The 115343-nt window shown below is 51.0% G+C and carries 86 protein-coding genes (2 of these 86 cut by a window edge); 43 read left to right on the top strand and 43 right to left on the bottom strand.

The window, feature by feature from the left end; genetic code table 11:
* From SH451x_RS10910 to SH451x_RS10900, 3 genes are all read left to right on the top strand, one after another.
* Nucleotides 1-1707, top strand: partial view of a PAS domain S-box protein gene (locus SH451x_RS10910; protein ID WP_479362490.1) — the 3' portion only. It extends 3516 nt beyond the left edge of the window; 1707 of the gene's 5223 nt are visible here — the last part of the coding sequence; its start codon lies off the left edge, out of view; its stop codon occupies nucleotides 1705-1707.
* A gap of 180 nt (nucleotides 1708-1887) precedes the next feature.
* The gene (locus SH451x_RS10905) at nucleotides 1888-4425 is read left to right on the top strand and encodes a bifunctional diguanylate cyclase/phosphohydrolase (protein WP_479362489.1); all 2538 of its coding nucleotides are present in this window, start codon (nucleotides 1888-1890) and stop codon (nucleotides 4423-4425) included.
* 203 nt (nucleotides 4426-4628) lie between these two features.
* Nucleotides 4629-5075, top strand: a complete 447-nt coding sequence (locus SH451x_RS10900; protein ID WP_479362488.1) for a protein tyrosine phosphatase family protein — start codon at nucleotides 4629-4631, stop codon at nucleotides 5073-5075.
* Between the two features lie 16 nt (nucleotides 5076-5091).
* Here SH451x_RS10900 and SH451x_RS10895 read toward each other — a convergent pair whose 3' ends face one another.
* The 3 genes from SH451x_RS10895 to hisG form a co-directional block, all read right to left on the bottom strand.
* A complete protein-coding gene (locus SH451x_RS10895) occupies nucleotides 5092-6510 on the bottom strand; it encodes an MBL fold metallo-hydrolase RNA specificity domain-containing protein (protein WP_479362487.1) in 1419 nt (472 codons plus the stop codon).
* A gap of 59 nt (nucleotides 6511-6569) precedes the next feature.
* Nucleotides 6570-7649 carry a lysylphosphatidylglycerol synthase transmembrane domain-containing protein gene (locus tag SH451x_RS10890; RefSeq protein WP_479362486.1) on the bottom strand — a complete coding sequence of 360 codons (1080 nt, stop codon included), beginning with the start codon at nucleotides 7647-7649 and terminating at the stop codon, nucleotides 6570-6572.
* A 221-nt stretch (nucleotides 7650-7870) separates the two neighbouring features.
* Nucleotides 7871-8734 (bottom strand): ATP phosphoribosyltransferase, encoded by an 864-nt coding sequence (hisG, locus tag SH451x_RS10885; protein WP_479362485.1) that lies wholly within the window; start codon nucleotides 8732-8734, stop codon nucleotides 7871-7873.
* A gap of 330 nt (nucleotides 8735-9064) precedes the next feature.
* Between hisG and SH451x_RS10880 the strand changes: the two genes are divergently transcribed.
* Both SH451x_RS10880 and SH451x_RS10875 read left to right on the top strand, forming a co-directional pair.
* Entirely contained in the window at nucleotides 9065-10153 is a 1089-nt protein-coding gene (locus SH451x_RS10880; protein ID WP_479362484.1) for a hypothetical protein, read from the top strand.
* 86 nt (nucleotides 10154-10239) lie between these two features.
* The gene (locus SH451x_RS10875; RefSeq protein WP_479362483.1) at nucleotides 10240-11412 is read left to right on the top strand and encodes a hypothetical protein; all 1173 of its coding nucleotides are present in this window, start codon (nucleotides 10240-10242) and stop codon (nucleotides 11410-11412) included.
* Between the two features lie 16 nt (nucleotides 11413-11428).
* On the opposite strand, the gene SH451x_RS10870 is transcribed toward SH451x_RS10875, so the two are convergent.
* Nucleotides 11429-12403, bottom strand: a complete 975-nt coding sequence (locus tag SH451x_RS10870; protein ID WP_479362482.1) for a prenyltransferase/squalene oxidase repeat-containing protein — start codon at nucleotides 12401-12403, stop codon at nucleotides 11429-11431.
* Nucleotides 12404-12527: 124 nt separating this feature from the next.
* On the opposite strand from SH451x_RS10870, the gene SH451x_RS10865 reads away from it, so the two are divergent.
* The 4 genes from SH451x_RS10865 to SH451x_RS10850 all read left to right on the top strand — a co-directional run bounded on the left by SH451x_RS10865 (nucleotide 12528) and on the right by SH451x_RS10850 (nucleotide 19780).
* Nucleotides 12528-14471 carry a thioredoxin domain-containing protein gene (locus SH451x_RS10865; protein WP_479362481.1) on the top strand — a complete coding sequence of 648 codons (1944 nt, stop codon included), beginning with the start codon at nucleotides 12528-12530 and terminating at the stop codon, nucleotides 14469-14471.
* Between the two features lie 274 nt (nucleotides 14472-14745).
* Nucleotides 14746-15138, top strand: coding sequence for a BlaI/MecI/CopY family transcriptional regulator (locus tag SH451x_RS10860; protein ID WP_479362480.1), 393 nt, complete (start codon nucleotides 14746-14748; stop codon nucleotides 15136-15138).
* 11 nt (nucleotides 15139-15149) lie between these two features.
* Nucleotides 15150-18593, top strand: a complete 3444-nt coding sequence (locus SH451x_RS10855; protein ID WP_479362479.1) for a M56 family metallopeptidase — start codon at nucleotides 15150-15152, stop codon at nucleotides 18591-18593.
* A 194-nt stretch (nucleotides 18594-18787) separates the two neighbouring features.
* A complete protein-coding gene (locus SH451x_RS10850; RefSeq protein ID WP_479362478.1) occupies nucleotides 18788-19780 on the top strand; it encodes a hypothetical protein in 993 nt (330 codons plus the stop codon).
* A gap of 5 nt (nucleotides 19781-19785) precedes the next feature.
* On the opposite strand, the gene SH451x_RS10845 is transcribed toward SH451x_RS10850, so the two are convergent.
* Both SH451x_RS10845 and SH451x_RS10840 read right to left on the bottom strand, forming a co-directional pair.
* Entirely contained in the window at nucleotides 19786-23850 is a 4065-nt protein-coding gene (locus SH451x_RS10845; protein WP_479362477.1) for an SHD1 domain-containing protein, read from the bottom strand.
* Between the two features lie 179 nt (nucleotides 23851-24029).
* Nucleotides 24030-25439: a S41 family peptidase gene (locus tag SH451x_RS10840; protein ID WP_479362476.1), complete on the bottom strand. Its 1410-nt coding sequence runs from the start codon at nucleotides 25437-25439 to the stop codon at nucleotides 24030-24032.
* Between the two features lie 435 nt (nucleotides 25440-25874).
* On the opposite strand from SH451x_RS10840, the gene SH451x_RS10835 reads away from it, so the two are divergent.
* From SH451x_RS10835 to SH451x_RS10825, 3 genes are all read left to right on the top strand, one after another.
* Nucleotides 25875-27863 (top strand): GumC domain-containing protein, encoded by a 1989-nt coding sequence (locus tag SH451x_RS10835; protein WP_479362475.1) that lies wholly within the window; start codon nucleotides 25875-25877, stop codon nucleotides 27861-27863.
* Nucleotides 27864-28193: 330 nt separating this feature from the next.
* Nucleotides 28194-31244, top strand: coding sequence for a PSD1 and planctomycete cytochrome C domain-containing protein (locus SH451x_RS10830; protein ID WP_479362474.1), 3051 nt, complete (start codon nucleotides 28194-28196; stop codon nucleotides 31242-31244).
* A 4-nt stretch (nucleotides 31245-31248) separates the two neighbouring features.
* The gene (locus tag SH451x_RS10825; protein WP_479362473.1) at nucleotides 31249-32706 is read left to right on the top strand and encodes a DUF1501 domain-containing protein; all 1458 of its coding nucleotides are present in this window, start codon (nucleotides 31249-31251) and stop codon (nucleotides 32704-32706) included.
* Between the two features lie 18 nt (nucleotides 32707-32724).
* On the opposite strand, the gene SH451x_RS10820 is transcribed toward SH451x_RS10825, so the two are convergent.
* The 17 genes from SH451x_RS10820 to SH451x_RS10740 all read right to left on the bottom strand — a co-directional run bounded on the left by SH451x_RS10820 (nucleotide 32725) and on the right by SH451x_RS10740 (nucleotide 51102).
* Nucleotides 32725-34638 carry a TolC family protein gene (locus tag SH451x_RS10820; protein ID WP_479362472.1) on the bottom strand — a complete coding sequence of 638 codons (1914 nt, stop codon included), beginning with the start codon at nucleotides 34636-34638 and terminating at the stop codon, nucleotides 32725-32727.
* 343 nt (nucleotides 34639-34981) lie between these two features.
* Nucleotides 34982-35980 (bottom strand): OmpA/MotB family protein, encoded by a 999-nt coding sequence (locus SH451x_RS10815; protein WP_479362471.1) that lies wholly within the window; start codon nucleotides 35978-35980, stop codon nucleotides 34982-34984.
* Between the two features lie 198 nt (nucleotides 35981-36178).
* Entirely contained in the window at nucleotides 36179-37633 is a 1455-nt protein-coding gene (locus SH451x_RS10810; protein ID WP_479362470.1) for an NADH-quinone oxidoreductase subunit N, read from the bottom strand.
* Between the two features lie 47 nt (nucleotides 37634-37680).
* Entirely contained in the window at nucleotides 37681-39303 is a 1623-nt protein-coding gene (locus SH451x_RS10805; RefSeq protein ID WP_479362469.1) for a complex I subunit 4 family protein, read from the bottom strand.
* Between the two features lie 13 nt (nucleotides 39304-39316).
* Nucleotides 39317-41275, bottom strand: coding sequence for an NADH-quinone oxidoreductase subunit L (nuoL, locus tag SH451x_RS10800; RefSeq protein ID WP_479362468.1), 1959 nt, complete (start codon nucleotides 41273-41275; stop codon nucleotides 39317-39319).
* Nucleotides 41268-41762 (bottom strand): NADH-quinone oxidoreductase subunit NuoK, encoded by a 495-nt coding sequence (nuoK, locus tag SH451x_RS10795; protein WP_479362467.1) that lies wholly within the window; start codon nucleotides 41760-41762, stop codon nucleotides 41268-41270. The genes nuoL and nuoK overlap by 8 nt, the downstream gene beginning before the upstream one ends.
* Nucleotides 41759-42517, bottom strand: coding sequence for an NADH-quinone oxidoreductase subunit J family protein (locus SH451x_RS10790; RefSeq protein ID WP_479362466.1), 759 nt, complete (start codon nucleotides 42515-42517; stop codon nucleotides 41759-41761). Before SH451x_RS10790 ends, nuoK begins: the two co-directional genes overlap by 4 nt.
* A 60-nt stretch (nucleotides 42518-42577) precedes the next feature.
* Nucleotides 42578-43243, bottom strand: coding sequence for a NuoI/complex I 23 kDa subunit family protein (locus tag SH451x_RS10785; protein WP_479362465.1), 666 nt, complete (start codon nucleotides 43241-43243; stop codon nucleotides 42578-42580).
* Nucleotides 43244-43269: 26 nt separating this feature from the next.
* The gene (nuoH, locus tag SH451x_RS10780) at nucleotides 43270-44427 is read right to left on the bottom strand and encodes an NADH-quinone oxidoreductase subunit NuoH (protein ID WP_479362464.1); all 1158 of its coding nucleotides are present in this window, start codon (nucleotides 44425-44427) and stop codon (nucleotides 43270-43272) included.
* Between the two features lie 52 nt (nucleotides 44428-44479).
* Complete coding sequence (locus SH451x_RS10775) at nucleotides 44480-46204, bottom strand: NADH-quinone oxidoreductase subunit G (RefSeq protein ID WP_479362463.1); 1725 nt, start codon at nucleotides 46202-46204, stop codon at nucleotides 44480-44482.
* 39 nt (nucleotides 46205-46243) lie between these two features.
* Nucleotides 46244-47578, bottom strand: coding sequence for an NADH-quinone oxidoreductase subunit NuoF (gene nuoF, locus SH451x_RS10770; protein WP_479362462.1), 1335 nt, complete (start codon nucleotides 47576-47578; stop codon nucleotides 46244-46246).
* A complete protein-coding gene (locus SH451x_RS10765; protein WP_479362461.1) occupies nucleotides 47575-48057 on the bottom strand; it encodes an NADH-quinone oxidoreductase subunit NuoE family protein in 483 nt (160 codons plus the stop codon). Before SH451x_RS10765 ends, nuoF begins: the two co-directional genes overlap by 4 nt.
* Entirely contained in the window at nucleotides 48054-49274 is a 1221-nt protein-coding gene (locus tag SH451x_RS10760; protein ID WP_479362460.1) for an NADH-quinone oxidoreductase subunit D, read from the bottom strand. Before SH451x_RS10760 ends, SH451x_RS10765 begins: the two co-directional genes overlap by 4 nt.
* A 33-nt stretch (nucleotides 49275-49307) precedes the next feature.
* On the bottom strand, nucleotides 49308-49796 hold the full coding sequence (locus SH451x_RS10755; RefSeq protein WP_479362459.1) for an NADH-quinone oxidoreductase subunit C: 489 nt from the start codon (nucleotides 49794-49796) through the stop codon (nucleotides 49308-49310).
* A 48-nt stretch (nucleotides 49797-49844) separates the two neighbouring features.
* On the bottom strand, nucleotides 49845-50447 hold the full coding sequence (locus SH451x_RS10750) for an NADH-quinone oxidoreductase subunit B (RefSeq protein ID WP_479362458.1): 603 nt from the start codon (nucleotides 50445-50447) through the stop codon (nucleotides 49845-49847).
* Entirely contained in the window at nucleotides 50432-50698 is a 267-nt protein-coding gene (locus SH451x_RS10745; protein WP_479362457.1) for an NADH-quinone oxidoreductase subunit A, read from the bottom strand. The genes SH451x_RS10750 and SH451x_RS10745 overlap by 16 nt, the downstream gene beginning before the upstream one ends.
* Nucleotides 50699-50943: 245 nt before the next feature.
* Entirely contained in the window at nucleotides 50944-51102 is a 159-nt protein-coding gene (locus SH451x_RS10740; protein ID WP_479362945.1) for a hypothetical protein, read from the bottom strand.
* On the opposite strand from SH451x_RS10740, the gene SH451x_RS10735 reads away from it, so the two are divergent.
* The 3 genes from SH451x_RS10735 to SH451x_RS10725 all read left to right on the top strand — a co-directional run bounded on the left by SH451x_RS10735 (nucleotide 51060) and on the right by SH451x_RS10725 (nucleotide 53461).
* Nucleotides 51060-51782, top strand: coding sequence for a phosphatidylserine decarboxylase (locus SH451x_RS10735; RefSeq protein WP_479362456.1), 723 nt, complete (start codon nucleotides 51060-51062; stop codon nucleotides 51780-51782). The genes SH451x_RS10740 and SH451x_RS10735 overlap by 43 nt on opposite strands.
* Before the next feature lie 55 nt (nucleotides 51783-51837).
* On the top strand, nucleotides 51838-52743 hold the full coding sequence (locus SH451x_RS10730) for a CDP-alcohol phosphatidyltransferase family protein (protein WP_479362455.1): 906 nt from the start codon (nucleotides 51838-51840) through the stop codon (nucleotides 52741-52743).
* A gap of 73 nt (nucleotides 52744-52816) precedes the next feature.
* Entirely contained in the window at nucleotides 52817-53461 is a 645-nt protein-coding gene (locus SH451x_RS10725) for a class I SAM-dependent methyltransferase (protein WP_479362454.1), read from the top strand.
* A gap of 17 nt (nucleotides 53462-53478) precedes the next feature.
* Here SH451x_RS10725 and SH451x_RS10720 read toward each other — a convergent pair whose 3' ends face one another.
* The 4 genes from SH451x_RS10720 to SH451x_RS10705 form a co-directional block, all read right to left on the bottom strand.
* Entirely contained in the window at nucleotides 53479-54303 is an 825-nt protein-coding gene (locus SH451x_RS10720; protein ID WP_479362453.1) for a glycerophosphodiester phosphodiesterase, read from the bottom strand.
* A gap of 38 nt (nucleotides 54304-54341) precedes the next feature.
* Complete coding sequence (locus SH451x_RS10715) at nucleotides 54342-54971, bottom strand: nitroreductase family protein (protein ID WP_479362452.1); 630 nt, start codon at nucleotides 54969-54971, stop codon at nucleotides 54342-54344.
* A gap of 246 nt (nucleotides 54972-55217) precedes the next feature.
* Nucleotides 55218-57416: a serine/threonine protein kinase gene (locus SH451x_RS10710; RefSeq protein WP_479362451.1), complete on the bottom strand. Its 2199-nt coding sequence runs from the start codon at nucleotides 57414-57416 to the stop codon at nucleotides 55218-55220.
* A gap of 6 nt (nucleotides 57417-57422) precedes the next feature.
* Nucleotides 57423-58034, bottom strand: coding sequence for a sigma-70 family RNA polymerase sigma factor (locus SH451x_RS10705; RefSeq protein WP_479362450.1), 612 nt, complete (start codon nucleotides 58032-58034; stop codon nucleotides 57423-57425).
* A gap of 236 nt (nucleotides 58035-58270) precedes the next feature.
* Here SH451x_RS10705 and SH451x_RS10700 point away from each other — a divergent pair, with 236 nt between their 5' ends.
* The 3 genes from SH451x_RS10700 (at nucleotide 58271) to SH451x_RS10690 (ending at nucleotide 61972) form a co-directional block, all read left to right on the top strand.
* Entirely contained in the window at nucleotides 58271-60241 is a 1971-nt protein-coding gene (locus SH451x_RS10700; protein WP_479362449.1) for a CotH kinase family protein, read from the top strand.
* Between the two features lie 208 nt (nucleotides 60242-60449).
* Complete coding sequence (locus tag SH451x_RS10695) at nucleotides 60450-61250, top strand: polyphosphate polymerase domain-containing protein (protein ID WP_479362448.1); 801 nt, start codon at nucleotides 60450-60452, stop codon at nucleotides 61248-61250.
* Nucleotides 61251-61303: 53 nt separating this feature from the next.
* Nucleotides 61304-61972, top strand: a complete 669-nt coding sequence (locus tag SH451x_RS10690) for a DUF4956 domain-containing protein (protein ID WP_479362447.1) — start codon at nucleotides 61304-61306, stop codon at nucleotides 61970-61972.
* 23 nt (nucleotides 61973-61995) lie between these two features.
* Here the strand turns inward: SH451x_RS10690 and SH451x_RS10685 are convergent, their stop codons facing one another.
* Complete coding sequence (locus SH451x_RS10685; protein ID WP_479362446.1) at nucleotides 61996-62943, bottom strand: ATP-grasp domain-containing protein; 948 nt, start codon at nucleotides 62941-62943, stop codon at nucleotides 61996-61998.
* Nucleotides 62944-63114: 171 nt separating this feature from the next.
* Nucleotides 63115-63771 carry a MerC domain-containing protein gene (locus tag SH451x_RS10680; RefSeq protein ID WP_479362445.1) on the bottom strand — a complete coding sequence of 219 codons (657 nt, stop codon included), beginning with the start codon at nucleotides 63769-63771 and terminating at the stop codon, nucleotides 63115-63117.
* A 414-nt stretch (nucleotides 63772-64185) separates the two neighbouring features.
* Between SH451x_RS10680 and SH451x_RS10675 the strand changes: the two genes are divergently transcribed.
* From SH451x_RS10675 to SH451x_RS10645, 7 genes are all read left to right on the top strand, one after another.
* Nucleotides 64186-64794, top strand: a complete 609-nt coding sequence (locus SH451x_RS10675) for a phosphoesterase (RefSeq protein WP_479362444.1) — start codon at nucleotides 64186-64188, stop codon at nucleotides 64792-64794.
* 339 nt (nucleotides 64795-65133) lie between these two features.
* Nucleotides 65134-65490, top strand: coding sequence for an HU family DNA-binding protein (locus SH451x_RS10670; RefSeq protein WP_479362443.1), 357 nt, complete (start codon nucleotides 65134-65136; stop codon nucleotides 65488-65490).
* 72 nt (nucleotides 65491-65562) lie between these two features.
* Nucleotides 65563-65784 carry a hypothetical protein gene (locus SH451x_RS10665; RefSeq protein WP_479362442.1) on the top strand — a complete coding sequence of 74 codons (222 nt, stop codon included), beginning with the start codon at nucleotides 65563-65565 and terminating at the stop codon, nucleotides 65782-65784.
* Nucleotides 65785-66142: 358 nt separating this feature from the next.
* A complete protein-coding gene (locus SH451x_RS10660; protein ID WP_479362441.1) occupies nucleotides 66143-66721 on the top strand; it encodes a heme NO-binding domain-containing protein in 579 nt (192 codons plus the stop codon).
* Nucleotides 66718-68088, top strand: coding sequence for an ATP-binding protein (locus SH451x_RS10655; protein ID WP_479362440.1), 1371 nt, complete (start codon nucleotides 66718-66720; stop codon nucleotides 68086-68088). The genes SH451x_RS10660 and SH451x_RS10655 overlap by 4 nt, the downstream gene beginning before the upstream one ends.
* Nucleotides 68089-68139: 51 nt before the next feature.
* Nucleotides 68140-69270, top strand: a complete 1131-nt coding sequence (locus SH451x_RS10650) for a response regulator (protein WP_479362439.1) — start codon at nucleotides 68140-68142, stop codon at nucleotides 69268-69270.
* Nucleotides 69271-69402: 132 nt separating this feature from the next.
* A complete protein-coding gene (locus SH451x_RS10645; protein ID WP_479362438.1) occupies nucleotides 69403-70932 on the top strand; it encodes a B12-binding domain-containing radical SAM protein in 1530 nt (509 codons plus the stop codon).
* Nucleotides 70933-70956: 24 nt separating this feature from the next.
* Here the strand turns inward: SH451x_RS10645 and dnaE are convergent, their stop codons facing one another.
* Together dnaE and SH451x_RS10635 are read right to left on the bottom strand one after the other, a co-directional pair.
* Nucleotides 70957-74529: a DNA polymerase III subunit alpha gene (dnaE, locus tag SH451x_RS10640; RefSeq protein WP_479362437.1), complete on the bottom strand. Its 3573-nt coding sequence runs from the start codon at nucleotides 74527-74529 to the stop codon at nucleotides 70957-70959.
* 325 nt (nucleotides 74530-74854) lie between these two features.
* Nucleotides 74855-76999 (bottom strand): TPR end-of-group domain-containing protein, encoded by a 2145-nt coding sequence (locus SH451x_RS10635; RefSeq protein WP_479362902.1) that lies wholly within the window; start codon nucleotides 76997-76999, stop codon nucleotides 74855-74857.
* A 201-nt stretch (nucleotides 77000-77200) separates the two neighbouring features.
* Between SH451x_RS10635 and SH451x_RS10630 the strand changes: the two genes are divergently transcribed.
* Nucleotides 77201-78283 carry a PfkB family carbohydrate kinase gene (locus SH451x_RS10630; RefSeq protein ID WP_479362436.1) on the top strand — a complete coding sequence of 361 codons (1083 nt, stop codon included), beginning with the start codon at nucleotides 77201-77203 and terminating at the stop codon, nucleotides 78281-78283.
* A gap of 48 nt (nucleotides 78284-78331) precedes the next feature.
* Here the strand turns inward: SH451x_RS10630 and SH451x_RS10625 are convergent, their stop codons facing one another.
* The 5 genes from SH451x_RS10625 to SH451x_RS10605 form a co-directional block, all read right to left on the bottom strand.
* Nucleotides 78332-82624 carry a DUF7133 domain-containing protein gene (locus tag SH451x_RS10625; RefSeq protein ID WP_479362435.1) on the bottom strand — a complete coding sequence of 1431 codons (4293 nt, stop codon included), beginning with the start codon at nucleotides 82622-82624 and terminating at the stop codon, nucleotides 78332-78334.
* 78 nt (nucleotides 82625-82702) lie between these two features.
* Nucleotides 82703-83005 carry a Dabb family protein gene (locus SH451x_RS10620; protein WP_479362434.1) on the bottom strand — a complete coding sequence of 101 codons (303 nt, stop codon included), beginning with the start codon at nucleotides 83003-83005 and terminating at the stop codon, nucleotides 82703-82705.
* Between the two features lie 29 nt (nucleotides 83006-83034).
* On the bottom strand, nucleotides 83035-84285 hold the full coding sequence (locus tag SH451x_RS10615; RefSeq protein WP_479362433.1) for a Tm-1-like ATP-binding domain-containing protein: 1251 nt from the start codon (nucleotides 84283-84285) through the stop codon (nucleotides 83035-83037).
* 58 nt (nucleotides 84286-84343) lie between these two features.
* Nucleotides 84344-85213 carry a phosphoenolpyruvate hydrolase family protein gene (locus tag SH451x_RS10610; protein WP_479362432.1) on the bottom strand — a complete coding sequence of 290 codons (870 nt, stop codon included), beginning with the start codon at nucleotides 85211-85213 and terminating at the stop codon, nucleotides 84344-84346.
* A gap of 416 nt (nucleotides 85214-85629) precedes the next feature.
* Entirely contained in the window at nucleotides 85630-87015 is a 1386-nt protein-coding gene (locus SH451x_RS10605) for an LSm family protein (protein ID WP_479362431.1), read from the bottom strand.
* Nucleotides 87016-87105: 90 nt separating this feature from the next.
* On the opposite strand from SH451x_RS10605, the gene SH451x_RS10600 reads away from it, so the two are divergent.
* The 7 genes from SH451x_RS10600 (at nucleotide 87106) to SH451x_RS10570 (ending at nucleotide 97743) form a co-directional block, all read left to right on the top strand.
* A complete protein-coding gene (locus SH451x_RS10600) occupies nucleotides 87106-88101 on the top strand; it encodes a hypothetical protein (protein ID WP_479362430.1) in 996 nt (331 codons plus the stop codon).
* 161 nt (nucleotides 88102-88262) lie between these two features.
* Nucleotides 88263-90578, top strand: a complete 2316-nt coding sequence (locus tag SH451x_RS10595; protein WP_479362429.1) for a hypothetical protein — start codon at nucleotides 88263-88265, stop codon at nucleotides 90576-90578.
* A 101-nt stretch (nucleotides 90579-90679) separates the two neighbouring features.
* Nucleotides 90680-92557: a hypothetical protein gene (locus SH451x_RS10590; RefSeq protein ID WP_479362428.1), complete on the top strand. Its 1878-nt coding sequence runs from the start codon at nucleotides 90680-90682 to the stop codon at nucleotides 92555-92557.
* Between the two features lie 58 nt (nucleotides 92558-92615).
* Nucleotides 92616-93803 carry a GTPase gene (locus SH451x_RS10585; RefSeq protein ID WP_479362427.1) on the top strand — a complete coding sequence of 396 codons (1188 nt, stop codon included), beginning with the start codon at nucleotides 92616-92618 and terminating at the stop codon, nucleotides 93801-93803.
* The gene (locus tag SH451x_RS10580) at nucleotides 93800-95170 is read left to right on the top strand and encodes an ATP-binding protein (RefSeq protein WP_479362426.1); all 1371 of its coding nucleotides are present in this window, start codon (nucleotides 93800-93802) and stop codon (nucleotides 95168-95170) included. Before SH451x_RS10585 ends, SH451x_RS10580 begins: the two co-directional genes overlap by 4 nt.
* On the top strand, nucleotides 95170-96435 hold the full coding sequence (locus SH451x_RS10575; RefSeq protein ID WP_479362425.1) for a tetratricopeptide repeat protein: 1266 nt from the start codon (nucleotides 95170-95172) through the stop codon (nucleotides 96433-96435). Before SH451x_RS10580 ends, SH451x_RS10575 begins: the two co-directional genes overlap by 1 nt.
* 207 nt (nucleotides 96436-96642) lie before the next feature.
* The gene (locus SH451x_RS10570; RefSeq protein ID WP_479362424.1) at nucleotides 96643-97743 is read left to right on the top strand and encodes a GTP-binding protein; all 1101 of its coding nucleotides are present in this window, start codon (nucleotides 96643-96645) and stop codon (nucleotides 97741-97743) included.
* A 112-nt stretch (nucleotides 97744-97855) separates the two neighbouring features.
* Here the strand turns inward: SH451x_RS10570 and SH451x_RS10565 are convergent, their stop codons facing one another.
* Both SH451x_RS10565 and SH451x_RS10560 read right to left on the bottom strand, forming a co-directional pair.
* The gene (locus tag SH451x_RS10565) at nucleotides 97856-98413 is read right to left on the bottom strand and encodes a superoxide dismutase family protein (protein ID WP_479362423.1); all 558 of its coding nucleotides are present in this window, start codon (nucleotides 98411-98413) and stop codon (nucleotides 97856-97858) included.
* 213 nt (nucleotides 98414-98626) lie between these two features.
* Entirely contained in the window at nucleotides 98627-99271 is a 645-nt protein-coding gene (locus SH451x_RS10560) for a TetR/AcrR family transcriptional regulator (RefSeq protein ID WP_479362422.1), read from the bottom strand.
* A 277-nt stretch (nucleotides 99272-99548) separates the two neighbouring features.
* Here SH451x_RS10560 and SH451x_RS10555 point away from each other — a divergent pair, with 277 nt between their 5' ends.
* The 5 genes from SH451x_RS10555 (at nucleotide 99549) to SH451x_RS10535 (ending at nucleotide 105895) form a co-directional block, all read left to right on the top strand.
* A complete protein-coding gene (locus SH451x_RS10555; RefSeq protein ID WP_479362421.1) occupies nucleotides 99549-100886 on the top strand; it encodes an efflux RND transporter periplasmic adaptor subunit in 1338 nt (445 codons plus the stop codon).
* A complete protein-coding gene (locus tag SH451x_RS10550) occupies nucleotides 100883-102562 on the top strand; it encodes an efflux RND transporter permease subunit (RefSeq protein ID WP_479362420.1) in 1680 nt (559 codons plus the stop codon). Before SH451x_RS10555 ends, SH451x_RS10550 begins: the two co-directional genes overlap by 4 nt.
* 106 nt (nucleotides 102563-102668) lie before the next feature.
* Nucleotides 102669-104105, top strand: a complete 1437-nt coding sequence (locus SH451x_RS10545) for an IS4 family transposase (protein ID WP_479358038.1) — start codon at nucleotides 102669-102671, stop codon at nucleotides 104103-104105.
* Between the two features lie 30 nt (nucleotides 104106-104135).
* Entirely contained in the window at nucleotides 104136-105671 is a 1536-nt protein-coding gene (locus tag SH451x_RS10540; protein WP_479362901.1) for an efflux RND transporter permease subunit, read from the top strand.
* 86 nt (nucleotides 105672-105757) lie between these two features.
* Entirely contained in the window at nucleotides 105758-105895 is a 138-nt protein-coding gene (locus SH451x_RS10535) for a hypothetical protein (protein ID WP_479362419.1), read from the top strand.
* A 34-nt stretch (nucleotides 105896-105929) separates the two neighbouring features.
* On the opposite strand, the gene SH451x_RS10530 is transcribed toward SH451x_RS10535, so the two are convergent.
* The 3 genes from SH451x_RS10530 to SH451x_RS10520 form a co-directional block, all read right to left on the bottom strand.
* The gene (locus SH451x_RS10530) at nucleotides 105930-106553 is read right to left on the bottom strand and encodes a DNA-3-methyladenine glycosylase I (protein ID WP_479362418.1); all 624 of its coding nucleotides are present in this window, start codon (nucleotides 106551-106553) and stop codon (nucleotides 105930-105932) included.
* A gap of 128 nt (nucleotides 106554-106681) precedes the next feature.
* Nucleotides 106682-107830: an alpha/beta hydrolase-fold protein gene (locus SH451x_RS10525; protein ID WP_479362417.1), complete on the bottom strand. Its 1149-nt coding sequence runs from the start codon at nucleotides 107828-107830 to the stop codon at nucleotides 106682-106684.
* A gap of 372 nt (nucleotides 107831-108202) precedes the next feature.
* The gene (locus SH451x_RS10520) at nucleotides 108203-108724 is read right to left on the bottom strand and encodes a thioredoxin family protein (protein ID WP_479362416.1); all 522 of its coding nucleotides are present in this window, start codon (nucleotides 108722-108724) and stop codon (nucleotides 108203-108205) included.
* Between the two features lie 691 nt (nucleotides 108725-109415).
* On the opposite strand from SH451x_RS10520, the gene SH451x_RS10515 reads away from it, so the two are divergent.
* Together SH451x_RS10515 and hemG are read left to right on the top strand one after the other, a co-directional pair.
* Nucleotides 109416-110627: an aminotransferase class I/II-fold pyridoxal phosphate-dependent enzyme gene (locus tag SH451x_RS10515; RefSeq protein ID WP_479362900.1), complete on the top strand. Its 1212-nt coding sequence runs from the start codon at nucleotides 109416-109418 to the stop codon at nucleotides 110625-110627.
* Nucleotides 110627-112117, top strand: a complete 1491-nt coding sequence (hemG, locus tag SH451x_RS10510; protein WP_479362415.1) for a protoporphyrinogen oxidase — start codon at nucleotides 110627-110629, stop codon at nucleotides 112115-112117. Before SH451x_RS10515 ends, hemG begins: the two co-directional genes overlap by 1 nt.
* An 8-nt stretch (nucleotides 112118-112125) precedes the next feature.
* On the opposite strand, the gene SH451x_RS10505 is transcribed toward hemG, so the two are convergent.
* Entirely contained in the window at nucleotides 112126-112779 is a 654-nt protein-coding gene (locus SH451x_RS10505; protein WP_479362414.1) for a hypothetical protein, read from the bottom strand.
* A 196-nt stretch (nucleotides 112780-112975) separates the two neighbouring features.
* On the opposite strand from SH451x_RS10505, the gene SH451x_RS10500 reads away from it, so the two are divergent.
* Nucleotides 112976-113311 carry a hypothetical protein gene (locus SH451x_RS10500; RefSeq protein WP_479362413.1) on the top strand — a complete coding sequence of 112 codons (336 nt, stop codon included), beginning with the start codon at nucleotides 112976-112978 and terminating at the stop codon, nucleotides 113309-113311.
* A gap of 80 nt (nucleotides 113312-113391) precedes the next feature.
* Here the strand turns inward: SH451x_RS10500 and SH451x_RS10495 are convergent, their stop codons facing one another.
* Nucleotides 113392-113739 (bottom strand): DUF1622 domain-containing protein, encoded by a 348-nt coding sequence (locus tag SH451x_RS10495; RefSeq protein ID WP_479362412.1) that lies wholly within the window; start codon nucleotides 113737-113739, stop codon nucleotides 113392-113394.
* Nucleotides 113740-113905: 166 nt separating this feature from the next.
* Here SH451x_RS10495 and SH451x_RS10490 point away from each other — a divergent pair, with 166 nt between their 5' ends.
* Together SH451x_RS10490 and SH451x_RS10485 are read left to right on the top strand one after the other, a co-directional pair.
* A complete protein-coding gene (locus SH451x_RS10490) occupies nucleotides 113906-115303 on the top strand; it encodes a DUF2254 domain-containing protein (RefSeq protein WP_479362411.1) in 1398 nt (465 codons plus the stop codon).
* Nucleotides 115285-115343: the start of a mechanosensitive ion channel domain-containing protein gene (locus tag SH451x_RS10485; protein ID WP_479362410.1), read on the top strand. It continues 1435 nt past the right edge of the window; only the first 59 of its 1494 coding nucleotides appear in the window; its start codon is at nucleotides 115285-115287; its stop codon lies beyond the right edge, outside the window. Before SH451x_RS10490 ends, SH451x_RS10485 begins: the two co-directional genes overlap by 19 nt.

Below are 115343 nucleotides of genomic sequence, written 5' to 3'. Positions count from 1 at the left end.
AATGACCTGTTTTGGCGGCGTGATGGATCTAACTTTCCAGTTGAGTTCTGGAGCCGTCCTCTTTTCCAAGGAGGCGAACTGACAGGCTGTGTGGTGACATTCCAAGACGTCTCAGAACGCATCGCTTTCGCCAGCCGTTTGGAACAAATGGGCAAGTTGATCGATGCTTCGCATGATGCGATCATGGTCTGGACAATCGCGGAAGGAATCAAGAGTTGGAACTTCGGTGCTACCAAATTGTATGGCTTTACAAGCGAGGAGGCCGTTGGTCAGAGCCCACACGTTCTGTTGCGAACGCAACAGCCCGAAATGTTTCAAGAGATCTACGCAACACTTGAGGTTAAAGGAGAATGGGTCGGAGAACTGCAGCATTTGTCGAAGGATGATCGCCAGCTCACCGTTTCTTCTCGGCACCAACTACTTGTATTTCCCTCAGGGGAAAAACATGTCCTCGTGATCAATCGCGATGTCAGTGATCAACGGGAGATACAGCGTGCGATGGAAGCGGCTAAGACTGCTGCGCAAGAGGCGAATGAAGCCAAAAGTACGTTTCTGGCTAACATGAGTCACGAATTGCGAACGCCGATGACTGCGGTTTTGGGATTCGCCGATATACTGCGGACGGATATGAATGACGAAGATCAGATTGAAAAGGTTGACACGATCAAGCGCAACGGGGAATATCTGCTCGCGCTGTTGAATGATATCCTTGACCTTTCCAAGATCGAAGCGGGCAAGATGGATATCATAGCCGAGGAAGTCGACATTCTGGATGTGATGGACGATGTTCGAGCCTTGATGTCAGAACGCGCTAACAAGGAAGGTGTTCCTATTTACTTTGAATGGAATTCGGAACTTCCTCGTTATATAACCACTGACCAAGTGCGAATGCGGCAAATCTTGGTGAACTTGATCAGCAACGCGATCAAATTTACAGACCAAGGTCACGTGCGAGTCGCGGTCGGATTTCACCGCGTGGGCATGAAATCGGAAGCTGCGATCGATACGTCGCAAAACATGCTAACTGTCATGATCAAAGACACCGGTATTGGAATTGACAAAGATCAAATGTCAAAACTCTTCCAGCCCTTTACCCAAGCCAGCGGTTCTCGACGATTCGGCGGCACTGGACTCGGCCTGAGCATTAGCAAGCGGTTGGCGGAGAGTATGGGTGGCAACATAACTGTAGACAGCGAGTTGCATGAGGGAAGCTGCTTTACTTTATGGCTGCCGGTTTCCGTTGAACAGTCGAGAACTCTGATCAGCCCAGATAGTGAAGACCGCTTCAAAGTGAATTCTCCTGAAGTTAAACGAACCCTGCCGCGCATTGATGCTCGAGTTTTGCTTGCGGACGATCGACGTGACGTGTGGCGTGTAGGAAAGTATTTCTTGGAAAAATGTGGCGCTCGTGTTCAAATCGCGGAAGATGGTCGGCAAGCCGTTGATGCGGCGTTGCACGCAATTGCAGAAAATGACCCATTTGACCTCGTATTAATGGACATGCAAATGCCCATCATGACTGGTCGTGAAGCTGTTGCAACGCTCCGAAGCCATGGCATTTCCGTTCCCATTATCGCATTAACCGCAGATGCTATGGAAGGCGAGCGGGAGGCGTGTCTTCAAATCGGATGCGACGAATACTTTTCGAAACCGATTGATGGTCCAAGACTGATGCAGCTGATCGCTAAACTTGTGCGATCAAACTGAGCAGGATCGCGCAATCGTTAAAATCGGTTCCAACGTCAAGCTTTCTGTTGCCAACAGCGTTCGGCATCCGTGATGCGATTCTTGCACACTAACTATGCGTATCTTTAAATCTGAACGCTCATATTTACCTAAGTAGCAATTTCAGATTCTAACCGTCGAAGCTTACTGTCCGTTTTTCCCATGCGACGCATAAATCCACGACATAAGATTTTGCTGACGCTGGTATTTATATCAACAAGCCCAGTCGTCATTGCAGCAACGATCGGCCTGATCAATCTGAATGACAACGTTCAGTTGTCAGCCCGCGAGTCTACCTGCGAAGTGATTGCTGACAAGTGTATCAAATCGTTCGAGCGGATGGGGGTTAGCGGTCTTCAGTCAAGTGCTTCCCGTTTGATTGCGGAAGACCCGACGATCCGCAGATTTACTCTTACACGTTTCGACGGTTTGAAGTTATGCGACGTCGTGGCACTAGATAACACATCGGCAGAGGAGACAATCCTTAGCCACTGGATTGACATGCCGAAGGTCGCGAACGACATCCTTAAAATGCCGGTACGTCGAAACGGCAAATTGTGGGTAACGATTGAAGCCGAATTTGCAGCCATCAGTTGGTTTCAAACAGCATCCGGAAAACTCCTCGCCATCATTGGGTTAGTGATGGGCGTCAATCTTATAACGTTTGGGTTGTTCTTAAAGCGCACCCTTTCTTTTATGGACCCGAAGAATGCAGTGCCCAAACGGGTCAGAAACACGTTAGACACAATCTCTAGTGGCATCGTTTTGTTAGATGCCGAAGCGAGGATTCTAGTAATTAATGATGCATTCGCCGCTCATGCGGAAAAATCGCGAGAGGAATGCATCGGGAGCACTTTGGATCAGTTCAAATGGAATGTTCCGGATGACGGTGTACTACCATGGCACCGGGCCTTTGAAACCAAAACGCCCTATATGGCAACCATCGAATTAGTTGGTAGAAACGAACAACTACAAATCTTTAATACCAATGCCACTCCCGTTTTCGATGCTTCCGATGCGCTGGCCGGCGTCCTCGTTAGTTTCGAAGACGTTACGCAAATCGAAGCGCAGCGAAAGGATCTGCTAAAAGCCTTCCGTGAATTGGAGTACAACAAAGAGCAGATCCGACGGCAAAACGAAGCGTTGAAGGAACTTGCATCGCGCGATGCTTTAACAGGCGCGCATAATCGACGAGCACTGTACGAGTTTCTGGATGACTGCTGGTGCAAGAAGGACGAAATGCCGAACGGTTTGATCGGCATGATGATGGATATTGACCACTTCAAAAAGCTGAACGACGTCCATGGCCACGCCGTGGGTGACGCTGTGCTTAAAGACTTTGTCAAAGTGTGTAAAGCTGCGTTGGGCAACGCTGGATTCCTGGGGCGATATGGCGGCGAAGAGTTTTGCGTCATCCTGCCTGATAGTACCTTGGAGGAAGGGCTTCAAGTTGCGGAACGGATTCGGATAGCGATTGAAACAAAATTAGCCATCCCATATGCGGTTACCACCAGTATAGGAGTGTCCTCCTCATTGCTAGGTGCCGCGACTGGGCAAGCGTTAATTGAAGAAGCCGATAAGGGACTATATGCTGCCAAGCATTCAGGACGTAACCAATCGCATGCATATTCCGCGGATGTCGAACAGTTGGCTCTGGAGCTGAACAGCAAGAACAAACTTGCTAAACTCGAGTTGCAGCGTGAAGACTTGCCGATTTCCTATCAGGCAGCGGTATCGTTGCATACGGCACTAATGTACAAGCATCCTGCAACGGCATTGCATTCGCAACGTGTTGCGGAGTTGGCAATCAGTCTAGCTCGAGGGCTACTAGGAGTTCGTGATCTGTACGTTCTCGAGATTGCTGCGTTGTTGCACGACATTGGACAGATTAGCGTTCCTGATAGGCTTCTACAGGCCGAAATGTCTTGCAACGTGGCAGCGCTGACAATCGAACATAAGCTCACGTTTTGCGAGAACGGTGTTTCCATTGTACAAGCGGCATTTCATTCGCAAGCGTTGACCAATGTACTTCGGTACCATCTGTGCCGGTTCGATGGTGTTGGAAGCCCGCCGGGTACACCGGTGGGGCTTGACCTGCCTATAGCGGCGAGAATCGTAGGACTTGTCAACGCTTACGATGAGCTCACCATGGGTGCTCACGGGTTGCAAGCGTTATCACCGGAGGAAGCCTTCCTGCGCCTCCAGCTGAGCTCCGGCACTCGTTTCGACCCAGATCTTGTGGAACGATTCTGCAACATGCAAGTGGGCTGGCGCATCGACAGTTCATTCTTGACCCTTGAACAGGACAATCGCCAAATAGTCGACTTAGGCCATCACCTTGAGCGAGCCATGTACGCGTTCGACACCGGGGACATCAATACCCTGAACCGTCGCTTGGAAATGATTGAATCAGTAGCCGAAGCGATCGAAATGCCACATATTGGTCGCATTGCCGGACAGCTTCGTCGGAACCTTGATCGAAAGACCGCTCGAGATCTTGAAGGAATGGTTCCGATGCTTCAAGACTTAATCGAATCCTGTGGCACAATCTTGCGGGCTTATCTCCGTAGCGTTGCCTCCCATAGTGAAGCGGTAACGAACGCTATCAATCACGACGTTGCCAGTCCAACACCTGTGATTTTATCTGACGTACTCACCGATACAAACAATTCTCCGCTCCAAAATATCTTCTCGGTTTAGACATTGTCCATCGCGTCAGATCCTTTGATGCAGGCTAGCTGCGCCATCAATTCTGTCGGCAATTAACGATCCTCTGCAATTCTCACGATTGGCTTGCGAATTGCTTTCCGTCCACAGTAGAGCTGTAAAGCTCTTCCATCTGTACAAACCAGTAGCGCCGACTCTTGAATGTCGGGCGGACGTTAACGATAGGTAGCAACGAAATGAGCGATGCGAAAAAAATCACTGACGAAGTAACTGTGGGCGGGCAACCTACGAAGGATGAACTAGCCAAGATTGCGAAGGACGGGTTCAAAACCGTCATTAATTTTCGCGAAGACGGCGAGGAGAACCAACCGATGCGCCCGACTGAGGAGCAGAAACTGGTCGAATCACTTGGCATGAGTTATTTGAGTTTGCCTGTCTCGATGAACGACCTTGGACCAGAAACCGTCGACAACTTTCGCGAAAAGTTTAAACAGCTGCCAAAGCCTGCATACGCTCACTGCGCTAGCGGAAAGCGAGCGGGCGCGATGGTTTTGATGAATATGGCCTGCGAAGCGAAATGGAGCGGCGAAGAAACACTTGAAAAGGCGCACGGCATGGGGTTCGAGTGTGACCAGCCACAACTGCGGGAATTTGTCGTGGAATACGTCAATTCACAACGGTAGCTACGGAAGTTTGGCATTAAGCCACATCGGGCTGATCGTCGCTCAGGCTCACCTCGTGGCCTAACTCTCGTAGTTTTTCTTGCAGCACCTGTTTAGCTGGTAAGTCACCGTGGACCAAGCGAATATGTTTGGGTTTCGAAGACATCTTCTGAACCCACTGGATTAGATCCGCTTGGTCTGCGTGAGCCGAGTAACCGGTGATGGTGTGGACCTGAGCCCGCACGTCGAACCGGCGATGGTCGAGATTTATAAACGGGCTGCCCTCTTGAATAATTCGTCCAGGCGTACCCGCCGCCTGATAACCGACGAACAAGATATCAGTTGACGTACGGTTGACGAAGTTCTTTACATAATCGATAACGCGACCACCAGTGATCATGCCACTGCCTGCGATGACGATCGCTCCACGGCGATTCTTTTTAAGTTTTTCCATGACGGCGATGTGATCCTTTGAATCATCGATCTCAATCAGGTTGTCAAAGATCAGCGGTTGCGAGTCGACATCAAGAACTTTGCGTGACTCTTCGCCCCAGTAGTCCTTCATTCGGTTGTAGACTGCGCCGAGTTTGATTGCGAGGGGCGAATCGACCAAAATACTAACGTCGGAAATCGGCGTTTTTTGGTTCGTCTTGCCGATGTCTTCCAAGATATAATTCATTTCGAACAGCAACTCTTGAGTTCGTCCTAACGAGAATGCGGGAATGATAGTCACTCCGGCGTTCTCCAGTGTTCTTTCCAAGATCGCCTTGAGTCGCAGCATCCGATGCTCACGGTCTTCATGCAGCCGATCGCCATATGTGCTTTCCAGCAACAAAAAATCGGCCCGTTCCGGGCTCTGCGGTGGATTCAACAGTGGCGCATGAGTCGAGCCGAGATCGCCGCTGAATACGAAGCGTTCGTCCTTTGAATCGACTTCGACGAACGCGCTCCCGAGCACGTGGCCGGCAGGGTGGAACCGAGCCTGTGCGGACTTAGATACATCAACCCATTGATCGTACTCGATCGGGCGCAACAAACGCTTGATCTCGCGAAGATAGCCGTCAATAACGTGACGCTTTCGTGAAATCCCGAGACTGATTGCGTCTTCCAACATTAACGGCAACAGTGCAGCGGTTGGAACAGTACAGTAGATCGGTTTGCGAAAACCGGCATCGAGCAGATATGGAATTCGGCCAATGTGGTCGATGTGAACATGTGTAACGATCAGCGATTCGATATGTTCAAGTGGAAAATCGATAGCCAAGTATAGATGATCATTATCGATATCACGGCTTTTTGGTTTGTCAGCATGTATGCCATATTTTTGTTTACGTGCTCTGGCATCTGTTCCTTGAAACATCCCGCAATCGATCAAGACGGATTCTTTGTCCGTTACAATCAATTCGTGACATGAACCAGTAACTCCCGTACGCGCACCGTGATGGATAACTTGCATTGAACCGCGGCAATCAGTTTAGAATGAAAGATGAACAATCGGAGTTACAGATTGTACAGCTATGGGGCGGGTTTAGGTATCACGCTTTCATTTTTCGAAGCCTTGCTGAGCTTCCAACGCATTTCCAGCGCAAGATACATGATTCCAGCGATTGCGCCGGGGATAAGATAATAAACAAGCCTAAACATAATCACGGCAGCCACGATGGGGACCCGAGCGGGCTCTGGTAGCATGCTCATCAAAACCAGCTCCAAAACGCCTATACCGCCCGGCACGTGCGTAAAGACCGTTACGATCATGGCCGTCAAGTAGCATACGAGCACGGTGCTAAAGTTAATTGTATCTGGTCCGGTCAAATTTGCTGGCAGTAGGACGTACAGAACTGCCGACGCGAGAACGAAATCGCCTGCAGACACGATCAGTTGCATAACAGACAGTTGCAATGGAGGTAGTGCGTACCTGTACGTCTTCCAGCGAATTGGTTTCCGAATGAAGAGCGAAGCAAGAAGGTACAGCCCGACAAAGGTTAGGAAGATCCAGCCCCACACGTGGTGATCTAGAATTAGCAATCCTTGTGTATCTTCAGGTAGCTTTATAGGCAGAACCGTGAACGCGATCCCAGCCAGCAGAAACATACCTAACCAGAAAGTGATCGAAAGAATTGAAACGAACGCGATGATCTCTACGGGTGAAAAACCCCAACGGCGATAGAGCCGGTAACGAACGAGCGAGCCGCCCAGCATCCAGCCAAAGACGTTACTGAATGCATAGCCGATGATTGCACCAAGCATGATTTTGCTAAGCGAAATCTTCTTGCGAAGGTAACGGACTGCAATCCAGTCGTAACCTGTTAATAGAAAAAAATTGGCGACTGTTAGGAGACCCGCGAGGACAATATTCTTGGTCGGAATCGCTAACAACTGCAATTTTACATCAGTCCACGAAATTGCCGACAGCTTCTTGCTTAGCATATAGAACGCTATGCATGTCACGAGCAAGATCAGGGAATATTTGATCAGATCGCCGAATCGACGCGTCAGGGTATCGGCCTGATCGGGCCGCATTTCTTCGCCACTCGCAGTCGTTATCGGTAGACGTTCCGCCGGGGGTTGGGGAGAAGAATCGTGAGAATTGACCAAGTCAAACTGCCTTTTGTACCGAATACGCTAACCGCTCTGCCCTCGATAGCAGATACCAGCAAGCCTGCAAAATGCTAAATTCGCGACATAAAAACTAAACCGAGCTACGACGCATTGTAGCATCGACCATCCTTCTGTCATGAGCACCTAAGTCGCCCTGCCACTGCAGGCTTTGTGGTTTAACGCTGCGAAATCGCCATGATTGGAGTTCGCCGCAACGCCTACAGCCGACAGTTTGTGATTGGTGTTTCTAAGATTGCCGACGCTCCAACCGCCTCCAGCTTTTCCATCGTTTCAATTACATCCTTACGACGCACCATTACTCGAACCGCGCACCATGATTCGTCCTCTAGTGACGAAATAGTTGGCGAGTTGTACCCCGGAGTGATTCTATCGACTTCCTCCAGATTCGCTTTCGGGATATTAAACTCTAGCAACGTGTAATCCCGCGCGATCACGACACCTTCCAACCGCCGTACAATCCTGTCCGCCGTTGCAAGATTCTTGCACAACGGGCTTTGAATCAGCACCGTCTCGTAAGTCCCGATGTCTGTCAAAATGCGTAGATCGTTTGCAGCCAACGTACTACCTGTCTCGACCAAATCGACAATCGCATCGGCAATGCCCAACGCTATCATGACTTCGACAGACCCGTTGAGGTTTACGATATGAGCTGACGCACCATGTTGCTTGAGGAACGTCTCCGTGACGACGGGGAAACTGGTGGCTATTCGTTTACCGTCTAACTCCTTTGGCGATTTTATCTCAGATCGCAACGGAATACAGAAGGAAAGCCGACATCTTCCGAAGCCCAACCGCATGCGCGTATCGACTTTTGCATTCGATTCCGCAATTAGATCGCTGCCCGAAATGCCAAGGTCGATGGCGCCTTCTTCGCATAAGACAGGAATGTCGTCTGCTCGCAAGAACGTAATATCGACTGGTAAGCCCTGTACTTTGGCGAACAAGGTCCGATCCTGGCGTCGAAACTGTAGGCCAGCTTGCTGCAACAGTGCGACGGAAAGCTCGCTAAGCCGACCTTTGCTTGGTATTCCAAGCCGCAAATTCGTTTCCGCCGATTCCATGCACTCTACTTCATTCAATTACAGCCACCCCCTCAGCTGCGTCCCACCAGCCGCTGACATCAGCGACTTTGACGCGAAACTAGGTTCGATGGCCTTAAACACGTTGTTTCCGGCGTCGATTTTGATTGAATTTGACCTATTCCGCAAGTCACCTCGTAACATGAACCCAACATGAAGGATCGCGGCGAACTACTAGAGAAATGAGGGCGATCTGGTCAGTTTTTCGTTCGCTTTAATGAATTCTACTTGGATATACGTTCTAATAGACGCTCCAGTACGACATCCAAGTCCTCTGATTCCGTTTCACCGTTCCCTCCCGGAGAGTTTCAAGTGAAGAAGACATTATTATCGGCCTTAGTCGCAGGTCTCGCTTTATCGTCAGCATCGATCGCGGCGGATCTTACCGAAGGCATGAAGCCAGGCGCGGCCAAGCTCGCTAGCGCCGGCCCAATTGCGTTCGCTCCAGACGGCGTTCTGCTGGCCGCCGATCCCAAAAGCGCTACGATCAATGCTTTCGCCACGGGTGACGTCAGCGATTCCGAATCCAAAGGATACTCGGTCGAAAAGATTGACGAAAAGATCGCTGCGGCACTCGGCACCAAGGCCAGCGAAATTCAGATCATCGATATCGCAACAAACCCTATCAGCCATACTGTTTACGCTTCGGTTAGTCGCGGTCGTGGCCCCGATGCAACTCCGGTTCTACTAAAGATCGCCGCCGATGGAACCGTTACCGAAGTCGACACGGCCGCTGTTCCGTCCAGCATGGCTGCGATACCGAACGCTGCCGAATCTAAAGAAGGCCAGCGCGGCAACCCTCGCAACGAATCGATTACAGACCTTGCTTACGTCGATGGTCAAATCGTTATCGCCGGTCTATCGAATGAAGAGTTCTCTTCGAACCTTCGCGCCGTAAACTTTCCATTCGCAGAAGTTTCTAAAGGTACCAGCGTCGAAATTTTCCATGGAGCGCACGGAAAATTGGAAACGAACTCTCCGGTGCGAACCTTTGCTGCCTGCGAAATCGGTGGACAAGAGCACTTGATCGCTGCTTACACTTGCACTCCACTTGTTAAGATCCCGGTCAAGGATCTTCAAGCGGGCAAAAAGATTCGTGGTACTACCGTCGCAGAACTTGGTAACCGCAACCGTCCACTCGACATGGTCGTCTATCAACGTGATGGTAAGAATTACGTCCTGCTAGCCAACAGCGCTCGCGGTGTTATGAAGATCACGATGGATGGTATCGACGCTGTAGAACCAATTGAAGCTCGTGTTTCCGAAACAGCGGGTCTTGAATATGAAACGCTCGATTACGAAGGCGTCGACCAACTTGACCGTCTCGACGAAAAGCACGCTGTAATTCTTCAAAAGTCGGCTGATGGCGCTGCGAAACTCGTGAGCATCGAGCTTCCTTAATCACTGCGCACTGTTCTAAGACCATTCTCCGAGGAGTTGAGCGACTTGTCGCCCAGCTCCTCGGCTTTCTAGCTTGGGAATCCTCTATGATTCGACAGACATCGTTTTTCGCAATGACGCTGGCCTTAGCTGCGTGTCTTTGTTTTTCAGCGAGCTCAGCACACGGAGATGGTCTAACCTTGAAGCTTGGCGAAGCAAGCGGCAACAAGACTGTCGAAGCTATAGGGTTTGATGAATCGCAATGGCTGGCATTGGAGCAGCAAGCAGATAAATCTTCAGACACTTTCAATCCGATCCGCCTGTTTGTTAAGCCCGAGACGACAACTCAGACATCGCTGCCTGCGGTGTTCGGCAAGTGTGAACTAGATTCGCAAACTAAAAAAGTTGTCTTCCAACCACGCTACCCTTTGCTGGAGGGCGTCCAATATTTAGCCGAACTGCGTTTTCCCGGCGAAGCTAAAGCCGCGGTGACCGCTGAGATCTTTACCGAAAAGCCTGTTTCGGTGCCGTCGACGAAAGTTATCCAGGTCTATCCAACAGCCGACGAACTCCCCGAAAATCTGCTCAAGTTCTATATCCTCTTCTCAGCTCCAATGTCCAGCGGCGAAGCTTACCAACATATCGAACTGGTTAGCGACGATGGCAAGCAGTTGATGAACCCGTTCTTGGAAATTGCAGAAGAGCTCTGGGATCCATCAGGCCGACGCTTGACGTTACTGCTGGATCCCGCGCGCGTCAAGCGAGGCCTCGTTCCTCATGAAGAAGATGGCGCGATTTTGTTCGCAGGCACAAAGTATCACCTCACAATCAAACACGATTGGCTCGACGCCACCGGTACGCCAATGACAGAGGACTTCAAGAAAACCTACAAAGCCATTACCAGCGATTACACTCAACCAAAGGTTTCTGATTGGCAAATCGTTGCTCCACCAGCTCATTCACGCGCACCTCTGGTCATTAACCTCCAAGAACCTTTGGATCATGCGATCGTCACGCGCGGCATTGAAGTTTTCGACTCTCGCAAGAAGCAGGTCGATGGCCATGTCAGCCTTTCAGAGAAAGAAAGCGTCTGGAGTTTTACGCCGACGAATGATTGGCCTATCGATGAGTATTCGCTAAGGATCAACGATCGTATCGAAGATCTGGTCGGAAACAGCATTGCTAAACCGTTTGAAGTTGATCGCTTCGATGAGATTGAATCTCCAGCACCGCGGCATGTAGAACTCCGATTCAACGTTGTCGCTCAGGCTGCGCAATAGCTCGTTAGGCAGTTTGCTAATCCACAGTTGCGCGGTTCCGAGCGAGCATCAACGCTTGTGTTGCCCAAGCGATTGTGGAAATGCGATGTGCATAACTTTCGGTGCCAGCCGGACGCGTCGTAGCATTCCAACTGCCATCTTCATATTGATTTCGCAATAAATATCTGATGCCTTCCGCGATTGCTTTTTGTGCTTGGATGTTATCGGTCGACGCTGATTTCAAAGCGAGGATGGCCAATGCCGTGTCGTAGATTTCCGGGGCAGCATTTGCATGTGGCCCCCAGCCTCCATCTTCACTTTGCGCCGCCACAATCTCGCTCATGTAACGCGAGACAAGCTTTTCCTCTTTAACGCCAGCCCACGACCAAGCCAATACCAGCGAACTCCGCTCGAGCGTATTGCGAGGCTCGGCCATTCCAAGCCAACTAACCCCGTTGATAATTGCAGCTTTGCTTTCCTTGCTGGCAGAAAGTTTTAGCAACCGGATAGCTTGACCGGTCAATAGAATTGGGCCTTGGGTGATAGGAGAAGCGAACGTCGATCGATCTTCGATTCGCCAAGCCCCGTCGTCACTTTGCTGCGCAACTAGCAACTGTGAGGCGTGCTCGACGGCGCCGCGAAATCGAGCGGGATCAGATTCGAACGCGAGAGCGAGTGTCGCTGCAAAATGTAAATTGGCAAGCTTCTGGTCACTCGCTTCCGGAAGCCCACGGTTCTTTTCCCAATGCGCCGGTTCCTCGAGCCATTGAAACGTAGAGCTTAAAATATCTGGCTCTATTTCTTTACCATCACGCTGGAGCATGATCAGCGCTCGAGCCCCGTCGCCCTGGTTGTGGCAAGACGCACATTTGTTCTCCGCAATCCAATTCGGAACTTCTTTAGCTAACAACTTCGCAGACCGATCGATCGCTTGCTCAAGTTCAATTTGAGCGTGAACGAACGGTTTCAACGAAATGGCAAGCAACAAAGCTAGAAAGCAATGATATGACATTTTTTCCGGAACGCTATATTTGCATGAAATGTGGTTTCTGACTTGATATGATAATAGAACATATTCAACAAAGTCAGATCGCTCACCGTTCTAGCGCAGTCGCGTGTTTAGTAGACCAACACAAATGTTTAAGCAAGCCTTTCAAATTGGTCTGATCGCGTTCGCCTCCACTATTGTAGCGGCACAAGAGCCACAAACGAACCGGCTAGCTTCCGAATCCAGTCCATACTTGCTGCAACACGCCAACAATCCGGTTGATTGGTATCCTTGGGGCGATGAAGCGATCGCGAAAGCAAAAGCAGAAGGCAAACTCATTTTTTTGTCGATCGGCTATTCGGCTTGCCACTGGTGTCACGTGATGGAGCGGGAGTCGTTTTCCGATGCGGAAATCGCGGCGTTCATGAACGAACATTTCGTATGCATCAAAGTGGATCGAGAAGAGCGTCCGGATGTCGATCAAATCTATCTGACTGCTGTGCAGCTTGTCGGTGGCAATGCTGGTTGGCCACTGTCGGTGTTCTTGACGCCTGACACCAAGCCCATTAGCGGCGGTTCCTACTTTCCACCGCATGACGGTGATCGCGGTTTTTCGGAAGGCTTTCTGTCCATCCTGAAAAAGCTTTCAACGGTTTGGACAGACCAGAAGTCAGAGGTGTTGGCACATGCCGATCGTGTTACGGAAGCTCTACTGGAGAATTTCAAGGCGGAAGGCGGAGACGAAACTGATCAGAAGGCAAAGCTGCTTCAGCGCTCGATTGCCGAGAAAACTTTGGAGCAGCTACATGAACAATTTGATGCTGAATTCGGAGGTTTCGGTGCCTCAGCCGCCGCCCCCAACCGTCCTAAGTTTCCAGAGCCATCGAATTTAGCATTCTTACTTGACGTCGCGAATCGCCAAGGATTTTCGCAAGCAGAACAGAGCACTGCGCGCGAAATGTTGATCAAGTCTCTCGATAGCATGTACTCTGGTGGCATCTATGACCAGATCGGCGGCGGCTTTCATCGATACTCGACCGACCGTTACTGGCGAGTGCCGCACTTTGAAAAAATGTTGTACGACAACGCACAGCTCACGAGTGTTTACGCGAGAGCGTACGAGCTGACGGGTCGTGAAGATTATCGTTGGGTTACGGAAGACATCTGCAACTTCGTCCTTTCCGAACTGAGCACGCCGCAAGGAGCGTTTTTTGCATCGATCAATGCCGACTCGGAGGGCGAAGAGGGCGCGTACTATCGCTGGAGCAAAGCGGACCTGAAAACGGTGCGAGATGGAAACGAGGCACTGCAGTACTATGCGTCAGCCTATGGGCTTGATGGCGACCCAAATTTTGAAGATCAATACTACGTCCCGCAACTCCGAAAAACTCTACAAGCCTTCGCCCAAGAGCAAGGCGTTACCGTGCCGGGTATTTTGGAAAGGTTTTCCGGACCGCGAAACGAGATGAAGCTGATACGCGAGCAACGCGAAAGACCTTCGACCGATACCAAGATTATTGCATCGTGGAATGGTCTTATGATTGGGGCATTGGCAGAGTCAGGAAGAATACTGCAGCGGCCAGAATTCGTTGAAGCGGCGGAGAAGTCAGCAAGTTTTGTGCTCGACAATATGCGAAATGACGCAGGATTGCTCAGCCGCACGTACACGACCGATGCTGCCGAGCTGGCGGGATATTTGGATGACTATGCCTTTGTCGTGTACGGTTTGTGTCAGCTTCACAAGGCAACATCCGAACCGCGGTGGCTTGACGAAGCGATCAAGCTGAATACGTTGCAAGCGTCGCTATTTGAGGATACTAAAACGGGCGGATACTATTACACCAGTCTCGCTCACCAGAATCTTATCGTCCGTTTTAAAGATCCAGTCGATGGATCTATCCCATCTGGCAACAGTGTGACTGCGGGCAACTTGCTGTACCTAGCGAAGCAATCTGACAGCGATGGCTACAGAGATTCCCTCAGGAGGCTGTTCGAATCGGAAGCCAACCTAATGACCGATTCGCCACTCGCATCCCCGCTACTCGTGACGCACCTACAGGAATGGCTTTCCACTTCTGGAGCTTCGAAATAGAGGTTCATTGAAACCTCCATTTGCTTGACCAGAATTTCGTTTCTCGCAATTTCTATATCGCTTTCGGTTTGATGAAGCGCGTGCTGTCCGTATAGGGACTTCGCCAACTTGGACACAAACTGGTTCCAATACTGAGGCGTGAAGCATCGAATATTCTTCTTCAAAAATTGCCCAACCAAAACGCTTGACGTAGCCCATCTGCACTTATATCTTAAGAATCTACGCTTAACTTCTTAAGCTTAGATGCCAGGGCACAATAACAAATGAGTACTTAATGACCGAACCAGATCAGCCAACGGACCGTGAGCTGGAAATATTGAATATTCTTTGGGATCGCAAAGAAGCTACTGTTAGAGAAGTGTATGAAGCTTTAGCTGTACGACTGCCGATCGTACAGAATACAGTGCAAGCCTTCTTGCGTGTTATGGAAGAAAAGGGACTTGTCGAACATCGTGTTGCTGGACGCACTTTCATCTATCGTCCGCTAATAAAACAAGATCGCACGAAGAAGCGTCTCGTGGCCGATTTGTTGCACCGGGCCTTCGATGGAGCGGTCGATCAACTCGTTCAAAGCGCTTTCTCTGCTAAGCGTCCGACAGAAGAGGAACTCCAAAAGCTAGAGTCGCTGATCGAGGAATTTAAGTCGAAGTCAAAAGATAAACGTTAGGGTAAGCTGCGATGTTGACTTACTTAATCTCTCAATATTGGTTTATGTACTTGTTAGGTACAACGACGATTCTTGGCATTGGAGCATTGGTAATTAGGTTTCTTGTTCAGCCAATCTACCGTCAACGGTGCGGTGAACTGACGCTATTGGTCACTCTTGCTTGGATAGCGTCCGCCGCGATTCCTATGCCGCGAATTATCAGCGCTTCCGACGCGCTGTTCGCCTTAAATGCATTTACAGAAGTGCCCGGTAATCGGGCCCTTAACATTGGCAGCTCCCCTTCTGACGCAGCGCCTGCCCCAACCGAACCTGTTGACGCGGCCACCTCAAGGCAAGCCGCCGACAATAGTTCAACAGCTATCTACCCTAAAACGTCGCTTCAATCGAATCCGACACAATCGAACGTCGATTTCAGCCAGGACAGCGAGACCCCACGCTCACATTTACTGTCATTGGTGATGAGCGTATTTTCGTGGCGACTGCTTTATACATTTTATGCGTTTGGTTTTATCGCCGCATTCGCATGGTTGATCGCTGGACGGGTGCTGCTCTTCAAGCTAATTCGCAAGTCGCAGCGACTCGGAACGGACCATCGTATCGTGACTGCCAGCTTACATAGTGCGCCCGCTCTTCGTCGGCTACTTCACAATGGAATTTTCGGTGTCAGAATTTTTGAATCGCCGCGATGTAGCGTACCATTCACCTTCGGCATTTTCCGGCCCGCAGTCGTACTTCCAAAGCTTCTCGATAACGCTCAATGGGAAGCGTCGCTTCCACATGCGCTGCGTCATGAACTGGCCCATGTCACGCGTCGAGACGCAGTAGGGCTGGCGATCTTCAATATCGCGCTTCCACTTCTCTGGTGTCACCCAATCTATTGGTGGATTCGCAGTTCAACCAAGCTTGCAATGGAGATGCTTGCCGACGAAATTGCCGCCAGCGCAAGTTCCAAAAGTTCCTATGCAGCAGAGCTGTTGTCGTTAGTAAAACAGCAGACCCGGGGACAACGCCTCATACTGGCTACGCTTTCTTTTTCAAGTGCACCAACGGCGTTCTATCGTAGAATTGAAAGTCTTTTGAAACGCCCATCGTCGCTTCAGACGAGACTAACGACCAAGCAAACTACGGGTTTAGCGATGACCACCATCTTGGTTGGGGTGATCTTTGTCGCTTTTTACGGTACTGGCGTCGATTCTACTAAATCTTCACCACCTTCGAATCCTTTTCCCGATGCTCAACTGATTGGTCAATGGAACGTCAATAATACTATCTCAACGTCACCGGCGACTCCTGCAGTAGCGATTGTTATACCAAAATCTCGTACGGTGGAAGTTCGCGGCAGTGTTTACGATACCGACCTAACACCGGCTGTTGGTGCAACAGTTTGGGCCGCCAGTGAAGGCACCTTCGCTCCGTTTCGCGAACGTGTCATTACGGATGGTGATGGTCGATTTGTACTGCAGCTTTTCCCAATCCCAGGCGACAAGGCAGTGTGGAAGCTAATAGCCGTGAAGGAAAACAGGTCCGTCAAATTCGACGCGGACCTTGCATGGATTTATGATCAGGAGCCTAAGCAGCCCGAGAGAATGGTCGCGCGTTTGCTAGAACGTAAATCAATGAACATCAAGATTCGATCAAAGGCTGATCGGTCGGCAATAAGCGACGCTAGACTCTACCTAAATGATGGACGCGTCTTAATTAGTGACAGCAACGGATTGATTGAGTTAGTCGCCATCGACGATCGTCCGATCAGCTTTACTATTTTCGCATCGGGACATCAGCGGCAGAGATTCAACGTCGAAAGCGTAAGTGCGGCAAACACCGACTTGAATGTCTACCTGCAACCTGCAACATCCATCGTTGGCACAGTGAAAGATTCTCGCGGTATGCCAATTCCGTTTGCGATGGTTAGTTCCATAGTGCAGGGCGCTTACCCTCAATTTGATGGTTTTGCGTGCCTCGCTGATGAACAAGGAAATTTCATATGGGACGGCATGCCCACCCAAGGCGGCCTACGATACTTGTTAGCCTCTACGCAAGGTTACGAAGCTCAAGCAACAGAGCCGCTTGCGTTAACTGACAGCAAGCCTGTAAAAGTCACTTTCGCATTACCAACCGATCCACCCAAAAGAAGCAGCGATTCGCACGCATATTTAAGCTTTAGTGCCCCCCCAAGAGGACGAACAATTGCAGGCTATATCCGTGGCCGAGTTGTCGATAGCTCCGGAAACCCAGTGAAAGATTTCCGTGTAATGGCGGGGCAACCGCGTCATTTCTCAAGTGCAGATCGTGTCCCAGGTTCATTGGCTCACCACATTGTGTCGCAAGGATTTTCGTTTACAGATGAAGATGGAAGATTCGAGCTCAGCGAGGACATCTATTCGGGACTCATATACCGCGTAACCGTTGATGGCTACGAGTCGGGTCGCATCGCGCTGGACCGAGTACAGGCTACAGACGACAAGGATCCAAGTTTCAACCTGTTCCAACTTACTCCGCCGGTTGATCTAAGAGTGTCAGTAGTGACAAACGATCGCACACCGATCGAAGGAGCCCAAGCGATATTGATAGATGATATCATCGAGTCAGATTATCTCCAATTTAATTGGGAATCCGACGAAGTTACTTCGCCGTTCGAAATGACGAATGTAGACGGAATCGCCGTTTTTAAAGACGCTCACATTCCTGAGGGCACGATTGCAATCAAAGCAGATGGTTACGCTCGAGGTCGTTTTGGTTGGCGTGACAACCAGGAACACTTTGAAATCGTTCTGCCACCGGAGGCAGTCGTTGCCGCCGAAGTACAAAGTGCACAAATTGTGAACTGGTCCGATGTTGGCCTTAAACTGACTGACATCTACGAAGGTAGCACTTATAACTCAACTTTGATTGGAGACGGCATTTTTTCAATCAAACAATTGCCTGCGAGTATGTATAAATGCGGACTCTATCTTGGATTCAATGAAATTCTGAATGCGGAGTTCGAGATCGCAGCGGGTGAAACCATCAATCTAAAATTCGAGCTGGATGCGGATTCGCCGAAGGCGACTTTGAAAGGTATCACTCGCAGCGAAACAACCGGCGTCGGCTCTGGTGCACTCTTGGTGAATGGCGTTAATTATAATGCGTTAACTTTCGATCAAGGATTTGCTTTGTTCCAGAAGTATACGCGTCGCGCTGATGCAAAAGAACTGACCTCGAATGAACTACGCGCTTCTTTGCTACGGTCTTCTGAAGAACTAAATGGGTTGAACAGTATCAAGGAAAAGGAAGCCATCGTAGCCACCTTGAAAGCGATGGCGAATGGAAACCTGTGGCCGAGAGGTGTGAAACTCTATGCACAGAGCCAGTTCGTCGGTCAAGGTCTAACGACTGGTCCAATTCTCTACCGAGTCTACATACCCCATCGTGGAGCCAATCCAAGTTCGCCGACACTGACGCTATCGATGGACTAGACGCGGCTTCTCGTATTCCGCACACCCTCGTCTTAAGGCTTAGCCACATTTCTTGGAGAGTGGACCGCATCCGCCCAAAGCCGCAACGCCACTCGTTGCGGTGTGTGTAAAAGTTCGTCTATAATTCAAATTCCAGTTCCGTCGCAGCTGGACTACTATCATTGATTGCTCACGCAAAAGGAATGCTCCGACTCATGCTTCGTATTGCCATCTACATGTTGTTAGCCACCGCATCAGTGATCTTTGTAAACTCAGGTGCTTCGCAGCTCTTGGGGCAGGAAGTAAAAGTTGAGCCGAACACGTATTTGGACAAACTACGGGCAGAACGCGATCAGATACAGAAAAATCATCAGGAGAGGTCTAAAACTGTAAAGCCTGGTACTCCCGACCTTGAGATTTTGAACGCGGTCAAAATATATGACTATCAAATTCAAAACGCCGAAGAATTGATTGCGAATGGCGGTGAATTCGGTGAAGTTGAATACGATAAGGCGATGGAGGCAATTCAGGAAGAATACAAAAAGAATGCTGATCGATATCTCGCGGCAACCAACGATAGGTTTAAAGAACAAATCAAAGGTGCCCAGTCGCAGTTTGCGAAAGACATGGCCGCAAACAACGAGCGGCACAAAAAGGCTACTATCGAGAATTTCCAAAAGTTTCAACGCAGCAGAGATCAATCCGATTTGACCTTCAAGTTTCGTACGAACACGGGAAAGATCTCTATGGTGCTTTGGAATCTACCTATGGATCAGAACCTTCATGAACGCCTGAGTACGATTGCAAATGTCCAACTTCTCAACGGTCAACAAGTTGTCTGGAATCGCAAGGGACTTAAGTTCAGCACAAAGGAAGCACGCAATGAACTGCAACTACCCAGGTTAATGTTCGATCGCGTTGTTATCGAAATCACTCGCTGGAAAGGTGAAGGCTGCGGGCTGGCAGAAGTCGAAGTGTTTCTTGGCGAAGAAAACATTGCATTGAAGCGCCCCTGTGAAGTTTCTAGCCTTGAGACTCTCCCAATGCACTTGGACGATCAACATGCACTTACGGACGGTATTACAGAACCGACAACTCTCGGCGAGGGCTATTGGATTCCGGAGGAAAAGACAAAATCAACGGTGACGATTCAATTGCTGGGCCAAAAGGTTGGTCCCATAACGCTCGATAGTTTACCCCTGCGATAGCTCGTCTAGTTTTTCAGCACGTCAATCTTTGCCTGAATACGCTTCTTCGCGCTGTTGCTTTTCGTGAGAGCGAGAATTTGTTCGTAAGTTTGAACAGCTTCTTTCACGTAGCCAAGCTTTTGATAGAACTCGGCCAACCACGTGAGCTCATTCTCCCGCGGCTCTTTTTGTTGCGATAGTTTTGCGGCGAACTCGTTTGCAACGCGAAATGCGTTTTCTTTCTCCTGCGCCTTATGCCATGTTTCAGCTGCTTGTTTTATGTAGTGTTCGGACAGCGAGCCAGTCGCTTCGGCCGCTTTTTTCTCCAGGCCGGCCGCGTCAACTCGAAACCGGTTGAAAGGATCTGTTTTAGCGGCTGATTCGGCGTCCAGAACTGGCAGTTTGATGCCTTTCTCGTCACAGATCACTTTAATTTGGTGATAGTATTTCGCCGCATCGTCATCGCGGGTGGCAAACTTGATAGCCAGTGCATAACACCTGACTGCGTCTTCATATAGCTCGACACTGTCGTACGCCTTGGCCAGCTTAGCACTCAGTTGCTCTTCGGGACGGTACGAGTTGTTGGAGCCGATTGAATTAATTGCTGATTCGGCACTTGGGCCTAAACGTTTCACTTCTTTGACTTCGCCAGCCTGCCCCCAAAGTTCGACCGTCTTCACCAGGTTTGCCGCGTTCGAATCGGCATCGTAGGTCTTTTGCGATGCATTTTCGATAGCCATAACACGATACTTATATTTCGGATCGAGCAATTTCTCGATCTCAGGTGTCGACTTGATTGATGCGTCCTCAGCCATCAAGGCAGAAATCTCAGTCTGAATCTTCTCAATATCGTACTCGCTTTTCGCAAGTTTCAATGATGCTACAAGATGGTTGACCGATTCCTGCATCAGCTTGGCATCGCGGTAAAGCGCTGCGAGCTTCGCATGATCTTGCTGCGCGGACGTATCCGTTTTACGTTTAAGCAATGTCGCCGCTTTATTGAGTGCCACGGCGGCCTTTTTCATGTCGTTGGCTTTAATCCAGCTTTCACCGGCTTGCATTAGATAGTGGAGCTGGGATGAATCGCCTCGTTTTGCTGATTCTTCATGCGTCTCTGCCTCTTTGCGATAAGATAGTCCCGGATCAAGCAAATCGCCCATGTCGTCATTTCTTTTACCGCCAGCGTCGCCATTATCGACGATCATGGCGTTCGCTGCATTTATTTTGTCCTGGAGATCTCGAATGGCATAAGGCTGCTTTTCAACTTTCAGGACCGATTTGTACACGTCAACAGCCAACTTTGGCTCGTCGAGCGTCAGGTATAGTTCTGCGGCCTTAACAAGGTCAAACGTGCTACTAGTGTCGGGTCGCTTGACTAACTCTTTGGTTGCACTAGAGAGGGCTGCCATCGCCTTTTGCTTCTGATCGGCTTTGCTCCAGCCGTCTGCTTCCATGATTCGAAAATTGGCAGCTCGATTTCCTGTAAGCTGCCCTGCGATCTCGGCAAATATCTCCGCCCCAGTTGCGGCGTCGCCGTTTTCAACAAGCAAAGTTGCCAAATCGGAAGCCGCGATTATATCAAGGCTCTCCTTGCGTGCTTTATGGACTTCCCGCAGTGCCTGCAGAACCTCCATCCGCTTCTTCGGGTTCAGTTGCACGTGCTCCCAAAACAGTTGCATCACACGTAGCGATGGTTCGTGATTTGGAGTCTCCGCCAGCTTCTGTTCAAAAGCTTCGGCAATGGCGTTTGAAGTCGACGTCGGGAGCGTCGTGTGCCATCTAATACTTGTACTCGTCTCGACACGCATCGACCAAAAGTCCGACTTTTGAGCAGATCGTAACACGGAATTGTAAAAATTGGCGCGAGCCTGTTCAATGGCAGTCGTATTCTTGCACGAATCTAATAAGAACATGTGCGCTTCGATTAGTTTTTCGATTGCTTCGTTACGCTCGAAAAGTGGAACTGCTGTTTCGTAGATTCTAGCTGTAAGAAGTCTGTCGTTTGAACGCTTGATGGCCGTTGCGAAGTAGTCTTCTGCTTGCAGCCACTGCTGTTTCTTCACGGCTTCGACGCCCGCTTTCAGTGCCTCATTGGCGGCAGCGGAATTGCCGGCCTGTGGGGCAACATTTCGATTGGCGGCAACAGCCGCTCGCGGTGTCGCTTGAGGCGGTTCGCCCGTGGGCCTGTTTCCAAGCTTAAAATGCGTGGCAAGCTGGAGAGCTATTGGGTCAAACGCGTCCCGTTTGATCACTCCTCCTTTGGTTTTCAAGACACCGATGGTTCGCTTCAATTCTGGTTCGACAACTTCGGCGAGCTTGGCCTCAAACGCTTCCGCCTGCATACCCAGCTCAGCAGCAACTGTTCGCAGATCCAGTTCATTCAAATAGCGGTTACTGACAAGCACGATCGGTTCGCCAGCTTGAGTCGGTTTCCCAATTCCAATCTCTTGCTTGGCAAGTGCCGCGAGATAAACTTTCGAATCGTCAACATACCATTTGTCAACTGCGCCTGGAGAGGGATAAAGTTGCAGGATACGCTCGCGTCCCTCGTATGCTTTATCGTTAGCCAAAACATGATTGCGAATCTCGTCTGCTTTCGAGATAAACCCACCGTAATGACAAGACATACAAGAAACGCCGTTAACCACTGTTCGCTCGGGTTGACGTGGATCGCTGACTATTTCTACTGGACCTCGGTCAATTCGTAAGCCAGAAGCATCCGTAAGCATAAAACCCAACATACCATTGGGCAGGTGAAAGATAATCTCGCCACCATCATGTGCGAAAGTCCCATCCGCTACTCCCGGCCCTATGGGGTTTTCGAACAAGTTCTTCCGACCAATGTTTTCAGCAAAGTCGTAGCTTTTCCAATAAGCTCCAAATACTGAATCGTGCCTCTCGATCAAACGATTGTTTTGCGATACGCCCGATCTGGCAAAACCAACTCGCAAAGCGCGCCCTTCCTCCAAATTCTTTTCAACATCAACTTGCAACAAAGCTTCCAGTTGCGCATCACTTACGGGTATTTGAGCGAGATCGTGGTAGAGTGGCGGTCGTGACGCTGTCGCAACAAACCAGTCGGCACGAATTAAAGGGATCTCACACTCAGTCGACAACCTCACGTTATAAGCGTCCCTTGATTCGAAAACCGTACCGTGAGGATAACTTGCAAGTATCTGCTCCCAAGTTTCTGGCGTCCACTTCAAGCTTCGGAGGTCGATGCGAAAAACGAACGGTTGCGATTTCAACGGTTGCAAACTGGCTAGCTTTCTGCCCCAGGATAGACTGTTGATCAGTTTTGCGAGCGCAACTCGGTACGTTTCGATCTCCTCGTCCGAAAGGCCCGAGTTCGCTAAATGAACAGCCGAAAAATAGCGGGCGGAAGCACGATCTCGCTCATTCAGCGATTTCAAATCGGCAGCAATCGATGCAAACACTTGCGCAGTTGAAATGAATGGCCGTATTTCTTGGGTGCCGGCATGAGGAGCCCCGGCTGCGATCCACGCCTGCACTTCCTCCATCTCTTCGCTGGAGGGCCGAGGCGATTCACCTTCGGGAGGCATCGGCGAATCTTTGGAATTCATCCGTTCGATCAACGGTGAACGTGCCGCGTCCTTCGGGACGACGTACCCAGAGGCAACGAGCTTTTCACGATCGAGTGCGAATCCAAAACCGCCTTCACTAGAATTATCTTCGCCATGACAGCGAAAGCAGTTCGCCTTCAGGATTGCTTGCGCTCGAGTTGCAAGTGCCGCCAACTCAGTCTGCGAAGAATCGCCGGCAGAATTCGCAGACACCGCGCCATTGGTTGCATTTGCCGCCTGCGCACTTGCGTCAGAACTGCGAGGAGTTGCGGCTTGTGGCGTAGCCTGCTGTTTGAGGTATTCTTGATCTGCCGCCGACAGCTTGGCAATCGGCACCGATGTGATCGTTCCATCCTTCTTCTCAAGGATTACCTTATCACCGCGGACTGCCACAAGATCAGCTTCGATGCGGTATTTTCCACTAGCGTCCGACCACTCTCGTGCAAAGCTCTGTCCTTGGAACAGCGTTAAAAGAGTTGTCAGTATCCAGAATCTGTACTTTTGCATTTCCAGCCGCCTCAAAACAATATGCAAAACAAAGCGATGCAACATTTTAAGCGATCGCGTCGTCGTATGCCACATCGGTCTGGCAGTTTATCTTGACCGGCGTCAACAGTGACTCACAAGGAGGCTCGCAACCTGGAAAACGCGATTATCCCGCAACCGGGTGCATCGTTGACAAGCGGCTAATCGAGCGTGGACTGTAGCCAAGCGACAACTTTTAGCAATTGCGGATCATCTGCCAGCGAGACATCGGTCTCAAGCAAATGTGTGACAACTTGTGGGTCGCCAAGCTGCATCAGGTCGATGGGTTCATCGGACGCTGCCCCTTCCAAGCTAGGTTCCGTTGTTGCCTCAGGGGATTCTGACGCTTGTTCGGTTGCCTCCACGGATTCGTCCTGCTTCGTCAAATTCCCAGAGTCACGACGAAAGAGTCTGTTTAAGGCTCGGATATGATCTCTCTCAGAAACTTTGAGCTCCAGTTCCTGGTTAGGAAGAATCCCCCAAACGTCCTCCTCCTTTGCGTCCTTATCGCGATGAACCTTCTGACCACTTGGCGGATACCAATATGCGGTCGTTAAGCGCAAAGCTGCACGGCCACCATCCATCTCAATGACGTTTTGCACCGACCCTTTGCCATAGGAACGCTGACCTGCCACAAACGCTCGACCGCTGTCTCGTAAAGCACCGGCAGTAACTTCGGACGCGCTCGCCGAATTCCCGTTAATCAAGATTACCAGCGGCACGTCACTGCTGATCAAAGTGCCAGGCTCAGCCTCGATCAACGAGTACGCCTCTGCCACACGTCCTTTCGTTTCAACGATTACACCTGAGTCCATAAACATGTCGCAGATGTCTCGCGCCGTGTTCAGCAGACCACCCGCATTGTCTCTCAGGTCTAGAACAATGGCGTCTGCATCCGCAGCATCTTTCGTTAAGAACTTCGCCATCTCTGCGGGGCTTTGCTCACCGAACACTGCCATGTGAATATAGGCTATGCGTGGATCCGCCTGCATCCGGTACCGTACGTTTCCGTTTTCGTCCCGATAGTCTCCGAGGACCGAAGGTGTTTCGACAATATCTCGAACAACCGACAACTCTTTCGTCGACTCATCGCTAGGACGATAAACAGTAATCGTCACCGCCGTGTTAGGTTTACCGCGCAGTAGCTTGCTCGCCTCCTCAATGCTTAGGTTCAACGTTGACTTGCCGCTTATCTCACGAATCTGATCTTCGCTCCGCAGTCCAGCTTTATCCGCAGGTGCATTATGTATAGTTCGAACCACCCGCAGTGCTCCTTCGCGTGGTTTGGTTACGACGACCCCTAAGCCCGCGAAATTTTGTTCAATCTGGGCGCGAAATGAATCCAAATCGGTCGGCGGAATAAAACCGCTGTAGGGGTCCAGACGCTCCATCATGCCCGTCATTGCGTGTCGCCCAAGTTCGGCACGATCGACAGGTTCGACGTACAGCTGCTCGACGTAGTCCATCGCCAAGGCAACATCGCTCACTTCGCGAAAACGCTTGGCTTGAATTGCACATACCAAGCATGATACGGTTAGAAGAGTTAACCAACGGAGATTTCGGCTTGTCATTGAGCGCTACTGATAAAGGCAAGTCAACTGACCGAAGGCCTCCCAGCGAGGAGCTTGCAGCAAGAAGAATTCTTTAACTAGCCTACCCGCTTTAACCACCAACAGCAAGCGAAAGCTAGGCATCGCCGGCAATGCCTTTCCTCGTTCAGGGTAGGCAAACTCTGGGACCACGTCACTGTGATGTAACGTAAGTTAAAACGGTTTGTAATGGCTCTGACGCTTGTGACGCTTGAGGTGGTCAACAATCGGCAGACAAGCCTAGTCGCAGGTCACATTTTGCTTAATGAGAGTTAAGTTTACAAGCTTGGCTGCGTGTCTTGATTTTGATCACAGCACGCGATCGAGCTCTGCGTATTACCTCAGATTTACATTGGCAAGAATCGATTCGTCGAGCTTTCCATGTCGGTTCGTTCTTGATCAGACAAGTCGTCTAGCATGTTCGCTCAATTCCCAGCAATAAAATCCTTAATACGAGGCATCGTTCTCTGGGCTCCTGTCTGGATTGGTGCAACAGTTGTTTGTGGAGTTATCGGCGGCGTCTATGCATTTCTGTTGAAGTCAGACACTTACCTTGCGACTCAGGCGATTCTTGTACGCGATGAAGCAAACGCAACCATGATGCGGCTGGGACGGTTTGAGTCACAGACACAACTCAAAGCCGCCCAAGAAACGATCATGGAGATGGCAAAAAATCACCAAGTCGTTCGGGTCGCTTTGCAGGAATCGGGCAAAGATCAAAAAGGCTGGTGGCCATTCGCGGACGGTTCGGGCACATTAACTGACCGACAAATCAATTCATTCGCAAACAATAACGTCTCTGTTCACGCTCCTAAAGGCGTCGAGTTCGGCAACACTGAGGTCATTTATCTCGACGTAAAAAGCGATAGCCCTGATTCAGCGTTAAAGATCGTAGACTCGCTTGCCAAGGCCTTAGACAATCGGTTGCGACAAGTGCGTGAAGCTCGCGCGACGAGCATCATTGCAGAGCTTACAACCGCAAAGCAAGCGGCACAACGCGAGTTGGCAGCCACCACGGAACGCATTCAATCGATCGAAAAGTCAGCGGGCTCTCAACTTGCCGATCTGCGTGGTTTGACAGATACAATCGGTAGCTCAGGAGGCTCACGGAGCCAAATCGATCAAATCGATACAGAACTGCGCGTTGCAGTCAAAGATGATCAACAACTTGCCGCCGATCTCGAACTACTTGAGACAGCACTCGCCGACCCGGCAGCATACGTGCTAGCACCCGGCAGCGTCTTAAATTCTCAACCCGGGCTACGCAAGCTGCGAGAAGGCCTAGCTGACGCGCAACTAAGCACATCACAGTTAACGGGACGCTTTACGGATGCCCATCCCTTGGTCAGGTCGGCGCGCGATGCGCAGTCGTCCATCGAGAGCAAGTTGATCAAGCAACTGGAGGCTTCGAAATACGCACTGATCCAAGACATCAGTACTAGCAAGAAACGCATCGAACAATTGTCCGAACAGAAGCAACTTGCCGAGCGTCGCTTGGACGGCCTTGCTGCCATCAGATCCGAGTATGCGAATGTTGTAGCCGAACTTAAAACGCGAAGCGCTATCCTTGAGGAAACGGAACGTCAACTCGCGGAAGCAAACGCATCGCAGCAAGCGTCACAATCCGTTAGCTTGTTGACACGACTCGATAAACCGCAAGTGGGTGACAAGCCGATCGGTCCAGGCCGCGTTCTCATCACGCTATGCTCATCTTTGGGCGGCCTTTTGTTAGGACTCGGTTTCGTATTCGCCGTGACGCCAATCGACGGTAATAATCGTTTCGGACGCCGCTGGGGCGATTACATGTCGCAGGATCAACGACGTAAGTCTTCCGTGGAGGATCCAAACGTCGCGGGCTCACAGATCTCTGAGGAAACCAACGAATCGGAACTGCCGACGATTATTGAAAACGCTCTGGATCGCCATCTCAGTACGAGCAAAATGAGCATTTCCAAAAACGCTTCGAAAAAGAATTCTGCAACGTCGCTAGCCGATAACACTTCGTACCAAGCATCGGGTCTACCGAACGGGACCTCTCTCGACGACGCGACCGATGAGCTCGAGGGTTTGCTTCTGGGAGAATCTGAGTATTTGACTGTAGAAGAAGAGCCTAGCGAAGAAGAATTTACAACCGCGCCAAAACGTCGATCCTCTATTTTAGAAGAACTGCTGAAAGCCAAAGATGCGTTGGACGGTTATGATGAAGCGGAACTCGCTTCATCGACAAGCGCGACTGTGATGCTGCCTGCAACGGCTACAGAAGCAAAAGCAGAAGCCTTAACTGAAACGACGTCGGAGGCGGCGAACGAGCGCAGGCAACGCGATCGCACCTCGGCACCGCCAGCTAAACCGCTCCGCGTCGGCGTACGTCCAAAAAGAACTCCACCGGGGAGCCCTGCTCACTAGATTGGAGTAGGAGTGCCATCCGTAGTCTGACGAGTTCTGCTCGTGCGAAACTGTTCTTCGACCGAGAAGAACTCATCGCGGCTTCGCAAGCCGGTCTTTGTTGCGTTCGGTCCGACCCGAAGCTGACATCAAGAATTTTTCCAGCACACCTGGCGCGATGTTTCGGCTAAAATGGATTTAGCTCGTCGACGAGAGCTCCCCACTTCCAACTCTCCCGCCCCGAATACTGTGAATATCTCCCCCCCTGGGCTGCTCCGCAGCCAAACTGCTAGCATCTTTGCACGTTGCGCTCTCAGCATTCTTCCGTGCGTCGTATTTACGCTTGCCTTGATGGTAACGACATTGAGAGTATCGGCCGTCGACTTTTCAAAAGACATCAGGCCAATTCTTTCCAACGCGTGTTTTCAATGTCATGGTCCCGACGATGAAACTAGGGTGACAGACCTAAGGCTTGACCAGCAATCCGGACTCTTTTCGGAAGGTGCGGACGGCTGGATTGTCAAACCAGGCGAGCCCGAAGCAAGTGAACTTTGGAAACGAATCACGTCCGATGATCCAGATACGCAGATGCCGCCACCTAGCGCGAACAAGTCCCTGAGTGACGCACAGAAACTGGCGATATCGAACTGGGTGAAAGAAGGCGCTCCATGGGCACAGCACTGGGCGTTCATCAATCCGACAGATGTAGCAATTCCCGACGTGAGTGAGAAGGCGTGGTGCCAGAATCCAATCGATAATTTCATCCTCCATGCGCTGGAAGATGCGGCCCTGACGCCTTCACCGCGTGCACCCACTGCGACTTTAGTTCGAAGACTGTTCCTTGATCTGACTGGTAAGATCCCAAGCTTGGAAGAGAGCACCTATTGGATCGACAGACTTTCATCTCGCCACGGACTTGCGACGGCTGAGAACGCCTTTGACCATGACGCATACGAGCAGTTGGTCGAACACTTGCTGGCATCTCCCGCTTATGGGGAGCGCTGGGCGAGAAACTGGTTGGACCTCGCTCGGTATGCAGATTCCAACGGCTATGAAAAGGACCGAGAACGCTCGATCTGGCCTTACCGCGATTGGGTTATTAACGCTTTGAACGACGATATGCCTTTCGATAAGTTCACAATCGAACAGCTCGCGGGCGATTTGCTTCCCAATGCTTCCGAGTCGCAACAAATCGCGACAGGGTTTCATCGAAACACGATGCTGAATGAAGAAGGTGGCATCGATCCACTTGAGTATCGTTTCCATTCGATGACAGATCGCGTTGCGACGACCGGTACGACGTGGTTAGGCCTAACCATGGGATGCTGTCAATGCCACACACACAAGTTCGACCCGATCACCCATCGCGAATACTACCAGTTCATGGCATTCCTTAACAACGCCGATGAACCCGCGTTGAGTTTGTCTGACGGCGAGACAGATACTACGTGGCAACGACAACTAGAGAAAGCGAACCAGTTGCTTGTCGAATTGCCAGAACGTTGGCCAACCGACGGTACGACTCGGTCGTTTAACGAAGCGTTCGACGCTTGGTTAGATGATGAACGTAAATCCGCGGTCGCGTGGCAACCACTACTGCCCAACGAAATGCGCACGAATTCTGTATTCTTGCATGATGAAGGTGAAGGTGTCATCTTCGCGTCCGGCGATATTACGAAACGCGACGACTATCACCTCGAGTTTGCCGCTTCCGCCGAACCCATCCATGCGTTACGTCTGGAGGTATTTCCCGATCCGCGACTACCAGCTAACGGACCCGGGATGACGTATTTCGAGGGGCCGACAGGAGATTTCTACCTAACGGAAGTCAAGTTTGAAGATGCCAAAGGTACTTTGTTCCCGTGCAGCTCGGCTTCGTCATCTTATGCCAAAGGCGAAGGCTCCAACCAGCCGCTCAATGCTAAAGCAGCCATTGATGGGGATATCCAATCAGGTTGGTCAGTTCAAGATAGAACCGGAGAAAAGCACGAAGCGGTGTTTCAATTCGAAAGCGCCATTCAAGCGGGTACTTCGATAAAGATCTCCATGTCATTCGGTCGTCACTACCCAAGCTCGCTGGGCAAATTTCGCTGGTCAGCAGCTCAGTCGACTTCGAAATCAGTTGTTGCAAAACCACATTCCGATGAAGTACGAGCTCGGCTCCTTATGCCATCAGATCAGCGCTCCGCCGACGACCTTCGTATACTCAGATCAGCCTTTGCAATGATTGCCCCTGAGCTGAAGGCGCAGGCGGACGAAATTCGAGCACTGCAGCAGCGTCCAAAGTATACGGAGACGCTAGTTTTTCGGGAGCGTCCTAGCAACGAAACGCGCCCGACGCACCTTCACCACCGTGGCGAGTACCTACAACCGAAGGAACTTGTCGATCCGAAGACTCCTGCGGTACTGCATCCATTTGAAGGCGACGACCAGCAGGAGTTGCCAAACAACCGGCTGGGCTTTTCCGCATGGTTGGTTAGCCAACAGAACCCGCTGACAGCCCGAGTCGCAGTCAATCGGCAATGGGCTGCAATTTTTGGCACAGGCATAGTCAAAACAAAAGACGATTTTGGCTTACAAGGCGAATCGCCATCCCATCCAGAACTCCTCGACTGGTTGGCTTATCAATTTATGACAACAGACCAGTGGTCGCTAAAAAGTTTCCACCGCCGACTGGTGCTGAGTGCAACTTACCAGCAGAGTTCGGTGACAAAACTTGAATCGAGCAATTTTGATTCAGACAACCGATTGTTAAGTTACTCTCCGCGATACAGATTGGACGCGGAGATGATACGCGATTCATTGCTGGTGACTTCGGGCATCGAAACACATCGCATCGGCGGCAAACCCGTTTACCCGCCTCAGCCAACCAATGTAACAACAGTTGCCTATGGAAGTCCGAAATGGCCCGAAAGCCAAGGTGAAGATCGCTACCGCCGCAGCCTCTACACTTTTGCAAAACGCACTGCCCCCTTTGCTATGTTCGCAGTATTTGATGCGCCCAGCGGCGAAGCATGCGTTGCTACACGTGACCGAAGCAATAGTCCACTTCAAGCGCTTACGGTATTAAACGATGCCATGGTTGTCGAACTTGCAAGAATCGCTGGCGAAAGAGTCAGTGCCAGTTCGGTCACGACAGTCGAAGCACAAGCCAGTCGGCTCTTCCAAACAACGTTTGTACGTGAACCTACCAAACAAGAGCTCGACTCCTTGGTCGAATTCTACCACACACAAGTCGGAGCCTTCTCGAAAGATCTAACCGCTGCCCGCGATTTTCTTGATAAGCCAGATACCGTAGACCTGAAAGATGGAAGCACCGCAGCAAAAATGGCAAGTGACGCCGCGTGGAGTGCACTTGTTCGTGCTCTATATGGGTTGGATGAATTCCTAACACGAGAATAGACACATGACTTTTTTTGATAATGGGCACGCCCGTAAAGCTGCCATTCACAACGCACGTCGATGGTTCCTTTCGCAGTGTGGAGTCGGACTTGGCTCCATTGCGCTCGGAGAATTACTGCTTGAGCAATCAAATGTGCGGGCGGAAGATGTAACAAAATTGGCTTCGTCTGCCGGTGCCGCGAAAACGCACTTTCCGGGAAAAGCAAAGGCGGTCATACAGCTGTTCATGGGTGGGGCTCCCAGCCAGCTCGATCTTTTCGACGAAAAGCCGATGCTCTCAAAGTTAGCCGGACAACCGTTGCCAGCGTCGATCATCGGTGACCAACGTTACGCCTTCATTCAACCAGACGCCGCAGTGCTCGGTCCGCAATTCGTCTTCAGGCGTCACGGTGAAAGCGGAGCAACGATATCAGACGCCTTACCGCATCTCGCAGCTATTGCCGATGAAATATGCATGATTAAATCAATGCATACCGACCAATTCAATCATGCGCCTGCTCAACTGCTGATGACTTCGGGATTTTCGCAGCCAGGTCGCCCAAGCTTCGGCTCTTGGACAATTTATGGCCTTGGCGCAGAATCAAAGGAATTACCCGCCTTTGTAGTGATGAGCACCGGTTCGGGCTTAAGCGGCGGAAGCGCACTGTGGTCAAGCGGTTTCTTGCCAACGGCCTACACCGGAGTACAGTTCCGCAGTCAAGGTGACCCGATTTTGAATGTCACCAACCCTGCCGGAGTGACCGAACAATTGCAGCAGGATACTTTTCGGATGATTGCCGAGATGAACCAACTGCGTTTGAATGTGGTCAACGACCCTGAGATAGCAACCCGCATATCGGGTTTCGAAATGGCTTCTCGCTTACAATCTTCTGCTCCCGAGCTTATGGATCTGAGCAGCGAGTCGCAAGACACGCTTGACCTGTATGGCTGCGATCCAGCAAAGCCGTCTTTTGCACGTGCCTGCCTTCTTGCACGTCGAATGATTGAACGCGGCGTCAGGTTCGTCAACATTTTTCATGAAGGTTGGGACGCCCACAGTGATGTCGTTGGAAACACTAAAATTAATTCCAGCGCAACCGATAAAGCTTCTGCGGCGTTGGTACTGGATTTAAAACGCCGTGGCTTATTGAATGAGACTCTTGTAATCTGGGGCGGGGAATTTGGCCGCACTCCCATGATCGAGACTAACCCCGCGTTAGGCCGCACTCAAGGACGCGATCATCATCCTCAAGCCTTTACGATCTGGCTGGCCGGCGGTGGTATTAAGCCTGGAATGAGTGTTGGCGCAACCGACGATTTCGGATTTCATATCGTAGAGAACCCGATCCATGTACACGACTTGCACGCAACGTTGCTGCACTGCCTTGGTTTTGATCACGAGCGATTTATCTACAGACATGCTGGACGCGATTTTCGCTTGACCGATGTTCACGGCAAGGTTATCGATGCAATCTTGGCTTAGCGATCTAATCGAATCTTTCTAGTTTTCAGAATCTGGCAAGTCGGTTTGCGGCACATAACCAGAAATGGAAAAGAGAGTTCCTGACGCTAGCTTGGCGCGTCCAAGCGCGATCATATACGTGCTTTGAGCAAGAGCCCAATTGTTTTCCGTTTGAATCAACCTCGATTCCGCGTCTAAGATCTCATCCATCAGTAAGGCTGGACTTGTGTTTTCAAGCACAGGATTTGTGCTCCATCGAGCTACAAGATATTGCAGTTCTTCGTTGGTCGACAGGGTTGCAGCAACCGCAGAACGATACTCGGCGAAAGAGGCTTCGATTTCGGCGGCTGCGGCGTGTATCTCTCGCGAGACATCTAGCAGTTGTTGGTCGAGCGTAAATAGTAGCTTGCGGAGCTCTAGATTGCGCTGGCGCATGATCGCTCGCGAAGCCGAATTGTTTTTGGGACGCTGGTAAGTAAGCCCAGCCGAATAGCTTGGCCGGCCTCGCGCAAACTGGTCTCCGAACGAATCGGAAATGTTGTAGTCACCATTGAGTCCACGAATGTACCCTTCGGTGACCAAGTTCAGCGTCGGCCGCAGCTCATTCTCCGCTACCTTCAGCTGTATGTGCATGCTGCGTATTTGGTCGTGCAGTGCGATTACTTCTGGCCGTGACTCCAGCGCAATGGCCAATTCAGCAGCGACATCGGCTGGAACAAATTCGTTCATCGGCTGGGTAATAGGTATCAGTTCCGATTTGACGGTGTTGTAAGTGTCGCGAAAATTCAGCAACGCTCGCATTTGCGCTTCAGCCTTCGCAAGTTCTGCTGCCGACCGTTGGGTGCGAGCTTCTTGCGAACTCACAGCGGCTCGAGCACGACTAGCTTGACTGCGAGTTCCGTCGATATCAGCCCGCGCCGCAATGTTTTCTGCAATCTTGGTGAGCCTACCAATGGCGCGATGCCCCTGTAACAAAGTCGCTCGATGATAAAAAATTGTCCAGTACGTTTGATAGACGTCGAAGATATGATTTTGAATTGCGAGATTGGCATCTGATCGACTGATGTCGGCCGAAACTCGTGCGATTGCAATTGTCGAGGAATTATAAAAACGTCCAGCTCCGCGGCGCAGAGGATGCGAATATTTGAGCACCATCCGCGTATCAGCTTGTTGCCCGGGGACAAAAAATTGCGAGTTGTTGTTCCTGAGTCCGATATCTTGGAACAACTCGGTTTGTCCACCAAACTGATTCCGACCGCGCACGCCTAAACTATTTTCCATATAGTGTTCGTTAAGACGCGGCGCTCCACCCGTAGTTAGCAGATTGCCGACTGGGTCAGAGGTGTCGTGAAAGATGGAATCGACGAAGCGAGTCGGATCGAAAATCGCGGCCGCTTGTGCGATCTCTGTTTCGCGGATTGCTGGCTCGGTCAAAATCGCTTGGATCTGCGGTGATGAAGCCATCGCCTGCCAAACTAGCTCGTCCAGTTTCACCCGCTGAATCTCTACCGCATCACCAGTCAGTCGCTCGCGCAGCAGATCATCCCACCACGGCTTCAATTCGATCATCTCTGTTGGAGTTGGACTATTCTTTGCTACTTCCACGATCTCCGAATCGTCCTCATCCGTTGACACATACAACTCGACCGACGGCGGAACGTTCGGAGCGTCTCTGTCGAAGGGGCTCTTTTCCGCGCCCGAGTATACCCCGTCCGTGGCTACCGCGGTCGCATTTAGTTGCGTCGGACTGCTAGCTTGAACGTCACCCCCGGGAAAGCTTTTGAGCCCATCGCTGCTCGGGTGGTCGTAAACGAATTCTTTGGCCAACACCCCAACTGGCCAAGCGGCCTGGGCAAGAAGAATTGCTAAGAAAGTTCGGCGCAGGGGCGAACGAAGCGGATCCTTGATTCGATATTTTTTGCGATTTGTAACTTTGACCGACGATCTTGGCATTTGCGTTCGGTGTTGATGCTTTCAAACGCTTTAGCTTGCAAAACACAAAATGTGTTTTGCAGACTACCCATACATCCGTTTCACGATCGGTTTTATCGTTACATATCCTTAGGTTTAATAACGCATTCCAGCGGCGCTATAGAAACTACAAGTTAAAGAGCTTTTTTGATCGCCACCCATTACGCAGGTGGCATATCTTTCCATGGAGATTATCGCGTTGTCGACCGCCCTCGGAGGCTAACCACAACGGAATGCCTCGGTGAGTTAGATGGCAAACTGTCGTTTTTGCCTAAAGAAGATGCGCACAATTCAAAGTGTGCAAAAATGTGCAAAGCTAATGAGCTTAGATCGAGTCGGGATAGACAACAAATTCGATGCGGCGGTTCTGCGCACGACCGGCGGGTGACTGGTTATCGGAAACAGGGTGGTTCGGACCATGGGCAAGTGTAAACAGTTGAGTACTTGCGAACTGGCCTCGACGTTGTAGATATTCAACGATAGCAACCGCTTGTAAGGCCGCAAGTTGATGGAGACTTGACGCAGCGCCGCCCGCCACCGGGCCGGCGTCGGTATGAGCTTCTATACCGATTCGATTTCGCGATGCATTTCGCACTAGACTTGCTTCCATGCGATCTAATAATTGGGCAGCCGCGGGGACTAGTTGAGCTGAGTTTTGCTGGAAAAGCTGGTCGCTAGGCAGCGAAACTCGGATCACGCGTCCGTCTACAATCGCAGGATAACCGCTGGTGGAGATGGCGTCCGCTATTTTTTGCAATGAAGTATTCGCTGTCAGAGTCGCTCCACCGTTCTTGCGAATCGAGGCTTGAAGCCCGTTGACTTCCGATCGTGCGGCAAACACTTGCTGTTGATTTTGAAGACTCGCCAGGCGCGCTTGCTCGATCTGGCGTGATGCCTCTTGAAGTTGACCTTGGAGCAGTTCAGCGCGTTCGCGATTCAAATCGCTTTGCTGCTGAACCTGCGCGATCTGAGCTGTCAACTGACGATTGTTTTCATCCAGCAGTCGAGCTCGGCGCTCCATTTCTTGGAGTTGAGCCTGCGAGGCCTGAGCTGCCATATTATTCGCAGCGATCGCAGCATTTGTGTTCGCACCACCCAACGGATTCTGCCACAAAGCACCGTTGAGCGAGTTGGGCGCCGCTCCCGGAGTCTGCGCGTATGGCGAATAGCCACCAGGTTGTGTTGCAAGATATGGATTCGACCGATTACAACCGCCACTGACGATGATAAAGGCAACAAGGGCGCACCAGCAATGTAGTCGGAGCTGCACGATGCACGCTCGCAACGGCATTCCATTTGAACTAGTTAAGCTGACGTTCGCCATTGTTTGACCATTAATCAAAACACTAAAATCTCCGATAAAACTAGAGATACTGTATTTGAAGGTCTCCAATCAAGACGAATCGGTTCCCCGAAACATCCCGATCACGCCATCTGAATATGCTAGCTTACTATTAATTGCCGTAGCTTGGGCATTCCTGCCTGAGACTGAAGCCAGTCCCGAACCAGCATACACTTCGCCCTACATCCCACTTGGCACAAAGAACCAGACTAGTGTTAGGACTGCACAGATGCTGTATGCCAGAAATAAGCTGGGCCGCCATACACGAAGCGGCGGGAGCTTGGCAGACTTGTCAAAGATTTTTGCCAAGATTCGCCAGTAGTAGCCTGCGGCTACTGCAGCGTTTAAAGCCATCAAAATCGCACAGACCAAAAACACGGGCTGGTCGACGCCAACCGCCGCTGCGAAGACCTGGACTTTTGCCCACATGCCAGCTGTAAGCGGCAGACCGATCAAAGAGATCAAACAGATGACGGCAGCCACAGATGCTGCTGGGCGTCGATAAAACATCCCTGACAAATCGCTGACCAACTGGTTCTCGCCGCCAGCCACTTCGACTTCCGCAAGAAACGCAAACACTCCCAACGTCATCGCGGCGTAGACCAGCAAGTAAGTAAAGATCACTTGCGATTCCGATCCACCCACCATAAAAGCTGCCAAGCCCAACAAAATGTAGCCGCTGTGAGCTACGCTTGAGTAGCCCAACAGTCGTCGCAAGTTTTGTTGACCAGCGGCCATTGCATTGCCGAGAGTGAAAGTTATGACCGATAGAATCAGTATGAGGGGGATGATTTTCTGGCCAATAAACGAACCGGCATCTACCGTTCCAACGATTCTCACTAAGGCAACGAACCCCGCCACCTTGGGGACATAGCTCATCATGGCCGCCATCGAAATGGTGGTACCTTCGAACAAATCCGGGCCGTAAAAATGAAATGGAACCGCAGTGATTCGAAAGGCTAAACCGCAGATCACAAAGATCAAACCGATGAGCGCGAGCATGTTGTGTTCAGCATTGTTCACCGCCGCCGCCACGACAGTCAAATCTGTTGTTCCTGCAATCCCATACAGATAACTGCACCCGAAAAGGAAGAACGCTGATGCAAAGGCACTGAGAAGGAAGTACTTGATCGAAGTTTCGAGAGCATCGTTCGATCCACGCACAGTAGCTAATAGCACATATGTCGGAATACTGATCAATTCGAGCGCAAGGAACAAAGCAATCAAATCGTTGCACGCGCCGACTAAACAAACCGCGCCGATAATTATCGTCAGACAACCGAAGTATTCAGGTAGATAAGCTCGAGGAGCAACGGCCCAGCAAATAAGTGCAAGAATTAAACCGCCCAACAACGCCAGTCTTTCTGCCGCCAGCGCCGTATCATCCCACACGAACAAGTTAAACAGATTCGGATCAATCGTACTGCTGCGACGAAACAAGTGCCATGCGAAAGCAACGGCAAGCACAACGATTGTCGTCAACCCATAACCATTTTGCCGCTCCGTTATGTCTCGCGGTCGCTGTCGTTTAGTTACCAGCGATCCACACTGGATTAAACAACCTGAAAGAATCAGCAACAACGCAGGGCCAAGCCAAATGAGCGATTGTACTAAGTGTTGAGTAGCTGGATTCATGTTCAAGGACGCGAGAATTATTGAGGACCGAAAAAGAGTGCTAAGGATTACTTAGTGCTTGCAACTTGCGTAGGCGAACCGACTCCCGCGTTCTTTGCGAGAAGTGCGGTATCTTTATGGAACAAACTGGTCGCGAGCATCGGTGCGACTCCGATAGCCAGGCAACAAACCGCGAGTGGAAGTAAAGCACTCTTTTCCGCAGTAAACAGGTCGACGTTCGTTCTGATATGTTCTTTATGAAGCGGGCCAAACAATATTCGTTGGATGAAACGCAGCGAATACCAAGCACCGAAAAGAACGCCCGTAGAAGCCAAAATCGTTATCCAAATCGAATATTGAATCATGCCGCTAAGCGTCATTAGTTCGCCGACGAAGCTGTTCAAGCCTGGCAAACCAGCACCGGCCAGCAGGAAGAACACAAAAAAGCTCGCAAGTGCAGGCGATCGCGTTGCCAAGCCGTGATAGACATCGGCAACTCTCTCTTGACCATAACGCTCTTCCAAGGCAGCGATCAACAGATAAATTGCCGCGACAATCATTCCGTGATTAAACATCTGAAGCACAGCGCCCTGAATTCCTATCTCCGTGTATGACATCAAGCCAACAGTGATGAAACCGAGATGGGAGATGGAGCTGTATGCGAAAAGTCGGCGAGGGTCGGTTTGGGCAAGTGCAATCAACGCTCCGTACACGATCGCAACTGCACCAGCGACGGCAAAGATTAGCTGCGCGGTGCCTGACATCGTGTTGGGCATAAGCGGCAATACGATGCGCACAATTCCGTAGATACCCAGCTTCCCAACGACGGCCGCGATAATAGCAGTCGAATTGGGATGAGCCGCAGAGTAGGTTGTAGGCAACCAAGAGTGCAGCGGCACGATGGCCATCTTAATTCCAAAGCCAAACAATAGGATGAACAAAATCCATTGCAGCTTTGAGTTGGCGACTTCTTCAACACCTTCCGCTGATATGTCAGCTCCAGCAGCCTGATCTAGTGCGGGGATAATCGCCGATAGCTCCGGCAGCAATACTGTCGATGGTTGCTGCGCGTTTGCAGAGTAAAGGATCAGACCTATCAATCCGACTACCATCGGAATCGAACCGGCAAGCGTGAATAGCAAGAACCGTCGTGCAGCCCGAGGCACAGTTGCCGCATCCCCCCACAGGTAAATCATCAGAATGACTGGCAGCAATACGGCTTCGAAGAAAATATAAAAGGTGAGGACATCCATCGCCAAAAAGACGCCCATCAACATCGCTTCGATAATCAAAATAAGTCCAAGATAGATATTCTGCCTATCTGTGATTTGACGCGTGGCCGCGATTCCGACGCAGGTGCAAACAATCGTCGTCAACAAAATCATCAACGAACTGATTCCGTCTGCTCCCAACGCGAGCTGCCAATTCAAAACGTGGTCACCAATCTTGAATGGAAACTCGACATTAAAAGAGGAGGGAGCGTACATCAATCGCGGCTGTATTGATCCCGCAGTTGTGACCGGCTCACGACCAGCAATATCAAGCACAAGCGCAACTGTCATTGCGCTTACTGCGAGCAAGCACAGGACCGCGAACTTACTGACAAGGCTGCCCAGTTTTCCACCCCATACGCTGATTAGAATTCCAGCCGCAAGAGGTACAACAATCAAAAGTGGTAACAGATAAATCATTCGTCAATTCAACTTAAAAGGCGATCAAATAAACCGCCAACGCCGTAATACCAATTGCAGTGTAGGTAGCGTACGAAGGAACTCGACCCGACTGAAAACGACGCAAAGCTCCACCCAATGCACCTGGAATTGATCCCAGCATCGTAGCGAGATTGTCGACGATCGCACTATCGAACCAACCAAGCACTGCTCCAAAGAGCTCCATCGGAATCACAATAACTTTGTGATAGACCCAGTCGATATAGAGCCTGTCCTTGGCGAAGCTTACAAACCAATTCGCCTGGTGCGAGCGACCATCGTCGGCCGTTCCCAGAGCGTACCAAGCATAGCCAATTCCGACCCCGAGAACGGCAAGTACTGCTGACCAAAACATGACCATCAGGTTTACATTATGTTCAACTTTAACCGCAGCTTGGACCGGAGTGTATTCGATGTAGTGGAACAACCAGCCGGTGAGTTCCAGAACGCCACCAACCAAGATGCTGCCAACCGCCAGCACGATCATCGGTATATACATCGCTGTTCCGGCGTCGTGAGGATGATGCCCAGCTTCTTCCGGAAGCAACTCTTTTCCCCAAAACGTACGGAAGTAGGAACGTGACGTGTAGATTGCTGTAAGTAAAGCGGTGAAAAAACCCACCATCGCAAGCGTTTTGAAGTGGATCCCGTATTCTGGATTTTGCCCTGCATCAACCAGAACGGAAATGACCGCATCTTTGCTAAAGAAACCCGAGAGCAGAGGCAAACCAGCAAGCGTCGCGGCCCCAACGGCAAATAACCAGTGAGTTCTCGGCAACACCTTCCGCAGACCGGAAAACTTCCGCATATCGATGATGTCACCCATGGCATGCATTACGGAGCCGGCTGACAAAAACAAAAGTGCCTTAAAAAACGCATGCGTTACTAGATGGAACATGGCCGCCCACACCGCGAGCATCATAAGCTCTCGATCGCAACCGGCCCCCAACGCCATAAACAAGTACCCAAGTTGGCTTACGGTCGAGTAGGCCAGGACGCGTTTCAAATCATCTTGGAACAATGCCATAATTGCTCCGATGACCGCCGTGATGCCACCTAAGTAGCCAACCAATAGCAACACGTCCGGGACGTAGATCAAAACCGGAGCCATTCGCGAAACGAGGTAAACTCCGGCGGTAACCATTGTTGCCGCATGTATCAATGCACTAACAGGGGTTGGACCTTCCATCGCGTCCGGAAGCCAAACGTGAAATGGGAACTGAGCAGATTTTCCGATCGCACCAATAATCAATCCGATACCTATCCAATACAGTGCAATAGGATGGTTCATCGACAGCTCTTGTGCTGCGCGAAAGATAAGATCGAAGTCGTAACGCTGGAGAACGGAAACGTCCCGACCGACCGAAGTTAAGCCGACAAAGTAGCCGATCGAGAGTATCGCCAACAAGAAAGCCACATCAGCCACTCGATTCACCAAGAATGCCTTTGTAGCTGCCGCAGCTGCCGATGGTTTCTTAAACCAAAATCCGATGAGAAGATAACTGCATGTTCCGACACCTTCCCAAAACGCATACAGCAGCAACAAATTGCTCGCCATCACGAGCATAGTCATTGCGAATACGAAACTGCAAAAGACGGCAAAGTAACGTGCGTAGCCAGGATCGCCTTTCATATACTCGTGCGAGTAAATGCAGACGAGAGTGCTGATGGATGTTACGACAGTCAATAATGTCAGCGTGAGCGTATCGATGCGCAGCGAAATGTCGATCGCCGTATTGCCGACCTGCAGGAATCGATAGCCTTCAAAGACCCGTGCGGCTTCGGAAGGTGTGTAGAAAACTAGCAGGCAGAATGATGCGAGCGCCGCAAGCCCAAGCGCCAGGATAGCAGGTAGGTGAGCAATCTCGCGATCACCTCGCAAGCTGAGTACAAAACAGACGATTGCCCCAAATAAAGGTGTTAGAGGAACCAACCAAGCGAAAAAATCAAGCACGACCAGTCACCTCTTCTTTATCAGCATCTTGCGAATATGGCCGATTCCAACCTTCCGCTCCGCGCGCCGGGATCGGCGACAAAGCTGGATCTAGACCAGCCGGTGTCAAAGTCGGAAATTCCGTAACGTCTTCCACTACCGAAACCGCTCGCTCCGCTTCTGGCTGAGTAACCAAGTCGTTTAGTCGACTCCACACACGAATGTCCAATGTTGGCTTGCGGCGGAACAGCGATGTAACCATTGCTAGCGCCAGTGCCGCTTCACATGCAGCAACAGTCAAGATCATGATGGTAAACACCTGCCCTTGGTAGTTGTGATGAAAACGCGAAAATGCAACTAGATTGATGCTAACACCCGCCAGCATCATCTCCAGCGACAAGAACATCAGGATCATTGATCTGCGCGTGAGAAACCCTAACAATCCAAAGGCGAAAACGACGCCACCGAATGCTAATAAGTTCTGCGTTACCGTGATATCTAAGCTCATGGTGTGTCCGCCTCCGCAGATCTCGACGCCACGCTAATCGCTCCAATGGTCGCGACCAGCAACAACGTCCCAGCAATTTCAACTGTGAAAAGGTAGTCGGTATAAAGCCCGCGACCAAGTTCGGCGGTACGCGAAGGTGCCGGTAGCGTAATAGCAGTCGAGTGCGGTCTAGTTGATAGTGCGTCTGCAGTCACAGGAACTAATTCGGTATTAAGAATACTGTAGTAAATCAAACCCAACACAACCGCCGCGATAATCCCAGAGACTATCGGAGTGTTTAACTTCAAGTCATAAGTCTGTAAATGGCCCTGTTGCGCGAACATCAGAACAAACAGGAAGATAATAATGGTCGCTCCGGCGTAAACGATCATTGTGGCGGCCGACACGAAGTAAGCGTACTGCATAAAGAGGATGCCACAGCTTGACAAAATCGTAGTTGCAAAACCGAGAGCAGCGTAAATGGGTTCGCGTATCGTCACGAAACTGACAGCACCAGCGGTCGCCAGTCCGAAGAAGAGAACCATGACCAAATTGTCCAGCGAAGTCACCTGATGCCACGTCGCGAGTAGTCCCGCCGCTATCAGCAGCACGATCCCGACTACCATCGCACCACGACTGCGAAGTGCGCCATACTGCAGCGCGATGTAGCCCAGGAGTCCAAGCAGAATGCACCAGAACCCCATCAGCGACCAATCGGGAACACCGAGTTTGTCGAGCGTTGTTTGAGCTAGTGGAATATTGAACGTACTAAACACAACAAGTCTTTTTAGGTAAAGCGATCAAATGAAAAAGCAAACTCTTAACTTCTGTCAAAATTAACCTGGCCGTCCACGTCCAGGCGGCGGTGGCGCGTTCCTCCCAGACTCAGCAACCTCAGACGCTGGTCCCAGCTGGCCTCGATGCGTTCGAACTGGATCCTTCCCGGCCTCCTTCGTCTCATCAAAGACTTTCAGCAATTTCTCTTTGTCGAACATCATTTGCTCACGGCTCATACCAGTGAGGTCGTAAATGCTAGTGAGTTCGATAGCGTCAACGGGGCACGCTTCTTCGCACATGCCGCAATAAATGCATCGCAGTTCGTCGATAACGAACGTGGCAGGATACTTATCACGGTCAGCCCAATTCGGATCGTCCTTAGGTGCCGCCGCAGCATGAATCTCGATACAGTTTGCCGGACAAGCCGTCTGGCACAAGAAGCACGCAACACACTTGACCCGCCCCTTGTCATCGCGATTCAAGCGATGAACCCCACGATAATTTGGCGGCATCTCAGGTTCAACTTCTGGATATTGCCGCGTCGAACGCTTTGTGAAGCTGAACGCATGTTTCAGCGCGGTCATAACACCTGACGCAATAGCTGGCAAGTATAGTGCCTCGGAAAGCGTCATTTGCGGATCTTCCGCGTAGACCACATGCTTGGTCTTTTTCTTTACTTTGGCGTCGCCAGACTCTACAGGCGCATCAGTTGGTAGTGTACTCATAATGTTTTTTGTTTAAGCAGGCGGTCTTAGGCGGCTGTAGGCTCCAAGGTTGCACTCTCGCTCGTCGATGCGATCGTTTGCTTCAGTTGATGCACATTCCACATGCCAGCCACCAACAATGCAACCAATGAAAAGATTGCAAGCGGCCAAGTCGGCAATCCAAAACTAAGAACCACAGCGACAGCGACAAGATTCGCCAGTCCAAGCGGGATTAGACCCTTCCATGCCAACCCCATCAACTGATCAAAGCGGAATCGAGGCAGCGCCCAACGCAACAGCATGATGAACGCAACGACAAAGCCAACTTTGACGAGCAGAATCAAAACTCGCAAAAGATTCGCGGCCAACGTTCCGTCACCAGCGCCGACTATGCCCGCAAAGTGCCAGCCTCCGAAAAATAACAACACCGTCAGGAAACTGACCGTTACCAGGTGTGTGTATTCCGCGAGAAAGAACAGCACGAATTTGATCCCACCGTATTCCGTATGAAACCCGCCCACCAGTTCCTGCTCACATTCGGGCAAATCGAATGGCAGACGATTCGTTTCGGCCAGTGCACTCGTAAAGAAAATGATCAGAGCAAGTGGTTGCCACCAAATATTCCAATTTGCAATCCCATCGCCCTGCGCGGCCACGATCTGTTCGATGTTCAACGATCCAGAGACAGCGATCACGCCCAGCACCGATAGTCCCAGTGGAATTTCATAGCTGATGAATTGCGCACAAGAGCGGATGGCACCGTAGAGCGAATACTTATTGTTCGAAGCCCAACCGCCAAGGATAATGCCGTACGCAGACAGGCTGCTAATCGCGAACATCAGCAACAATCCGATATCGACACCCGGCGCTACGATAAACCTAAAGCCTTCTACGTAATCGACAGGTACCGGGCCGTACGGCAAAACCACCAACGCAAACATCGCAGTCATCAAACTGAAGGTCGGCGCTACCACATACAAAAGCTTGTGCACGTGCTGCGGAATGACCTGCTCTTTCAGAAAGATCTTGATCCCATCCGCGATGGCTTGGAACAGCCCGAAAGGACCGACACGATTTGGTCCCAGGCGATCTTGCACTGCAGCCGACAGCTTCCGTTCAATAAAAGTCATGTACAAACCTAATACAGGCACGAACGCCAAAATGACGCCGATTGCCGCTAAGGTTGGCCAAAGTTCAGACCACATGCGATTCATTACCTAAACAAAAACTTGACGTGAAGAACGAATAAACAGACGTCTACAAAACTGCGACCGGTTTAGGTTGCGAAACCAGCACGACTCCATGCGAACCTAAATCACCGACCGAAAGTGCCGCGAACGCCGGCAGTTTTTCGGCAATCTCCTGTCGAAGAAGGCGAGCGTTGAAAAGCCCCTTCCGTTCGCTCAACTCCATTAAGATGCGACCGTCAGGCCGAGCATCTCCAGGACAGCGGACCGCAGGCTTGACCGATTGAGCCAGCATGGAATGATTCACGAAGCAGCCATCTTTCTCGAGATACGCGGCCCCGGCCAGCAGGATATCAGCATGGTTACTCAGTTCTGATGACAAAATATCTTGAACAATGACAACGCTGGCAGCTTCCGCGATGGCTAAAATTCTGCTGTCGACCCAATTCGGTGGATAACCACCAACAACATAAAGCGTTTCAATCTGCGAGCTTGTTTTAACTACGTCATCAAACGAGACCACTTTGCCTTCAAAGTGCTTCAACACTAGCTCAACGCCACGACGATTCGGAGCCTTCTCGGAGCGGATGATGAACTTCGCATTCTCGGGAGCAACTGATTGACCGTTGGGCAGCTTTGGAAATACGTCATCTTTTCCAGTGTCAGCGACTGGCCCCAATGCAAGCCGAATCGATTTGTTGACGGACTTGATGTAGTTCGCCAGAAGGTAAGCTTCTTCCACGGTCATCATCGGCGACAGCAAGACGGTAAAGCCACTGGCATTTTTCGCGGCTGCTTTGGCAATGCATCGGCGAGTGATCGCCAGCACATCGACCCATGGATCAGCGTAAGCCAAATCGGCGATTGCTTTCCCATTAGCATTGCTTCCATTCGTGCCAGGGACGCTGAGCAATGTTTTTACTTTTTCATTGACGCTCGGTCTAGTTATTCGAGCGTCGTCGTTGATGTACTTGAACCCAAACCGGCCTTCGTCGCACATAAAGTGCCCTTGAGCTTTGGGGTTATGTCTCGGACGCAAGCGATAGACTTTATTTTCGTTCTGATCAGCTTCGATACTGCAGCCCGTCGAGCAATTTGCGCAAACGGAATCTTGGGATTTAAGCCACCAAACACGCTTCTTATAAAGAAAGTCTTTGCTGCAGAGTGCTCCTACCGGACAAAGATCGACTACGTTTCCAGCCAACTTATTATTGCAAGGCGTATCTGCGAAAACGTCGATCTCTTCAACGCTCCCTCGCGCAACCACTTGCAACTCAGCCGTCCCGCTGATCTCCCGGGTAAAGCGAACGCAGCGTGTACACATGACACAGCGATCCGTGAACAGAGCTATTTGTTCGCCGATATGGTACTTGTCCATCCGCTGAACTTTAGGCTCATCTAACCGGCTGTGCGCCTTGCCATACTTATAAGTGTAATCCTGCAAATAGCATTCACCCGCTTGATCGCAGATAGAGCAATCGAGAGGATGATTCAGCAGCAACAGCTCAAGCGTCATTCCCTGGCTGGATTTGACCTTTTCCGAATCCGTTTTGATGACGACATTATCTCGCACCGGAGTTTGGCAAGCTGGCATCAGCTTGGGCCCCATGACCACGGTACCGTCTTCTTTGCGCTCGCCCACCTCCACTAGACACATACGGCAGGAAGCGACCACCGACAGCTCATCATGCCAACAGTAGTGCGGGATCTCTACGCCCGCGCGACGCGCAGCTTGGATAAGGTTGTCCTTCGGACCCGCTTCGACTTCGATATCGTTGACGATGATCGTCGGCATGGAAAAATAATTGCTTTAAAGGGGAACAAACAAGTTAGCTTAATGCGCACCGGCAAGAACAGGAGCGGCGCTTCTACGTCCAGACGTAATGTACTCTTCAAATTCAGGGCGAAACTTCTTCAGTGCAGTCTTGATCGGCCACGCCGCACCGTCAGCAAGTCCACAGATCGTCGTCCCGGGAATCGTGCCGATCGACGCGGAGATCTCCATCAAGGTATCCAAGTCTGACAGTTTGCCATGTCCGGCGCGAATTCGATCTAGAATTTTAGTGGACCACGCCGTACCTTCGCGGCAAGGCGTACATTGCCCGCACGATTCGTGAGCAAAAAATCTGCAGGCATTGTGCAGTGCGTCAATCATGCATGTTTGGTCGTCAAGCACGATGACCGCCGCGGTCCCAAGACCCAAACAACCAACTGAGCCTGGACCAGAGAAATCGAGCTTGATATCGAGTTCGTCAGCGGACATAAAGCCCATGCTGATACCACCCGGCACCACAGCTTTGACGCCTCGGCCCTTCCAAACTCCACCAGCATGATTGTCAATCAAGTCTCGCGCTGTGACGCCCAGCGGCAATTCAAAAAGCCCTGGCTTATTCACATGCCCTGAAACGCAGTACAATTTCGGACCATATGATCCTGCATCGCGAGGATTGTTAGGATCCTTGGCGATGCCCATCGTCTGGAACCACTCGGCGCCATGCTTCAAAATGTGCGTCACACAGGCCATCGTCTCGACGTTATTGAGCACAGTTGGACGACGGAAGGCACCTTCGATGGCTGGGAACGGCGGCTTAATGCGCGGCCAAGCACGTTTGCCTTCGAGCGACTCAATCAATCCCGTTTCTTCACCGCAGATATACGCACACGCCCCGCGGTGCAGATAAATATCCAGACTGTAGCCCGAGCCGAGAATGTTTTTTCCTAACAAATTGTTGGCGTACATCTCGTCGATTGCTTTTTTCAGCGTTCGATAGCAGCGACCATACTCGTACCGCAAATAGAAGTACGCTGTAGTCGCCTTGGTAGCGTACGAGCCAATCACGATGCCTTCGAGAACCTGATGCGGGTCTTCCTCGATAATGACTCGATTGTTAAACGTACCAGGCTCACTCTCGTCACCGTTGATACACATGTATATCGGACCCTGCACGTTCTTTGGTAGGAACGTCCACTTCAATCCGGTCGGAAAGCCTGCTCCACCTCTGCCGCGAAGGCCCGAGGCCTTCACCACTTCGACCACTTCCTCAGGCTGCATCGACAAAGCTTTTTTCAAGGCTTCGTAGCCGCCGTCAGCGCGATACGTATCGATCGACTGACTATTTTCTTGATGAATCCGCTTCAGAAGTGCTGGTTCGAAAGTTTGACTGTTCATGATTTAAGACTCTCCGAGAGCTGGTTTTCGACTTTCTCAGGGGTCATGTTCAAGGAGAGTTCGTCATCGACCAAGATGCAAGGAGCGCCATCACAAGCACCCAAGCATTCGGCAAGCTCCAGGGTCACGCTTCCATCGGTACTTGTCCCGCCGGGCGTCAAACCCCAACGCTCGCAAAGATCAGCCAACAACTGTTCACCACCGCGAAGCATGCACGGAAGCGAGCGGCAAACCCAAACGCGTTTCGCACCGATCGGGTTTTCCTGCGTGCGAAAGTACCCATAGAATGACAACGTATCATGAATTTGCGCCGGAGCGAGCTCCAGCATTTCGGCAATCTCTTCGATCGCTTGATTCGATACGCATCGCTTCTGGTCGTGAATCATGTGCAAAGCGGGCAGCGTAATCGCTTGTTTAGTAGGGTAGCGGTCAAACAGCTCCCTGATTTTTTGTTTTGTGTCTTCAGTCAATTCACTCATCGGTCAAGCTCCGCCGCGATAATATTAATGCTACCCAGAACTGCTACCACGTCACTCAACATGCAACCACGGATCATTAGCGGGAACAACGCAAAATGCAAAATGGAAGGCGGACGAGTGCGAGCCCGATACGCAGTAAAGGTGCCGTTTCCAGCAATGTAATAACCAAGCTCTCCATTGGGAGATTCCGTGGCTGCATAAATGCCGTCTCGAGGAGCTTCCATCTGCCGGTTCGGCATAATGTTTTCGAAGTGGTGGATGAGCCCCTCAATACTACGGTAAACCTCGCGCTTATCAGGCAACCCCGCCTTCCCTTCCCCTTCGACGTAAATCGGACCGGAAGGCAAATTCTCGACCGCTTGATTGATGATCTTGATCGATTCCAGCATCTCCATCATGCGCACTTGAAAACGAGCATAACAATCGCCCGCCTTCGAGCAACAGATGTCGAAGTCCAGTTCATCGTACGCCAGATAAGGTTCGTCACGGCGCAAGTCTCGCTCGACACCGCTAGCTCTCGCGACCGGACCTGTCGCGCCGCCAGCAATCGCTTGCTCACGTGTCAACATGCCAACTCCCCGCGTCCGCTCGACAAAGATCCGATTCTTAAGTACCAGCCCGCCGAAATCGTTGTACGCCTTATGAAATGACTTTGTAAAGTCGCGCACCATACGGATCCAGTCGTCGGTCACGTCGTACAACAAACCGCCGACCCGCGTGTACGAAGTATGAAAACGCTGGCCCGATGCTCGTTCACAGATCTCGTAAATTTTCTCCCGTTCATTAAACGCATACATAAACGCAGTGACGCCGCCCAAGTCCAGGACGCACGCTCCCAGACAGAGCAAATGGTCGTGGATCCGCATCAACTCGGCAAAAATCGTTCGGATATATTTGCATCTTGGCGTTAATTCCAAACCTAACAACTTCTCGACAGCGTGATGCCAAGCGATCTCGTTGGCTAGCGGCGAGATATAGTTCATGCGATCTACAATCGTGACGTACTGATTGAAATCGAGCGATTCACCAAGCTTCTCAAAGCCGCTGTGCAAAAAACCTATGTCGGGCTCTGCATCCACGACCGTCTCGCCGTCAAGGTGCAAAACAAGACGTAGCGTCGTGTGCGTCGCGGGATGTTGCGGACCAAAGTTTAAAGTCCACAGACCATCACGACGGCGACTGCCTAAGTCTGGATTTTCAAGAAGTTCTAAAGCCATAGCGCTATTTTCTCGGATAACCGAAAACTTGAATTAACCTTCAGCACGAGTGATGACGGGGAAATTGTGACGCTCGCCACGCCCCTGTTGTGGGTAATCTTTTCGCAGCGGAAACGATGCGAACTCCTGAGGCAACAGAAGTCGCTTCAGATTGGGATGCCCCTTGAATACCACACCGAACATGTCGTAGCACTCTCGCTCCAACCAGTCTGCTCCAAACCAAATATTTGTTACCGTCGGAAGCTCAAGATCAGGTTCGTTTAAAAACGTTTTGATAGTCAACCGTTTGCCCGATTCTACGTCAAGCAAGAAGTACAAGACCTCAAATCGATCTACGGCGTCAAGCGTTTCTAAATGGTCCACTGCGGTCAAGTCGATCAGTTGGTTGAAACTGAGTTGATCACAACAGAATTTCAGAACATCCCACAACCTGTCGGCGGGAACCACAGCACGCTGCTGGTCGCGAAATGTCGACCAAACTGCGACGCCTGGGAATTGCTCGTTAATGGATTGTTCAACCATATGCCTACTAGCCAAAACCGCTTAACTTGATGAGTCGAAAGATGTCGTTTAGTGAATCGGATCGTAATCAGGCTCGTTGAGCTTGATGGAATTGCGTTCGCGAATACGCAACAATTCGTCTTCATCAAATCGTCCAGGCCCCTCAGCCGTATCACGACTGCGGAACTCTCGCGCGTTGATCGTACCGCTCTGCTTGATCTTGTCTTGCAAGTCAATAATGCCCCGAATCAACTGTTCAGGTCGCGGAGGGCAACCCGGCACGTAAAGGTCGACGGGAATAAAGCGGTCGACCCCTTGGACCACTGCGTAGGTATCGAAAACTCCGCCAGAGCATGCACAGGCGCCCATTGAAATGCACCATTTCGGCTCAGGCATCTGCAGCCATATTCGCTGCAGAACGGGAAGCATCTTCATGACAACGCGGCCAGCAACAATTAGCAGATCGCACTGCCGCGGCGAAAAACGCATGACTTCACTTCCAAAACGCGACAAGTCGTGACGCGATGCAGAAGCCGACATTAGCTCGATCCCACAACAAGCCGTTGCAAAAGGCATTGGCCACAAGCTGTTGGCGCGTGCCCAAGACGCCGCAGCGTCGAGTCGCGTCAAGAAGAAATTGTCGCCAAGCTGCTTGTTTACTTTTGTCGCCATTGGAACACTCCTTTACGTACGGCCACCAAATAGGCCAAAACAAGAGTCACCAGCAAAATCATCAGCACGATGAATACTGGTATATGGTATGCCTCTGGTACACCATCTGGACTCTTTAGCGACACTGCCCACGGATATAAAAACATCAGTTCAATATCAAACACCAGGAACAGTATCGCGATCAGATAGAATTTGATATCCAAAGGCTTGCGCGCATCACCAACCGGGTCCATACCCGATTCGTACGGCATGTCTTTAACTCGAGAAGGTCGACGTGGAGCGACCAAATGAGGTAAAACTAAAGAAATAACCGCGAAACCAATAACGGCTATTAGATAGATTAATATAGGTAAATGACTGGTCACGGCCAAAGCATGGTTGAATCGGATCCTTCACTTTGTGAAAACTTTCACAAAGTCAACGTCCGCATTGTATGCGGTTCGGAATGATTGTCATTACCCAAATTTCGCTACCTCATGAATTTTCTCTTACGAACTTAAACTGCCGCCGCACCTTCGTAGTCTCGGTAGGCTGCGTCAAGTCTTCCGACGATACGGTCAGCGATACAAAAGTCGGATTCTGCATCATTGGCAGAACTACCTTCGAGAGCTGATGCAATTGCCTCTGAGAATGACTCGGGACGCGATTTACCCACGGTCCATTGGCATCCCGACGCTTTTCAATAGAACGATTGTATTACGAAGCGTTTTTGCGATATCGAATTTTGGAAGCAACCTGAAACGCTCCAACGGATCGCTAATGAACTTGACATATCCTGCAAGAATTTCGAACTGGTTCGTCGAGCAAGCGTACAGATGTATTTCTCAGGCTCGATGCTTGCTCCTACTGAAGCGTCGACTGCGCTCCACAAGAAACCGTGCCTCGAATTCCGCTGCTGAGTCAAGGTTTTCGGCCGGTTCGCGGGAAGACTCCTGCGGAGTTCCGAGACCGGTTGGTCGTAGCCCAAGTGCTGCGAGACTGGAATTGGTAGCTCGCGGCGACGTTCCTGCATGCAACGAATCCCATAGCCGCCCCATTTGGCGGATCGCGGAAACGTTTGGCGGGCGCGTTGTTTGCTGGTGTACATCAGCATGTCATATCCTAAGACGAAAAAATTTTGGTATGATCAAGATCGGCTCGCGGACAGAGATGATCGTGCCGTATAATCCCACATCCCTGCTAGCAGTTGTTATTGACGACAAAGTGCGTGCCGGCGACACGGTAATGGCTCGGATATCCGAGGAAGCGAAACACAGCAATGCTCCCGAGAAACCTTCGCAAGCAACGCAGCTCTGGTTTGACGACCGGGCAACGGAGCCCGGCAATGCCCCCTGACTTAATGCGAGAGAAAAAACGTTCGACAGTGCGGCCAGAACGCAGAAAACTTAGTATGGCTCTGCGATTTCGTCGAACATCGATTCCTCGTAAGCGAAGGCGTCCACCTCCCGGCGCTGTCCCGTCTACCTTGACGCTCAGCAATGGTGTGTGCGGGGTGATTAGCATTGCTTTTTCGACGAATGCCTTAATCGAACTACCGCCGCATCGAGCTATTTTCTTTGCAGCCGTATTCGTCTTCATAGGCATGCTCTTCGACATGATGGACGGACAGGTTGCCCGTCGACTGAACCAGATGAGCAGCTTCGGGACACAGCTCGACAGCCTTTCCGACGCCGTAACGTTCGGTGCCGCGCCTGTATTTATCCTGTTGGGGATGGATGGGTTCTTTCCCAAATGGCTGCTCTTTCCATTCGGAATTATGCATTTGGTTTGCGTGTTGTTGCGACTCGCTAGATTTAACGTTCAAACCGACGAAAACGATACGCACGAGTTTTTTAGTGGATTGCCCTCGCCCGCCGCTGCCGGTGTCATAACATCTTTCGCAATCGGACTCCACGGGCTGCACCGTTGGGATGATCCAGGTGCGGCGGTATTTGTCCAAGAGATTGCTCACAGCGTCGAATATGGAATCATGTTCGCTGTCCCCCTCTTATCGCTTGTGATTTCCGCCTTAATGGTTTCCAAGATCAGTTATCGCCATATTGCAACGCGGTGGCGTGGCCGACGCTTCCGATATTATCAGTTGACGCGGGGCGCTATCATCATACTGGCGACTGTTTTGCTGCACGAATTAGCGTTGGCGTTGGCCTTTTGCATTTTCGCGTTCGAGCCAGCAATCAATGCGTTAATCCGAAAAATTCGCATGGGGGGAACCACACCTGACCCCGTCGGCGCTGTAAGCTTATCCAACAGCGATACTGCAGTCGTGGATAGTGCTCGGCCAGAGAGTCAAACCTAGGCTCGATGATAGAGTGTTGTGCAGTTAATTTTTGAAGCTTATTTCACAGAGAAGAATAAAGTTTAACCGTTCTATGGATTCTGTTGCTTTAAAGACCTCGCCCAGTGGAAGCAGGGTCTATCATCAATTCGCAGGGTATTACGACCGCGTCTTTTCGTCCGTCTACGAGCGACGCATTCAGGACACTATCCGTGCCTTGAACATTCAGCCGGACGAGAAGGTTCTCGAAGTTGGCATCGGTACTGGTTTTTCTCTGCCGGCATATCCCAAAGATGCTCACGTGGTTGGCATCGACCTCTCTGAAAGCATGCTAAAAAAGGCCGAAGCCAGGGCGTCCCAATCACCCGCTCGCAACATCCAGTTGATGCAGATGAACGCACTTAATCTGGAATTTGACGAGAACGAATTCGATTACGTTATGGCGTTTCACGTCGTCAGCGTCATTGATGACGTGGAGCGATTGATGAAAGGCATTCACCGGGTGTGCAAGCCCGAAGGCAAGATTGTGATCATCAATCACTTTCGCAGTGAACGTTGGTGGGTCGCTCCGATTGTCGACATGATCAGTCCTGTAACCAAGAAGCTCGGCTGGCGAACGACGCTGCGGCGAGAAACCGTTTACCAATCGATTCCACTACGCGTGGAGCGAGAATACAAGACATCGCCAGCATCCTTGTTCACCGTCGCGATTGGTGAAAAGCTGGACATTTCTCAGTAGACGCAAACCGTCAAGAGTTAATCTTCTTCGATCGCAGACGCCTCAAACGCGTCCCGAATAAATTTGGGCCGGTTGGTGGTTATGCCCAGCGCGCCAAGCTGTCGGAAGTATGCTGCATCAACTTCAGAATCGATCGTCCATACGTGAAACTCATGCACGCCACCATGGTGAAGTTGTTCTAGGAACGTCTCGTTTACAACTTGGCGTTCTCCCTTCATACCAACTCCGTCTGCATCAATACTCTTGACCGTCTCCACGATGCTCTCGACGCTAGGACGCCAACTGCCTTGCTCGTTTTTGAAACTCGTGAGCCAGTGAGCTTTAATGGCTGGTAGCTGTTCTTTACACGCTTTGACTGTAGCTGCATCAAATGCGATTATTAATAGTTGACGGTCGCCAACATCGATTCGACTGAGTTCTTCTTTCAACAGCGGAACGATCTCGGGGCCAGTCTTAAGTTCGATGACGAAGAACTTTCCGTTGGGCACACAATCGAACACTTGTCGGAAGGTAGGAATTGGCTCGTTCGCAAACTGGTCAGACTTCCACATCCCATAGTCTAGCTTCCGCAGTTCTTCCAAAGTTGATTCGGCGACTAGCTTCTTGATACCTGTCGTTCGCAACGTATCGGCATCATGAATACATACTAACTGCCGATCGGCGGTGTAGTAAAAATCGCCTTCAATGCCATCGGCCTGCTGCTCAAAAGCGAGGCGAAATGCGCTCAACGTATTCTCGGGTGCGTCATAAGAAGCACCGCGGTGACCGACGATAATCTGGGCGTGCGTCATGTGAACAGTACAAAGTGCGAGAACGACAGGAATCAAGATTTTTCCAAACATAGGGGGGGCTTTCCTTGGAAGGTAAACAAACAAAAGCACTAGGGTTTCCAGGACTTTTCCCAATTGGAGCTGAAGACAAAATCTGCGATGGCCTTTCGCGAACGCGGCATCTCATCCCGCGATTCTAACCCTTCTTGGCCTTCAAGCGTTTCTTGCGAAGCGTACCCGACCGCGATTGCAGTCTGCGCGGTGAATCCTTTCGGAATCTTATATTCTTCAATGACTCGCTCTGGTTCAATTCCTGACATCTGGTGCACTGATAGTCCGAGTTTGGTGGCCTGGAGAGCAAAATGGGCGGCCGCTTGCCCCAGATCGTGCTGACTGACACGATTAGGTTTTCCGTTTTTGACGAACACGTCACTGGTCGCCGTCAAAATTAAAACGCTCGCAAATTTTGCCCACGCCTGATTCGGTTCTACGAGGCACCTCAGCATACGTGCGAACTCTTTCTGATCCTCCTTGAACGCGATAAGAAAAAACCAAGGCTGTTCATTGTAACTGCTCGCAGTCCAGCGTGCTGCGTCGAAGCACTGCTCGATGAGTTCAGGTGCAACAGTTTGATCTGCAAAACGATATGGACTCCATCGCCGCTGCATTTCTACTGGAATGGGATGAATCGTATGTGCTTCTTTGGGCTTAGGCAGAAAGATATCTTGTTCGTTGCTCATAGTTCTATTTCGCCGTTTCTGAGAGCCTGTCCAAATGGGGTCTGAGTCATTGGAGACGAGTCGATTTCAATTCTATATTGCATTGTCCGAGATAGTCAGACCGCATCTCGGATATGCAAACTCTACGTCGCATACTCAATTTATAGATGACAGGCAACTTGGATAGACGAAATCACCCGGAATGCTACGGGTGATCAGTTGCTCTGCGCTGCGAACATTTGAATACAGCCACAATTTTTATCGAAATCAGAAATGAGGCATGCCAGAATATGCCCTGAAATTGATATCTCCTTTAAAGACAGGGCCCGTCATCTTGTCCCAGACCTCGCGTTGATCTGCTGTTAAGATTTCAAGTAGTTCTGCCATCAGTTCGGCGATGGCTGCTTGATCGTCATTAGGCGCATCGCGAAAGCTCCGATCTCCTCGAGTTCGCGGTGGTCCGCTACTGCCTCGACTGTCGCTATCGAACCCACGGGGCGGTCGCCGTTGTGAACGAAAAAAATCTTGGATGGTCCCCGCGATCATCGATTTCTGTACTTGCGTCAACGAGAGTGCAGTGTTCACCCCCATATCTCGAAACGCGACTGGCCCCTGCACTTGCAATGCTATCTGGCTCAAGCGTTTGCGCTGGGCCGAAGTTAAGATTTTGGACAGCAGTTCGTCATTTTGCTTTGCAGCTGCAAGCACTTGTTCAAATGTCATGTGGTCATCCGAAAACCGTTCTCGATCAGGGCGTCCCGCGCCTGGCGGTGGCGGGCCACGATGATCCCATTCAAATCGATTTCGTTCATGCTCGGCAATGAACTCATTTATCTTTGTAAGTTGGTTGTCGTTGAGCTTGAGATCCAGCAGTACATCCGGCTCTCGCAGCAATGACGTTTCGCGATCGGCTTTGACCAAGGCGAGATCTGCAAGAATTTTTTGCACTCGATCTCGCGTAATCTGAAGATCTGCCTGCGCGGCGGGATCCTCCGAGCTTTCCTTGATAAATTCTTGGTAATATTGCAGCGCCGAATTTAGGAGTCGTTGACGTAAACCTTCTTCGAAAGGATTGTCTAGTAGTTCGTCTTCCGCCAGTGCGATCATTTCGTCGGCGGCTTTTTGAGCTAACTCGAGCCGCGTTTCCGCTTGCAGCTTTTGCCGCGTCACCGCCGCCGTGGTAACGCCTAACGCAATAACGGATACGAGCAAAACTAGTAGCGACGATGCGACAACCGATGGATGACGACGCATCCATTTGCGACACTGATCTACCATCGTTGGGCGGCGGGCAAGAATTGGTCGTTCCTCAAGAAACCTTCGCAAGTCGGCAGCCAAAGCGCCCGCAGTTGCATACCTTTCGTTTGGCAGATGCTCGATCGCTTTCAGCACGATCGTTTCCAGTTCGACTGGGATCGCACGGTCTATCTGACGCGGAGCCTTTGGACTATCGTTAAGAATATGATTAAGTAACTTCTGACGATCTTGCCCTTCGAAGATCGGCTTGTGGGTCAACAATTCATAGAGAGTAACCCCGAGCGAGTAGATGTCTGTTCGGTGATCGACGATTCCTCGTTGGCCAGACGCTTGTTCCGGGCTCATGTAACGCAGCGTTCCCAACAAATCGCCAGTCTGCGTAACTTGATTGTTCGCCGCCACGTGTGCCAAACCAAAATCGGTCACCCATACTTTACCGGTGGAATCTAGTAAAAGATTCGCGGGCTTTACATCCCGATGTACGATTCCGCAAGAATGAGCATACTCAAGCGCATCGGCGACCTGGGCGATCATTTCGGCGATGTGACGAAAACGATCCCGATGCTTGACCGAATCTCGGTAGGTCTTGGCTGTTTGTATCGTTGTATCGACGCGTGAAACAAGAGTTTGCGCATCGCCTGGACGAGCTTCTTGAGTGCGAAATTCAGTATCAGCATCTCCTGCAAGAACAGTGGAAATGGGTTGGCCATTGATGAGCTGCATTGCGTAGAAATGTGTACCCCGCTCGCATCCAACAGCGTATACTGGCACGATGTTACTATGATGCAGTTGGGCGGCTGCCTGAGCTTCTACGCGAAAACGCTGTAAGTGTCGATCATCTAAGGAAGCCGCAAATGGCAAAACCTTGACAGCCACGCGTCTGCCCAAGGAGAGCTGGATCGCTTCGTAAACAACCCCCATACCACCTCGACCGATCTCGCGGACAATGCGGAAGTCTCCCAAAGGTTGCGAGGAACTGATTGCATTTTCAGTCGAGTTTGGTCGACGCAACGAACAAGCGAGCTCGACACCTTCAAGGCATTCCTCTAGCTGAGCTCTTAACTCAGGGTAACGCTCGAGATATAGCTGTCGATCCGGAGACCGTCCCGATTCAAGCTCAACAAGGTACTCGCGCGAAATCTGGAGCAGACGACTTTCAACTTCGTCATCCTTAAACATATCTGTCGCATCGACGTTATCGTGAGTCATAGCACATCAAGCTCCAGTAAATTCTTTGCGAAGCTTTGTGAGCCCGCGCATCCATAGTTTTTCAACGCTGTCGACCGACTTTTCCAATCTGACTGCAATTTCGGGGAAAGTCAGACCTTCCAAATGCCGCAGGACCAACACGGCTTGGTAGTCCGGTGAAAGTCGCGATAAAGCGTCAACGACCAAACGCGACTGCTCGTCCCGCACGACCTGTTGGCTGGGAGACGAGTGGGGGTCAACAAACATCCCCGCCAGTGACATGGCAGACCGATCGAGGCCTTCGTGGATTTGTTGTTCGAGCCGAGCATTGCGCTGTTGAGTTCCTAGATAGTGGCGGATCGTGTTAGCCAGTCTTGCCGCCAAGATCGTTTTCAACCATGCCGTGAATTGAGGTTCCGAGTTGCCACGAAAGTTGGCGACGGCACGGTGAGCTTCTAAGTAGGTCTCTTGAACAATATCGGACGCATCCACTTTACCTCGCAAGTGTTGCCCAATTTGAACACTCGCCAACAGCTTTAACAAATTTCGGTAGGACGATAACAAGACGCCCAAGCTCCGCTCGTCCCCCGCCTTGGCCGCCTCGATCAAATTCTCGTAATCAATCGTGGAATCGTTCATGGAATGCCTTCGAATGAGTCGCTTGTCTTAGACCTATGTCACGTCGATCGGCCATAAACCGCCGGTATTTTTCTTAACAATTTCTTAACATTTCGCGGCGGTATCGTTAAAACTAACGTGACTTCGTCTGTACAGGATTGGTGGAACGCAACGTCGGCGAGCAGGAAGTTTGCCGTGAACTATAAAGCCGGACTCATCCGAGTCGGCCATTGTAACGAACCTTTAGGATAACTTTCATGTGGCAGAAAATTAGGTTGACCGCCTACGGATCCGCAGTTTTAGGGTCGTCTCTACTGGCAATTTCCGTTGCCCAGTCGCTGGCGCAAGAACCGCCTGGTGGCCCCCGGCAGCGCGGTTTCGGTCCAATGAACCAACCGGAAGTCAAATTAGTCGACAAGTTCGATGAAGATTCCAACGGATGGTTAAATAGCGACGAGCGTGCGAAAGCCCGGACGTTTTTAAAGTCGGACGAAGGCCAGAGTATGCGACCGCGTGGCCCCTTTGGCGGAGGCCCACCAGGCTTCGGTCCACCTGGCTTCGGGGGGCCGCCAGGTTTCGGTCCTCCTGAAGGACAACAACCACCAGGCGGCGATGCGTCTGCGGAGGCTCCGCGATCGCGAGAGAACGGAGCCCGCGCTGGTCGTGGCGGCCGTGGCGGGTTCGGCTTCGGAGGTCGGCCTCAAATCGAAACCAAGCCTGGTCCCAAAGTTGCCGTCACCGATGTGAAACCAATCGACGGCGAACTCTATAACCCAAGCGTACTCCGTACGATCTTCTTCGTCTTCGAAAACGATGACTGGGAGAGCGAACTGGAGGACTTTAAAGGAACGGACGTCGAGGTTTCCGCCACCATGACAGTCGACGGCAAAGAGTATCCCGGTGTTGGGATTCACTTTCGCGGCATGTCTTCGTATGGGATGGTGGGCTCTGGACAAAAACGATCACTGAATGTCGATGTCAACTTCCAAGACAGTGAACAACAGTTGTACGGGTACAAGTCGCTTAACTTGTTGAACGCGCACGAAGACGAATCGATGATGGGACCAGTGCTCTATGCGCACATTGCAGGCAAGTACATCCCGACCGCGAAGGCGAACTTCGTCAGAGTGGTGGTAAATGGCGAAAGCTGGGGCATCTATAATAACGTGCAACAATTCGACAAAGACTTTCTGCAAGAAAACTTTGAAACCACCAAAGGAGCGCGATGGAAAGTGTCTGGCTCGCCAATGGGAGGCGGAGGTCTCGAATACCTAGGAGACGATATTGAGCTTTATGAAGCCAAGTATGAACAAAAGTCAGGGGGCAAAAAAGAACTTAAAAAACTCGTTGAGTTCTGCCGAGTGCTGAACGAAACTCCGCTTGAGGATTTGGAAAGTAAGCTGGAGCCAATCGTTGACATGGACGGACTACTATGGTTCTTGGCGCTAGACAACGCGTTGATCAACTGCGATGGATACTGGATACGCGCTAGCGACTATAACATCTATCTTGACCCGAACGATAAATTCCACATCCTTCCACACGACATTAACGAAGCGTTTCGTAAACCCATGGGACCAGGCATGGGCGGTGGTCGAGGACGCGGACGAGGTCCTGGCGATGAACGAACCGCAGGTGGACCTCCAGGCTTTGGCCCTCCTCCAGGTTTTGGTCCTCCTGGCGGCTTCGGACCTCCAGATGGTTTTGGTCCTCCTGGTGGCTTCGGCCCACCCGAAGGTGATAGGCCTGGTCGCGGTCAAGGCGCAGGAAATGGCCCGAGGCCCAACGGTGGTCGCGGCGGTTTTGGCATGGGAATGCCCCAAGTTGACGGCGTAAAGTTGGATCCGCTTGTGGGACTCGACGACACGTCTAAACCGCTTCGGAGCCGAGTCCTCAGCGTCCCATCGCTGCAAACTCGTTACCTAAAGTTTGTTAAGCAGATCGCTGAAGAGTCCTTGGACTGGCAAAACTTGGGACCGTTCGTGGCGCAGAATCGTGAACTAATTAAACACGAAGTCGAACGCGATACACGCAAGCTTGGTTCGTACGAAGAATTTTTAGAAGCGACTGCGGATGACGCGTCCGATGAAACTGAAGAAACGGAGGAAACTGCGGAAGCGGGTCCGTTCGGTTTCGGGGGGGCGAAGCTGAGCTTGCGAGAGTTTGCCGATCAAAGACGTGACTACTTGCTCAACTACGAACCGACCACTGCGCCGGAGTCTAAATAATCAAGAGTTCATCGCTTGATCAAAGTTAAACTTAGCCGATTCTGCTTGGGAGTGCTTGCGATTTCCGCAATGACTACCAGCATTGCCAGTGCAGGCGAAAGATCGTTTAGCTCATTATGAAAAGTATGACGCGCCGGGTTGATTCCCGGCGCCTCGACGAATTACAAAAAGTAAAATTCAATTACCGGAAGAACTCGAAGTATCCCAAATGGAAAGTGGATCTGATTGCTGCGAACCAACCCCGACGAACGAAATAAAGGACGTACGGATTGAGTTAAAATATGCCATCTCACCAACACTTGCGGATGAGATTCGCTGTTGGGCTAGAGAGCATATGGAGCCAGACTGCAATGCGGACTGTTTGTCGGATGACACTTATGGCATTAGTTCGATTTACCTTGACACCCCCAATTTTGATATCTTCCATCGGAATTCCGACGTAACCAAACGCAAGCATCGCCTACGACGATACGGCAACAATGCTACGATATGGGTTGAGACAAAAAGAAAATCAAAGGACATAGTGCGCAAGAAGCGAACCGCAATATCGGCGGTTGAGATTGACAAACTGACCGCGGTATCAGATTTCTTGAATCTGCCTACCGAGGCAGAAAACTCGACTAGCATCACAAACGATTTTGCCGCCGAAGCATTCGCCGCGGAATGGTTTCGTCAGCGCGTCCAGAAACATCAGCTTAGACCATCAACGCTTGTTAGCTATGAACGCTTTGCAAGAATCGGACAGCTGGACACCAACCCAATCCGGTTAACAATCGATAGTCAGATTACTGGACAGAAAGTCGACGACTGGTATGTCCCGGCTTACTCGCGAGCTGGTGACATCCTTTTAGAAGAACAGCAACTTCTAGAACTAAAGTTTCAAGATGTCCTACCACCGCTTTTTAAGTCATTGCTACTCAAGTTTCCACTTGAACTAGCTTCATTTTCCAAATACCGTACCGCGGTTTCTCGATGCAGATCTATCTCCAACCTTGATCGCGTCGCGTAAATATCGGCCTGGAATCAGCCTCCGATTCACCTCGCTCTCGAAAGACCCTCTTAATGCTCGAATGGTTGACTTCCGATACCGGTGCTGCAATCTCCGTTCAGACCGTTATCGTTCGCCTACTTACCGCGTCTGTTGCTGGTTGGTTGGTATCACTGATCGCAAAACGTCGTAGCGATGATTTAAGCGATTCCACTTTGTCGATAACGTTGATGCTAATGTGCATTTTGATTGCGATGGCAACTCAAATCATCGGTGACAACGTCGCTCGTGCTTTCAGTCTGGTTGGGGCGTTGTCCATTGTCAGATTTAGGACCGCTGTTTCAACGACGCAGGATGTCGCGTTCGTGCTCGCGGCGGTAGTCGTCGGCATGGCAATCGGTGCAGGACAATACTACGTTGCCGCTATTGGACTTGTCATTATCGCAGGTGCTTCGTTTCTTCCAATTTCGACGAATGGAGCCAGAAACGAACTAAAAGGCAAACAACCCGAAAGCGTCAGATTAACCATCCAGGCGACGTTAGGCTCTACAAACACTTGGGCCGAAGTTCTGAAACGCTACTGCGCGAGCTACGAACTTGTTCTCGCAGAGACCGCGCGCCGTGGAAGTTCGATGATCTACGACTATCGCGTAAGCCTGTTCGAGGGGCTGCAGATCGATGAAGCGGTTAGTGCGTTTAGCCAGCTGCCTCAAGTTGAAACCGTATCGATCAAGAAAGCTTGATTAACCGCATTCGGACAACTGCGTTATCGCGTGGACTTGCAAAGAGAAGCAAGCTGCGAGGATGCCCCATTCCGTGCAAGCTCGACAAAAGAAGTTGTGAACCTCGGGTTGATTTCGATCAGCGTCGGCTTCCAACTGCCGTTTTCTTGTTGCAGCACAAAGTCACATCCAACCCAACCTAACATTTCTTTCGGAAACTGAGCTAACAGTTTCTGAAAGACTGCTTGACCTTGCTCGGGCGAAACATCTAACAAACTTCTAGCGACGACGAATTCTAGTTCAGTTGCACCAGAACGAAGATCTGTCTGTGAAGCGAACACTTGCTCCATCCACGGCTGCAGCTGAATCGAATCGTCAGAGCACAATACAGCTCGACTCGCAGCTAATCCTTCAACCCAATCTTGCACAATCCAAGTATCTCGGTCTTCAAACAGTTGCGAGCGTTCTAAAATGAACGCATGCAAATGTTTGTATGTATCGAATATAAAGAGATCCTTACAGCCAACTCCGAACCGAGGTTTGATAACGCACTTTTTGCTTGTCTCAGAGTCGAAATGTTCCCGAACCCAGTCACTCAACAGCCAAGTTTCAGGGTGTGGAATGTTCTGAGCAGTGCAAAACCGCGCGACGTCCAACTTGTCGGACGCGAACTTAACAAAAGCGTGCCCGCAATTGAGCAGACGAATTCCGGCTCTGCGAAATGCATCCACCATCGTCAACAATTGCTGATCCGCCTCGGGCGCTATCAAAATTAACTGATCGCAATCGCGAGCACTCAATATAAGTTGCCGCATCAAGCTTGAAAATCGCGACTCCAGACTTAAGTCTGAACCTTGCTCGGTCGGATAGGTTCTCCTAACAAGCGTGCGACTTTTTTCAAGATCTTCCGTCTGAGTAATTGTCCCGCAAATCCAAATCACTGCTTCTAGGTCAGGATCATCGGAGATCGCCCGCTTGACAGCGGTTAGCATCGCAAATCCTTCCTTCGCTAGACTTGCGGGGACAGGATCGTGAGTGGAGGATGCATAGAGCCCACTGCAGATACTCTCAATGATCCCAATGCGCTTCACGGGTAGAGTTCAGAGTGGAAGTTAAAACCCTGCAATGGCGAATCCACACAACTCGGTGGATCTAACGCAAGTCTAGCAGCACACTGTTTTCGTGTCGCGGCGTGTGGCACGCAACCAAAGGTTGAGCATGTGAGCTAGTACCAACAAGACTCCACCAAGCGGTGTAACGTACGGTCGCGCCACGATTGCTAGTTGCATCATGTCGGCAATCTGATCGTCCGTAAACAGCATGCCAAGCGTTCCAGCAAAGTTCGGCTGGCTGCTTGCAAGTTGCATTGTAGACGATGCGGACTGGATCTCTGCGACAAGTGGATCGCTGCCGAATAGAGCAACTGGGACGATGCTCTTGCTATAGATGTTTTCACTGTAAATTGGACTGGTCGCAGGAACACTGCCCGATGGGCAACAGTCATCGGGAATCACAAACGCACCTACGAAGAGCAGACTGAGTCCTGAAACCAGGAGCCCAAAAACCACTCCGTTGCGATGGCGCCGAACTTCAGGCAGAATCGCCGCGATTGCAACGGCGAAAGCCGTTACAAAGGCAATCTGGTGAAACAGCGGATTGGTAAGGAATCGAATCGACGACAACGACGGAGCAAGTGCCAGAAGTACAGGCACGGACCAGCAGTGCAATAAACAGAACAACGAGCACGCGATTCCAACGTAATCACTGCTCCGCTCCGTCGACGAAGTACTGCAATCTTGATGTGAGAGACCGACCGACATTTCCTAAAACTTTCGCTGTTCCGACCTGCAGCGTTCGTGGTGAACTTCCGAAATTCGCCACTCCTGGCCACAGTTGTAATCGAACTTCCACTTAAATGCAATCGCTATGCATCTGTCCGGAAAGTGATTTTACACAACTTTCGCAGTTGAACATTAGTTTTAGTTCGGTTGCAGTTGGCGGGCCAAATGTAGTGCTTGGCGCGAAGTTCCCACAGAAGAGATTTCTGCGACTCGTTATCAGCCTATCGACTAGTCCGAGGAATCGGTTGAAACACAGGAAAACTGACTTTGTTCAGCAAATCTCAAGTCACCGGGAGATGGCGGATTGCTAGCGATTCGAGTAAAACGTCACCTACATGCCGGAAGAAAGCTCCGGAAAACTCAGTTGAGCCCATATGATACGAAAAATCGCGAATGTCCAAGCATGACGAAGAAGTTTTGGTAGTGCCCGCCGCCGTTATTGATCAGATCGGCGCGTTCGAAGGGTTTCAGCCCAACGTGGAACGCTACCTGCCAAGTATCCTGGACCGTAGTAACCAGCAATTTCTGGCCCGATCGATCTGCGAAACCGACCCCTCCTTTAAACAGTTAATTCCCTATTTGATCCTCGAATCCGACTCGGCTGGTTCGGCTAGGCTGTTTCGTTACACGCGGGGGAGCGGTCAGACGGAAGCTCGCTTGCATGCCAAGCAAAGCATTGGAATCGGTGGCCATATCGCAATCGAAGACGTCAGCGGCGATGACCTTTACCGGACCGGGATGCTGCGTGAATTGAATGAGGAGATGATCGCACCCAACATAATTAGCGATGACATTGTTGGCTTAGTCTACGATCCGAGCAATGCGGTTGGCACTGTCCACTTGGGAATCGTTCATCGCATCAAAGTCCGTGAAGCGGACACGCAGCCGCGCGAAGTAGATTTGATGCACGCCGGGTTTGTTGGCGTCGAAGAGATCGAGCGTGAGTTCGAGCGTCTGGAGACTTGGTCACAAATATGTTTTCGGGCGATATTTGCTAGCTGATCTCTTTGGCAGTTTGGCTAATTCTCGCTTCTGGCGTTGTGAGAATTCTGGCTGGCCGATTAAACGGGATCTACGAATTTTGGTGATTAGTGGGCGCTGCGTTAAAGTGTGACGATTCTGCGGTCGATAACGATAGTAAGCCTAATGCGGTTAGCGACAACCGGCCAGCGATGCTCAGCATAAGCTGTCCGACCGATAGCCGATCGGTTTGATTGAGATTGAACGAACTTGACGAGTCGCACGTTGCGGCCTAAGGTGAGTTAGTTAACTACTTGTAAACTAACAATTTAGGTTTGGAATCCAGGCGGACCAAATCACCCTTTCGCCGGAGCGTTGTTGGTGACCAAAAAAGAAATTGTTCGAACGATTGCCCATCAGACTGGATTGCCTCCACAGGACATTAAGCGGGTCGTTCAAGAAACTTTCGATGCAATAATCGATACCTTGGTTGAGGAAGGTCGGCTAGAACTGAGAAACTTTGGCGTATTCCAAGTCAAAGCTCGCTCGGCTCGTAAAGCCCGCAATCCACTGACCGGTAAAGAAGTCGAAGTTCCGGGACGCTATGTAGTGACCTTCAAACCAGGATTGATCATGCAACAGCGTGTTGCAGACGTCGATCCGGCGAAGGCTGCGAACTGGGACACCGATGCGAAAGACGACTCGGAAGACCAGTCAAACGATAACGAGACAACTTAGAATTGCGGTCATGGCATAGTCGGATCTATGTCGGAATGGCTATTGTATAAACGGATCACGGAGGATCGTTCGATGCGACAACGACTGTGCTTGCTAATTCTTGCTTGCGGCTGCCTCAGCTCAATGGTCGGTTGCATTCTTCCAGCCTATTCAGCCGTACCCACACGGCGAGCTGAACAGTTGATTTATACTTCGGAAAACCTCCGAGCGTTGGTCGACGAATGGGAACGCTTCTGGCTGCTGGATCAACCGTCACACTTGTCACCGTACCGCGTGCACGGTGGCGTAATCTAGCGATTGCGTATTTTGATCGGGGTTGCGACCGACTTCCATTAGAACTATCGCCAGGCTGCGACTCTGTGTGGTCCATCTGGCGAAGCTCATTCGGGACCGCTTGCGCAGATCTCTGACTGGTTGCACTAATGGCACTAAGCCGACTCAGGTGCGCTGGCATGCCTAGGTTAGAGGGCGTCGCTGCCGTATATATGGCCGGTGCCTTCGTTACAATCGGCACTCTTCTATTCTTTGCACTAAATCATAGAACGCGAGTGCGATTATCCGCACTCAACTCTCGCATCTAGACCTACGCTTCATATTGGGCAGGATCTTTGTCTTGTCCAACGTTGGCAAGATTAGGCGAGAGGGTCGCGCTATGAAGGGCGTCGTGTTTACCGAGTTCCTTGAGCTGGTCGAAAAGGCCCATGGGCTGCAAGTTACCGATCAAGTAATCGCAAAGGGCTGTCCGTTTCATTCGTCCTTTACTGCGGTTGGGACGTACGATCACCGTGACTTGATTTCGATGATCGTGGAACTGAGCGGCGAGACTGGTACGGCGGTGAAGGATCTTGTGCATGCCTTTGGGAAGCACCTCTTTCACACCTTTCTCGGCTCATACCCTGAAGCTTTTCGCGGCATTGATAATACGTTTGATCTGCTCACTTCCGTCGAACGCGTAATCCACGTCGAAGTGTTAAAGCTTACGCCTGATGCGGAGCTGCCACGTTTTGAATTTCCGGAAGCTGAACCTGGCACCTTCAACATCGAGTACAGTTCGACTCGTCCGTTTGCAGATCTCGCTGGCGGCTTGATCGAAGCGTGCATTGAGCACTTTGGCGAATCACTCACGGTTCAACGTACCGACTTGGCGGGCGAGCCGAACACGCATGCACTGTTTCATCTCCTACCGTGTGAGCACGAGACTCTTTCCAATGGAGTTTCTACCGAGCGATGATTACTCCTGCATCGGAATCGCAAAACTGTGATCTACTAACGAGGTTCCTCGAACGTGAACGCACGGCAAGGAAGCATGCCGAGAAGCTGCTCGAGAACATCAGCCGACAACTGTATCAGTCGAATTCCGAACTGCGTCGATCAGCCATGTTGCTGGAAAATGAAGTTCAGCGAAACAACGCTGTCTTCGAAACCGCCGCTGAAGGAATCGTGCTCTTTGACGCTAATGGTGTTATCGAAACGTTAAACCCGGCAGCGCGGCAAATCTTTGGGCTTCCCAAGGAAACAACCGGAGTCATCAACATCTGCACATTGGTACCATCGATTGCATTCTGTCGCTCGACGAACCACGATTGTTTGGTGGCTGAAGATCTGCATAAACAGTTGGGGGATCATAATGAAGTCACGGGATTGCGCGCCGATGGATCGGAGATCCCTCTGGAATTTGTGATTAGCGAGTACCGACATAACCAGCAGACGAGCTTTAGCGGGATGGTGCGGGACCTTTCGCGTCGTAAAGCTTTGGAAACTCAACTTGCTCATGCTCAAAAAATGGAATCGGTCGGTCAGCTTGCCGCCGGAATCGCTCACGAACTTAACACGCCCATCCAATTCGTAGGCGATAACACAAGATTTTTCCAAACGTCGATCGAATCGATCTGGGAGATTTTGAACTTGCTGGAAGAGATGTTGCCCGAATGCGGAAAAATAGAGTCGTTAAGTGAGTCTGTAGCAAAGATAAATGCAACCATTGCGCAATCTGATATCGCTTTTCTAAAAGAAGAAATTCCGCTCGCGATCAGCCAGACGCTTCAGGGCGCAGAGACCGTTTCGCGAATCGTGCGGGCGATGAAGGTCTTTTCTCATCCTGGTAGTGAAGACCTCCAAGAGATTAACCTAAACGACGCCATCGAAAGCACCCTGACCATCTCGCGCAGTGAGTGGAAATACTGCGCGAACGTCGTGACAGAGTTCGACCAGCAACTTCCAGCGATTTCATGTCTGCCTGGGGAATTGAACCAAGCGTTCCTGAACTTGATCGTTAACGCCGCACATGCAATCGCTGCCAAAAAATTGCCCGAGCTAGGCACCATAACAATCCGTACCACTCGCGTGGGCGATTACGTCACGATTAAAGTCTCAGATACAGGCACGGGAATACCAGCCGCGATTCAAAATCGGATTTTTGATCCGTTCTTCACCACCAAGGGCGTGGGAAAAGGCACCGGACAAGGGCTATCGATCTGCTACCAAATTATCGTCGAACAACACTTTGGGAAATTATGGTTCGAAAGTACCGAAGGAAGTGGTACCGATTTTTACATTGAACTGCCGATCAATCCGCGGCACCTTTTAAAGTCCGATTAATCAACACAGAAGCGAAAAATATACCTTACAAACAGGTAGCTAAGTGATGCTATGAACGCCAAAATATTGCTCGTCGATGATGAACCAAACTTATTGCACTCGCTGCGCCGAAGCCTGCGCGGAAAATTCGATCTCGCGTTTGCCGAAAGCGGTAAGGAGGCTATCGATATACTAAAGACACAGGGCCCTTTTGCGGTAATTGTTAGCGACATGCAAATGCCGGAGATGGATGGCCTCACTCTGCTGCGAACCGCCCGGAAGATGGTACCCGATACGGTTCGTATGATGCTAACTGGTAACGTAGATCAGCAAACCGCTGTGGACGCTGTCAACGATGGTGCGATCTTCCGTTTCCTCAACAAGCCATGCAGTATCGAGAAGCTAACTCAAGCACTCGAAGACGCTATTCGCCAATACTCCTTGGTTACGGCGGAAAAGACGCTGCTTTCGCAGACTCTCACAGGTTCCGTCGCTTTAATCACAGAGCTACTTGCACTAGCGAATCCAGAAGCATCGGGACGAGGCTCTCGACTTCGAGGACTTGCGAGACGAATCGCGGAAAAGCTAAAGTGGTCAGACGCTTGGCAATTCGAAATAGCCGCAATGCTTTCGCAAGTGGGGTGCATGGAGGCTCACGCTGACGAGTCACTTTCTGGTGAAGAGCTGCTTCAGCACCAAGCCGAATTAGGCGGTCGAATCGTCGCGCGAATTCCTCGTTTGGAGCAAATTGCTAAAATGATTGAGCGCCAATTCGAGACAAACTTTTCAAGCGAAACTCCGACAAACCTTCGTAATGGGTCAAAAATGCTCCGGGTATTGAACGAATACGACTGGCTCAGTCGCTCTTATTCGTTAAGCCAGTCGCTCAAACAAATGGAGCAGAGTATTGGCTCAAAATACGATGAAGAGATTTTTGAAGCGCTGGTTTCCGTTCTGTTGGACGACATGGAGCTTCGATCGGTTACTGTCTCGGATCTCGTACCGCACATGATCGTCGAACAGCATGTACTGAACAGTCGTGGGGATATCTTGATAAGCCAGGGGCACGAGCTGACGGAGAACCTCATCGAACGTCTTCTGTCATTTCGCCGCAATTCCTCGGGCGTCCGCGAACCAATCGAGGTTCGTTGCCCCCGCGCGTTTATCCGTTCACATGCCACCGCACATTCCGTGAGCGCATAGACTAGCAGTAATGCAACGAAACTGAGATGCGATTGTGCATGATTTCGTCCTGTACAATTTTTTTTGCTGGCTACAATTGAGCGTTTTACCAGTTTAACTAGCCAACTAACATTACCAGTATTCGAGCAAAGTATGGCTCAGATTGTTCTAGCCACCTTAAATGCCCGCTATATCCACGCTTCGTTTGGTTTGCGATATCTCCTAGCGAATATGGGAGATCTGAAATCGGAGACGACGCTCCGTGAATTCGTGATCAACGACAGTACGATCGAAATCCTCGGTGCGATTTTAGCCGAAAACCCTAGGATCGTTGCGCTTGGCGTGTACATCTGGAACATCGAACAGACAACCAAGCTGGTAGCAGATTTAAAGCGTGTACGACCAGACCTTATTGTTATTGTCGGAGGCCCCGAAGTTAGCTACGAAATACATGAGCAGCAGATTACGGCGCTTGCGGATTTCGTCATAACGGGTGAGGCCGATCATTCATTTCCTCAGCTTTGCGACAAGCTTTTACGCGGCGAAATACCAGAGCAAAAGATAATTGCCTCGCCGGTCCCTCTGCTGGCTGAAGTCAAGATGCCGTATGAGCTGTATTCGGCAGATGATATTGCAAACCGCGTTATGTACGTCGAGATTTCACGCGGCTGTCCGTTCACTTGCGAGTTCTGCTTGTCATCGCTGGAGATTCCAGTACGCATGTTTGAACTAGAGCCGTTCCTGCATGCAATGCAACAACTCTATGATCGCGGCGCTCGTCAGTTCAAGTTTGTTGATCGAACTTTTAATCTGAACCTTCGCGTCAGCCGCGCGATCTTGCAGTTTTTTCTCGACCGGTACGAACCCGGAATGTTCTTGCATTTCGAAATGATACCCGATCGACTCCCTGAATCACTTCGCGAGTTGATATCAAAGTTTCCGAGCGGCGCACTCCAATTTGAAATTGGTATCCAGTCGTTCAATCCCGAAGTCGGAGAGCTTATAAGTCGCAAGCAAGACGTGCAAAAATTGGAAGAGAACTTTCGGTACTTGCGGACTTATACTGGAGTGCACATCCATGCTGACTTGATTATCGGATTACCTGGAGAAGACCTAGAAAGTTTCGCCGCCGGATTTGATCGACTCTTCGCCCTCGATCCACAAGAGATTCAAGTCGGTGTCTTGAAGCGATTGCGTGGTACGCCCATTGTTCGCCACGATGAGGCTTGGAAGATGATCTACAGCCCGCATCCGCCCTACGAAATACTTAGCAATCGTCTGATGAGTTTTGAAACTATTCAACGACTCAGAATATTCGCTCGATTCTGGGATTTGATTGGGAACAGTGGAAATTTCAAAAACACTTTGCCCCTGATCTGCCCCACAGATACTTCAGCATTCTTGAAAATGATGGAGTTGAGTGAATGGTTATACGCAAAAAACAAACGTCTGCATGGAATTGCGCTTGTTAGGCTGTATGAGTTGATATTTGAGTTTCTTCACAACGAATTGGGAATGGAGGGCCAGATCGTTGCTGAAGCATTATGGAAGGACTATTCCCGCGGCGGTCGCCGTGAAAAGCCTTCCTTTTTCAAGGGGTATGAACTGGAAAGCACTGCCAGCAACTCTAGCCATCAACACAACATTCCCACACGGCAGGCGAAGCATCTCGAAACTCAGTAGAGTCCGTGATGTAGGCGCAAAACACTAAGCGTCCTGCTTCTTGCGAAACGGCTTATCAGGCGCTTTTGCGAGTTTAGGTTTGTTCACCGTTAAACGATGCGATTGCGGACCTAACAAATCATCGAGCCGTCGCCGGAGTTCTTCGTTGATCGTGACTCGACATTGTTTGGACCTCATATGCACCGTCGCGCCTCGATCCAATCGAACTGCCAAGGTTACTTCGCGATTGCCAGGATAGCCACGAAGAATTTCCCTCAATTTGTTGGCCATTTGATTATCATCGCGGTCCTGATTCACAAAAATCTGAATTCCAGAGGTAAAGTGTGATTCCGCTTCGGCAATCGGAATCAATTCATTGACGATCAGATTTGATTCATCTTCGCCGCGACGATCGACAACACCCCTGATCAATACGACGGCGTCGTGTTGTATCATTTCGCCACCGGTTTCAAACTGATCCGGCCACATGATGCAACGAACGTTACCGTCGAAATCCTCCAGATCAAAATTTGCATACTTACTGGATGCACCTGGCTTTGGATTGCGGGTATGTGCAAGCTTGATGGAAGAAATCATGCCGCCGACGAGCACTTCTTCGCGGTGCTTTTTATTTTTCAACTCAATCGTCGAAGTTGTTCCGATGCGTTCCAGCGGTTCTTTATATGGCGACAGTGGGTGAGCCGTTAAATAGAATCCTAAGACTTCCTTCTCTCCAATTAGAATTTCTTTTTCCGGCAACTCTGGAATATCGGGATAGCTGGATGCGACTGCGACCTCTGCTTGTGCGTCTTCTTCATCCCAGACACCAAAGAGACTAGACTGACCGGTGCGACGATCCTTAGCTTTGCTGAGGCCAGACTGGACGGCTTTTTCGACCGACACTAACAACTGCGATCGCTTGAGGCCGAAACAGTCCATACTGCCGCTCTTAATCAGCGACTCGATCGTCGCCTTACCACATGACGAAGTATCCACGCGTTCGCAAAAATCGTATAGATCCTTAAATGGGCCATCTTTCTTGCGAGCCGCGAGAACTGCCAACGCAGCCGATCCACCGCAGCCTTTGATGGCAGACATGCCGAAATAGATTGCATTCTCCTTGACGCTGAACAGCGATTCAGAATGATTCACGCAAGGCGGATGAACCTTAACACCCATCCGCGCACAATCCTCCATGTGCTCGACCAATGAGTCTTTACGCTTAAAGTTTCGGCCATCGATGTCGCCCGTTAGCAGAGCCGCCATGAATTCGACGGGATAATGCGTTTTCAGATAGGCCGTTTGGTACGCGATCAAAGCATACGCAGTCGAGTGGCTTTTGTTAAAGCCATATCCTGCGAACTTTAGAATCATCTCCCAGAATTCACGAACCTCCTTTTCGGAGAGCCCTTTCTCGATTGCACCTGATATAAATTTGGCTTCGTTGGCCGAGATCAGCGATTCCTTCTTTTTGCTGATCGCCTTAATACAGGTGTATGCTTTGGCAAGCTCGATGCCTCCGAGCCGGTTCAGAATCCGCATCACTTGCTCTTGGTACACCATCACGCCGTTGGTTTCACCCAAAATCTCTTCCATGATCGGGTGAATGTAGTTCGGCTTTTTGCGACCGTGTTTTACAGCGACGTAGTCGTCAACCATACCACCCTCGAGCGGACCGGGGCGATATAATGCGTTTGTAGCGATAATGTCATGAAACGAGTCAGGTTTCATTCGCTGCAGCAAGTCTCGAATGCCGCCACTTTCTAATTGAAACACGCCTTTCGTCTCACCGCGCTGCAAGAGCGCAAAGGTAGGCTTGTCGTCTAGCGGAAACTTGAGCGGATCGATCCTTTCTCCACGCGTCTGCTCAATGATGTTGACCGCTTTCGAAAGAATCGTGAGGTTGCGCAACCCCAGAAAGTCCATCTTTAGCAGACCGGCCGCTTCCACATCGCCCATCGACCATTGCGTAATGACGTCGTCAGGACCAGTGCCGCGCCCTAACGGAACGTATTCGGTGAGTGGCTTGTCGGCGATAACAACTGCAGCGGCGTGAGTTCCGATGTTGCGAGCCATCCCTTCCAGCTTGATCGCAAAATCAAGCAGCTCGCGAACGTCGCCATCCTTCTCATATAGTGCAGCCAGATCGCCGTTCTGCTCCATCGCGGTCTTGACTGTTATCTTCAGGTCGTCCGGAATCATCTCGGTGATTTCGGCAACGCGGAACAGCGGCATTCCGAGCGCGCGTCCCACATCCTTGATCGCTCCTTTTGCCTTCAGCGTGCCAAAAGTGCCGATCTGAGCGACGTTCTCCGCTCCATACTTATCACGTACGTATTTGATAATGTCGGCACGACGTTCCTGGCAGAAGTCGATATCGATATCGGGCGCCTCCAAGCGGCTTTCATCCAGGAATCGTTCGAACAGCAAGTCGTATTTGATCGGGCAAACGTGCGACATGTACAGTGCATAACACACTAGTGCTCCAACACCACTACCACGAGCTGTCGCTGGTACGTCGATCTCGCGCGAGTAACGGACGAAGTCCCAAACTATCAAGAAATAGTTTGAGAAACCCAGTTTGGCGATAACGCCCAACTCTCGATCCAAGCGATCTTTGACGACTTGGGAAAGTTCGCCTTCTGTCCACATCTCAGGCGTATCAGCGTAGCGTTCACGAAGCCCTAACTCGCAAAGCTCGCGAAGGTAATCATCCGCGGTTCGATTGGGTGGAATCGAATACGAAGGAAAATTTCGCTGCCCCAGATCGAGCTGGATATCAACCGTATTAGCGATCTCTTGCGAGCGTGCAACTGCGTCTTCCATGCCGGGGAAACTTTGATACATTTCCTCTGGACTGCGGAGGAAGAATTGGTCACCTTCCATCTGCATGCGGTTGCGGTCCGTACGGAACTTCCCGGTACTGATGCACAACAATACGTCTTGAACATCGGCGTCTTCTTGGTCAACGTAATGCGCATCGCTAGTCGCAACCACCGGCAACCCCATTTGGTTGGCGACTTCAACGGCTCCCTCCAACTGCTTACGTTGAATCTCCAAGCCGTTATTCATCACTTCAACATAGAAGCGATTCTTAAATACGCGATCGAACCATGCTGCGACGTTCTTCGCTTCGGCAATAGCGCCTTCGACGTTACCATTGCGCAGGATCGCTCGCGAGAATTCGCTGGAGACGCAACCGCTCAAGCAGATAATACCTTCGCTAAACTCTTCCAGGATCTCTTTATCAATACGTGGCTTGAAGTAGAAGCCTTCGAGCGCAGCTTTGGATGCGAGTTTGACCAAGTTCCGAAAACCGGTCGTATTTTGTGCTAGCAGCGTAAGGTGATACGATGCCTCTTTGCTAGAAGATGCATCTTTTTCAAAGCGGCTTTTCGGCGCGACGTAAGCCTCATAGCCAATGATCGGATTGATGCCTCCCTCTTTCGCTTTACGGTAAAACTCGAGCGCACCATGAAGATTGCCGTGGTCCGTCAGCGCCAGAGCGTTCATGCCATGGGATTTAGCGCGACTGACAAGTCGGTTGATGGAACTTGCACCATCCAACAAACTATAGTGGCTGTGGCAATGCAGATGGACAAAGGGGCGTGACGACATGAGGTCTTCAATCCTTGAAAAACATAGCGGCAGAATTGACAGCGGCAGGGAAAATTCCCTCCGACTATCCTGCTTCGCCCGGGTTGCGTAAAACCGTTCGACAAGCACTCATTTGGCGTACCTACGCGCATCGAGCGACCGTCGATTGAAATGCCATCATTTTGCCATTTGCTCTCTCTCCGAGCAATGACAAATCGAACACTCCCCAGCAGCGTTGCCCACTAAACTTGCAGCGATTCTCTAGATTATTCGACGGAAACGGGCAGAATCGATACATGGAAAAAAGATCGTGGTCCTTTTCCCCACTAGCCTCGCCATCGTTACATTAGTCAAGATTTACGACGATCGGCAGCGATGCGACCGCCGCACCTTCGCGATTCATCACTGCTTGCAGGCGAACAGGCCCTCGCCCAAGTTTAACCATCGCGACTTGCGTCTCTGTCTGTCCCTTGCGAATCGTCGCAACTTCCTCCCAGCCGTGACGAATCTGTACGTCTGTTGCAGCAGGTCGTGACAACGCCACAGTAAAGGAACCACCGTCGTTGTATTCCTCGACTTCGCCCGCCGTCAGTTGAAGTCGATCGCTCTCTGGACCAAATTGCAACCATATTGATTTCTCGGAACGGACTCGCATATGATCTGTCGATTGCGCGATGACACGAATGTTGTAAGCCCCTAACAGATTCTTATCATTGGGATCGATCCGAGCGGCCAAGCTACCATCGCCCGCGGCCTTCGCAACGCCATCGATAAGAAACATGAAAGAGTTGCTCGCCGTTGGAGTAAGCGGCTTTTGTTCCGAAGCAACACGAATCGTCGATAGACGACTGACGACCTCGCCATCTTTTACGCCTGAGATTGTGAAGGCAGGTGGCGTTGCCCAAGGTTGGCAAAGCGGATCACCGATGATGAGCATCTGGTAAGGCCCCATCAAACTCTGATAGAACGCTTCTGCTAAAGTGGCCCCCCGAGCATAGGTTTCATGAATGAACGGCAGCGGAAACTTTTGCTGGAGCGAGTAAGGCTCCGTCACCGCCCCGCTGCTCCCAGCAGCTCCATATCTTAAACATTCGGTCAGTTTAGTCTGCCCCGGCGCGTCCATCAGCCCTCCGGTGCTTGTCAAGTTATCGACGATCGCCCCAGGCAGCAATTTCGAGCCCGATGTACTCCAAGCAAATACTGGCGTTCCCATCGTAACGCCCAAACAGTCATCCTTGCGCACAGGTAAAACGCTCGAGATCTTCTCGCCGACAAACCCGTGTTGCTTCAGTTTTTCAATCGCCAAATCGAATAGCGGCTCGCGGCATTTCGTACGGACATCGCTCGTCGACGTAAAGTAAAAAGTGCCAGAAGGGTTCGTATAGTCCGCTTCCTTCGCAAGCTTCAAGCAATCAATCGCTTCGTCTAGCTTGTTTCCAACAGGCGAAGTCGATGCCAAAACGATCGACAGGAGATACCGTACACCTGCTGCAGGGTTGCGGGATTCAATGCCATTGGGAGTATAATGCAGCCTCGCATCGAAGCCGCGCGGCTCGGTCCAATCAGGAGGCATATTACCCGCAGCGATCAATAGCGTTTGAAAGCGACTTTCGGTCCTGATCGTTGCGAAGGCTGGGTTGTCTCGTAAGATTTTCCCATACTGCCAACCGTTTTCAACGGCGCGTTCAAGATAGTCTAAGGCTTCAGTTCTCTTGTCAGCTTCGATAGCAAGTTCCGCCAAACGTATCCACGCCGCAGTTTGGTATGGATGCGTCTCTACATATTTCTTTAGAAACTCTTCGTCAACATCTTTGATCGTGCTACCAGTATTAGACCCTGAGTCGCCTTCGGAATCGCTATCGGTATCCTTCAAGCTGGCTTGTTCTTCCGCTGAAATGGGAAGCTGCAACGTTTGAATTACTGGCAGTCTCGTGTAGTAGTTGTTGTAAAGTGATATCGGAGTTGCGCCCTCGGCCTGAACTATTTGATAGAGGTACGTTGCCGAATTCAGACTGGCGACAGAAGTCAGGTATTGGGCCATAGGCGAAGAATCCTTGGGCACACCGGGAAAGGTGATGCGTGTAGGGATCTCGCAACTGTAGGCGATACCTTGAACATGAGGCGTCAGCCCCCGCTGCTCGATCGCCGCAAGCACGGGCGTGAGGATCAGCGTTTTAAATTCAGAATGGTTGATTGTCTCTTTTGATGGCAACCCGCGCAACACGATGACGTTGCGTGCCGGAATATTCCTCAGCTCAACGTAATGATTGGCAATCGTTTTCGAATTCAGAGAATCGCCATTAACAACAATGACCCAGTTAGCAGGTGTCGCTCCGGCGATGGCGCTTCGAGCTCCGGAGCCGATCAAGCAGAACTGCAGCGTTATCGCAACGAGCCACATCCAGCCAAATCGGCCGCGAATCGTCGATTGCAAAGCTGCTTGGCAGGCGCAAAACCTGTTACCACACGCGATAGAAGTCTTGTTTCCCATCACAACGATACGCTCCTCTTCCGTCCAGGTTGTCGCAAATCTGTGAGAATCTGCTCGATAAGTGCTCGTTTTCTCGTTCGTGAGGTTAGTAGTTTACGATTGAATGTGCACCCCCACTAGGAGACGAACGAGTGTGCGTTAAATTAGAGCTTGAAAGTCCCTTCATTGAAACTCGTACTCGCTTGAAAAGGCATATAAGAAATGGCTCAGCTGAGCATCCGTAAAGACGCATGTGAACTTGATTTCTTGTCCCTTGGTGCAGTCGTCCATCGCTTAGACCCAGGCATTTTGCCGTTCCGCAAGGCTCAACAACTGGATATCCATGTATCTGGTGGCGAGTATAACGTCGCGGCCAATCTATCCGACTGCTTTGGTTTGCAGACCGGCGTGGCGACTGCGATGGTCAACTATCCGATTGGTGAACTGGTCCAAGGTCGTATTCGACAAATGGGTGTTCGCACTTTTTATAAGATGTTCGAACACAATGGCGTCAACGGTCCTAACATCGCCACCGTCTACAGCGACCGCGGCGCTGGGGTTCGTCCACCTGTCGTATTTTACAATCGCGCCAATGAAGCAGGTGGCATGTTGAAGCCCGGCGACTTTGATTGGAAGAAAATTTTCGCTGCGGGTGTCCGTTGGTTTCACAGCGGCGGAATCTTTGCCGCCCTTTCACCAACGACTTCAGACTTGATCGTGGAAGGCATGAAGGCTGCCAAAGCTGCCGGGGCCGTCACGTCATTCGACTTGAACTACCGTGCAAAACTTTGGTCTGCAATTGGCGACCCTGCGAAAGTTCAAGGGATGATCGCCAAGATCGTCGAAAACGTGGACTTTCTAGTCGGCAACGAAGAAGACCTGCAAAAGGGACTTGGGATTGAAGGCCAAGATGTCGAGAAGAGTTCGGACCTCGATCCTGATTCGTTCTTTCAGATGATCGAAAAAGCGGTCAAGAAGTTCCCTAACGTCAAGATGGTTGCGACGACTCTTCGCGAAGTCAAAACGACGAATCGGCACGAGTGGGCAGCGGTCCTGTGGTACGACGGTCAACGCTATGTGAGCCCGACAATGCAGCTCGATGTGATCGATCGTATCGGTGGCGGCGACGGCTTCGCTGCCGGATTGATCTACGGCATGCTGGCCGGCAAAGAACCTGAGCAAGCCTTACGTTTAGGCTGGGCGCATGGTGCCTTGCTGACGACCTTCCCTGGCGACGTTACCATGGCAAAACTGCCAGAAGTAGAAGCGCTTGCCAAGGGTGGGTCCGCTCGCGTGCAACGCTAGTTTGCAGAGCGTCAACGCTTTCGCGAGGGATAGTACGCTGTCCCTCGCTTATCGCTTACTCAAACTTCTCAAGTAAGCGAACAAGTCTGCAACTTCTTGATCTTGCAACGCTTCGAGAATTCCTTCCGGCATAATCGAACTCGTGCTGAATCCACCTTGTTCGATATCCCTCATCTCAAGTCGGACATCGGCAGTATTAGGCTGACGTATCACAAGTGAAGCGTCATCCTGCGAAACCAACAAGCCTTGGATGATCTGCCCATCCTTTGTCAGCACGCGATAGCTTCGATACCCTCCTTCCATTGCCGCGTTAGGGGTAAGGATATTTCGCAGTAAAGCTTCTGTGCCAGTGAGCCCGACACCGTCCAAAGGCGGCCCAATCTTGGCTCCTTGATTAGCAATCTGATGGCAGATTTTGCATTTCGCTTCGAAGATCGCTTGCCCCGGCAGGACATTTCCCTCACCGCCTGCAAGCCTACGATACTTGGCGAATTTTTCATCGCGTGAGGCGGCTTGTTGCGAACTAATCAGCGTTGGGGCGTCTAAAGTTAGCGTCACCTGCGCACCTTGAAGCACGGCCCCCCATTCTTCTCCACTATAACTTGCTACCAGATTCACCAGCTGTGCTTCACCCGCAAACGTGCGATCGAAGCTAGCTCGCACCTCATCTGCAGATCTCGCATTGTCCCAACGACGCACCTCAGCGATATCCGCAGCCGTGCCAGCATGGCCCGATGTACTGTAGCCAATTCGGACAGCATTGAGGTCCTCAAGATATGGCGTGGTACTTTGAGCGTCTTGCTCGCCGTTGATATAGATACGAAAGATGCCGTGCTCATCGCGCGTGACTGCAAAGTGCATCCAGTTGTCAGGAGAGGCCGGCGTTTTCGCGATCACTATATCGTTCTGGCCATTACCCAACCATACGCGAAGATGTCCGTCGTAAAAGTTGACGTCAATCAATCTGTCGGCGGCAAACAAACTATCCTCATTTCCAATGCCGGGTGCAAGTTTCACCCACGCTTCGACGGTGAACGGCCCTTTAAGATCAACTGGCTCAAGCCCAGCGCCGCGAGTGCCGTTAAGTTGCAAGACATGCTTCAGTTGAGCTGCGGATTGCTTCCAGACGCGATCCATGGTCGGATCATCTTGCAAGAGCAAACGCATCTTACCAAGCAAAGCACCAGAGACAATTCCGCTATCGATATCGCCTTCGTCAATCGCCGCCGCTAGCGCACTCGCTCCACTTCTGCTGCTTGCCAAGCGGTCCAGAACTTTATCTCGTTGGTTGAAAGGAATGTACTCAAGCAGCTCGAGCACCGCCGAAGGTGACGCGTCAACAGTCGAAACTGCAATTGCCTCCAGTACGTCGAGCCGCAAACCGACGTCCGAGCCTTGCTGCTGCACGATCGTAGCTAGCAGCGAAGCATCCGCCGTCCCCAACTCGCGTAGGACGCGCATTGCGCTCCGCCGCCCGTCGAGATTTTCTTCTACGTTCAGTGCCAGATCATGCATACGGCCAGTAAACGATTTTAGCGAGAATGCACCTGCGACCTCCATCGCCAACTGACGGCTATCGCTCGTCGGCTCGTTGTCCCACAGGTTGATCGCCGCTTCGTCTACGAGATCTGAAACATCCGCTGCGTTCACTTGGACTCGAAATCGTAACAACGCCTGCAACGTGGATTGCCTCGTAGTCGTGTTCATAGCAGCACTTCGCACAGCCTTTAACACTTGCGGATCATCGAGATGACTAACCAGCACCCGAAGCTCTTCCTCTTGCAGCGGTCGCCCCAGTTGCGTTATCAACGGGGCCAGCGAAGCAGCAGCGCGTTCTTCGTCGAGCGACAATGCGGCTAATATGCGATTCTCAAGGGGAAGTGAGGCCGCTACATCTGATGCCAACACACCAGCGACTAGAGCAGAATGCTTTTCCATCGCCCAACGCGCTTGAAATCGTTCAAAATCGCGGTCGTACCGATCCCACACATCAACTTCATCCGAGGCCAGCTTCTCTCTGCCAAGCTTCATCATGGCCAAGATCACTGACTGATTAACATCCTTCGCCTGACGAAGCGCATGCCCAACACTCGCTCGCACACGGGGCGAATCGTCGTTGAGCAGCTTGCTAAGGTTCGTGCCAAGTTCATCTGCGTTGAGTACCGTGGGCGAAATTCGCACCGCTTCGTAACGAATCGTCGCCTGCTGGGATGTGAAAAGTTCTAACAGCAGGCTAGAGCTTACTGCCCTGAGACCTTCAAGCGCCCAGAGTGCCGCAAGTCGCCGTGGTGTCGCCCCGTTCGGATCTCGCACAATGGCGGTTAACTCAGGGACAGCGGATTGCATATCTCGATCGACGATCTCTTGCCAAGCAAACTCGTTGATCCGATGATTTGCATTGCCCAAATAAGATAACAGTTCACGATCCGGCAACTTTGCCAACTGCGGCGCGTGAGTTCGTGGTTCTTGTTCGCAACGAATACGCCAGATACGTCCTGACGTTTTATCACGCTCCGGAAAGTTACGAGGCACTTCATTATGCGAGATAATCTTGTTGTACCAGTCGACAACGTAAAGGGAACCATCGGGGCCAAAGCTGATCGCGACTGGACGAAATCTTGAATCCGCCGATACAAGGAAGTCATCCATTTTGGAATAACGATAACGCTTGCCATCAAATGTGGCAGCAATCCGTTGAATGGTACTCGTTATCGGATTGGCAACGTAGAACACCCTGGGAGACCGGTCCCGAGCACGCGGTTCCTCCGGAGTCGAAGTTTGGCTCCATGGAGTGTCATCTGCCGCAAGCGTCAATCCGCTCAGTCCCGTGCCCCCCATCTGCGGCGGTCCAAGCGGCGGCGGCATAAGGGGCTGATAAGAACGCAGCAGATCCGATGATCCCGTCGCGTAGTAGCCACCCGGTTCAAACGGAATAATCGGATAACCAATGTCGTTTGCCTCTTGGATCCAAATCTCTCCATCGGGTGAAATCGTGAGCCCCCAGATGTTGTTCGGGCCTGCGGTCAGAAGTTCAAACGAAGTTCCGTCGGGTGCGAACCTCGCCAACTTGCAATGATCGAAAGGGATCTCCACACGTCCATCCGCAAAGGGAATTTTACCAGGACGTTGCACACGAGACGAATTGAACAACCCCTGCGCAGTTAAGATCGTACCATCTGGGGTGCGCGTAAACTGATGAGGGAACAAGTGTGAGTCTTGAGTTCCAAAGCCGGTTAAGATGACCGAATGTTGATTCGCGCGACCGTCGTTGTCGGTGTCCTCGTAAAAGCGTATGTCGGCCCCATACTGGACGAATGCGCCATTGCGATACGGTAGGACGCCCAGCGGCATAACAAGACCATCGGCAAAGACACTGACTCTTGGATTGTCCGACTCGGGGCGGTCGATAACGATCACTTTATCTTGACCGCCTCGCTCAAAAAGCGCCCGCGATGCTTCCGGCGACTCATTAGCATCGACCGGGTACTCCATCGCCGTTGTCGTCCAAAGCCGCCCGAGCGAATCAAACGACAGCGCGACGAACTTCCCGTAGTCTTCTGTTTCAGCCGCAACAAGCTCTGCGGTGAAACCATCCGGCAAACTGAACGACAACTGTTCGTCTTGCCAATCCAATGGTAAGGCTTGTGAATGCTTCCACTTGGATGTCCCGGCTATTTCAGGTAAACGCCGAAGCATCACGTCCTTGATTTGTACCAATGCCTTGCCGCCGCCGTGAACTTGAAACCCGATTTGACCGTCTAACGGAATCGAGCGATCTTTTTCGGTGTAATCTAGTGCCTCAACTCCGTTAATCCAAGTTTGCAAGCGTGGCCCATTCGCTAAAATCCGGTACTCGTTCCAATCATTTGGCTTAATCGATTCGTTGACTGCCTTCAGATCGCGAGCTTCGCCAATAACTTGATTTCGCCGCGATTCGTCGTAAAGCTTACCCCACCAACCGTCCCCCGCGTCGACTTGGTAGCCTTGCATTTCGCTGTTGTCAGGAACGCGGATGCTTCGAATCTGGATTCCTGAATTAATAAACCCTTCCGTACCTTGGATGCGAATCTTCAGAACCATTTCGAAATTGGTGAAATGTTCTTTGGTGGCAATGAAAGTATTGTATGGAACAGTCTCGTCGAGTGATCCACCGATGATCATCCCGTCCTCGATGCGCCACCACTTTGACTCTTCAGGGCGAACATCCCAGGCTGCGATGTCACGCATCACAACCTCCACCAATGCAGCATCTTGTGCACATGCAATGGTCGAAGCGAAAGTAATGCATAACGCGAGGTTCCATGCGTGACACATCGAAATGAAACAAGATTTGTAGAACATGGCGAGCTTCTAGAAAGGCAGGTAGGAAGCGGATGTGAGGCGGGGAGATCGCGAGCGGTTAGCCGAAAGGCAGGAAGTTCAACAGTTAAAGTCGAAAACTACGACACGCTCCAAACAAGGTACGACGATCAGTTTTACGCGTTCGTGCTCTGGGTGCGGCAAGTATGCGTCACGTGCTTCGGGGCTTTCAAATGTCATGATAAATCCATGCGTAAAGCCATCGTTCATGCCTTCCGAGCTATCGTAGGGTCCATGCAGCATTTCAAGTAGACCAGGAATTTTTCCTACCATGCCACACATTTCACGAAAACACTGTTCGATTTGTGGTTGGGTAATGTCGGGCTTAAAGCGAAATACACCAAAGTGTTTGACTTGTGGCATTCATGATCTCCGAAAGGAAACAATTTGAATCATTGGACAAGACCATGACTCGGGGCAATATTTTTGTTCTTACGATGCCTATCGATGTTGTTCAACAAGGCAGTCACGCACGCCTTTGCAAAGGCTTCATCGTTAATATTGGCATCGACCGATTCAACTGGGATGTTGTCGTTGAGGTTGTGCCGTATCGACTCAAACAGAGCTTCATCAGCGACGGGGTCGTAGAATGGCCCTCCCTTGGCACTGATCACGCTGACACCTTGGAGAGGGAGAAGAACTGTGGTCGGCGCTGAGTAGCGGTTGATTTTTTCTGCGACCATCTTGCCGAGCGATTCACATTCGTCGCTATTCGTACGCAGTAATGTCACTTGCGGGTTGTGCACATAAAGATTTCGTCCTTTAAATTTTGCAGCGATCGTCTCAGGCTCACCGAAATTTACCATATCCAAACAGCCTGGCGCAACAACCGAGGGCACTCGTGCAGTCCCCGTCGCATTCAAACGATCGGGGCCCGCTGACAGCACGCCTCCAACAAGCTCATCGGCCAGCTCAGTTGTTGTGACGTCCAGCACCCCCGATACCATACCGCTCTCGATCAACGATTCCATCGCTCGACCGCCTGTTCCGGTCGCATGAAAAACCAGGACTTCGTATCCAGCTTCTTCTAATAAGCCTTTGGCAATATTGATGCACTGCGTCGTGTTACCAAACATGCTAGCCACAATCAACGGTCGGTCGTTGGCCGTATCAATTTCCGCTTCGACCATGCCGCATATCGCAGCGGCAGCACGCGTGAAGATTGTCTTGGAGATGCGATTGAGGCCGTTGACGTCGACGATACTAGGCATCATCGCGATGTCTTTTGTGCCGAGGTAATGAGCTGTATTGCCACTGGCCAAAGTCGAAACTAGCAGTTTTGGAAAGCCGATCGGCATCGCTCGCATAACCGCCGAAGCAATCGCAGTGCCTCCGCCGCCTCCCAGCGAAATGATACCATCGATCTTCCCATCAATCCGCAAAGATTCAACAAAAGCCGGAGCAGACTTCGCCATGGCCGAAACGCATTCACCGCGATCAGCTCGCTCCATCAAGCTCTTTAAGTCCATGTGAGTCGCCGCGGCGAGCGATTCTCGTGTTACGTCTGGTGTAATGGTTGGAGGCCCGCCAGTGCCGACATCGATTAACAAAGCGTTATGGCCACGCAGCTTGATTCGCTCGGCGACAAACGCGTGTTCCTCGCCCTTCGTATCGAAAGTTCCCAACACAGCAATGGTCGACATTGATCGTAACTTTCATTGAATTTGTGAGCGTTTGGACGTCAACTTTGCAGACATTTCGCTAGTACTTCCGCTCAACTGGAATGCGTTTGAATTCTTTCGTCAAATTCAACAAAGCACCTTCAAAAGCGAGTCGCTCTAGACTACTAGCACCGACAAATCCGACAGCGTCCGTACGCTCGTTGATGTACGCTGCATCGGCGGGAGTCGCGATCGGGCCGCCGTGCGACAAGCAAATCACATCCGGTCGCACGCTGTGTGCCGCGGCGACGACCGCTTGTGTCTTGGCCGCCGCTTCGTTCAAACTGCAAGCAGCGTTGGTGACGCCGATCGATCCGCCAATGGTTGTTCCAACGTGCGCAATAACGACATCGGCTCCCGCCTCAGCCATTGCCATTGCTTCCGCCGGAGTTGCCACATAGACAATCGAAAATAGATCCATTTTGTTAGCAAGCGCGACCATTTCGACTTCCTTGTTGAAACTCATACCAGTTTCTTCAAGGATCTGCCGGAAGTTTCCATCGATGATCGAGTGCGTGGGGAAGTTATTTACGCCCGAGAATCCCATATCTTTGACTTGCAACAACCAATGCCACATGCGACGACGCGGGTCAGTTGCATGCACACCGCAAATGACCGGCACATCCTTAACAACAGGAAGCACTTCAAATTCGCCAATCTCCATGGCGACTGCGTTTGCGTCGCAATAGGCCATCAAACCGGCAGTCGAACCGTGCCCGGCCATGCGAAAACGTCCCGAGTTGTAGATGATGATGAGATCTATGCCACCTTCTTCCAGAAATTTGGCGCTGATTCCAGTCCCCGCACCGGCGGCGATGATCGGTTCGCCTCGGTCGAGTGTTGCTCTCAAGCGAGCGAGAATTTCATCACGAGTGTATGGATTACCAGTTCCAGTCCAAGGGTTGGGCATTCGAATTCCAGATGGTTATGAGTTGGGAGGTGGGGATCATTTCGCCATTAGGTCTTCCCAGTAACGAAATGACAATCAGCTCTGGCTGCAAGTAGCCACGAACAATGAGGGCCAAAGTATGCGTCAGGAGTCAGCAAGGCGAAACTACAATTGAGTCGTGCCGCTTGGCTGCAAAAACAGCGTGCTGCCCCCAGCGATTATTCGCAAACAGACAGCTCAACAAAGGTACTGTGCAGCGAATATTATCGTCAAACGTCCATATTATGCACAGAGGGCGTCAGCTTTACCATCACGCCACTACAAGATTCCATTCTGCGACGAAGAAGTCAAACGCGAGGCGACTTGAATAGAGAGCGGCGTTCTTCCGCACGCTGAGCGAAACACAACGCAAGTCAAGTTGCGACGAGACCAGCTTGTTACTTCGTTTCGGTGTTCGAGAATTGCGAATTAAATTCGTCTGGATCAAATGGATCCTTTTTCTCCGCTCGATTCTTTTCGATCTCTTCCATTCGCGAAATTGCTTTCGCTAGTGATTCGATCTCATTGCCAGCAAGCATCGGCTGATTGGGTGACAACGGTTGGCCAGCTCTGCGCGGAGTGCTTTCAAGCGACATTGGTTCGCGAAACGTTGGCGCGACAAAGGAGGCGGGCTGGTTCGAGGATGATGCAATAGAGCCGGAACCATCAATTGGTGAATTGGACCAGAAGTGTGGTGCTGATGCAATTCGAGAGCTGGTTGCAAGCTCACTGGAATTCAGCTCGGGCGCACTGTTGGCTCGTGCAATCCAGAGTCGAAGCTGTTCAATATAGCGCTGGTGCTGCACATTCGTGACATCTAGCGGGTCGTTGATCAGCTGCCCATGTGCAGCAACGGACTTCGTAAACAAAGGATGATTTTCCGGGGACGAATCTGCAGCACCTTTATGATGCATAATGTATGTAGAAAACGTCTGCAGGTTTTGCTTCATCGCCACCCGCAGATCCATATTACGACTGTCCAGCAAGTTGAAACGCGTCGATCCAAAAGCTCCATGACAAGCTGCTCTGGCACAACTGTTTGATAAAACTGGTTGAATGTCATGTGCAAAAATGTTCTGATCATTGGCACTCAGCCGGACGATTGCCGCCGCTTTGGAACTTGCCAAGCTCGATCGCTCTTCGTCTGTCATGCCTGCCTGATTGCCAGCCGCAGCTTGCTCCGGCGAATTGGCATCAGCTGATTCAGCACCAGCTTTCTCCGGCGCATCCGGCGGAAGAACACCCGCCGCAGTTAGCGCTTCGCGAAAGCTCGGTTCAGCTAATATCGCCACACGCAGTTCCGTATCGAACTGCTTAAACTCAGGTCGGTCTGGTATCTCTGTTTTTAGATGTTGATAATGCGACATAGCTGCATCAAACAGTTTATTTTTCAAACACCAACGCGCGAGCTGAAAATGGTCGCCAACCGTCCAGCGCTTTACGCTCCGGAACTGATGATTGTAAACGTCATTAAGGTTGACACCTACGTAAGCCACTTGAGCAGATGGCAGCGATACCGACCCTGTATCATCAAGCAGAATCTGAAGAGTGTTATCAAACGAGCGAACATCACCTTTGATGACTTCGCCATTCTTCAGCAGTACTACCCCAGGACCATTTCGAAAATAGCGATTCTCGGTGGGCTCTTGCGAACGCACTTGCGGATGGATAAAGCAACTGGCTAACAGGACGAGCAAGAAATTGCGCACGAGTGTCGAAGGGCAGGATAGCTGCTTGACGTTACCGCCCGGGCGAGCCGCAATGGACTGTTTTTTGAGGTGCATCGGTCAATCAACCGTCAAGAGAATATAGTTATGACGGCATTTCATTACTTCACCACGCCATCGTAAGTCAATATTAATGTCGGAAAACCAATGCGCCTGGCTATGCTTGCAAAACAACTTCGATGCTACGTCCGACTTGACTTAAGCTCTGCGATTCAGCTAAGAAATGATGGCACTTACCAACGCAGCGTCATGAGTTTTGCCATGCCCGTCCCCAGGAAAATTATTGTCAACCGCCGTGGCCGTTTTATGCTGCTCGGACTAGCTCTCGCATGCGCCTACGCGAGCGGCTGCGCTCATTGGTATCCAAACTTGGATGGAAAGACGCCTGACCCTGTCAAGCAAAATTTGACCGCAACGCCTGATGGACACATCGCGCTCCAGACAATCTTTTTGCGTTTGGAGGCTGAAGATCGAATGGTGCTTGAACAGCTCTGGCCGCAACTGGACGAGCTTTCGATTGATTACGACTTACGAAAAGAGCTCGACGCCAACGGCATACGCTGCGGCACGGTGAATGGTGACATTCCCATTCCGATGCAGCGTTGGATCGAGCGGATTGAAACAAAGCTTTCTGATGATCCCTTGGAGACGGCTGGTTTGGTGGCCGACGTTCGATCGTATTCCCAAAACTTCTTCTGTAAGAGTGGTTCGCAAAAGGACCTCTATGTAAAACCGATGCGCTCCGGAAGCTTGGTGATGATGCATCATGAGCAAGGTGGTAAAGGGCAGACCTACGAAGATCCTGCGTTACTCTTTAAGTTGCGTGGTGATCTCAAGGAAAACGGAGCAATTGGACTTCAGATAGAACCGGTCATTGAGCACGGCCAGTATAAGAACATGGTGACAGGGCAAGATTTTGCGCTCCGACGTGAAGTGCGCCGCGAGACCAAATACTGGCCGAATCTTCGAATTCAGCGCAGCTTGCGGGCGGGTCAAATCTTGGTTCTCAGCAGCACGTCGACGCCGCGGGCGCTTGGTGAGCACTTTTTTATGACCGACAAAACTGATGGCAGCAAATCGCAACTAGTGCTCCTCGTGCGAATCGATAAAAAACCGACCGACGCCGCATTTGCCGCGAAGTGAGCGGCGGCTTCTGGCAAAAATCCTATATTCGGCCAAGGAAATCGAAAATCGCACCGATGTGTCGCCGACTAAACTTCTGGGAAGCGTTGGAACAAGCTAGAATTGCCAAGCATGAATGACACGCTCAACTCTTCAGTTTCCGCTTTGCAAGTCCATTCGCTTTGATAGACCCCGCGATCTTACAACAGCTTGACAAAGTCCTTTCGACATCGTCAGTTCCGAATGGTTGCACCGCTCTGGCTTCCGATCCAGATCAGGGGCTTTCGTTTTGGGATTCATTGGACCATGCTTCCCAAGCCGACAAACTGCAAACAGAATTTCTGGCCACAGGCGATCGTTCGACGGCGGAACTTGTGGAGAATTTGAAAGCCGATGTAGTTCGACTCCATACGCTTTCCAACACCAAGCCTTGCCCAATCGTCGCTGTATGCGGCATGTTGAACTCCGGTAAAAGTAGCCTGATCGCAGGATTTCTTTCGAGCACCGGTCGACGACGCGTCCTCATAGGTCGTGGCAATGAATCAGGGACGCATCGCTTCGTCGTCTGGCTCCCGGAATCGTGGAGAACAAACAACTTGCTCTGGGAAGCGGCACTCAAACAAATCCAAGAAGCATTCGGTTGCTCAGGAGAAATGCTGAGCGATGATGTCGACCAAGCTCATCGCCAGTACAACGGCTTGCCCCTTTTGGAATCTAAGCCAACGGACGAAGCACTGCCGACACCCTCTATCGATGCTAAACAACGACAGTCGGCCTCGGTGCACAATCGATCTCGCGATGAATTGTTCCGAGTACCGCTAGTCGCTACCGATCCACAACTCGACGAGCTATCGATCGGCTTGATGGATTGCCCAGACGTTCAAAGTGGAACGCTCTCGGGAGCATATAGTGACATTTTGGAAAATGCCGACGTCCCGGCACACTCTGCACAAGCATCGTTCGCGCAGCGGATCGCTGCCGTTGCCGACTATCGCCAAAAGACGCTGTACAGTGGCCTCAGAATCGCCTCCTGTATGATCTTGGTGGTTCAATCGAACTCTATTCGCGACTCGTTGATGCGACAACTGATAGGGGGAGTGCGTCAAGTCTTACCGAATGTTCGCTGTTACTTGGGAATCAATCAAGTACCAAAGCGATACTCGGTCGCCGAAATTGCAGCCGAGATCAACCTCCATTTTCGCCAGCACAAATTGGATGGTGCGTACATGGCCTATGATTTTCGCGGTCCCAATAGCGATCAAACCTTACCCGCTGCGCCACTCCAATGGCAAGAAGCCGCAAACGAGTCAGCCGAGTATGAATCGCTACCGATTTTCTTTGCCGTGAGAAACCCGGCTCCTGCGCAAGTCTCGGCAAAGCTTGCTGAAGAAGACTACCTGCTTTCGATCGGCAGCCAATTGGATGCTGGGCAGATGGCTATCGATGTCGTCAATTCAACACTCTCCCGGGCGACAAGCCGACTTCAAGAAAGCCGGTCGCTTCTTGATAAGTACATTGCTACAGAAGCCGCACGAACGCAGCGACTGCATCAAGTCTTTGCTGAATCGCTACTTAGGTTTGCCGCCAATGGTTCCGCCAAGGAAGGTACGGTTCGCTTACAGCTATCCGAAGAGATCATTCTGCAAATGCAGGCGTCTCTGGAACGGACGGCTCCCTGGTGGGCGAAACCCTCGCGTGTTATTAGTCGTTGGTCGGTAAGTCTCGGGCAATCCGCGAAAGAGCTAACTGATAAAATCCCTGGCGTCCCGGCCCTCGGTCGTGGAATGCAGCAAGCAGCTCAGTGGGTTCGCACCAAGTTTCATAAGGGCGAGGGCGGCGCGATCATGACCGCCGAACAACTTGCTCAAGCCATCCGTCGATGCGATCGCAAGGGAGACCTACCACCTGCACCGAACTCAATTGAGGATGATCAAGTTGTTCTCACGGCAAATCGCGTTATCGATCGATTTCAAAAGGAATCGCATGCCCGCTTGCCTGACGACCAGCTTGATCGCTTTACAGGCATGATCTGGCAACAGATGTCTTGGAGGCAAAAGTTTGTTACTGGAGTTGCACCGGCAACTTTGATCTTCGCGCCGTTGGTAGCTGTGATCACCGTCCCGTTTGACTTCGGCACATCCCATGTCTTAGTTTTTGCCACTGTGAAAGAGTTACTGTTGGCTGGCGTTGCCAGTGCGGGCATGCTCTTGATACAAGGTGACCAGTTCCCCGAAATTGCGGAAGGTGAAGCAGCCTGGAAACAGCTTAGCGACCTGTTTGCAATCACCTGCGATGAATTCGGGCGCACACGTCCCGAAACTAAACAGTTACCAGTCCTGACCGTTCATAACGCACGCAAGCCGCTTCTACCTTCGGCGACGCACAGATCAAACGCGATGCAGAGCCCGCTCGCTCCGTCGCTGATATATCAGCAAACTTTCCCTGCAAAACTAGATGAACTGATTGTTCTCTTAGAGAAGATGGAAAACGAGCTGTGAAGCACTGTCGGACGCTGCCTGCTTATCTAAACTCGACGGAAACTAGATCGAGTAAAATCACTTATGTCACTTAATTTCGAACAGCAACATACGATCGAACTGTGAATCCTAACAAACAACGCGTTCGTAGCGATCATTTTGATCAAGAGTCTTTTGACCGGCTTGCCGACCGCATAAAATCCGCAGCAACGTCGCTCTTGGGCAATCATCCTGTGCGTAGCGATATCCTGCGCACTTGCGACGACTATTCGCAGCGATGTGAACAAGCTTCGGCGACACGCAACCTGAACGTACCCGTACTGGCGGTACTGGGGCTAAAAGGCCAAGGCAAATCATGGTGCGTGCGCGCCATGATTCATGATGATTCGACCAGATCGCTCGTGCCCAGTGGAGTTCTATCGCGGGAGGCAACCACGAAGCTCTATTGGGTGGGCCCAGAATCACCCGACGAACTTGACTCAACACGCGAGGTTTATCTACACGTCGATTCTTCGCTACTCCTCGACCTCGACTTTCCCTACGTTTTGCTCGACACGCCTGGCACGACCGACGCAGACGAAGTCGCATCGCAGATCGCGTCGTCCGCTGTTTCCATTGCACCCGTCGCACTCATGGTAACTCGCCAAGACCAGATGCGAAGCGCCGCCGTAAGCATGCTGGCACATCACGCAGAGGGAGCCATTGTTGTGCCAGTAATCACGGCAATTAGCAGTCGCCAACTTCGTCAAAGCCAGGCGTCATTACCTCCAGCCAAAGAGGAACTGGCGATCTCAGAAGAAACACAACACCAAGTTACACAGTGGACCACGATGCTTCGTCAGTCTGCAAATGATACGACTTGGATCACTCCAATCTACGTCGAAGATTTCGAAGAGTCCGGCGATGAACAGTTGGCAATGGAACGTTTGCAGTTGAGCATTCAAAATCGACTAGCAAAATTAAATGTCGGCGTGATTCAGCAGTCTCGTCATCGTAGAATTGTCGCGATTCAAGATCAAATGCGAGTTCATGTTGGTCAGGTAGTGGCCGATAAAATGCCTGACCTCGCCGATGCGGTAATCGAATTGCGACAGCAGGCTGACAAAATCCCGACGCAGACGATCGAATCGATCCTAGGAAGCCCTCTGATGCTCCGCGTTGCAGTGCGAAACCAATTGCGAACTCGATGGATCTCCGATACACCGGTCCTATACTTTCCTTACCGAACAGTTCTCTCGTTACTGTCGTTAACGCATGGCGCATGGGATCGCGTGGTTCTTGCCTTGACAGGTTCCTTGCCGTCCTTGTTTGGCAGTCTGACTGCCTGGACACGAAACGTTTCCCAGTCGCGAAAGCTTCAAGCGGAGATTAAGGAAGGCTTGCAGCAGCGAATTGACGCTCAAGTCAGCGGGTTGTTACAGCCAATCCACGAACGATTCCGACACAGCCTCAGGAGCATTCGAGCGCGCGGCGGCTCGCAGGTCGATTCACAGCATGATTCGCACACTACCATTCGTTTGACTGGAGTTGACCAACTCCAGATTCGTTCGACTGAGATTTTTGAGACCGAGCTTGAGTCGGCAAAGACGAAAACGTTTCCGATTCACGTGGCCGCGTTAACGGGTACACTTATCTTTTGGCTACTCTTTGCAGGTCCAATCGTCTCAATTTATCGAGACTATCTGGCGGCAAGTTATGATGCGCTAACGTCGGCCCAGAAAACCATCGGCGAGTTCCCAACCCCGCCAGCTTCGCTAATATTTACCAGCATCCTACTTTCTGCACTTCCCTTAGTGATTTACTGCATGTTCGTCATGACCGGTTTCTTGCGGGGCAAGCGAATCTCGGTTATTGCAGATCGTATCCTCACACGTCACCACCAGCTGATCCAGTCGTTGCGTTCTCAAGGTCTGCTGCAGTTAAATATTGTCGACGACGAACTCCGGGATGCGCAGTTCTTGGTAGATTTGGAATCTGATAAGGATCGTATTAAAATTTGAACGGCCAAATCACCTTCGTGTTACAAATTTTGACGATGCGAGCATTGCTGCCTCGATTATGAATTCCAATTATTCCGTAACACTTACCTCGAATGCAGCCGCCGCAGTCGCAGTCGTACAAGTGGCTGGCCCCGAAGCGTGGACTGCGATCAAGCACTCATGGAAGTCGGCTTCCGATTTCGCGAACTTGCCATTGAATCGAATTTGCTTCGGACGCTGGCGATCCGATGCCAACAGTGATTCACCAGACGTCGGCGAAGATGTGGTCGTCTGTCGCGTCGCTGATGAAGTCTTCGAAATCCATTGTCACGGCGGCTCTGCGGCTCAAGCAAACATCCGCGCAGATTTATCGCGTGCCGGGGTCGTCGCGATTGAGACAACCGAACTACATTCAGATCGCGGCGATAGCATTGCTCAGGCGGCCTTCGCGGATCTTGCCAAAGCGACAACAGTGAACTCTGCTGCCGTGCTGTTAGCTCAAGCTAATAGTGCGTTAACTCGGCAGCTAGAGGAAATTTGCGAGAGCATTTTGACGAAGCCAGAAGCGATCGTTCGTGACCAGCTTCAAGAGTTGATTCACCGCGCGCGAGTTGGGCTGTGGTTATTGCATCCGCCGCGAGTTGGTATCGTCGGTCCGCCTAATGCAGGCAAGAGCACGCTGCTAAATTGCTTGTTAGGCTGGGACCGCGCGATTGTTCATTCATCGCCTGGAACCACCCGCGATACGCTTTCGGAGACCATCAGCCTTGGCGGTTGGCCAATAACGATGGTTGACTCTGCTGGACTGAGAACAACCGACGAACGAATCGAGAAAGAGGGCATTGAAAAATCTCGGTTGCTGCTCCAAGAAACGGACGTACTTCTGCTGCTCTTCGATTTAGCAAGCGGCTGGACTGCAGAACATCAACTCGTCTACTCACAATTTGCGGAAAAGACCCTGATTGTCGGAACGAAATTGGATCAAAAAACCACGACTCATCATGAAATCGCGGACAATTCACCTTCGTTCGACGTGAACATTAGTGCGAAAACCGGCGAAGGGATTCCCGCTCTTGTCGACACTTTGCTATTGAGTCTGGGATATCCGTCGGACAATCTGCAAATAGCTCGGCCTTTTCGCAAAACTCAGGTCGACGCGTTAAATCGAGCCTTAACACTTATTCACAAACCCGAGGATTTCAGGCAAACTATACGGTCCCTAATCTCCGACCAAGCAACTAGCCAACCGAGCTCGTCCAATTTATGAGTGAAATCGAAAAAGCACTCGATGCAGTCAAGCAAGCGGTACGTTTGACCCCGAACAATATACCGCTCGCTTCGCATTATATTCGGCAACTATTATCGTTACTGCGATACGCTGAGGCTGAAGAAGAGCTCAAGGAATTGCTCCTAAAGAATCCACGTTCTAAACAACTTCAGCTGCTAATGGCCGATTGCTACTATCGGCAGAACAAGAATTCTCATGCGCTTGCGATTGTTGAAACGCTTGTCGATGGTATCGATCCGATGCCTGAGGCTTTAATTTTGCAAGCCAAGCTTTTCTATCGGGCAGGCAACGTACAAGATGCAGTCGCAAAATATAAGCAGGCTGTCGATGTAGATGAAGAGATAGCGGATTCTGACTTCGAGAATCTGTTAGGGATCTCACATTGGGAAGATGACCTTGAATCGGACGATGTAAGCGAAGCGTTCGATGGTCGATTGCGACAGTTTACTGACGGAGACATGGGCGACGAAGAAGTCGCTGTTCCGATGGAACGCCCGACGATCAATTTTTCAGATGTCGGCGGCATGACGAAAGTCAAAGAGGATATCCAAGTCAAAATCATCTTTCCGTTACAGCATGCTGAGATGTATGCCGCGTATGGAAAGAAGGCCGGCGGGGGTATCCTGATGTACGGTCCACCGGGTTGTGGCAAAACGCATTTAGCCAGAGCAACTGCAGGTGAGGTCAAAGCGCAGTTCGTGTCGATTGGCATCAATGATATTCTTGACATGTGGATCGGCAATAGTGAGCGGAATTTGCATTCTTATTTCGAGAACGCTAGACAACGTTCGCCTTGCGTTATGTTCTTTGACGAAGTCGACGCGCTGGGAGCTAGCAGGGCGGATATGCGTCAGAGCTCCGGCAGGCATTTAGTGAACCAATTCCTCTCCGAATTGGATGGGATCGAATCCAACAACGATGGTCTATTGATTCTCGGCGCGACGAACGCGCCCTGGCACGTCGATGCGGCTTTTCGCAGACCGGGGCGGTTTGATCAAGTCATTTTTGTGCCGCCCCCAGACGAAACGGCTCGGGTTGAAATCCTCCAAATCTTGCTGCAAGGAAAACCAATCGATGACATCAACTATCAGCAAGTAGCGAGCAAAACAAACGAGTACTCCGGAGCAGACTTATCTGCCGTAGTGAGTAGGGCAATTGAGACGAAATTGCACGATGCGATTCGAACGGGCAAACCAACGCCGGTGACAACTAAAGATTTGTTGGCTTCCTTGAAACTCGTAAAACCGTCGACGCGAGAGTGGTTTGCAACGGCAAAAAATCATGCGCTGTATGCGAATCAAGGTGGGACGTACGATGATATACTCCAATATTTAAAGTTGAAATAATGGAGTCACCCCACCTGCAACGTGCGCAGATGCTTCTGGCGCATCATCGCTTTGAGCAAGCCTCGGAGCAGCTCATGTTGCGATTGTCGGAAGAGCCAAACGATCCGTTCGCGCACGCGCTGCTAGCGTTGTGTTGGAAGGAGATGCCGGATCGCTTGGCCGATGCGACGCGCGAAGCGGAAATGGCAGTGCATCTGGCACCCGACCAGCCGCTTCCACACTATGTTCTGGCGACTGTCTACCTGCAACGTAAGCGATTCGATGAAGCGCAGCAGGCGATAAGTGCGGCGATTCAGCTGAATCCAACCGACAGCGACTACTACGCTCTTCAATCGCATTTACATATTCAGAAAGAGCAATGGAAGCAGGCTTTAAATGCGGCGGAAAGCGGCTTGCAGTTTGATCCGGAAAGCCAATCATGCCTGGCCTTACGAACTTTTTCCCTTGAGCGACTTGGTCTTGCCGTTGACGCTATCGAACAAGCCGACGAGGCGATCGCTAGTGATCCAGATTCTTCCACGGCTCACGCTTCCCGCGGCTGGGCTCTGCTGCAAAGCGGACGATACCGGGAGGCAGAAGTTTCCTTTCGTGAAGCTCTTCGATTGGAACCCAACAACGAGTTTGCGCGCGAGGGTGTACGCAGCTCGCTCAAAAACCATCATTTCTTATACCGGGCGATCTTCAAATTTTATACGTTCACCGGCCGCATGCAGTCCGGGCAACGCTGGGCAGTCCTTATTGGCCTTTACATTTTGGTGCAACTGCTTAACAGGCTAGGAGACCGATTTCCAAACGTCAACCCGTTTGTCCGACCACTGATATTCTTGTACATCGGCTTCGCAGTTCTGAGCTGGAATGCTGACCTCTTGTTTAATTTTGCGTTACGCTTTCATAAATCAGGCAAGTACCTTCTGAATGCTAAAGAGAAACTCGGAGCTAATCTGATCGGTACCATCTTGTTTGCCGCACTGGTGGTCGGAACATTGGGGACGATTTACGATTCAGCAGAGCAAGGCTTTTTGCTAGGTTTGTGCGTCATTGTAATCACCTTGCCTGTCTCAACCATTTTCCAAGTCGATCAGGGCTGGCCGCAGTGGGTAGCGATTGGAGTTTCCATTTGGTTTCTCATGTTGTGCTGCCTGGGGTTGCTTTTAGCATTACTTAACAACGACGCTTACGCTTTACCACTTCTGCTAGAACTTGTCTCGTGTTTGGTCTACGGATTCGCTGCAAACTGGCTACGCTCGGTCACAGTACAGCAATAAGAGCTTTTTACTGCAATTGTGTCCTGCATTGGATTATTCGCAGGTGAACTTTCCTGGGACTCGAATCAATCGGCAAATCAAGTTAAGATTATGACGGCGGTTGAATGGCGAGTCGAAGAGTGCATTGGCGTGCGACGCAAGTTGCGCACGAGCACGTTGCACCAAGCCCGATTCTGAAGTTACTGAAAATTTAATGAGGTATCTACGATGTCGAATCCTATACGATTCATTATGGTTGGCGGATTCTTGGGAGCGGGAAAGACCACAACGATCGCAACCTTAGCAGCACGCTTTCAATCGCAAGGACTTCGTGTCGGAATTGTCACGAACGATCAGGCGGCTGATCTCGTGGACACTCACTTGCTACGAAGCAAAGGTTTCGAAGTCAATGAAGTAGCAGGCTCTTGCTTCTGTTGTAATTTTGACGGACTGCAAGGTGCAATTTCTGAATTGGGCAAAGGAAATCGTCCCGATGTAATATTAGCTGAGCCGGTTGGAAGCTGCACTGACCTCATTGCAACCATCGCGTTGCCCATGCAAGAAATGCTAGGCGAATCGTTTTTGATCAGCCCCTATGCCGTCATATTAAAGCCTAGCCATGGAAAGCGAATCCTTGCAAAATCAAGCCAAGGCGGATTTTCCCCTCAGGCAGAATACATCTTTCATAAACAGCTCGAAGAAGCTGACATCCTTTTGCTGAATCGCGTTGATGAACTTGCTGCCGATGAAGTACTCGAACTTGAACAATTGCTCACGAAATATTACCCGGAAAAGCCGGTCATCAAGATTTCAGCGAGACAAGGAACAAATATCGATGCGGTTGCAGAGAAACTGCTCAGCGAAACTCGCACTGCCCGCTTCTTGATGGACGTCGACTACGATGTCTATGCGGAAGGTGAAGCTGAACTCGGCTGGTTAAATGCGAATGTTCAGGTGACAACCGATGGCGAGGTTGGGTTAGATGAGATTGCATTGTTCGTTGTCAATGATCTGCATGAGCAGTTCGTTGACAATCACGCCGAAGTTGCTCATCTGAAAGCGATCGCGCAGGCCGATGGAAATCTAGCAATGGCTAATTCCGTCAGTAGCGAGACTGCTCCGGTACTATCGTTGGCGAGCGGCAGCAAACATCAAGCGGTGGAGCTGATAATTAACGCACGGGTGGCAATCGATCCAGTAGACTTGAAAGCCGCTACCGAAGCTTCACTTGCAAAGCTAGAAGAGTCTTGCAACGTCAAAACAAGAGTCGTCAACGTAAGCAGCTTTAGACCTGGACGCCCAGTCCCGACTCATCGCGTAACCAGCTAGCATTATAGATCAACTTGGAAAGCACGCGATTCGACTATCCCTTGAGTCGAATCGCGCAATAACTGTCGACACTTTTCAAGGACGTAAGCTACAGAGCAACTGCTTGCTAAGCTTAGTCTTTGGTCAGGCCAATAATGCCGACTGCGACGCGGGCACCGGAGTCTCCGGATGGTTGAGTCGAAAGATCGTCCTTACCGGCATGCACAACAATCGATCGCCCAAGAACGAAGTGCAGCTTGGCTAATTTGCTGACGACATCAACTTTAGCGACTCCAGTTCCATCGGCTGTAATGTTCCCCAGATCACCCTCGTGACTGGTTTCTGCATTCAGTTCGCCATGCTTGTGTTCGGCTGCACTCGTAAAATGACCACCCGCTGCCGAGCCATCTTTCGACGACAGATCGCCAAACTCATGAATATGGAAACCGTGTTCTCCCGGCGAGAGGTTTTTTACTGTTCCAGTAACGTGCAAACCTACGTCGGTGGCTTCCAATTTAAGTTGGCCGGTAACATCATTACCTTCTGTAGGCAGCAAGAACACTGCACCATGCTTGGGCAACATTACTTCGTCAACGTGGTCACCATGTTCGGTTTTTGCCGATTGAGCGGCCAACAAACTGCAAGTTAGTACTGCGAAAGATGAAGCGATTACTGCTGAGAAAATTTTCACGATAGGGTCTCCATAAATGGGGAATTGAACGGATACCGTTACTACAGCAAATGATGTGGCAAATCGTAGAAAACTTGGAACACCGTAAGATTTAAACTGCGACGGATGATAGCTTAAGTGCCGATGGAGTGCAGTTCTCGCTGCTTTGGCGACTCCCGATACTTGTTTCTGGTAAAACTCACCAGCGATTACAGTGAAAGAAGAATGCTGCCGTTAAGGCTTGCATGCGTAGTGGTCCAAAAACATATTGACCGTGCCATCGACGATTTTTCGTTGAGCAGCCTTGGATGGAATCGGTGCATTTTTTAGCAGTTGTGGCCATAAAACGAATGTTTCCAAGAGAGCCAAGAATTGTCTGGCTGCCGTTGTTTTATCTTTGCATTTGATTTGTTTCGAATTGGCTGCGAGCATAATCCATTTGCTCAACGCAAGTTCAAACAGCTTTGCGTTTCCGAACATTTGCCGAGCCAGATCCGGCGTTTGAAGAAATCTTGACACGATGACACGCGATAATTTTTGCGAGTTCGGATCGAGGTAAAACGCCAAGATTGTCGTAGCAAACTTAAAGAGCTGGTCGTACAGCGGTTTCGAGGCGTCGAATTGAAAATCATTCGCCACCGATGCGTCCTCAATCAGTTGATCGACGATCGCCATGAACAAGCGATCTTTGCTTTCAAAGTGGTTGTAAACCGTTCGCTTCGATACTTTTGCTTCCTCGGCAATCGCATCCATGCTAGCTGCCGCAAAACCCTGCGAGTTGAAGATACTTACGGCAGCATTGAGAATGTCGACACGTTTTTTGTCGGTGAGCCTCAGACGTCGTTCGTCGGCAACAGCGTGATTTTTGTAATCAGTCATTGAATTACCTGTACGTTCAGCCGCCATCGCTTTTTCTCGAAGGTAGGACACTACAGCCGAAACTACACTGGATGGTGTAATTTCGCAATGCACTTTCGCTTGACGTGATCATTTCGCAGAAAAAGTTAATCCGGGCGCACAGATTGCGTATTTCCACATTTCCACAAATTCACCGCCTAGCAAAAGTACACTGGCCAGTGTACTTTAAAAGTGTACGTTCATTTTGGGTAAAGCAAATTTAACGCGTTCAGAGTCGGGAACGGTCTGGAATACGTCAGTGAAACAGAAGATCAAACTGGTAGGTAAGAGTTTTTTGATCGTTGCTTGCTTGATCTGGGCAACCGGCTGCAATCGCGGCGAGACGCCCGGAGCCGCTGCGGGACCGCCGAAACGACCGCCACCTGAGGTCGATGTGGTGCCAGCTCTGGAGCGTGAAATCACTGACTACCGTGAATACACCGGCCGTACGGCTGCAGTAGATTCCGTAGAAGTTAGAGCACGTGTCAGCGGATATTTAGTTCAAAGTCCGCGTTCGGTGACTGCGACGGCGGGTTCGAACGCTGCTCGTTATGCGTTGTCCAACAATATGCTGAGCATGGATGCAGAAAAAGAGTTCAAGGTGAACGTTAGCGAAGGAGACATGGTGGAAGCGGGCACTCCACTCTTTGAGATTGATCCTGCTCCCTATCGGCTAGCGCTTGAACAAGCCCTAGGAAGCCTGGACGCGACAACAGCTCAACGACAGCGCCTCGATTCAGATTTGGCCCGCGCGAAAGAGCTATATGCCTCGCGCTCGATCAGCAAGGCGGACTATGATCTTGCCGTTGCGGAACGTGAAGAGGTTGAAGGCCAAATTCAAAACTTGAGCGCAGCCGTCGAACGAGCGAGACTTGACCTCAGCTACACTCAAGTTGTAGCGCCCATTGACGGACTGATTGGTCGCACTCTCGTCACCGAAGGCAATCTGATTTCCGCAGATACGACTGTGCTGACGACGATAGTTTCTCAAGATCCAATTTACGTTTACTTTGATATCGACGAGCGATCGCTATTAGACTACCGCTCGCGAATCCGTAGTGGATCGGTCAAAAGTGCACGCAACAATAGCTTGCCGATTGAAATGGGTCTCGCCAATGATGACGGCTTCCCTTATCAAGGCACAATCGATTTTGTAGACAATCAAACGAACGCAGATACTGGCAACACTCGTCTGCGCGGTACGTTTGCAAATCCAGAAGGCGCGTTAACGCCCGGATTGTTTGCGCGAATTCGTGCTCCGTTTACGTCAAAGTACAAGGCAGTACTTATCCCGACGAAGGCCTTGGCAACGGATCAACAAGGGCGATATGTCATGGTCGTTGACGAGTCGAATATTGCGCATCGCCGGACTGTCGCGGTTGGCTCGGAGAGAGAAGGCATGTCAGCCGTCTTAAGTGGCTTGGAAGTGGGTGAAGAAGTCATTGTGACCGGCCTCCAAAAAGTTTCCGAAGGCGTGCCTGTTGTTAAATCGGCAAATCGTCCAAACGCAACGGATACTGCGAAAGAAGTCGGGGACACCGAGGATTCGGCACCGTCAGAAACTGCCGATGGAGAGATGGCGGAGGCGGCTAAGTGATCTCTAACTTCTTCATCAATCGCCCCGTAGCGGCCAACGTTATTGCTCTGGTAATGTTGATTCTAGGGTTTGTCGCCCTTCAGCAGTTACCCGTCGAACGCTATCCAAACATTACACCGCCCACGGTACAAATTACAGCGACTTACCCTGGAGCGAATGCCAGCGTGGTCGCCGACACCGTAGCTGCTCCCCTTGAACAACAAATCAATGGCGTCGAGAACATGTTGTACATGTCGTCGACGTCGTCCTCCAATGGTGCTTATTCATTGACGGTTACTTTCAATGTTGGCACCGACCTCGATCAAGCACAAGTCTTGGTACAAAACCGTGTGGCGTTAGCTGAACCATTGCTGCCATCTGAAGTCAGGCAACTTGGCATCTCGGTCAAGAAGCAATCCTCAAACATTTTGATGGTCGCCTCGCTCACTTCTCCCGACAACACCTTCGATAGTCTGTTTCTTTCGAACTACGCACAGCTACGATTGCGTGACGAGCTGAGTCGAGTGGAGGGGGTTGGTGAAGTTACGGTCAGCGGCGCTGGTGCTTACAGCATGCGAATCTGGGCAGATCCAACCAAAATGGATGCGCGCGGCATTACCTTCCCCGACCTGTTGGCACAACTGCGGCAGCAGAACGTTCAAGTCGCTGCGGGACAAATCGGCCAGCCTCCAATGGACGGCAACGAAGCATTTCAGTTCACCATTACGGCAATGGGTCGATTATCGGAACCGGAACAGTTCGAGAACATCATTGTAAAATATGGAGCCGAAGGTTCATTGACGTATCTGCGCGATGTAGCTCGTGTTGAACTTGGTGCTCAATCGTACGATACCTACGCACAAAGAGGTGGTATTGAGTCGGCGAGCGTTCTGATATACCAGCTTCCCGGCGCTAATGCGCTTAATGTTGTCGATGAAGTCAATGAAGCGTTGGTTCGCTTGTCTGAGAAATTCCCGGTCGGAATGGAATACGATGTTCCGTTCGATACCACGATTTTCGTCGCTTCGGCAATTCATGAAGTGTACATGACGTTGTTTGAAGCGGGTGTTCTTGTACTGATCGTTATCCTGGTCTTCCTACAAGATTGGCGAGCGGTACTCATTCCGGCGACGACCGTTCCCGTTACGATCATCGGTGCCTTTGCGGTCATGCCTTTGTTGGGCTTCTCAATCAACCTTCTCACTCTCTTTGGTCTCGTTCTAGCAATCGGAATTGTGGTTGATGATGCGATTGTGATTGTCGAGAACGCCGCGCACCATATCGAACGCGGCGAAGCACCCAAGGCGGCGACGGTGCGTGCCATGAGCGAAGTGACTGGTCCTGTGATTGGAATCACAGCGGTCCTTATGTCCGTTTTTATTCCGACGACTTTCATTGGCGGAATTACAGGGCAGTTGTACCGTCAATTTGCGTTAACGATTGCGGCGACCGCTTTCTTAAGTGCGATCAACGCGCTAACGCTCAAGCCGGCGCAATGTGCGACTTGGCTTCGCCCGAAATCCGACAAGAAAAAGTTCTTCCTTGCTCGCTGGTTCAATATCGTATTTCGCTGGGTTGAAAACGGCTACACGTCGATCGTACGCTTGTTACTCAAGGTCTGGTACCTGACTCGAATGGCACTGTTGAAATTCCATCGGCGCAGAAGTCGTCTAGTGGCAGATCGAAATTTTCTGTAAAATCTCGATCGTCATTGCGAGTGATCTAGTCATAATCCCTTGCTTTGGCGTATTTTCTAAGAACCTTCTTTGGTGAGCTGCAACTACAACCAAGGAAGGTTTTTCTATGCGCACTATATCGCATCGACCTGTCTATCGCAGCTTCAGTTTTGCCGATGCACTGCAACCATTCTTGCTGCAGGATGGACTCCCGTTCTCGCAAGTACTCGCTCCCGAGCGGATCGCTACCGTGTTCCAAAAACACGGAAGCTTGTTTGGCGGTATCTATACCACCGCCATTACGCTGTGGGCTTTCATCGGGCAAGTCTTACGCGATGGGAAAGAAGCGGCCTGCCAAGCTGCCGTGGCGAACGTGGTCGCCTACTGCCAGCTTACTGGGAAACCGGCTCCCACCCACGATACCGGCGACTACTGCGTCGCACGTGCAAAGCTCTCCGAGCATGCACTGCGTGAGCTGAGCTGCGAAGTTGCAGCTGATGCACAAAGCGACGCAGATTCCGCTTGGCTTTGGCAAGGCCGCAACGTTTTTTTGATCGATGGCTTTACCTTCATGATGGCCGACACGCCTGAGAACCAAGCAGAGTATCCTCAGCATACCGCACAGAAGCCAGGTGTTGGCTTTCCTATCGCTCGCGTGCTAAGCATCCTCTCTTTAGCAACGGGATGTTTGGTAGATGCCGCAGTCGGTCCTTTTGCGGGCAAAGGCACTGGCGAAACGGCTTTACTAAGGAAGCTCTTGGATGTTTTCAAGCCAGGAGATGTCGTGGTTGCCGATCGCTACTTCTGCAACTACTGGCTGATCGCTATGCTCATGCAGCGAGGTGTGCATGTTTGCTTCCGCAAGCATCAGAAACGGCCTACGGACTTTCGCAAAGGAAAGCGATTGGGATGGGACGATCACTTGGTCAGTTGGGTACGACCGGCCCGACCATCGTGGATGTCGGCTGAGCAATACGCAAGCATGCCCGAGAGGATTGAGCTTCGAGAACTACGTTACGTGATAAGTGCACCGGGGCGCAAGCAAAGTTCGATTATTGTCATTTCGACGTTTGTGCAAGATCAAGGCGAGGAAGGCGTGAGCTTTGAAGAGATCGCCGAGTTATATTCCTTTCGTTGGAATGCCGAGTTGGATATCAGAAGTATCAAGACGTTTTTGAACTTGAATCATCTCCGCTGTAAAACCCCCGCGATGGTTCGTCGAGAATTCTGGACGACCATGCTGGCATACAATCTAATTCGCGTCGTGATAGCGGGAGCGGCAGCGCTGCATGAGCGTCGACCGCGAGAAATCAGTTTTACGACGGCATGTCAATATGTGCTTGTTGGTTGGCTCAACGCGATGCTAAACTTGAGCGAAGCCGAGAGGCTGTCATACAGCGTGAGATTGCTGGCGCAAATAGCAGCTTGTCGCATCGCCAATCGCCCGGATCGTTTGGAGCCGCGCGTCGTCAAGAAACGCCGGGACAGTTATCGCTTGATGATGGAGCCGCGACCGACCCTCCAGGCTAGACTACTAAAAGGCGATAACCTCTTCGAAACTTAACAGTTACGTACGCAACAGTGACATTCGTACCTGACTCTTGTTGTCTTTGTTCTTACCGTCGCTGGAACGTTCGTGTGGTATCGAAGCCTTCCTACCGGGTTCTTGCCCACAGAAGACCAAGGATATGCGATCATTGCTGTCCAATTGCCAGACGCCGCTTCCCAAGAACGAACGCGTGGCGTGATCGAACAAATCAATAAGATTTTCGCTGAAACGGAAGGCGTTGAGACTTGGTTTACTCTTGGTGGCACTTCCTTGTTAGAAGGCAGCCAGTCTTCGAATGCCGCCACGATGTTCATTCGCCTGGCAGACTGGGAAGAGAGGACCACGCCGGAGCTTCAGCTGGAACCGATTGTAGAAAAGCTGACGGGCCGATTAGCAACGATCAAAGAGGCGTTCATCCTCGTACTAACGCCTCCAGCCATTCAGGGCTTGGGTGTAAGTGGTGGTTTTGAGATGCAAGTCGAAGATCGTGGCGGTGTAGGTCTTCCAGAATTACAGGCCGCAGTGAATCGAATAGTCGCCACGGCAAACCAGAATCCTAGCTTGCTACGCGTAAACTCCACCTTCCGCGCCGGCGTTCCGCAGTTGTATGCAGATATCGACCGCGATTTAATTATGAGCATGCAAGTGCCAATCGGCGAAGTCTTCTCCACGCTACAGGCTGCACTTGGATCCGCATACGTGAACGACTTCAACAAGTTTGGCCGCACGTTTCGCGTTACGTTACAGGCAGACCAAGAGTTTCGCGATAGTGCCGACGACATTCGCCGACTTAAAGTTCGTAATGCCGGCGGCGAGATGGTATCGCTGGGCAGCATGATGGAAATGGAGCAGGCGTTTGGCCCTCAAATCATTCGTCGCTTTAACCTCTACCCGTCAGCAACGATCACTGGATCGGCTGCCCCAGGGCAAAGCTCTGGTCAGGCCTTGAAGATTATGTCCGACATTGCTGCAGCCGAATCGCCCGACACAATTGGCTTCGATTGGAGTGGCGTGTCGTTACAGGAAAGCCAATCGAAAGGCGAGGAAATCTATATCTTCTTGCTTGCAGTGTTGCTCGTTTACCTGGTGTTGGCGTTTCTATATGAGAGCTGGCTATTGCCTTTTTCCGTGATTTTAGTAGTTCCGCTTGGTCTGCTTGGCACCGTGGCGTTTGTTTCATTTATGGGAATGGACAACAACGTTTATGTGCAGATCGGTGTTGTGCTGATCATCGCGTTGGCGAGCAAGAATGCGATCTTGATCGTGGAATTCGCGCGAGACTTGAGGAAAGAAGGCAAGCCACTTATCGAAGCGACTGTCGAAGCATCGCGGATGCGGTTCCGGCCAATTCTGATGACTTCGATCGCCTTTATTCTGGGCGTCCTGCCACTGGTGTTTGCAGAGGGAGCCGCCGCCGCAAGTCGCCGTTCTCTGGGAACAGCCGTTTGTGGGGGGATGATTACGTCAACGATTCTGGCTGTCTTTTTTACTCCGGTCTTCTTCCTGGTTTTTCAGTGGTTGAGCGAACGATTCACAAAGCCAGAACCGGTTGGAAAGGTATCCATCAAGCCTGCAGAGTAACTGACTGGACGTCCTATGTTACCGAAAGGTAGAATGGCATGGAGTTAACTGGTTGAGTCTCGATACGAAATAATGCAGGTGACAAAGTGATCGGAATAGGCATAACAGAGCTTTTGATTCTGCTTGTGATTGGCACCGCTATGCTGATACTACTTGCAGCGGTGGCGGGCATCATTGCCTACGTGGTGATGAAAAAACGCAAGCAGGAGCGAAACGACCTGTAAAAATTGTGATTGTTGGACCGCAGCGACCATGCAATCAACCGATGTCCGCGTGCTTCGCTGCTTTGTGCATCTCGCGGATGACTTTGAATTGAAAGCATGCCTGCAAGTGATCGTTGACCAGCCCCATTGCTTGCATGAATGCATAACATGTCGTTGGCCCAACAAAAGTCCACCCCCGCTTCTTCAGATCTTTACTCATCTGCGTTGACTCGTCAGTCGTTGATGAAATATCTGCGCGGGACTTCAACACCTTCTTCTTGGGCGGTTCATATGACCAGAAGTAGTTTGCTAAAGACCCGAACTCGTCGACCAACTTTATCGCGCAACCCGCATTATTGATCGTCGACGCGATTTTACCGCGGTGCCGGACGATGGCTGCATTCTGAACCAACCGATCTATATCGCTCGCCGTGAACTTCGCAACTTTGTAGAAATCAAAATTCTTGAACGCCAGCCGAAAGCCTTCGCGTTTCTTGAGAATCGTCAGCCAACTGAGTCCCGATTGAAATCCTTCCAGGCAAATTTTTTCGAACAGCCGAAAATCATCGGTCGTTGGAACGCCCCATTCTTCGTCGTGGTACCGAACATATTCAGGGTCGCTTGCGCACCACCAGCAACGTTGCTTGTTGTCGTCCAGTTTTAATACTGATTCATTCATAAGTAATAGATCGGCGCGCGACTTCAGATTGCGGGGGCTGAACTGTGCAGGAAACAGGCGCAAAAAAATTGCACCCGGAGAACCGGATGCAATTGTACAGACTTTTGTAATCTTCGCTTACTGTGCGATTACTGGAAAAGCTGTGGAGCGAACTCGTTCAAGTATTCGCGCCAGACGATCCAAGTGTGAGCGCCTTCGCCTTCCTTGTAAACGACGTCAAACTTATGTTTCTTGAACATGTCGACGGTCGCACGCGATGTTTCGACGAGGAAGTCATCTTTGCCGGTAGCAAACCAAAAGAGCTTAAGCCCTTTCTTCAGCTCGTCGTTATCCAAGACTGCTTTGTTTTGTTCTTCGTATGAAGGACCGTCGGCGGCAGGTGCTCCTGCACGTGGGATAATACCGAAAACACCGGAGCTATAAACTCCGAGGTAAGCGAACTTTTCAAGCGCTGGTATGCCGATGTTAAGAGTTTGCGCTCCTCCCATGGAAAGGCCTGCAATGGCGCGACTGTCACGATCGGTTTTTACACGATAGTTCGACTCGATATAGGGCATGACATCTTGGGTAAAATCTTGCGTGAATTCGTCCACGGTAGGACGTGTTCCACCGAAGTTCATGGCGCCGGTATGACCTGCTGTCATAACAATTATCATCGGTTTGGCTTTACCGGCTGCGATAAGATTATCAACAATGAATCCGGCCCGACCAACCGTTGACCACGAGTCGTCACAATCTCCCGCTCCGTGCAGCAGATAGAACACTGGGAAAGTGCCTTCGCCCTTTTGATATCCAGGGGGCGTGTAAACATGCATTCGGCGCACACGGTTCAGTGACTTGGAGTGATAAGTCACTTCGGCCACTGCGCCGTGCGGGACGTCTTGGGTATCCATCCATTCCGATCCAGGTACTCCCACAAGACTCCAAATATTACCAGACGATTCACTGGTGGCAGTGTTTCGCGAATCGACAACGTTTACGCCGTCGACGTTAAACGTGTAGCGATAGTAGCCAGGCGCAACGTCTTTTGTCAGCTCCCAAACTCCTTCGTCGTTCTTGGTTAGCTCCGATCCGCCTTGAACGCCTGGGAGATCCGAACTTGAAAGCTGAACCTTTTCAGCGTTAGGTGCCAAGACGCGGAAAGTCACCTTGCCATCTTTGACTTCGGGAGACACAACTTGCGGACCTTGCCGACGTTGCGCCTGAGCCGATTCGGGAGCGTAAGCAACCATCCCGATATATGCGAGCGAGCATGCCAATATGTGCTTTGCATTCATCTTCGATTGACCATTCTGTGTAGAGAGAAACAATAGGCCTAACAAATACTCAGCTAATTTGCATCGCAGCCGCAGGTAAGCGAATTTTGGTGGGAAGTTTTTCCAGGCTTTGACGTTGCAGCGACGCAGGAAGCTATTTGCTACGTGTACGTAACACTATCGCATTATCGCTCATGCAGAATGCACTGCATACTACCCATCGAACGAAAGAAATGAAAGATTTTTTCGTCCCAAGAACTTGGTTCCCTCACACGTCCGAAGCCCACACCAAGCACCAAGCACCAAGCACCAAGCACCAAGCACCAAGCACCAAGCACCAAGCACCAAGCACCAAGCACCAAGCACCAAGCACCAAGCACCAAGCACAGCCGACTAATCTCTTGCCAGAAAGGCCAAAGTTTCCGATTTGCTCATCGATGAACTCTGCGCCAAGCGTTTTCCATTCGAATCGACAATTAAAACCGCTGGAATACTGCTGATTTTATAGCGTTGGGAGATACTCTCCTGAGTCTTATCGTCAACATCGACGTAAAGCGGTACGAATTGCTCTTCGACTACTCTCGTCACCTCAGAATCGGGCCAAACGTCGCGCTTCATCGTACGGCAGGGCGGACACCACGAGGCTCCAAAAACAGTCAGGATTGGCTTGTTCGTGTCGGCCGCAACAGCCGCTGCCGTCTCGAAATCATGGTGCCACGCAATTGTCGATTCCGGAAACTCCTTTCCAGAGACTTTGTAATATACCTCTCTGAGCTGAGACCATTGCAAAAATACGATCGCGATGCAGACCAGCAGGATGGGCCAGAGTCGAAAAAGACTCTCCAACAGGGTCGACTTCTGCGATGCCATCGGAGTCATACTATCTGGTGATTGATTTTCAGGGTCTGAATGCATTTGATCCTCACTTTTCGAGTTCGTCGGCATGCGATTCAATGGCTTCTGAAACGCGGTTTGCACTCGAAGTAGATGGTTCCGAAGTATTTGGCGACTTAAAGAAAAAACTTTGCACCGCCATGACAATTAACATAGCCCCCGCTAGCCACATACCCGGGCAAATTCGACAGCCACCGCTAATATCACATCCCATTATACGAATCCTCAACGAAGTAACACGAACCTGTATCCTGTTTTTAGATCCAGAACTGGTTGATAAGTTACATTGTTTGGCAGTCAAATTCGCAATTGGGGCTCGCAGCAGCAGACGAAGTGCGTGAAAAACATTCGACGTTTAACTTCCGCAACTCATTTTTCTTACCCAATCGATCAGAAAAGGAGATCGGACTTCTCTGACTCCGTTCAAAATGAGGCCTAAGTACAGTGCGCCGCCTGACTTTCGCATTGAGCAAAAGGGAAAAATGGCTCTAATATGTGAACCGGGACTGCAGAGCGAATGTCACTGGACACCAGCGTCTTCAAACTGCGAAACCCCGTTATAATTGCTGGACTCGACGATTTTCTTAGAGCTCGACGCAATTAGCCTGACCAGAATCCTATCCAGTCAATCGTACTTTCTCGCATGTCCATTCATCAAGTCAACAACGACTCGCACAGCGTGCCATCGATTCAAGAGCCTCCATCCAGCCCGATGCAGGTCGATTACGCTTCCCGAGTTAGTCGCCTTCCTCCCTATTTGTTTGGCCGCATCAACAACTTGCTCTACCAAAAACGGCGGGCTGGGCAAGATGTGATTGACTTGGGCATGGGTAACCCATCCGATCCGCCCGACGTCGCGGTCATTGAAAAGCTGGCTGAAGCAGCACGCGACGAACGAAACCATGGCTATTCTAAAAGCAACGGGTTGTTGAATTTACGGCGTGAACTGACGAGCAAATATCTGCGCAAGTACGGTGTTCGGCTGGATCCGGAAACGGAAGCGCTCGTGTGCCTGGGCTCGAAAGAGGGCTTTTCGCATATGTGCCTTGCTTTGATGGGGCCTGGCGACACAGCCATCATTCCGGCGCCCTACTTCCCTGTCCACCAATTCGCCGTTGTATTGGCTTCGGGCAACGTCGTCGCTCTGGAAGTTGGCGACAGTGAGAAATTCCTTTCAAACATCGCTTATACGTGCCAACATTTCTATCCGCGGCCAAAACTGCTGATCATCAATTATCCGCACAACCCTTCGACGGTCACCGTGGAGCCTGAGTTCTTTGTCGAAGTCGTTAAACTCGCAAAGAAATACAACCTGATGGTGATCAGCGATTTCGCGTACGCGGACGTTGCTTTCGACGGTTATACGCCACCGAGCTTTCTGTCGGCTCCGGGGGCCAAGGATGTTGGAGTCGAGTTCACTACGATGAGCAAAGGCTACAACATGGCTGGATGGCGTGTTGGCTTCTGTGCGGGCAACGCCGATATGGTTCGCGGTTTGGCGACGATCAAGGGGTATTACGATTACGGCATGTTCCAAGCGATCCAGATTGCCGCAATTGTTGCTCTACGCGATACGGAAGCAACGGTCGAACGCCAGTCGCAAATCTATCAAGGACGACGCGATGTGCTTTATGACGGACTCAAGCGCATCGGCTGGGAAATTGAAAAGCCAAAGGCTGGAATGTTCTTGTGGGCCAAATATCCGCAGATGTGGCGTGACAAGATGAACTCGATCGATTTCTCGATGCACTTGCTTGAGCATGGCAACGTAGCGGTAAGCCCCGGCGGTGGATTCGGACCTGCCGGTGAAGGCTACCTGCGGATGGCTTTGGTTGAAAACGAAAATCGGTTGCGTCAAGCTGTGAAACAAATCGCTACTTGCCTCGATCAGACTCGTCCACCTGAGCCGGTACGTTTAGCGTAATGTCAGTTTCATCTGACGACACATCTCACGCCGCTCCACGCGTCGCAGTAATTGGCGCTGGAATTAGTGGCTTGGCGGCTGCCGCTTACCTAGCAAAGCATTTGCCCCGAGCGACCATCGATATTTTCGAGTCACAGGGTCGCATTGGTGGAGTGATCCACACCGAACGTTTTATGGCTGACGGTGCCGGCGAAATTCAGCTCGAGCATGCCGCAGACAACTTCGCTAGCCTCTTGGGGCACGTCGATCGACTGCATAAAACACTGGGAATCGAGCCAGAGCTTCTTAAGCCTCATTTGAAATACCGTTTCGCTCAAGTCGTGCATCGAGGGCAAGTCACTCCGATCCCGCTCGGCTTTTCTATGTTGCAACCCTCGCGACTAAAGCCAATACTTTCATCGCCAATCCTTTCGCCTCTTGGCAAATTACGTGTTCTGGCCGAGCAAATTGTTCCGAGCCGAAAATCGAGCGAGGATGAGTCGCTAAAAAGTTTTGCATGCCGACGCCTTGGTAAGGAAGCGTTCGAGAGGCTGGTCGAACCGATCGTATGTGGAATCTTTACCGCCAAACCCGAGTCGCTCAGCATGCAAGCCGCGCTCCCGCAGTTTGTCGAAATGGAGGCCAAGTTTGGCAGCTTAATTAAAGCCGCCAAGGTTGCGCGTCGAAAGGTTTCCGCCAAAGAAAATATGAACGCCGATTCTGCCCGGGAAGCTACTGGGGCACGCTATGACATCTTTTCTGCGCCCCGACTGGGGATGTCCGATTGGTTGCAACAGATCGCTAACGCTTTACCATCCAATGTTCACATTCTGCTTAACAGTCCCGTTGAAGCGATTTCTCAAGCGACTGACGGAAAGTGGGACATCACGGCCGAGGATCAGCGGCACGCGTACGATGGTTGCATCGTTGCCCTGCCAGCTCCGCAGGCGGCCAAGTTACTATCGTCATGCTTACCAGCAGTTGGCAATGAGCTGGGAGAAATTCATTACGCCAGTAGCGCGGTCTTGGTGATCGGGATCAAAGCGGCTGAATTGCAGGAGAAACATCGTTGCTTTGGTATCGTCGTACCCCAAGTCGAGAACAAAAATATTTTGGCTGTCAGTTTTTCAAGTTTGAAATACCCCGGCCGATGTAGCGACGATCAAATCATTTGCCGCATCTTTTTGGGAGGCGCAGTCCGTCCCGAGATTTTTGACTGGGACGACGAACGGATTAAGGCAACGGCGATGACGGATGTCCAAGCGCTGCTTGGTCTAAAGTCGGCACCTTTATGGACAAAGCTCGTCCGCTGGCCAAACTCGATGCCGCAATACGACGTCGGCCATAAACAGCGAGTTGAGCGCATCGAAGCACTTTTGCAAGACTATCCCACGATTAAGATCTGCGGAAATGCCTTCCGAGGAGTCGGAATCCCTCAATGCGTGTTCTCAGGGGAAACCGCTGCAACGTCCCTTGCTGGGCAACTAACGTTATCTACTGCGATAGAATAGCTGGACGATTAGTCTCGTCGCAAGTCAAGCAGTTCGTCAGCGTGCAACGTGACTCGTTCGCGAACACTTGGCAACCATTCAACCAAAGTCAAAGGCAACGGCGGGAGCCCGACTCGACTCATGACGCCGTTGAGCCTGCGAAGTAGCAAGGCGTCGTCGGAATAGTCAGCGATGAATCGAGCGTCGATAAACTTTTCGATCAGCGGAGCCAATCCAGTGACGGGCGCACGGCATATCTCGTTTGCAGCGCGTTGAACTTCCTCCGGCGCGAACAATGTGAGGCATTTGTAGTACGCATCGACCAGTCCAGGCTCACGCTCGCTCAGCACCCAATCCAAGACGAGCTCGACGACGATGTGACCAAGAAAGCCTGCCTGATGACTAAGCCCCTCTTCCAACGCACCACGAACTTCGACGGCAAAAGTCGAATTGAGCCGAACGAAAATGGCCGATTGGTGAAATATTCGGTCATCTTCGTGATGCTGGACACATCCGGCAGCCACCGCAGAAACAATTGCATCGTCGCTGGCTAAGTGCGGCTCAGCCAGCTGCCGACGCGTTCGATTCTTGCGATCTACGACATTCATCCAGTCGGGAAGCGCTGTGCCCGCGACAAAGTAGGGACGCTCCAAGTACCGGTATGCATGCGAAAGGTAGTTCAACGGGACGACTTTGGTTTGAGGGCTGGACGGCTGCGAAAAGAGAAAGTTTTATGACTAGGTGTTCATTTGAATCCTATACGAGAGTCAAAGAATTTGCGATCCTTCTCAAACAATTTGTAACGGTTACGTAGACTGTAACGACCGAATGTCGATCTTTGCAGTCGATTCTGGGCTAACTTTTGGTAGGAGTTTCAGCATGTTGAGCAAGATTGTTGCGTCGAGTTTGTTGTTTGTTGTCATGGTCATGGGTGCAAGCCAGTTGAACGCTGGAAGCTGTTGTGCGCCAGAACCTGTTTGCGTTTGCCCACCACCGCCGGTAAACGTCACATTTTGCGTGGTAGACCCATGCGACGGATGTACTTACCAAGTTACGGCTTGCGTGCCTGCGGAATGCGCGTGCGAAACACCATGCTTGCTGACTTGGAAGAAAGGTTTGCTTGGCCGCAAAGTATTGACGTACAAGTTCCCATGCTGCGGAGAATGTGTAGAAGTCGTAATTACTCGCCACGGTAAGGCTACGGTTCGCGGCTAATTCTACCAATGACCGCCAACGAGCGTTCTTCAAACATAACCAGCATTTGCCTAATTTGCGAATGCTGGTTTCAGGCTTGTTTACGTTGAGCGACGATTCCTGTTCCAAGGCCACTCGCCTTCGATTTCTACTTCGATGGCGGTGCTCAGAAAAGTTCTGATCAGCACGATCACGCCCAGAACAAGAGCGCTGTCCAAAGTTGGCACAATGGCTACCGTCCGAATAATGTCGGCAGCGACGAGAAACTCCAATCCGAGCAGAATACTGCGACCCAAGTCGCGGCGGACTTGGGAGTATAAATCAAACGAGCGGTACGCTGGATGTACAGCACGGTAGAATGTTGTCAGCATACCGAGCACGACGACGATAATGCCGATCGCTTCGATGCCTAAACAGATATATTCAATTATTATTTTCTGCGCTGCCATGTGAACATTTCTTTGGGCAGGATAGCTTGCTACGGCCGGCTAACAGCGGCCGATTTCTTCAAACGCTCGAAGATTCTCAGTACAAGGTACCGATTGCTGATTTTTCGCAGCAAAGGGCGCACCGCTTGCGGTAAGCGTCAATGCGAATTGCGCGAAAGTTCTAGCATTGGAGGAATCTACCCTGCTCAAATTAAGTTTCGGATCCGCGTGGGATTCTCTCCGGTCAAGTCTTTGGTTCGTGCCGTCGCTGCTCGTAGTAGCTGCGATTTCGTTAGCTGTGCTGCTTGTGACCAGCGAAGCATACATCGACACAAGTGGGTTGCGGACGAACTGGCCCCGTTTGTTCGGCGCTGGTGCTGAGGGATCACGCGGCATGCTCTCGGCCATCGCCACATCGATGGTAACCATTGCTGGCGTTGCTTTTTCAATTACGATCGTCGCCCTATCGCTCGCATCTAGCCAATACACATCGCGGATTCTGCGAAATTTTATGCGAGATCGCGCGAATCAGTTAGTTTTGGGCGTCTTAGTAGGCATCTACGTCTACTGTTTGATTGTACTCCGCACGATCAGAAGCGGCGAAGAAGGCGCATTCGTGCCGGCACTTGCAATCCTTTTTGCGGTCGTTCTGGCTCTCGTCGGTATCGGCTGTTTCATCTTCTTCATTCATCACATAGCTCAGTCGATCCAAGCAGAGAGCATCATCAAATCCGCAGCGGAAGAGACCGCGCATGCGATCGATCGTCTCTATCCCACCGATATTGGATCGTCTCGAGAAGAAGAAGCCGAAGAGATAGATCAGCCTGTTTACAACCCGTTTGAGAGTCCGGATAGCTATGGAACAAATCGAAAGAACATTCTGTCTCCGCGATCGGGCTACCTACAGGTTATCGATGCCGAACACATTCTGCAGATTGCTTGCAATCACGAAAATGTCATCCGCATTGAACGAATCGTAGGCGAGTTTGTGGTCGAAGGAGATGTATTGGCGACCGTTCATTGCGGCCATGATACGCCTGATTCGCTGCCAGACAAAATCAATAGCATTGCTGACGTATTCACAATCGGTAGTCAGCGAACGACGGTCCAAGATGCAGCGTTTGGCATTCGGCAGATCGTCGACATCGCGCTTAAAGCGCTATCGAGCGGCGTCAATGATACAACGACCGCTGTAACTTGCGTACATCATTTAACTGCGATCTTGGCTAGGCTCGCGTCGCGTAAATTTGAAAGCCCCTACCGCTTTTCAGAAGGAAAACTACGCGTCATCGCGCCGCGAAACTCTTTTGCAAATCTGACCGGGGCGGTCTTTAGCCAGATTCGCCAGAATGCATCCGGTAATGTAGCTGTCATGATGGCTCAGCTCCAATCGGCTGAAACCGTAGCTCAGCGTGCACGCGAACAGAGCCGGAAGGAACCGCTGCTAAACGAAGTCCGTATGATCGAATCGCTAGCGCGTGCCACGTTGGTTGAGCCACATGACTTGAATTTGGTCTTGGAACAAGTCAATAAAACGACCCGAAACATCGAACAAGAGGATGCGCAATGTGCGATCGCCAAGTAGCAAGCGCTACGCCAACCGGAACGATCGCCGCGTCCAGGCT

The sequence above is a fragment of the Njordella aestuarii genome (genome assembly GCF_056494165.1).
Note: the sequence above shows the minus strand (reverse complement) of the source record. Positions and strands in the feature narration are given on the sequence as shown.

What these genes read in the sequence shown, in the direction of transcription:
- SH451x_RS10830 (WP_479362474.1), top strand. Translation starts at nt 28,194, where the DNA reads ATGGTAACGACATTGAGAGTATCGGCCGTCGACTTTTCAAAAGACATC.
- nuoH (WP_479362464.1), bottom strand. Translation starts at nt 44,427, where the DNA reads ATGTGGTCTGAACTTTGGCCAACCTTAGCGGCAATCGGCGTCATTTTG.
- SH451x_RS10560 (WP_479362422.1), bottom strand. Translation starts at nt 99,271, where the DNA reads ATGACTGATTACAAAAATCACGCTGTTGCCGACGAACGACGTCTGAGG.
- SH451x_RS10715 (WP_479362452.1), bottom strand. Translation starts at nt 54,971, where the DNA reads ATGAGCAACGAACAAGATATCTTTCTGCCTAAGCCCAAAGAAGCACAT.
- SH451x_RS10860 (WP_479362480.1), top strand. Translation starts at nt 14,746, where the DNA reads ATGACCGAACCAGATCAGCCAACGGACCGTGAGCTGGAAATATTGAAT.
- SH451x_RS10725 (WP_479362454.1), top strand. Translation starts at nt 52,817, where the DNA reads ATGGATTCTGTTGCTTTAAAGACCTCGCCCAGTGGAAGCAGGGTCTAT.
- SH451x_RS10810 (WP_479362470.1), bottom strand. Translation starts at nt 37,633, where the DNA reads ATGAATCCAGCTACTCAACACTTAGTACAATCGCTCATTTGGCTTGGC.
- SH451x_RS10825 (WP_479362473.1), top strand. Translation starts at nt 31,249, where the DNA reads ATGACTTTTTTTGATAATGGGCACGCCCGTAAAGCTGCCATTCACAAC.
- SH451x_RS10615 (WP_479362433.1), bottom strand. Translation starts at nt 84,285, where the DNA reads ATGTCGACCATTGCTGTGTTGGGAACTTTCGATACGAAGGGCGAGGAA.
- SH451x_RS10645 (WP_479362438.1), top strand. Translation starts at nt 69,403, where the DNA reads ATGGCTCAGATTGTTCTAGCCACCTTAAATGCCCGCTATATCCACGCT.
- nuoF (WP_479362462.1), bottom strand. Translation starts at nt 47,578, where the DNA reads ATGAACAGTCAAACTTTCGAACCAGCACTTCTGAAGCGGATTCATCAA.
- dnaE (WP_479362437.1), bottom strand. Translation starts at nt 74,529, where the DNA reads ATGTCGTCACGCCCCTTTGTCCATCTGCATTGCCACAGCCACTATAGT.
- SH451x_RS10625 (WP_479362435.1), bottom strand. Translation starts at nt 82,624, where the DNA reads ATGTTCTACAAATCTTGTTTCATTTCGATGTGTCACGCATGGAACCTC.
- SH451x_RS10720 (WP_479362453.1), bottom strand. Translation starts at nt 54,303, where the DNA reads ATGTTTGGAAAAATCTTGATTCCTGTCGTTCTCGCACTTTGTACTGTT.
- SH451x_RS10820 (WP_479362472.1), bottom strand. Translation starts at nt 34,638, where the DNA reads ATGCCAAGATCGTCGGTCAAAGTTACAAATCGCAAAAAATATCGAATC.
- SH451x_RS10545 (WP_479358038.1), top strand. Translation starts at nt 102,669, where the DNA reads ATGCGCACTATATCGCATCGACCTGTCTATCGCAGCTTCAGTTTTGCC.
- SH451x_RS10785 (WP_479362465.1), bottom strand. Translation starts at nt 43,243, where the DNA reads ATGAGTACACTACCAACTGATGCGCCTGTAGAGTCTGGCGACGCCAAA.
- SH451x_RS10610 (WP_479362432.1), bottom strand. Translation starts at nt 85,213, where the DNA reads ATGCCCAACCCTTGGACTGGAACTGGTAATCCATACACTCGTGATGAA.
- SH451x_RS10855 (WP_479362479.1), top strand. Translation starts at nt 15,150, where the DNA reads ATGTTGACTTACTTAATCTCTCAATATTGGTTTATGTACTTGTTAGGT.
- SH451x_RS10865 (WP_479362481.1), top strand. Translation starts at nt 12,528, where the DNA reads ATGTTTAAGCAAGCCTTTCAAATTGGTCTGATCGCGTTCGCCTCCACT.
- SH451x_RS10495 (WP_479362412.1), bottom strand. Translation starts at nt 113,739, where the DNA reads ATGGCAGCGCAGAAAATAATAATTGAATATATCTGTTTAGGCATCGAA.
- SH451x_RS10655 (WP_479362440.1), top strand. Translation starts at nt 66,718, where the DNA reads ATGATTACTCCTGCATCGGAATCGCAAAACTGTGATCTACTAACGAGG.
- SH451x_RS10585 (WP_479362427.1), top strand. Translation starts at nt 92,616, where the DNA reads ATGAATTCCAATTATTCCGTAACACTTACCTCGAATGCAGCCGCCGCA.
- SH451x_RS10525 (WP_479362417.1), bottom strand. Translation starts at nt 107,830, where the DNA reads ATGAATGCAAAGCACATATTGGCATGCTCGCTCGCATATATCGGGATG.
- SH451x_RS10875 (WP_479362483.1), top strand. Translation starts at nt 10,240, where the DNA reads ATGATTCGACAGACATCGTTTTTCGCAATGACGCTGGCCTTAGCTGCG.
- hemG (WP_479362415.1), top strand. Translation starts at nt 110,627, where the DNA reads ATGTCAGTTTCATCTGACGACACATCTCACGCCGCTCCACGCGTCGCA.
- SH451x_RS10600 (WP_479362430.1), top strand. Translation starts at nt 87,106, where the DNA reads ATGCGCCTGGCTATGCTTGCAAAACAACTTCGATGCTACGTCCGACTT.
- SH451x_RS10575 (WP_479362425.1), top strand. Translation starts at nt 95,170, where the DNA reads ATGGAGTCACCCCACCTGCAACGTGCGCAGATGCTTCTGGCGCATCAT.
- SH451x_RS10710 (WP_479362451.1), bottom strand. Translation starts at nt 57,416, where the DNA reads ATGACTCACGATAACGTCGATGCGACAGATATGTTTAAGGATGACGAA.
- SH451x_RS10735 (WP_479362456.1), top strand. Translation starts at nt 51,060, where the DNA reads ATGCAATTGCCTCTGAGAATGACTCGGGACGCGATTTACCCACGGTCC.
- SH451x_RS10685 (WP_479362446.1), bottom strand. Translation starts at nt 62,943, where the DNA reads ATGCTAACCGCTGTCAAGCGGGCGATCTCCGATGATCCTGACCTAGAA.
- SH451x_RS10900 (WP_479362488.1), top strand. Translation starts at nt 4,629, where the DNA reads ATGAGCGATGCGAAAAAAATCACTGACGAAGTAACTGTGGGCGGGCAA.
- SH451x_RS10705 (WP_479362450.1), bottom strand. Translation starts at nt 58,034, where the DNA reads ATGAACGATTCCACGATTGATTACGAGAATTTGATCGAGGCGGCCAAG.
- SH451x_RS10895 (WP_479362487.1), bottom strand. Translation starts at nt 6,510, where the DNA reads ATGCAAGTTATCCATCACGGTGCGCGTACGGGAGTTACTGGTTCATGT.
- SH451x_RS10660 (WP_479362441.1), top strand. Translation starts at nt 66,143, where the DNA reads ATGAAGGGCGTCGTGTTTACCGAGTTCCTTGAGCTGGTCGAAAAGGCC.
- SH451x_RS10675 (WP_479362444.1), top strand. Translation starts at nt 64,186, where the DNA reads ATGTCCAAGCATGACGAAGAAGTTTTGGTAGTGCCCGCCGCCGTTATT.
- SH451x_RS10905 (WP_479362489.1), top strand. Translation starts at nt 1,888, where the DNA reads ATGCGACGCATAAATCCACGACATAAGATTTTGCTGACGCTGGTATTT.
- SH451x_RS10700 (WP_479362449.1), top strand. Translation starts at nt 58,271, where the DNA reads ATGTGGCAGAAAATTAGGTTGACCGCCTACGGATCCGCAGTTTTAGGG.
- SH451x_RS10765 (WP_479362461.1), bottom strand. Translation starts at nt 48,057, where the DNA reads ATGAGTGAATTGACTGAAGACACAAAACAAAAAATCAGGGAGCTGTTT.
- SH451x_RS10815 (WP_479362471.1), bottom strand. Translation starts at nt 35,980, where the DNA reads ATGGCGAACGTCAGCTTAACTAGTTCAAATGGAATGCCGTTGCGAGCG.
- SH451x_RS10695 (WP_479362448.1), top strand. Translation starts at nt 60,450, where the DNA reads ATGGAAAGTGGATCTGATTGCTGCGAACCAACCCCGACGAACGAAATA.
- SH451x_RS10730 (WP_479362455.1), top strand. Translation starts at nt 51,838, where the DNA reads ATGGCTCTGCGATTTCGTCGAACATCGATTCCTCGTAAGCGAAGGCGT.
- SH451x_RS10680 (WP_479362445.1), bottom strand. Translation starts at nt 63,771, where the DNA reads ATGTCGGTCGGTCTCTCACATCAAGATTGCAGTACTTCGTCGACGGAG.
- SH451x_RS10835 (WP_479362475.1), top strand. Translation starts at nt 25,875, where the DNA reads ATGTTCGCTCAATTCCCAGCAATAAAATCCTTAATACGAGGCATCGTT.
- nuoK (WP_479362467.1), bottom strand. Translation starts at nt 41,762, where the DNA reads ATGAGCTTAGATATCACGGTAACGCAGAACTTATTAGCATTCGGTGGC.
- SH451x_RS10850 (WP_479362478.1), top strand. Translation starts at nt 18,788, where the DNA reads ATGCTTCGTATTGCCATCTACATGTTGTTAGCCACCGCATCAGTGATC.
- SH451x_RS10690 (WP_479362447.1), top strand. Translation starts at nt 61,304, where the DNA reads ATGCTCGAATGGTTGACTTCCGATACCGGTGCTGCAATCTCCGTTCAG.
- SH451x_RS10515 (WP_479362900.1), top strand. Translation starts at nt 109,416, where the DNA reads ATGCAGGTCGATTACGCTTCCCGAGTTAGTCGCCTTCCTCCCTATTTG.
- SH451x_RS10630 (WP_479362436.1), top strand. Translation starts at nt 77,201, where the DNA reads ATGGCTCAGCTGAGCATCCGTAAAGACGCATGTGAACTTGATTTCTTG.
- SH451x_RS10750 (WP_479362458.1), bottom strand. Translation starts at nt 50,447, where the DNA reads ATGGCGACAAAAGTAAACAAGCAGCTTGGCGACAATTTCTTCTTGACG.
- SH451x_RS10745 (WP_479362457.1), bottom strand. Translation starts at nt 50,698, where the DNA reads ATGCCGTACGAATCGGGTATGGACCCGGTTGGTGATGCGCGCAAGCCT.
- SH451x_RS10635 (WP_479362902.1), bottom strand. Translation starts at nt 76,999, where the DNA reads ATGGGAAACAAGACTTCTATCGCGTGTGGTAACAGGTTTTGCGCCTGC.
- SH451x_RS10500 (WP_479362413.1), top strand. Translation starts at nt 112,976, where the DNA reads ATGTTGAGCAAGATTGTTGCGTCGAGTTTGTTGTTTGTTGTCATGGTC.
- SH451x_RS10620 (WP_479362434.1), bottom strand. Translation starts at nt 83,005, where the DNA reads ATGCCACAAGTCAAACACTTTGGTGTATTTCGCTTTAAGCCCGACATT.
- SH451x_RS10840 (WP_479362476.1), bottom strand. Translation starts at nt 25,439, where the DNA reads ATGACAAGCCGAAATCTCCGTTGGTTAACTCTTCTAACCGTATCATGC.
- SH451x_RS10755 (WP_479362459.1), bottom strand. Translation starts at nt 49,796, where the DNA reads ATGGTTGAACAATCCATTAACGAGCAATTCCCAGGCGTCGCAGTTTGG.
- SH451x_RS10845 (WP_479362477.1), bottom strand. Translation starts at nt 23,850, where the DNA reads ATGCAAAAGTACAGATTCTGGATACTGACAACTCTTTTAACGCTGTTC.
- hisG (WP_479362485.1), bottom strand. Translation starts at nt 8,734, where the DNA reads ATGGAATCGGCGGAAACGAATTTGCGGCTTGGAATACCAAGCAAAGGT.
- SH451x_RS10665 (WP_479362442.1), top strand. Translation starts at nt 65,563, where the DNA reads ATGCGACAACGACTGTGCTTGCTAATTCTTGCTTGCGGCTGCCTCAGC.
- SH451x_RS10580 (WP_479362426.1), top strand. Translation starts at nt 93,800, where the DNA reads ATGAGTGAAATCGAAAAAGCACTCGATGCAGTCAAGCAAGCGGTACGT.
- SH451x_RS10870 (WP_479362482.1), bottom strand. Translation starts at nt 12,403, where the DNA reads ATGTCATATCATTGCTTTCTAGCTTTGTTGCTTGCCATTTCGTTGAAA.
- SH451x_RS10530 (WP_479362418.1), bottom strand. Translation starts at nt 106,553, where the DNA reads ATGAATGAATCAGTATTAAAACTGGACGACAACAAGCAACGTTGCTGG.
- SH451x_RS10605 (WP_479362431.1), bottom strand. Translation starts at nt 87,015, where the DNA reads ATGCACCTCAAAAAACAGTCCATTGCGGCTCGCCCGGGCGGTAACGTC.
- SH451x_RS10520 (WP_479362416.1), bottom strand. Translation starts at nt 108,724, where the DNA reads ATGCATTCAGACCCTGAAAATCAATCACCAGATAGTATGACTCCGATG.
- SH451x_RS10650 (WP_479362439.1), top strand. Translation starts at nt 68,140, where the DNA reads ATGAACGCCAAAATATTGCTCGTCGATGATGAACCAAACTTATTGCAC.
- SH451x_RS10805 (WP_479362469.1), bottom strand. Translation starts at nt 39,303, where the DNA reads ATGATTTATCTGTTACCACTTTTGATTGTTGTACCTCTTGCGGCTGGA.
- SH451x_RS10570 (WP_479362424.1), top strand. Translation starts at nt 96,643, where the DNA reads ATGTCGAATCCTATACGATTCATTATGGTTGGCGGATTCTTGGGAGCG.
- SH451x_RS10775 (WP_479362463.1), bottom strand. Translation starts at nt 46,204, where the DNA reads ATGCCGACGATCATCGTCAACGATATCGAAGTCGAAGCGGGTCCGAAG.
- SH451x_RS10760 (WP_479362460.1), bottom strand. Translation starts at nt 49,274, where the DNA reads ATGGCTTTAGAACTTCTTGAAAATCCAGACTTAGGCAGTCGCCGTCGT.